Source organism: Nocardia gipuzkoensis, from assembly GCF_021183645.1.
Lineage (GTDB): Bacteria > Actinomycetota > Actinomycetes > Mycobacteriales > Mycobacteriaceae > Nocardia > Nocardia abscessus.
Genome location: NZ_CP089225.1, coordinates 2,742,294 through 2,857,636 on the forward strand (window position 1 = coordinate 2,742,294; position 115,343 = coordinate 2,857,636).

Genomic DNA, 115,343 nt, shown 5'->3' on the forward strand with positions numbered 1-115,343 from the left:
ACCAGCCGACACGACAGGTCGGCCTGACGCTGACCGGTCAGCGTCGGGAAATGCAGAATAGAGTCAGAACGGCGCGCCCATCAGGCGAGCGTGGCGCAGAAGGCGGCCCACGAATACCACCAGCGTGGGAGTCCGGTGTCGACGCGGGAGTCCAGACCGCGGTGAAAGCGGCGAGCACCAGCGCGGCCAGTGTCAGCGACACGATGCCCGGAGGCAGCGCCTTGTCCGGGCAGTGCACGGAGTGCGCGACGCACTGCTGCAGCGCGTCAGCGGTGACGTGGTTGTGGTCGGTCGCGGTGTCGGGCTCGGCGGCGGTGACCGAGTGATGGTCGCGCGGGCCGGTGTGGTCCTGGAAGAGCAGGCAATCAGCGGCAGGAACGATCACCAGAGCGGCCAGCAGCAGAACTGCCAGCCAGCTACCTGTGCGCATCCGACCGAGAGAATTCACGATGCCGCGATGGTAACGAACAAATAACGACGCGCGCAATGGCGACCGCGTCCAGTCGGTTGAGCTGCGACGCGATCGCGCACCCGGTTCGGTGCCGTAGGTCGGCGCGCTGATTCTCCGCGCGGTCATGCTGCGCAGACTCCACCTCTCTAGCTCGGTCAACCTGGGTACCAACACTTTCCGTGGTGCCGAGTCCCCCTTGCTCGAGGGGGTTGGTTGACAACCACGGCGATCAATCTACTATCTCGGTACGTAAATAGTTTTGTGTTGTGTGATCAGGCGCACGCCTCGCATGTCAGGCCACCTGCCTCTCTGGGCGTCACATTCGCGACATGCCCGGTGATGAGCACGTGACCATCACCGATCGTTCGTCGGATCGGCTAACCCGCCGCCCACCGGCGGCAACCGCAGCGGCACCGATGAAAGACATCTCATGAAGTTAAAAGTCAAGCCGCCAGCGCGAGAGGAGGTGGGAACGCGTGATGTTCGTCGTAGAGGCTGCGGGCGTGCAGGCAGTGGTGGAGCTGGCCGAGGAATTTGTTGAACAGGTGTCGTTGAGCTTGCTGATGCCAGTCGCCTGTGGCGCGGCGGGCGTCGTAATGACGCCGGGCTCCTGGGGATGCCTTGAGGGATGCGAAGGCCCAGATCGGGCCGACCCCGGCGAGGCGGCGGTTTTTGATATGTCGGTGCAGGACAACGGTTTTCTTGCCGCTGGCGCGGGTGATCGGCGCCGAGCCCGCGTAGGCCTTGAGGCCGCGGGCGTCGGCGAAGCGGGTGCGGTCGTCTCCGATTTCGGCGAGCACCCGGGCGCCGGTCAACTGCCCGAGACCGGGGAAGCTGAGCAGGATCTTCGCGTCCGGGTGCCGCTCAAAATGGGTCGCGGTCGCCTCCGCGAGGTCCTCGGTCGCGGTCGCCGCGGCGTCGAACTGCCGAAGCAACGCGGACAGCGAAATACCCATCGCGTTCTCCACCATCGGCGGTTGATGCAGGTAGGTGGCCCGGAGAATCGTGTGCAGCCGCTCGACATCGGTGTCGATGTTGCGTTGGCGGCCCGCTTTGACCAGCAGGGCCCGCAACTGGGCGCGGGTCAGCTTCGCGGCCTTGGCGGGAGTCGGTGCGGCGGCGAGGACGGTGCGGGCATCGCGGCGGGCCAGCCCGCCACCCGACAGCCCGGCGAACGCTTCCAGCGCGGCGGGATAGAAGTCCTTGAGCAGATCCCGGACCTGGTTGCCGACCTGCTGACGCGACCACGCCGCGTCCTGCTGAGCACGAGCCAGAACTCGAATCGCTTGTGCCAGTTCGGTATCTGCGGGCAACCGCCGGTGCGCATCGGCGTCGGTGCGCAGAATGTTGGCCAGCAGCACCGCATCAGCGGCATCGGACTTCGACCCCGACACCTGATGACGGGCGCGGTAACGCGACGCCGAGAGCGGGTTGATCGCATAAACCGGGCGCCCGATGGCCCGCAACGCGGCCACCAGCAGACCGCGATCGGTCTCGATCGCCACCGGGATCGTGTCCTGCGCACTGTCGCCGGCCTCGGCCAGCAAACTCAACAACCGGGCGAACCCGGCCGCATCATTGCTGATTCTCTCGCGAGCCGTGACACGACCATCGCCATCGACGATAGCGACATCATGATTGGCCTCGGCCCAATCGATACCACAGGACAATCTCAACCGTTGCCTCCCTCATCAGTATTGCTGCTGGTCACGAGCCAGGTTGGGGTCACGCGGCACCCTAATCACGGGACTCGAAGGTCCGACATCTCATTAGCCGTCCGTGACTCCAGCACACCGCAGGAACCCCATGCTGTCGAAGAACTCCAAGGCTCGCGAAGACATCGAAGAGGTCACCCCTGCGGCGGACTCGAGCAACGGCATCCCACCACCACACACCCTGATCCGCCGCCAGGCGCACCGTTCTTTCATAAGACGTCGAACGTCGGGAAACAAGAGGCGTCACCTAGTGCCGCGCCCGGGAACCTTTGCCCTGTTGTAACCGACACGCCGACAGGTTGCGGCGTGCCGGTCAGGGCATCGGTCAGCCTGGTCGGGTGGCAGAACGAGTACGGGTGCGAGAGCTCGACGACGATGAAGGCAGACGGTTGGTGCGGATCATTCGCCGCGGTACCGGATCGGTGGTGACCTGGCGGCGCGCTCAGATGATCCTGCTCTCCGCTCAGGGCATGCCGGTGCCCAAGATCGCCGAGGTCAGCTTCACCAGTGCTGACCGGGTCCGCGATGTGATCCACAACTTCAATGCCGACGGATTCGATTCGCTGTACCCGAAATACGCCGGTGGCCGACCGAAGACGTTCACGCTGCCCGAACGCCGCGAGATCAAGAAGCTCGCCAAATCTGCCCCGACCGAACACGATCTGCCGTTCTCGACCTGGAGCCTGACCAAACTCGCCGAGTTCCTGGTCGCTGAGGGGGTGGTCGACGACATCAGCCACGAGGGTCTGCGCGTGCTGCTCCGTGAGGAGGGTGTCTCGTTTCAAAAAGTGAAAACCTGGAAGCGGTCGAAAGACCCGGACTACAAGGCCAAGAAGGCCCGAGTCGAGCACCTGTACGCCATCGCCGACGGTGAGGTCGTGCCCGACTCCGATGAGCCACAGGTGATCTTCTGTCTCGACGAGTTCGGGCCTTTGAACTTGCAGCCGCATCCGGGCCGGCAGTGGGCCGAACGCGGTGGCAAGCATAAGGATCCGGATCGCGAACCCAGGCGCCGTCGGCGGGCAACCTATACCCGCCCGCACGGGGTACGGCATTTGTTCGCCGCGTACGACCTCGGTAAGGACAAGCTGTATGGGCATGTCAAGGCCACGAAGAACCGCACGAAGTTTCTCGAGTTCTGCCGGTACCTGCGCACCTTGTATCCGGCCGAGGTCCGCATGGCGATCGTGTGCGACAACTTCTCGCCGCATCTGACGACGAAGAAGTGCCAACGGGTCGCCCAGTGGGCCGAGGAGAACAACGTCGAGATCGCGTACACGCCGACGAATAGTTCATGGTTGAACCGTATCGAGGCGCAGTTCACCGCGTTGCGGTACTTCGCGCTCGACGGCACCGACCACGGCAGTCATCGTGAACAGGCGTCCATGATCCGGCGCTACATCATCTGGCGGAACAAGCACGTCGAAGACCAACGGCTACACGAAATCGTCAACAGGGCAAACGTAGCCTGATGCGGCACTAGCGGCAGTCCATCAGGAACAGCCCGGTCAACAGGACCGATAACCATCCCTACTAACTGATTAGGAACCACCACCATGAGCACCTCCGCCCGACCCCAGCGACCCCCACCGCCCGATGTCCGCCCCACCGAACTGTCCGCGATCCCGCTCACGGCGGCAAGTCTGTCCGTGGCCGCGGCTGTCCGGCTGCCCGACCGCAAACCTGATCAGACCCTCGATGTGGTCTCGAAGCCGACATGAACAAATACATCTGGACGATCAACGGCAAAGCCTCCCCCGGCCACGCCCCACTGGATGTGACTGCCGGGCAAAGGGTCCGGCTACGGTTGAACAACAAAACCATGATGTGGCACCCGAGGCACCTGCACGGCCCCACCTTCCAGGTCGTCACCGGCTCCGTCGCCGGGCCGCGCAAAGACACGTCGATCGTGGTGCCCATGCAGACCGTCGAAGTCGACTTCGACGCCGACAACCCCGGCCAATGGATGTTGCACTGCCACAACATCTACCACGGCGAAGCCGGGATGATGACCGTCGTCGCCTACGAGCAATGACCCCCGGCCGCGTGCTGTGACCCCGGCTGCGACTTCCACCGCGGTGCCCGTGCCGCCACCGACACCTGATGCCCGCTACTGATGCGAAAGGAGGTGCCCGACCGATGAACCCGATGAAGATGTTGTGTGACTGGATGTGCTCGATGATGGCCTCGTGCTGTCAAATGTGACCCACCTGATCACGGGGGTCGGCCGACAAGTCGCCTGTCGGCCGACTCCGACAAACTGCACCGGGCGACACATCAGCTATCCTACTATTTGCGTACATAGATAGTAGTCAATCGAGATAGGTCATCATGAACTCCGAATACTCACTTCGGGGCACGCGCCGGATCGCTGCTCGCGTCGGCATCGCGATCTCCGCCTTCGCCGTCACTTCCGCACTCGCGGCTCCGGCATTCGCCGACACCGGCACTCCCGCACCGGCCACCGAGATTTCCGCCGCGCACGACACCCGCCACCGCGACCGCCACCCGGGCAGCCGCCACGGCAACCCTCGCACCCACCAGGCCCCGTTGCTCAACAACAATCGGCCCACATTCCCACTGCCGCGCACCGGCAGTTGGTAGCGATCCCCTATGCAGGAGGGGCGATCGGCGTGCTGTCGGTCGCCCCTCCTGCGCGCTTCGGCCAGGTCGATATGACAGAACATCACCGAACAACCTACGATATTGCTACGTAGATTTAAGGTTCTTGTCAGGAGGTTGGTCGTGACACACCGATTCGGCGATCTCGAAGCCGTCGTGATGGACCGCGTGTGGGCGGCCGAAGACGACCTCACCGTCCGTGACGTCTTCGAAAGTTTGCTGCTCGAACGCGAGATCGCCTACACCACGGTGATGTCGACGATGGACAACCTGCACCGCAAGGGCTGGCTCGACCGCGAACGCAACGGCAAGGCCTACCTGTACTGGTCTACCCTGACCCGCGAGGAATACAGCGCGCAGCTCATGCGTGACGCTCTTGAAGGCACCCGTTCCGATCTCGTGCTGGCGCATTTCGTCGAACAGATCAGCGCGGACGAATCCGACGCCCTGCGTGCCCTGCTCCGTCGCATCAAACACAACCGTTCCAACAGCTGAGCCCAATCCGTTCGCCATGGTCGCGGCGAGTTGCGGCCGCGCCCCCCTGTCGCCGCCCAAAAGGACCGTCAGCGCATGTCCAGCGATCACCTACGATCCGGCACCGATCCAGCCGCCGCCCACGCTGAACACGGCGGCCAAGGCAGCGACCACCACGAGGCCACGCACCCGCGAGCCGAATCCAACGAGCACACAGCCACCTCTGGATAAGCTCACGGTGCGCCGGCACATGAGCACGGCACCCACCAGGATCACGCCGAGCGCACGGGCCACGGCGATCACGTCACGATGTTCCGGCGCCTGTTCTGGGTGATGCTCGGCCTGTCCGCGCCGGTCGTCGCCGCGGACATGATGTTCGTCGATCTCATCGGCTACACCGTGCCCACCGGGTTGCAATGGGTGTCGCCTGTGCTGGGCACCGTGATGTTCTTCTGGGGCGGGCAGCCGTTCCTGACCGGTGCGGTCAGCGAGATCCGGTCCCGCCAGCCAGGAACGATGCTGCTGATCACGCTGGCGATCACCGTGGCCTTCGTCGCTTCCTGGGGCTCCACGCTTGGCTTGCTGGCCCGTGAGTTCGACTACTGGTGGGAACTGGCGCTGCTCATCGTCATCATGCTGCTGGGCCATTGGATCGAGATGCGTTCCCTCGGTCAGGCCTCGAGTGCATTGGAATCGCTGGCCGCGCTGCTAACCGACGAGGCCGAACGCCTCGGCGACGACGGGACCACCGGCATCGTGCCGGTCGGTGCGTACCGATCTGGTCGTCGTCCACCCGGGCGGACGAGTCACCGCCGACGGCAGCGTCGAAACCGGCAGCGCCGACGTCGATGAATCCGTGATCACCGGCGAATCCCGTCCGGTGCGACGCGGCCCCGGCGATCGGGTCGTCGCCGGAACCGTCTCACCGACTCAGCGCTCCGAGTCCGGATCACCGCGGTCGGCTCCGACACCGCGCTCGCCGTAATCCAACGCCTAGTGCGGCGGGCCGCGCGCGGCGGATCGCTTCGGCATAGGTGGCCGATCCGTCACGGACGACGACCTCGACGCCAGGATTGTTCCGCAGCCATGTTTCGAGGGTTTCGGACTTGCGGTCGGCCAGGACGTCGATCCGTTGGTGAGTGACAGCGTCGATGACCGCGGTGCCGTATCGGTTTCGGCGGCGCAGGGCGAAGTCGTCCACGCTGACCACCCGCGGGACCGGCCGGTGCGGCAGCGGGATCGCCAGCAGTACCCGCACCGCGGTATGTCGGGACAATCGAACCGGCAACGCGGCCAGCACGCGGACCGCAGCCCGACCGGCCAGTTCTTTCACGATCGCCCGCACCTGGCCGGTCAGTCGGGTCGTTCGCCGTTGGTAGCGTTCGAGCAGCCCGGGAACCTGTTCGCGGAAAGTTCTGCAGCACTGCGGTGTCGGGCAAACCAGTCGTCGAACCCGTACCCGGACGATCACCACGCGACCGTCGGCGGGCAGGTCGGCGACGGTCCGGTGGTGGTAGCTGTGGACTTTTCTCCGATTCCTCACCGCAGCGTGAGCACACCGCCGGGCCGGGCGCTGTCCGGGCCCGCACTACGAGCCTCCAGCCCTCCTCGACAACCTCGTCGACCACCAGCGCCGATAAACCCGAGAACACCAGCCCGACAGCAACATTCGACTCACCCACCCAGGCATCGTGCCGTCAGGCGACCACCCTCAGCCACCGGAAGTGAGCCAGAGCCGTTTACCCGACACTCCCTCGCCTGGCAGCTGGGCGTAGTGCCATCCGCGAGCGGGGACCATGTCGTCGGAGATTAGGGGCATGTCGAGCGTCTCCATGTGGCGGACATCGGTGATGACGCCGTCATCACGGGGGGTCCATCTCGCGCTGATTCTCCTGATGACCGTGCCATCACCGAAGCTGGTATGGTCTGTCGTGAAATGTAGTGACGGGTCGTGAAATGGCAGTTTAGCGGCAGTGTTACGCAAGGATCGACTCGCTGACCTGGTAAGACACCGGGGCTCCGGACGAGGTTCAAGTGTCCTCGGTGGCGCGGCTGCTGGGGGTGTCGCGCTCGACGGTCTACAAGGACCTGCCCGAACCCAGTGGCGCGGCGACCCGGGCTGGGATGAGCGCGGGAAGTGACCGGCCCGCGCCCGAAGTCAGCGGATATCGATCGTCCCGTCGAAGATCATCGGTGTCGGCCCCGGGTTGCATCCGTTGAAGGTGCTCGTGGGCATCGGGACGCCGTAGCCGATCCGGTTCGGTTCACCGTTCTGTCCCTTGGTGACGGTGATCTGGATGGCCATGGAATCCGGCGCGAACAGCATCACCGGTTCGAAGGTCGTGATCGGATAGACCAGCGACACGGTGTTGCCCTCGACCGTCAAACAGGTGACCGGACCGGTCACCCGCAGCGGCAGCGGCATGTTCCCCAACCGCCCGGTCGCGACATAAGTGCCGGTCGCGGGCCCGTCCCCCGTGCCTTGGGTCTCGACGTGCAGCACACTCAACCCCATCACCTGCATATCGCCGTTGATCGACACACTCGCCGGATCCGCGGCGGCCTGTCCCGCCCCCACCGCGAGGGCCGCGGTCGCCATCGCCGCGGCCGCGGCCAGCCGAGTAAGCCCAACAGTCATGGCGTCGTCTACCTCCTCGTCTGAGATGCTCACAGCGCCGCGTACCCGGCGTGGACCTGTTCAGGCATGAACCGACCGGATTTGGAGGTCTTCCGCGAGTGCGGCTCGTGCGATGGACCCATAGCGACGAAAAGAAACGTGTGCGATCGGCAGTGATGTCGAGATCACCGATAGTCGACGACTGGACAGCATTCCCGGGTGAACCGTGGGGTCTGTCCAGTCGCTGTTGCGGGATCACATCATGGGCATGTTCGGGAAAATCATGTTCCACGCGTTGCGCGCCATGTCCACGATCTGCATCCACATCGGTGACATCATCACCGTCCTCACCTCCTAACCCTGGGCTTTCATCGCAGGTGACTGAGGATCGCGTGTCGCGAACAAGAAAGGGTGCTCTGAACTGGGAGAATTCTGATTGCTGAGGTCGGAATTCGCACAGATTCGAGGAGCACCCTTTCGGTGGGGAAGTCTACGTCGCCGTATCCGCGGCTGGCCGCGGATGGGTCGGGTTCGCATGTCGTGTCGCAGGCGGGAGCGGTGTTGCTGCTGCGCACCGCCGAAATGGTTGGGTTGACCAGCGGTTTGTCGCAAGCGTTGGCGCCGTGGCGCAAGCCGGGGTCGGTGCACGATCCGGGCAAGGTTGTGCTGGATCTGGCGGTCGCGGTCGCGCTCGGCGGTGATTGCCTGGCCGATATCGGCATGCTGCGTGCCGAGCCGGGTGTGTTCGGGCTGGTGGCATCGGATCCGACCGTGTCGCGCGCGATCGCCGGGCTGGCCGTCGAAGCGCCGAAAGCATTGGCGGCCATCAGATCCGCGCGAGCATCCGCCCGCGCCGCGGCGTGGGATCGTGCCGGTGACCGCGCTCCCGATCACGGGATCGACGCCGAGCATCCACTGATCATCGACCTGGACGCGACCCTGACGATCGCCCACTCCGAGAAAGAACACGCAGCACCGACGTTCAAGAAGAGCTTCGGCCATCATCCGCTCGGCTCGTGGGCCGACCATGGCCCGTCCGGCACCGGTGAACCGCTGATCACGGATCTGCGACCAGGAAACGCCGGCAGCAACACCGCGGCCGACCACAAGCGAGTGCTGGCTGCGGCCCTGCAGCAGCTGCCGTGGCAGCCCGGCTACCGAGTCGGCCGGAAAGTGCTGGTGCGCACCGACTCCGGCGGCGGCACCCACGAATTCCTCAACTACCTCACTGCCCGGCATCTGCAGTACTCGGTCGGCTTCTCGCTCACCGAAACTACCGCCGCCGCAGTCGATCTCATCCCCATAGACGCCTGGGCCGAGGCATACGACACCGACGGCCAGGTCCGTGACGGCGCGTGGGTGGCCGAGCTGACCGGCCTGATCGATCTCACCGACTGGCCGTCCGGCATGCGGGTCATCGTGCGCAAAGAGCGCCCGCACCCCGGCGCGCAACTGCGGTTCACCGACCGCGACGGTCTGCGGTTGACCGCCTTCGCCACCAACGCCCGCACCGGCCAGCTCCCGGACCTGGAGCTGCGCCACCGCCGCCGCGCCCGCTGTGAAGACCGCATCCGCACCGCGAAGGACACCGGGCTGACCAACCTGCCGCTGCAAGGCTTCAACCAGAATCGGATCTGGCTCGAGATCGTCTGCCTGGCAACAGAACTCACCGCATGGATGCAGATGCTCGCCCTGGCTGATCACGAAGCGCGCCGCTGGGAACCCAAACGGCTGCGCCTGCGCCTGTTCTCCGCTGCGGCCCGCATCACCCGCCACGCCCGCCGAACCTCCCTCCGATTCTCCGCCCACTGGCCTCACACCGGCCTGATCCTCACCGCCCTCGCCCGCCTGCAACCGGGCTGACCAGCGTAAACCCACCCCGACGACCAAAAGGGCAACCACTTCCGGGCCCGTGGAACCCGGCAGCCAACCCGCTGAACGGGCCACACCGTCACACCGTTTGCGGCCGGAACGGCCGCAAAACACCAACCCGAACCCGATCAGGCCAACACCTCAGCCGCACGAAATATCTGGGCTAACACCCATAGCTGGGCATTCACCGGCTACCCCCTCAATACATCACGAACATGCCCTGCCGATCGTTCAATGGTTCATCGATTCTGGATGCAGATCGGTCGGACTACGGGGGCTGCCCGGTCGGGATCGATTCAGGTCGACGCGAAGCGGGTCTCTGCCGGCTTGCCCGCCTGTGGGACCGGTGAGCACCTACTCACTCGAATCGCCGCATCCACAGCCCTCGTTGCGGGTGCCGGGCAGACTGCGGCAGATCCTGTCTGTGCGGCGATCAACGGCGGTGTGCAGTGATGTAGCCGGGCCCGCCCCCAAGGGGTATTCGACGGGATGATCGACATCGAAGGACCCGTGCGGATGCTTGCCACCGCAGTCGCTGCCCGCGTGAGTCACAGTCGCGACGGATTTCGCGCCGCATATGCCGTCGGCCAGTCGCTGCCGTCCTCCGCGCCCGGCTCCTCGGAGTTCGCCCGCTCGAGGAGCCTTTCGAACAATGTCCGGCGGCCCTCTTTGGGAAGGAAGGAGATGTTCGACAACGTCTGCACTGCCTGCGCGATCCCGTTTCCCAGCAGCAGATCACCATGGCTTGTCCCATCGGCCTGAAGCTGCTGGATGATCTCCCCTAGCTTGCCGGGCGCCGGTTCGGTGTTGCCGATGCAAGCGCCGTCGTAGCCGGGCTTCGGGCGATTCACCCGGAACGGCGCGTGGTAGGCAGCCCGGTGCAGCCGCTTGAACCCGTCGTGAACGAGATGGACCGCGACCACGGTCTCCTCCTCCGGCCGGTCGTCGCTACCTCTGGCATCCAGAAGCGCGATCACAGACAGCAGTCGCTTATCGAGGAAGTCAGCGGCCTCTCGGACATCGGGGTCCGGGTGACCGTGGACGAGCCGCCACAGCCGAGGACGCACTACCCGACGCCACTGGTCCGCCACTCCCTGCGCAGCGGTCTTCGAGTTGGGGCCCTCCTGCTGGTCAGGGTCGTCACCACCCGAGCTCACAATCGGCAAGCAATCCTGGGTCCACCAGCTTTCGACCTCGACGATCGTATCGATGGTGTGGTTGCGCAGGGAACGAACGAACGCCCGGTACTCCGTGCCGAGGACTGCCGAATCGTCGGTCACGAGGCGAATCGTAACGCCCATAAAAACCCTCTCCGCGTCCCGCGACGCCGCCCTCGAGACCGCCGAACAGGTCACCCGCCGCGAAGGCGCCGACACCGCCGCCGACGCCTTGCGTTCGATCCGCACCACCACCGGCGTCCTCGAACCCGACGAACTGCCCGTCGGCGACTACGACGAGCTGAACGTCTCCCAAGCCGTCGCCGCGGTCAAGGACCTCACCGACCCCGCGGACATCCGCGCGATCATCGCCTACGAAGAAGCCCACAAGGACCGCCACGGCGTGGTCTCCGCCGCCCAGACCCGGCTCGCCGCGATCGCCCAAGAGGTCGCCGGTCTCATCTGAGCGGCTTCCGGCGGCGGCGAAGTTCAACACACCATCAGCTCTGCGGCGGCCGGATCCGCACCGATCCAGCACGTGGATGCCGCATGAAGGCCCGCCCTCTGAAGGGTTCGCTGTGGGTTGAGCGGGCCTGCCATCGCCGTGGTGTCGTGTGTATCACGGGTGTGCGTCGGCGGTCGGGCCCATGGCTTTGCTTGCCGCGCATCGCTGCTGGGCGGTGGCCGTCCTCATGCGAGGCCTCGGGCGAGGAGAAGGTGCCCAAGACCGCGCAGATAGTAGACGTCCTGCCTCGCGTGTGCCTGAAACCTCGGTTCACACATGCCTTTCGGCGTGTCAGGGGTAACCGGTGTTGTGCCGGTTGCGGATACCCGGGTGGGTGCGATTCTTTGCCCGCCTCGGATACGCGCGCTGCCGCTGAACCAAGCACACGAATTCCCTTGCCGGCGGCAGCGCCCCCGGCCCGCCTGCCACACCGGCGCGGCCGGTTCGTCGAGGATAGGCCAGGTGCGGACCCGTTTCCACGAGGACCTCGACAAGCTCGCCGCCGGTCTGCAGGCGATGTGCCTGCGTGATCGCAGCGCCATCGCCGCTGCCACCCACGCACTGCTGGATGCCGATCTGCAGCAGGCCGAACACGCCATCGACCTCTGCGCCGACATCGCCACTGCCGGCCAGGAGTGTGAGCATGCCGCGGTGCGGCTGCTGGCGTTGCACGCTCCGGTGGCCGCGGAACGGCGGCAGGTCGTCACCGCCGTTCAGATGGTCGGTGACTTCAGCCGTATGGGTGTCCTCGCCGAGCGCATCGTCGAGATCGCCCGCCGCCGCCCGAGCCCGCGGTACTGGACTCCGTGCGACCGATCCTCGCGCGCATGGGCTCGGCCGCTATCGCGGCGGCCATCAACGCCGCCGCGGTGCCGACCACCCGTGATCCCACCGACGCCGCGCGGGGACTGCGCGCCGAGGTCGATCCCACCCAGGTGCGGCTACCGACTCGAGACGTTCACTACCCCCGGACCTGACGCTGTCGTGCCTGGCCTGGCCGTCCCTGGAGGAGACCGTCGTCGAGCCCGGCAAATCACGCGTTGGCGTAGCCACCGGCATTCCACACCAACCAGCGAAAGCGCTGCGGGGGTAGGGCCTGGCGAGCGGGCACACCCGGTGCCGGAGAGTGCGGCCAAAACGCCACACCGCACCGATGACAGTAGAAACCGGCCTGCCACACCGCATGCGCGTTGCGACGTCCCCGAACGATTCGGCCGTTGCGGCGAATACGGCACACCGCGACAGTGAGCAGGACAGCGCCTGGCGTCGCCAATGCCCCGAGGAACATGACCATGGCCAGGGCAGCAACCCCGTGCGATACCCCGGGCACGGGATGCGCGATCCCATCGATCGCCGGAACGATCCCTGACATCGCTGGAACTAGCAGTACCAGTGCGAAGAAGGTCAGCCACCCAGCGGGGGTACGGGCAGGCTCGCGGGCCAGGCTGTGGGCCAGTGCAGTTGTGTGGGTGCGGTCGACAGTGGCAGTGCCGAACACCGGCACCAGACCCGTGGAGGCGATTGCAACGCCGGAATAGACGTTCGTCCCGAAGCTGGTCGACACGCCATCGGCATGCAAGGCGGGCACACTCTGCACCAAGTCGAGTTGGTGGCAGTGCGGACACGTCAGGTCGACGTCCATACGGGCGACCCCCTTCGAAGCCGTTGCGCTGTAGCGGCGCGTCTGTGGTGCTGGTACCTGCAACGAAAGCTGTGTGGGGTATCCAACACCGATCGTCATCTGCTGTCGAGAGCTATCCGTGAGCTTATGCATCGACAAGTCCCTTCCGTCATTGGCTGATGAGTCGATTCGCGTTTCGTGGCCAGCCGCTGGTCGTAGTCCGCACTGGTCAGCGCCTCATTCCAGGTCTCGATCCAGACGCGAATGTCGGCGTTGAGTCGACGGACCGAGGGTGTGGTTTATCCCAGGCGTGGGCCAGCGACCGCGTCGATCAGTGCGTCGCGTCGTGAGGCGCGAATACCAGCGTGTCGGTGGTACACCTCATCCACCTGGGCGTCGGAGATCGAGCGGGGCCGGCCGGGACGTGGCTCGTCCAGCAGGCCAGCCGAGACGGTCGCCGGGCGAACCGGTTGCGCCACCTCGTGATCGTCTTCCAGGAGACACCGAGTTCACGGACGATCTGCGAGTTGCTTGACTTTCCTTCGCAGGTAGGAGCAATTTGTGCTCGTAGCGCCGACTTGAGCATTGCTGGGCCCACGAGCCCACGTCTGCAACTGGGCACGCTCGTCATCGGTCAACGCAACATTCACCGCACTCAGGCTCGGCACCGGCACAGACGGCAACTGACCGCGAATTTACGACTCTGAACACTAGGCATGCTGCCTCAGTGTCAGTCATCTTGACCTGCACAGGGAGACGTGTCCTAGCTGAATCGGCTGCGGGGCTCCAGGTGGGACGATCTATATGTACTCACTCGGGATTTCGCTGGCTTCGGCCGATCTGTTAGGACCGCTATGGTGTCGGGCCCAGATTGCAGCCGCAGAACAATATTGGTAGGTCATCCGCTCTGGCAATATCGGGACGTACGGCATTCGCCGATCGGGATCGGGTTGGCCGCAGCGAGTTCGGTCAACATGCCGGTGCTGTCGGCTGCGCAGCGTCGCGCCGGACGCGAACTCGGACGGCTTCGGCGGTCGCGGATTCCAAGCAAACCCTGCCGTGCACGTATTCGTCCGCGGTGCTGCTGGTCGGGGTGCTGCTGAACACTCTGTTCGGGTGGTCGCGGGCAGATCCGATCGCCGCCTTGGTAATCGCGGTGATAGCGGTGAAGGCAAGGCCGCGACGCCCGGTACTACTTGGCATCTGGCGCGGCGACACCGCTGCCCCGCAACGGCCGTCATGGCCGCGACCGGGGCGGCCGGGCATCCTTGCGACTGCTGCGAACATTGGCGTTCCGAGGAGAACTCCGGAGCCCCCGCAGCGACACCTGATGCTTCGCATTTCCACCCGACCGCACCCGGCTACCACCAAGCGATGACTACGCATCCGATAGCGACGCACTCCGGTCCGGGCACTGACAGCGCACACCGTGCGGTCACCTCGACTGTGGAGGATCGGTTATGAGGCGGTCTCTCTGGGCAACGCCAGTGTTTTCGGGTCGACAACTGTCGTGGAGCGGGTCCACGAGGTAACGACCCGTTCGCTGGGATGGGTGATCGTTGCCGGTTCGATCGGTGGGGCTACGTCGAGCAACCCGTGGTCGGCGCAGTAGCGGTCGTTGTAGATGGTGTCGAAGTAGCGCTGCGGTCCATCGGGAAACACAGCCGCGATCGTGGTGTCGGCATCGAACACTCGAGCAGCCCAGCCGGCGACGAGCGCGACCGCGCCCACACTCCAGCCGCCAGACGCATGGTGGGTCGCGGCCAGCGTCCGAGCAGCCCACACGGCCTCCGAGGGCGCCACCCAGTGCACTTCGTCGAATGCGGGGTAGTCGACATTGGCCGGGAAGATGCTTGAGCCGAGGCCACGCATCAGGCGTGGACCAGCCGGTTGACCGAAGATGGTCGAGGCCACCGTGTCGACGCCGATCAGCTTCAGGTCGGGGTTGAAGCGGCGCAGCACCCGTGACACACCGGCCGAATGGCCACCCGTGCCGACAGCGCACACCAGGACGTCCACGTTGCCGAACTGCTCTATCAGCTCGAGCCCTAAGGATTCGTAGCCGTCGACGTTGTCGGGATTGTTGTACTGGTCCGGGCTCCAGGCGCCGGGGTGATGATCCAGCAGTTCCGCGACCCGGTCGCGGCGTGCCTGTTGCCAACCTCCGGTCGGGTGCGGTTCGGTCACGAGGTCGACCCGCGCGCCGTATGCTGCCAGCATCCGCGAAACGATGGGCTCCAATCCAGGATCGGTGACGACGGTGACGGGGTGGCTGTGGACGATTCCGGCCAAGGCCAAGCCCAAGCCCAGGGTTCCGCTGGTCGATTCGATGATCGGTGCGCCCGGTGCGAGATCGCCTCGTTCTTCGGCGCGCCGCACCATGTGCAGTGCGGGGCGGTCCTTCATTCCACCTGGGTTGAAGCCCTCGAGCTTGGCCCAGAATCCGCGACCGGCCGGGGCCAGTGGGACGCCGACTCGCAGTACGGGGGTGTTGCCGACCAGTCCGTGTGGCTGCCGGGCCGCCCCTGGTGCGCCGATCAAGCCGGCGGGTACGTCGGTGCGACTGTCGAACATAATGTGGTTCATCACTATTGCTTCCTGTATTTGAACCGCTGTCCATGCGGCCTGAACGATGAGAGGGCAGCGAACACCGGTCGACAGCACAACACCGTCGGCCTGGCGCTGACCTGTCAGCGTCGAGCGATACAGAGTCGAGTCAGGATGTCGCGCCTATCGGCGGGCAAGGGTCTGCCCGGTGGAGCACGGACACCGCCGGTGGGCCGCGAGAGTACGGCCGCAAGGACGACGAGGGCCGTCACTAGCATCAGCCCGAGCAATTGCACTGGCAGAACGGTTGATGCGGTGCCGGGCAGCAGCGACTTGACGATGCAGTGAGCGATGTGTGGCCCGCAGTGATCCTCTATGGAGCGCAGGTTCGCATCATCGGGGTCGTGTCCATGCATGGCTGCCTGGTCGGCGCCCGCGACAGGAGAGACCGAAGCATGCGCGTGTGCGCCAGGTTCGAGCAGCCCACAGTCGATCGTCGGTGCGATGAGCAGCGCTGCTACGAGCAGCACCAGCGTGGAACCGCCACGCCGCAACAGTCCGATGAGGCTTGCGATTACGTGAACTTCGGGCCCACTATCCAACCGGGACGAACTTGCTGCGCCCGCCTCGGTGGCGAATCGGCGCTCGAGTAGTCCGATGCCAGGCTTGGGTGTGGCGGCGAAGATCGCGTCAGCGGCGATGCGGCGCCCGGAGTAGCGAGTTGCTTGACTCATCACTACCTCCATTCGCCTTTGATTGGCCACCAACAACTTTGATCGCTTCCGCAGGTAGTGCGGCCGCTTGTTCTCACAATACCCTAGGGGGGTATATTGTCAATAGTGGGCGACGGGATTTCTCGAGCCCTCTGTCCGAACGGCCTCGGCAGCAGCGGGCTTGTCCTGCAATGCGGTGTCGGATATTCCAGTTTTCGCGTGGCCGCTATTGCTCAGTCAACTGGTAACCGAATGGCTCGAAGCGATGACTACCTCACCGCCGGCACCGCGTGCGGCACCTCGGCCATGTTGAGCGGTATCGCTCGTGGCCGATGTGCTGTGGTTGGCGACATTGCCTCGAGGCGGCATCAGCTGTCCCGGCGTCCAGGTGTGGCGCTGAGCCGCAGATGAGGGTCGAGCCGCTCCGGCGGCCGCGTCGCTGCGCAACCGCCGTAGCCCATGATCGAGTGCTCATCCGGCCAGCGCTGTTGGGCGGCCTGCTCGTGCTGGCCAGCGCGGGTGCTCGGCGTCGATGACGAACACGTGTGTGTGCTGGTAGTGGCGTTCGTCGACCCGGACGGCGTCGGCGAGCCGACCGGGCTCGAGGGACTCGATCTCGTGCAGATGCGTCAGCTCTGCCGGATCGTGGCGCGGCCACATCCGTATTCCCACTATGGTCCCGGTACCGGCGAGCACGGCCAGCGCCATCCAGGTCGCGGTGTACCCGGCGGCGGTGGTAAGCCATCCGGCGATCGGGTAGGTGATCAGCCACGCCAGGTGCGAGAGCGAGAATTGAGCGGCGAAGAGCGCGGGCCGGTCGGCGGGCCGCGACGAGCGCCGCAGCACCTGACCGGTGGGAGTGAGCACGGCCGCTGTTCCCGCGCCGACCACTGCCCACACCACGATCGCGGCGCCCCAGCGCCAATCGCCGCCGCTCGCGGTCGACAACGCGATGGCCGATCCGAGTCCGGCGAGCAGGGTGGCGGCGCCCGCGAGCATCACCGGCCGCGCGTCGAGGCGTTCGAGGACGCGGGGAAGCAGCAGCGCGACGATCATGGTGCCCAAACCGTTCGCGGCCAACAGCATCGCCACACCGGACTGGGTTCCGCCGAGGGTGTCACGCACGTAGTTGACGGTGTTGACCATGATCACCGAGCCCGCGGCGGCGACGACCAGGTTCAGGCCCAGCAGCCCGCGCAGCCGCGGCGTCGCGGCGAAGATCCGGATGCCCACCGCGATCCGTTCTCCGAAGGTGCCCTCGGCGGCGGTCCGCGCGTCCGGGATGCGGGTGGTGATCACCAGGGCGGCCGAGACGGTGAATCCGATGGCGGTGCCGACGAACAGCCAGTGGAAGCTGATGACGGCCAGCGCTGCCGCGGCCAGCATCGGGCTCAACAGCGTCTCCATCGTCGCGGCCAGCTGGGCGGCCGACAGTGCCTTGGTGTAGTCGCGTTCGTCGGGCAGGATGTCGGGGATGATGGCCTGGTAGGTGGGGGTGTAGGCCGCCGAGGCGGTCTGCAGTACCGCGATCAGCACATAGATGTGCCAGACCTGGTCGATGAACGGCAGTGCCAACACCACCGCGGCCCGGATTGCGTTGAGCCCGACCAGGAACAGTCTGCGGGGGAACCGGTCGGCATAGGCGGCCGCGATCGGTGCGATGGTGACGTAGACCAGCATCTTGATGGTCAGCGCGGTGCCGAGGACGGCGGACGCGTCGGCTCCCGCGAGTTCGTATGCGAGCAGTCCTAGGGCCACGGTGGTCAGACCGGTCCCGAACAGCGCCGACACTTGGGCGGTGAACAGACGCAGATAGTCACGGTGGGCGAACAACGAGGTGATCATCTCGAAAGCACTTTCTCGGAATGGTTAGCGGTGGTGGAGCGCGAGTCGATGGACAGTCGCAGCCGCACATGGGGGACTCCTTGGTCTGGTGTCGCGAGTCGGACGGGCTCGGTTTGATGGTCAGTGGTGGTGGGGTGCGCGGGCGGTCAGGGTGAAGGCCGCCGTGCGGACGACTCCTTGGTGCTTGAAGTCGAGGAACAGGCGGTATGACCCGGGCCCAGGTGCGGCAGTGTGGAACGTGATGTCCGGACCGGGGGCGGTCACTCCGTCCCCAGGTTCGCCATTGGGATGCACGTGGACATAGGCCAAGTCGCCGGCCCGGATGACGACCAGGTGCCCGAAGGCCGCCAGATAGGGCTGCAGGTCGGTGACCGGGGCGCCGTCTTTGCGGACCGTGAGGCTCAGTAGGCCCCCGTCGCCGGTGGTGAGATCGCCCGCCAGTTCGACCTCATAACCGTCTACCGCGGCGATGCGGGCGGGGGCCGGAGTGGGGAGAGGGGCGTAGTTGCCGGCGACGGCGAGGTCCGCTCCGAGGGTGATGGTGCGGCCGAGGTGGCGGGGGGCGATATCGGTGAAGACGCGGTAGGCGCCGGCCGCCGGCAGGTTCAGGCGCACCGACCAGGTGCCGTCGGCCTCGCGCCGCGGATGGACATGCCAGAATCCGGTCAGTTCGCGACGGACCACGATCAGATGCAGCTCTCGATCGTGGATGGGGGTGTACTCGGTGACGGGCCTTCCGTCTGGACCGACGATGCGGAACCGGAAGTCGATCTCGCCCGGTAGCAGCACGGTGTCCTGCAGCTCGAGCGAGTACCCGTCCTGGGTGATCAGCAGTCCGCTGGGGAAAGCCGAGGCGCCGTGACCGGCGTGATTCGTAGCAAGGGCGGGCTGGTGGCCGCTGTGCGCGTGATGCGAGCTGAGACCGGCACGTCCGGCGGGCGTGCCATGGCTCGGAGAGTGGCCATGGGAGGTGCGCATGGCGTCGTGGGCGTGGTTCGGGGTGCTCATCGTCGTAATCTCCTGTTGTCGTTGTCGGCGGGACACGAGAACCATATACCCCCCCGGGGTATATGGCAAGCGGGGGGTTCGGCGCCCAGGTGTAGCTGCCCAGCGCGCAAGGATCACCGGAGATGACAGCCGGGGCCGGGAAGGTGCCGCCGGACGGGCCGATGGGGTTACGACCGGACGGCGGAACAGGTTGAAGCGTGGCAGCACGGCGGATTGGCAAGAAGTGCTGTCTACATCCGGAAAGGGGAGCGGGACCGGTAAGGCACGACCGGGCCGGGCCCGGCGCTGCGCACCTGGATCCGGCCTGCGTGGGCAGCGACGAGGTACGCGGGTGCGATACCGATGTCGTCGCGTCGACAGCCGAGTGCGGCGTCGATGTGGCAGAACCCATCGTCTCGGTGTCGGCCTGCCATCGGCGTCGGGTCGGTCTCAGGCCCTTGTGACTGTGGTGCCCGACCGGGATACCGGCAGCACGTCGGGGCAACGTCTATGACTACCTCGTCGAATCTGAAGTCACTACAGCCTTCGCCGCAGCAGCCGTACTGGCCGTCCTGACTCAATGCTCCCGCCGGTCCTGCCCCGCGTCCGCCACGGTGAGTGCAGGCTCGGCGACTGCTGCCGCGTCCCCGGCCTCAGCTACTACGACTTGGCCTACCGGTTTGATGCGACCACGCTGATTTACGTGGGCGCCAGTGCTGGTCTACGGCGAAACTCAGCAGGTGAGCCGGGCGGTACGCTTGCACTGGCGTGTACGCATTCGCGGTTCGCCGCATTATGGAATCGGCGAGCCAGCTGAGCGGCGATCGCCCACCAGGTGATTTGGGCTGCTCGCAGCGGTCGGAGCGAATTTCACCTGTCTCAGGCGGTGAGGGGGTGGATCTCATCACACAGCCGAGAGACTATGGATGCAGGTAGTAGATTGTTTCGCGACGATGTCGATCGAGCGTCTGCGATGTCGCATCTACGGTGCGGAAATGTCATGGATGGAGGTGGTACGGGTGAAGGCATTGGGTGATCGCGCCGATTGCGTCCAAGGGGCGACAACGTCGTTCTGGATGGCGGTCGATTCGCCGACGTACCGCCTGACGGTTCAGCCTTCGACCCGCGCATGCCCCCGTCGCACCACTTCCGTAGTGGGCGCACCGTGAGGCTTTTGAGCCGGCTGCGGCGTCCGTCGGTGGTGGCACTGCTGATGGCGGTGTTGCTGGTTGCCCCGACGATCGACTGCGCGCTACTCGACGGTGAGCACCACCTGCACGCCGGTGTCGTCAACACCAGCGCTTCGACGGGTGCGGCACATGGTCATCACGCCGACCACGCGATCGGTCATATGACAGATGACTGTGATCAGCACATGAGTCATTGCATCGTGAAGTCGGTGCTGCCCGCCGGTGCGGGACTTCTTCTGCCGTTGCTGTGGCTGGCGCTGGTGGGGGCTGCGGCGGTTGGGGCCGTGTACCTCCTGTCGACGGGCGGCGGTGGCGTTCGGGGACCGCCGATATTCCGCGTGCCCGTGCTGAACGGGCAGGATATCCTCGCCAGATTCTGTATCGCCCGACGCTGATCGGTCAGCGCCAGGCCGACGTTGTTGTGTTGTCGGCCGGTGTCCGCTGCCCGCTCAACGTCTCACCGTCCCGTGCGGCGGTTCGGATACAGAAAGCGACAGTCATGAACAACCTCGTCTTCGGCAAACCCGCCGAGACATCTGCGGTTCCGGTAGTCGCGAGGGAACCCAGTTCCTTGGTCGGCAATACCCCGGTCCTGTGGGTGGGTGCGCCGTTGGCGCCCGCCGGGAGGGGATTCTGGGCCAAGTTGGAAGGGTTCAATCCTGGGGGTATGAAGGATCGGCCCGCACTGCATATGGTGCGGCGCGCCAAGGAACGAGGCGATCTGGCACCCGGAGCGCGCATCATCGAGTCCACGAGCGGCACTCTCGGATTGGGATTGGCGCTGGCGGGAACGGTGTATCGCCACCCGGTGACCGTGGTCACCGATCCGGGCCTGGAGCCGATCGTCGCGCGCATGCTGGCGGTCTACGGGGCACGAGTCGAACTCGTGGCCGAGCCGCATCCCACCGGTGGCTGGCAGCAGGCGCGACGTGACCGCGTCGGTGAACTTTTAACGCTGGAGCCTGGCGCGTGGTGCCCTGAGCAGTACAGCAACCCCGATAACGTCGAAGGCTACGAATCCCTGGCGCTCGAGCTGCACCAGCAGCTAGGTGGGGTGGATGTACTGGTGTGCGCGGTCGGTACGGGAGGTCACTCGGCTGGAGTGGCGCGAGTCTTGCGCCGATTCAACCCGCACATGAAGCTGATCGGGGTGGACACGGTCGCCTCCACGATCTTCGGCCAGCCCGCGGGGACCAGACTGATGCGAGGCCTGGGTTCCAGCATTTTCCCGAAAAACGTCGATTACGCCGCATTCGATGAAGTGCATTGGGTGGCACCGTCGGAGGCGGTGTGGGCATGTCGCACTTTGGCGGGCACGCAATACGCCACCGGTGGATGGAGCGTCGGCTCTGTCGCGTTGGTCGCCGGGTGGGCGGCGCGTATCCACTCCGCGGACACCCGGATCGCGGCGGTGTTCCCAGATGGGCCGCAACGCTATTTCGACACCATCTACAACGACACCTACTGCGACGAGCACGGCCTGCTCGATGCCGACCCACCGATCGAACCGGATGTCATCGACCATCCTGCCGCGCGTGTGGTGCACTCGTGGACCCGCTGCAGCACCGTCGTACCTCCCAGCACCCTTGCAGGAGATAGCGCACCGTGACCGTATTCCAGAAGTTCCGCAGCTTCGACCTCGCCGCGCGACTGCTGATGGTCAACCAGTTCGGTATCAATCTCGGGTTCTACATGCTGATGCCGTATCTGGCCGGCTACCTCGCCGGGCCGCTGGGACTGGCCGCATGGGCAGTCGGGTTGGTGCTCGGCGTGCGCAACTTCTCCCAGCAAGGCATGTTCCTGATCGGCGGCACACTCGCCGACCGGCTCGGCTACAAACCTCTGATCGTCGCGGGGTGTCTGCTGCGAACCGGCGGTTTCGCCCTGCTGGTATTCGCCACGTCACTGCCCGGTCTGCTGATTGCTTCCGCGGCCACGGGGTTCGCGGGAGCACTGTTCAATCCAGCCGTGCGCGCCTATCTGGCGGCTGACACCGGCGAACGCCGCGTAGAAGCGTTCGCGGTGTTCAATATCTTCTACCAAGCGGGCATCCTGGCTGGCCCGCTGGTGGGCCTGGCATTGATGGCCCTGGATTTCCGAGTGACGGCTGCGGCCGCGGCGGTGGTGTTCGCGGCGCTGACGGTAGCGCAGCTGTTTGCCCTGCCGGCTCGCCGCGGGGAGACCGGTGCCGAGCATGCTTCGGTGCTCGACAATTGGCGCACCGTGGCGGCGAACCGCAGGTTCGTTTGGTTCTCGCTGGCGATGATCGGCTCGTATGTGCTGTCGTTCCAGGTCTACCTCGCCTTGCCGCTCCAAGCGGAATACGTGGCGGGCGAGCGGTCCCAGGTGCTGGTATCGGCATTGTTCGTCGTCTCCGGTGTCGTGGCCGTCGCGGGGCAACTGCGCATCACCTCCTGGTTCAAAGCGCGCTGGGGAACCGGGCGCAGTCTGGTGGTCGGCATGACAATTCTGGCCGTGTCGTTCCTGCCTGTTCTCGCGGTCCCGGGACCCGGGCGCTTCGGCGTCGCCGCTGCGGTCGTTGCGCTGTTGGTCTCGACGGCGTTGCTGGCGGTGGGCACCGCGGCGGTATTTCCCTTCGAGATGGACACCGTCGTATCACTCGCCGGCGGGAAGCTGGTGGCAACCCATTACGGGTTCTACAACACCATCGTCGGCGTCGGTATCCTGGCGGGCAATCTCGCCACCGGCGCTGTGGTCGGTGCCGCGCGAACTGCCGGCGCGGATTGGGCGGTGTGGACCGGGCTCAGCGTGATCGGAGCACTCGCCGCTGTCGCGTTGCACAGGCTCGACCGCGTGGCCGCTGATCGCCTCACCGGAGAAGGCGATGAAGCGCCTCCCCGTGAGAGTGGCCACCAAGCCCCCGACCGTACGGCGCCGGAACCGTCGCCGGTCGAACCGGCCCTGGTACCGATGGATCGGCCGGATGAAGAACCAGCGAGCTACAGTCGCCGCACCCAGTGGTGATGGATGTGCTGGACGGCGGCTTCCTCGAACTGTTCTGCGGTGATGAGGTGATCGACCCGGAATGGAATCAGCGTCGAGAGGAGCCAGCGCCGGTGATGAGACCACCTCGCAGTCGGGCTCGTGACGCCGACTCGGCTGCCTGAGTTCACCGCCGGGCCTGATACCCCGCCGCACGCCGCCGAGGATTGAGCGTCGACGCTGATACTGATGTAGCGCGCCCGCTGACGCCTAGTGCGGAACTTCTCGGACGCCGGATCGGCGATACCCGGCTGTTCGGCCACGTATCGCTACATCGTCCGGAACCGTCCTGGGCATGATGGCCTATATCGCGTTCGGATTCAGGCTCCCTCGGCAGCGGTGTTGACCCTACGATAGTCTTATACCCCTACCCCGTATAATACTGCTGACGGAGATGCTGAATCATGTCATCGGCGGATAGTTACTTCACGCGTGAAGGCGCAAACATCGCTTACCAATTCGTAGGCTCCGGCTCGCCCGTGGGTTATGCGCACGGCGTCCTGCTCAGCCGTGCCGCCGTGCGCGGACTGGGGCTGTTCGATGTCGGCGCTCTGGCGGAGGGGCGACGATTGTTGACCTATGACCAACGAGGCCATGGTCACTCGACAGGGCGCCCAGTGGTGCAGGACTACAGATTCGAGAACTTCAGCCAAGATCTGCTAGGGCTGATGGATGCGTTGGACATCGACCAACCAATCGACTTCGTCGGCTCGTCCTTGGGCTGTGACGTGGTGCTGCGTTCTGCTATCGCCGCGCCACACCGGTTTGGTCGCCTGGTGCTGATGATCCCGCCAGTTGCCTGGGAGAGTGGCCCGGTGCAAGCACGGCACTGGTACCTCGAGGCCGCCTCCGCCATCGAAAACCTTGGAGCACCCCAATGGCTCGAGCAGTGGGCACACAGTGACCCGCTTCCCATTTTCGCCGACTATCCCGAGTTCGGCTTCTGTCCCGATGTCCCCGACGAATTACTCGCCCCGATCCTCAGGGGCGTCGGGCTATCCGACCTGCCTGCGCAGGAAGCAATAGCCACACTCGGCCATCCCACCCTGATCCTCGCCTGGGACACCGACCCATTGCATCCGGTCTCCACCGCCAGAGAACTGCACGAACTGATACAGAACTCGAGACTTCACGTGTCGACCTCGGTCGCCGACATCAAGACCTGGACAGGACGCATCGCGCAATTCCTCGCCCAGTGAATCGGCCCGCGCCGAACTTCGCGATTGCTGACACCCCCAAGGCTGCAGTAACGAGCATGGCAGGGCGGATTGACCTTACTCGGCAGGCTCGGCCCGCCCTGCCCTCAGCGCGGCCGACCCGTCAGTGGCCGACCTCGCGTGCCCGACGCCGATGCGACACACCGACCAGGTTCTCGATCCTGCCGTGGCTCTGAGATCGAGTTCGATCCGACCGGCCGCCGTGCACCGGGTGGGATGGCGAAGCATGATGCCGAGCGATATCCAGCCCAGCTTTCCGGACTCGACAAGCCCTCCCGCCAGGGCATCCACTCCGGCGACATCAGGCTGGCGATTCTTGACCGACCGCACCGACGGTCGCAGGCAGTATCGATGAGCAGTGGATTGACCGGAGGGTAGTCGGCACGCGGTCTCGTAGTCGCTGCGATGAGTCGTGGCTGTTTGCCCGGGAGCGGTCGGCCGAGTTTTACCCTTGCGCCCGCAATGGGCGACATTCTCCCAATACGGGCTTGACAGCCAGATACCCTAGGGGGGTATGGTACGGATCCGGTTGTTCCATCGTTCCGGGAAAGGCGAACCGACATGTCTGTCCAAACTGCACCAGCCACGCGAAAGTGGTTGGCTCTCGCGGTGATTGCCGCTGCTCAGTTCATAGTCATCATGGACACCTCGATCATCGGCATCGCGCTGCCGAAGATGCAGACCGAGCTCGGGTTCTCTCAGGAGAACCTGACCTGGGTCTTCAATGCCTACGTCGTTGCCTTCGGCGGCCTGTTGCTGCTCGGAGGACGACTATCAGACCTGCTGGGCGCCCGCCGGGTGTTCGCAGCGGGCTGGCTTGTCTTGCTCGTCGGATCGGTGATCGCCGGTGCCGCGGGCAATGCCGGCATCGAGCTGGTCGGCCGCGCCGTGCAGGGTGGTGGGGCGGCGCTGATCGCACCTTCGGCGCTGACGTTGCTGATGATGCTGTTCGGGTCCTCGCCGCAGGAGTTGACGAAGGCTTTGGCGGTTTACGGCGCAGCGGCCCCGGCCGGTGGTACAGCGGGTGTCTTCCTCGGTGGTGTCATCACCGAGTACATCAGCTGGCCTTGGGTTTTCTACATCAATATCCCGATCGCGGTTCTCGCGCTGATCGCCGTCCCCGCTCTGATGCCGAGTGCACCTGCGCGTTCGGGTTCGGTGGATCTGCTCGGAGCGATCTCGGTGACCGCCGGATTGGCTGTGGCCGTCTACGGGATCGTCCGGGCGCCTGAGGTCGGCTGGATTTCCGGGCAAACCTGGGTCGCCCTTGGCACGGCGGCCGCGTTGCTCGCCGGTTTCGTCTTCGTCCAGTCCCGACGCGACGAACCGCTGATGCGGCTCGGCATCTTCCGCGCGCCGAACCTCGCTGCCGCCAACCTCGCTCAACTACTGCTCGGAGCGGCGTGGGTGCCGATGTGGTTCTTCCTGAATCTGTACCTGCAGCAGGTACTCGGCTACAGCGCATTCCCGTCCGGTGCGGCGCTGCTGCCGATGACCACGCTGATCATGCTCGGAATGATCGTCCTCGCTCCGCGGGCGATGCAGCGTTTCGGCGCCAAGCCGATGATCGTGACCGGCTTGGTCGTGTTGGGTCTCGGTCTGGGCATCATGTCGTTGGTGCGCCCGACCGGTAACTTCTGGGCTGATGTGCTGCCCGCGTCGCTGGTCGCCGCCGGTGGCATGTCCTTGGCGTTCATTCCCTCGCTGGGTACCGCTATTTCCGCGGCGCGGCCGGAGGAGGGCGGGCTGGCCTCGGGGATTGTCAATGTCAGCTACCAGGTCGGCTCAGCTCTCGGCCTGGCCGCGATGACGGCGGTGGCGACCGCGTTCGGCACGGAGAATCTCGGTGATCTGCCGAGGCTGACCGACGGCTTCTCCGCAGCGTTCCTGGGTGCCGCTGTCATCGCCGTCGCGGGCGCAGCTATCGCAGCGGTTACGATGCGTAGCCCAGCGCCGGAACTCAGTGCCGAGCCGTCTGACAGGTGACCCTCGGGGCTGCTCAGACGCTTCGAAATTCGGGGCCTGGTCGTAGAGGACGCACGATGTCCTCTACGACCAGGCCCCCGGTTCATTGAGACCTGTCCCGTCGCGCGCGATGTCGTTCGCCGTCGACCTGCTGCCGTTGCCACTCCCTGTTTCGAGCGCTATGGCGGGTGACGGAAAGGCAAGCGCGAATCAGCGGCGGCCGGATCGGCTGCCTTGCAGCCTGACAGGACCGATCGTGGAGGCGGTCGACGCATCACTCGCTATGTCGTGAGTACGCTGCCTCGAACGCGATCGGGCGGTGCATCCGCACACGGCTGCCGGTCAGCGGACGTATGACAGTACGCTCATCATCCCGGCTTCGCCGTGATAAATGTTGTGGCAGTGCACCATCCACTGCCCAGGGTTGTCGGTGTCGAAGTCCACCTCGAGGGTTTGCATGGGCAGCACGATCGAGGTGTCTTTGCGAGGCCCGGTGCCGGTGGCGGTAACGACCTGGAAGGTGTGGCCGTGCAGATGCATGGGGTGGAACATCATGGTTGTGTTGTTGAACCGCAACCGAACTCGCTGTCCCTCGGTCACATCCAGCGGCGTGTGGTCGGGAAACTGCTTGCCGTTGATTGTCCAGACGTATCCACTGGTGTCCGAGCCGAGTGTGACATCGAAAGTCTTGTCCGGCTTGCGGTTGGGCAGGCGCACCGACTCGGCGGCGACGAGCCGATCGGCGGTGACCGGCGGGGCGGACAGCTCGGCGGGGCGCACGTCGGCCGCAGGCACGGTGCCACCGCCGGTACGGACGACGGCGAACGCCTGACCTGTTTTACCTTCGGCTGCGGCGACCAGCGGGAATACGCCGTCGGCGAGTTCGACGATCGCGTCGTAGCGTTCGCCCATGCTGATCAGCAGACTGGCGCCGGTGACCGGTTGTACCGGGTAGCCGTCGCTGTGGGTGACCCGCAGTTGGTGGCCGCCGAGGGTGACGCGGAACGCCGTGTCGGAGGCTGCGTTGATGATCCGCAGCCGTATGCGCTGGCCGGGGCGTCCGGTGAAGGTCACCGGGTCGGTGCCGAGCCGTCCGTTGATCAGGTAGTACGGGTAGGTCACATCACCGGTGTCCGAACCGAGCGGAGCGTTGGGGTCAGTGGGCATCGACATCGTCGATGAAATGCCGGGATCGGTGCCGCCGTGACTCATGCCTCCGTGGTTCGTACCACCGGAACCGCCCATGTCCATGCCGGCCATGCCCCTTCTCGCGCAGCTGATCGCAGGCGGTAGCCCAACGCCATAGGGAAACAACCATCCGCTACTGGTGCGCTGCCAGAGCTTCTAGACCGGCCCCAGGGTCGAGCTTGCTCGATATCGCCCCATCCAGCTCGCCAGCGCCGCCTTGCGAGCGCCGACCATGGCTACCGATCGGCGCTGGCGTTGCCCAGTAGCCCCGTCCATGTCGACCTGTCATCGGCGCACCTGGGGCCTCAGCCCCGACGCCCACACGGCGGTTCCTTCACCGAACAATGCTTGCAGCTGAACAACCGGAGCGAGCGCAGTCACCGCAGGAGTCTGTGTCAGATGTTGCCGATTCAGTCCGTTCGGGCCTGTGGCGTGATCAGTTCGGTGTTTGTCCGGATCGCGACATTAGATGTCCGTCCAGGGGATTGGGTACAACTACTTCACCGCCCTACGCTCCATCCATGCCGAAGCTGAGTTATCGCGGGCGCGACGGGTGCCCATTACACGCCACCGTTGTCGGCACCGGTCCTGCGCTGATCCTCATGCACGCCGGCGGACCGGATCACGAGAGCATGCTGCCGCTCGCCGAGCGGCTGGCCGACCGCCATATGGTGGTGCTACCGGATCTGCGCGGCTACGGCCGGTCGGTCTGCGCCGATCCGGCGCGGCATACCTGGGCCCAGTACACCGACGACGTCGTCTACCTGCTGGACTACCTCGGCCTGCCAGCCGCGTCCTTCGGCGGTGCCGGCCTCGGCTCGACCATCACCCTTCGCATGGCCGCCGAAAACCCGCGCCGGGTGCGCGCGGGGGTGTTGATCGGGGTTGAGGACATCGAGGATGACGCGGCGAAAGAGGAGGAGATCCGGTTCCTGGATGCTTTCGCCGAGCGGGTCGCAGCGGACGGTATCGAGGCGGGATGGGCGCCGATCCTGGCCGGTTTCCCGCCGGTGGTCGGCGCTATGGTGCGTGACGCGATACCGCGATCGGACCCAGCGAGCATCGTTGCCGCCGCGGCCATCGGCCGTGACCGGTCTTTTCGCGATGTCGCCGAACTGGGCGCGATCACCGCGCCTATGCTGGTGTTCCCCGGCACGGACGCACGTCACCCCGCCGCGCTGGCCGAGCATGTTGCGAAAGTACTTCCCCATGGGCGTTTGGCGCCGGTGACGATATCGGGCGACCTACAGACCGCCGAGGATCTCGCGCGGGTGACTGCGCCCGCGATCCAGAAATTCCTCGAAGAAGTAGCGCGCTCCTGATGAGCTGTACGGCGGCGTGGCCTGGGCTGCATATCGGTTCTCGTGGAGCACGAGGCTGCCCGCCGCTGAGTAGCCCGATCAGCGCACCAGCGACAGCGATGCCGGACCAGATGCCGACTGCGCGGGCCCGCTCGCCGGGCGGGAACACATGAGTGATGATCGACAGAGTCGTCGGCATCACCGCTGCGGCGCCGATCCCGGCGACGGCCCGCAGCGCGAGGATGGCTGTGACGTCGTCGATAAACGGCACCGCCGCAGCGGAGGCACCGAAGAGGAGCAGGCCGATGACAAGCATCGCCTTGGGCCCGTGACGACCTGCCAGTGCGCCGGCCACAAGCAGAAGCCCAGCGAAAGTGACGCCGTAGGCGTTGACGAGCCCCAGTAACTGTGTCTGCGACGCCTCCAGGTCGGTCGCGATGGCTGGTACGGCGACCATCAGCGATGCCATCATCCCCATGACAGCTACCAGTGCGAGGCACATCACCGCCAGAATCAGGTTTTCCGGACGATGCCTGGCAGATGCGCTGCGACCACGTCTGTTTCGTTCAGCTGAACCATTGCTGCGGCTCCTTCGCGCTGATCTCGTCGAGGGTTAGTGCGCACTGACTCGAAGACCTACCGGAGGCTTGCCTGACGGGATGAACGCCGCGGCTGCCACTGCGACGACGAGAGCCAGGACGGCACTGGCGGTGAAGGCGTCGGTGAATCCGCTCGGGTCGACACCGAGCGTGCGCAGGCTGACCGCCGCGATCGTGGAGGTCACCGCGACCCCGAAGGCAGAGCCGACCTCATGGAAGGTATTGACCAGCCCGGAGGCCACGCCGGCTTGGCTGTGCTCGACATTGGCCAGCGCGGTGGTGGTCGCTGTGACGATGGTGGCACCTTGCCCGGCCGCTGCCACCGTGAGCCCGATGACCAGCGGGAGGGTGCCGTTCCAGAGACCGGGCACCGCTGCTCCCGCTGCCGCGACGGCAAGCCCGGCGACACCGACCGGGCGGTATCCGAAGCGGCCGATGAAGTGACCGGCATTGTGCGCACCTGCGATCGTGCCGAGCGCGACGGGCACGAACAGCAGACCGGTGGCCAGGGCCGAATAACCCTTCGCTTGTTGGAGGTAGAACGAGCCGAGGAAGAACCCGGTGATGAGCAGTCCAGTCGCGACGAACATCAACACCGCACCGGCCGCGACTGGGCGGCGCATCAACAGACGTGGGTCGAGCAGCGGGTTGACGGCGCGGAATTGATATGCGCAGAAGACTCCACCGGCAACGATTGCCGCCGCCAGCGCAAGCAAGGTGGACGCTCGCGCCCATCCTTCGTCGCCAGCGTTGATCAGCCCGAAGATCGCGGCCCCGGCGGCCGCGGTGACCAGCACCGCTCCGAGCACATCGATACCGGCTCCGCGTTGAGCGGGGCGATCCGGCACCACTCTTGTCATCACCGCCAGCAGGGCGACACCGACGGGTACGTTGACGAAGAAGATCCATTCCCAGCCCGGGCCCGCCGTCAATAGGCCACCAGCCAGAACGCCCACAGCGGCGCCGACACCGCCCAGCGCGCCCCAGACGCCGAGGGCTTTGTTGCGCTCGCTGCCCTGAAATATCGTGGTCACAATGGACATTGCCGCGGGCGACAGCAGCGCCGCGCCGATCCCCTGACCGATCCGGCCGCCCACCAGCATCGGTGCGTTGACCGCCAATCCGGCCAGCAAGGATGAGCCGGTGAAGACCGCCAGACCCAGCAGCACCATACGGCGGGCACCGAACAGATCAGCTGCGCGCCCACCGAAGATCATCAGCCCACCGAACAGCAGCGTATAAGCGGTGATCACCCAGGTTGTCGCAGCCCGGCTCAGCTCTAGGTCGCGTCCGATATCCGGCAGCGCGACCGTCACGACCGTGATGTCCAGGATCAGCATGAACTGTGCGATCGCGAGCAACGCCAGCGCGCGCCACCGGCGCGGATCCGCTGGTTCGGCACGGTCGTGGCCGTGGGGTGCAGATGTCGGCGAGTGCATGACAACCTCCAAAATCGAACATGTCTGTACGAGTTATTGGACCACCATAACTCGAACATTGATGTACGAAAAGGCTGTGCCGATTTCCTTGGCCGATCGCCTCCGGCCGATACGCGCGACGGCTGAGTTACAGTGGCTACAACCCGTACAGGATTGTTCGAGAAGAGGTAGGACTTCGTGGCTGCAACGCGCGCCGAACAGGCCGGCCCCGTCAAGCGCGCCGACGCCCGGCGAAACATCGCGGCAATCCTCGACGCGGCCGAGGAGTGCTTGATTGCCGACCCGGACGCGAACGTCAGCGACATCGCCAAGCGAGCAGGAGTCGGCCGAGTCACCCTCTATGGGCACTTTGCCTCACGCACTGAGCTGATCGACGCAGTCTTCACGCGCGCTGTCACCAGCAGCGATCACGCACTCGACGCCGTCGATGTCGGCGGCGACCCACGCGAAGCCCTCGCTCGCCTGGTCGAGGCCTCGTGGAAGATCATCGATCAGTTCCGTTCCCTGCTGCTGGCCGCGCAGAATTATCTTCCGGCCGAACGCATCCGCGTCGCCCATGACCTTCCGATGCGCCGCGTCTGCCGCCTCATCGAACGCGGCCGGAGAGAAGGCGCGTTCCGCGACGACCTGCCGATCTCATGGATGGTCGCGGTCTACCACAGTGTCGTCCACGGTGCGGCCGGAGAGATTGCCGCGGGTCGCCTCACCGATCACGACGCAGCTGGCCTCATTACTGCGACCCTGTTATCGGCATACGCGCCGACGCTGGATCCGGCGTGCGGGCTGGCTCGCAAGGGCGGTCGCAGCTAGGTGTTCTGATCCGGCCTTTTGCGTAGAACATGTCGACAGGCAGGGGGGGTCTGCCACCGTCGTTTGCGATGCGGCAGGTGCGGTCGACGTGAAATTGGCGCGTCTGACCAGGCGTCATGCGCCGACGGATTAAAAGTGCCGTGTGGTGAGAGTCGCCACACGCTGCATGGCTGAGGCGAGCCAACTGCTGGTCCGCGGCTCCTTTTCCTGGGAATGCCTCGAGCTCGGCGAGCTGCACACTTCACTGGGCTCTTTCGGCACCGTCGTGCGGGGCCGTTTCGGGGAACCGCTGGGGCGTGATCCACGGCCGACGTCGCAGCCGGGCTCGAGAGTCTTGACCGGCGCCGTTGCTCCGTACGAACGGGTTGACCTTAAGTCGAACACAGTAGTTCAAGTTGAAGTAGCATCGGAGGTGGCTAATTCGAACAGTTGAGTGCAACTTAGGAGGAGTGCTAGATGATGCAGAGCGATCTCGCAGCGGGGCGGCCGGGTGGCGGGGCGGGTGTGTCGAGCGGTGATGGCATGTTCACGTCGACGGTGATCGAGGGTTTCGTGGATACTGCGGTAGCGCGGTTTCACTATGCACGAGCAGGCAGCGGTCCCGCGGTGCTATTTCTCCCGGGCAGCGGGGGATGGAAGCTCACCTTCGAGGCGCTGATCGGCGCAGTGGCTCGGCATCACACCGTCTACGCGCTGGACCCGCCCGGCCAGGGGCGCACGGAGGTTATCGACCGTTCGTTCGAGTACGACGCCGACGCGATAGTCCACTCCATTGCAGGCTTTCTCGATGCAGTCGGCGTGACCTCGATAGCCATCCTCGGGCATTCGTGGGGCGGTGGCTTCGCATTGCGGTTCGCCGAACTGCACCCCGACCGGGTGAGCAGGCTCGCCTTGATTGCACCCGCAGGATTGGACGTCACCGATGTGTGGGAGTTTCGGCTTGCGAGGCTTCCCGTACTCGGCGAACTCGTCGTTCACTTGATGACCACCGCATCGGTGCGGCACATGCTGCGCAAGTCCTTTACCCACCGTGATCGCGTGCCAGAGAACAGAGTTCGCGAATACGTGCAGATGATGCGTGCACAACTCGGGCGGGCGGCCAGACTGCGCGACATGCTCGCGGTCGAAAGGGCGGTCCGGTGGACCGACACTGAACGTGACCTGCAGCTGGTGCAGGCACCCACCCAAGTACTGTGGGGTGACCAAGACCGCTACTTCCCGCCGAGCCTGCTCGAACGGTTCACCTCTCGGATACCGCATCTGCAGGCACATGTCGTCCCCGGCGGCGGGCATTCACTCCACGACGACTGTCCCGAACAGGCGTATGCGCTGCTGAAGCCATTCCTGGCGGCCGATCATGAGTGACGGACCTGCGCTGGGAATCGACACCACGGTGGTGCTGTTGTGGGGCGGGCTGATTTTCTTGGCCGCACTGGTGCTCGGCGTATGGAAATACCGGCAAATGGTCGGCTCGGAACAAGGTGTGGCTCATCCCTACGTGGACACCGCTCACCGGGCCGCACTCCTATATGCGTTCGCGACATTGCTGATCGCGGTCTTCGTCGAGTTGAGTGGGTGGCCGACGATCGCGAATCTGGTCGCGGCGGGCACCACAGTCGCGTTCTTCGTCGCGGCGATCGCAACGTACGTCTATCACGGTTGGCGTCGCGACACCGATAACCAGATCCGTCAACCTGTTCGCGGCACGAGAGCGTTCATGGTCGCGCTGATCGGGGGAGAGATCGGTGGGTTCGCCGTGCTGCTGGCGGGATTCGTTCACCAGCAGCTGCTGTGACCGGAGGGCCTGCATCGATCTTTCAACCATCCCCCAGCGGCTCCAATGGGTTTGCTCTGCACAGCGGGACATCGTCTCGGGATGAGCGGATAGTTGGTGTACCGCCTGCCCGCAGTTCGACCTGAACCATGCGCGTGCCGGACAAAGCGGTGTCAGCGGACGTAGGACAGCACGCTCATCATCCCGGCTTCGCCGTGATAAGCGTTGTGGCAGTGCAGCATCCATTGCCCGGGGTTGACTGCGTCGAAGTCGACCTCGAGAGTCTGGTTGGGCAACACGATGGTGGTGTCCTTGCGGGCGCCGGTGCTGTTGCCGTCGACCAGTTGAAAGGTGTGACCATGCAGATGCATCGGATGAAACATCATCGTCGTATTGATGAACCGCAACCGGACTCGCTGGCCTTCGCGGACGTCGAGCATGGCGTGCTCATCGAAGGTCTTGCCGTTGATGGTCCATAGGTAGCTTTTGTCGTCCGCACCTAAAGACACATCCAGCACCGTGTCCGGTGCCCGCGGCGCGAGTAGTACGGACTCATCGGCGCGCAGGCGGGTGGCTGTCAATGGCATCTCGTCCAGCTCGCGAACCCGGACATCAGCCGACGGCGAGTCCCCGCTGCCGGTGCGGATCAATGCCAGGCTCCGCCCCTGCTTGCCCTCGGCCGCAGCTATCAGCGGAAACACGCCTTCCTTCAGTTCGACGACGGCGTCATAGCGCTCTCCCATGCTGATCAGCAAGCTCGACGTCGTGGCAGGGTACACAGGGAACCCATCGCTGTGGGTCACCTTCAGCTGATGTCCGGCGACGGCGACCCGGAAGGCGGTGTCAGCGGCAGCGTTGATGATGCGCAGCCGCATCCGCTGGCCGGGGCGCGCAGTGAAGGTCACCGGATCGCTGCTGAGGCGTCCGTTGATCAGGTAATGCGGGTAGGTGACATCACCGGCATCGGCACCCAGCGGCGCTTTCGGATCTGCCGCGCCCGATCCGTGACCGCCATGCCCACCCGTGCCGCCATCGGTTATCGGCCCCCTGTCCATCTCATGCATGCCCTTGGCCCGCAGCTGCTCGAGCTGCTTGTCCGGATCACGACCCTCGACGCCGTCGAGCCAGTCATCCAGTACGATCACAGCTTCCACGTCGTAGTCACTGCCATCAGCGGGATCTTCAACGATCAGCGGCGCGTACAAGCCGCGATCGAGCTGCACCCCCACGTGCGGATGAAACCAGTAAGTCCCGGCGTCGGGAACTGTGAACTCGTAGCGGAAGGCTCCGCCTGGCGTGACTGCGGACTGAGTGAGGTCCGGCACCCCGTCCATGTCGCCGCGCAGCGCCACACCATGCCAGTGAATAGTCGACGGGTGCGGCAGCGTATTGGTGAAGTCGGCTCGCAAGACCTCACCGCGGGCGATTCGAATCTCTTGGCCTGGAAGTTTGCCGCCGTAGGTCCAGGTCTGCACCTGAACTCCACCCAAATCGACGGTCGAAGGCTCGGCGCGCAACATGACGTCACGAACCGGTGCGGACGCAGCCCTGCGGCGGTTCTCGGCGGCACGGACGGCGTCGGAATCCGGCCCGATAACGGTGTGCGATGCGGGGGAATCACTCGAACATGCGGCGAGTAGGGAGGCCGCAGCAGCGGCACCGACAGCGAGGAATCCGCGCCGAGACATCGGCTCAGAATGCGGGAGCGGTTTGGGCAACATCAATTCTCCTGTCTGCGCTGTCTTCCTTCAAAATACCGCCGGAGGGTATAAGGGAGAGGATTGTGAGATTCTGCAGCCACCTGGCAGCGGTGACTGCGAGCTCACCGTCGCGATTGTGGGCAGAGTTGGTCCGCCACCACACCGGTTACTTGTGAGATCGGCTGCGGCGAGTGTAGGTCGGTGTCGACGCGGGGTGCGGACTTCGCTGGGTCCGCTGGGCCGCTGCGACGGCGCAGGAAGCGGCGCAGCGGGCAATAGCTCGGGTGACAGGATGTCTCGCCACGCGCAGCGCGGTATCGAATATCGGCATTGACGGGTCCTTTTACCAGGATGGGGCGGCACCTACGGGGGCCGCCCCGTACAGGATGTGATGTCAGAGGGCGGTGGAACGGAACTTTCGCAGCCGCAGGCTGTTGCTGACAACGAACACCGATGAGAAGGCCATGGCGGCACCGGCCAGCATCGGGTTCAGCAGGCCCGCCATCGCCAGTGGAATCGCGGCGACGTTGTAGGCGAAGGCCCAGAATAGGTTGCTCTTGATGGTGCCGAGCGTCTTGCGGGACAACCGGATGGCATCGGCTGCCGCCCGAAGGTCGCCGCGCACCAGGGTCAGGTCACTGGCCTCGATGGCGACATCGGTGCCGGTGCCCATGGATAGGCCAAGGTCGGCCTGGGCGAGTGCGGCGGCGTCGTTGACGCCATCGCCGACCATTGCCACGACCTTGCCTTCGTCCTGCAGCCGCTTGACGACTTCGACCTTGCCCTGGGGCAAGACCTCGGCGATCACCTCGTCGATGCCGACTTCGTCGCCGATCGATCGCGCCGCCGCCGCGTTGTCGCCGGTCAGCATGACCGGCGTCAATCCCAGTGCTTTCAGCTGCGCGATCGCCTCTCGCGAGGTCGGTTTCACCGCGTCGGCGACCACGAGCACGCCCCGCGCCTTGCCGTCCCAGCCGACGGCGACCGCGGTCTTTCCGTCGCTCTCGGCGGTGTGCATGGCCCGTTCCAGATCGGCGTCGGGGTGCTGAGCCCAGTCCGCCAGCAGTTGGCGGCGCCCGACGGTGACGGCATGGCCGTCTACCACACCCTGCACACCGAGACCTTCCAGATTGGCGAACTCGTCGACCGGCTTCAGCTGGCCCACCTTCTCCCGGGCGCCTTTGGCGATCGCCTGAGCGATCGGGTGCTCGGAGGAATCCTCCAGCGCTCCGGCCAGTTCCAGGATCATGGTGGCGTCTTCCCCGTCAGCGGCGATCACGTCGAGCAACGTCATCTTGCCGGTGGTGACGGTGCCGGTCTTGTCCAATAGGACGGTGTCGATCGCGCGCGTAGATTCCAGCACTTCCGGCCCCTTGATCAGAATCCCCAGCTGTGCCCCACGACCGGTGCCGACCATGAGCGCGGTCGGGGTTGCCAGACCCAGCGCGCACGGGCAGGCGATGATCAGCACCGCGACCGCAGCAGTGAAGGCAGCTGCGACAGAACCGCCGGTGCCGAGCCAGAATCCGAGCGTCGCGACCGACAGCGTGATCACGATCGGCACGAATACACCGGAGATTCTGTCGGCCAGCCGCTGCGCGGCCGCCTTCCCGGTCTGTGCGTCCTCCACCAGTTTCGCCATCTGGGCCAGCTGGGTATCGGATCCGATCCGGGTGGCGCGCACGACGATACGCCCACCGACGTTGATCGTGGCACCGACGACAGCATCGTCGACCGTGATCTCGACCGGCACCGATTCGCCGGTGATCATCGAGGCGTCGACGGCCGAGGAACCCTCGACCACGACGCCGTCGGTGGCGATTTTCTCCCCGGGCCGCACCACGAACAGATCACCCACAGTCAGCTGCTCCACCGAGATGCGCTGCTCGGTCCCGCCACGCAGTACCGAGACCTCTTTGGCGCCGAGCTCGAGCAGTGCCCGCAGGGCAGCGCCTGCGCGCCGCTTGGAGCGGGCCTCGAAAAAGCGCCCGGCGAGGATGAACGTGGTGACGCCTGCGGCGGCCTCGAGGTAGATGTTGCCGGTGCCGTCCACGCGGGCGATGGTCAACTCGAAGGGATGCCGCATGCCGGCCATCCCCGCGGTGCCCCAGAACAGCGCGTACAGCGACCAGCCGAACGCGGCCAGGGTGCCGATCGAGATCAGCGTGTCCATGGTCGCGGTGGCGTGGCGCAGGTTCGCCCACGCGGCCTTGTGGAACGGCCACGCACCCCACACCACCACCGGCGCTGCCAGCGTCAGCGACAGCCACTGCCAGTTCGTGAACTGCAGCGCCGGCACCATCGCCATCGCGATCACCGGCACCGTCAATACCAGCGACACCAGCAACCGCTGCCGCAGCAAAACAGTCGGATCCGCCTCGGCCGCTTCAGCGTCCGATTCATCCCTAACAGAAGACGGTGGGGCAGGCAGGGCGGCACTGTAGCCAGCTTGCTCGACGGTAGCGATGAGGTCTTCGGTGCTGATCTCGCCGGTGTAGTCGACGCGAGCCTTCTCGGTGGCGTAGTTCACCGTAGCGATGACACCATCGAGTTTGTTCAGTTTCTTCTCGATGCGGTTGGCGCACGACGCGCAGGTCATGCCGCCGATCACCAATTCGACCTGGCCGGTCTGTGGTGGTTGCATTGCGGTGGTCATCTGTGCTCCAAGATTCTCTGCGTTCTGCGCGATCGAGCGCTCAAATGCCCGCGCTCGCGGTACTCGGCGGACACGGACTGGTGGGCTGGAGGCCGAAACGCCTTCAGGGGTGCGGGCCGAACGTCGCAGCGCCGGCGAAAGCGATACCGAAGCCTGCGGCGAAGCCGACGACGAAACCGGCGAAATCACCGGATGCGTTCATCGAGCCATCGCGTGCACTCGGCCGTTCATTCGGCGAGCTGATAGCCGGCCTCATCGACTGCCGCGGCGATGGCGTCGCGTTGGATCGGGGTGTCGCTGTCTATATCGACTCGACCGCTGGCCAGATCCACCTTCACATCCGTGACGCCTGGGATCCTGCCGACCTCTTCGCGGACCGACGACACGCAGTGGCCGCACGTCATGCCGGTAACGGTGACTGTCGTGGTGCTCATGACGCTTCCTTTCTCTCGAGCCGCCGTAGCGGCCAACCCAATAATACCCCCCTAGGGTATATGGCGCAATTGGGTGCTGTTCGGCATCTGGCGTCCAGTGACGCGCAAAGTCGGGCTTGGCAGCGTTTACCCTGGTCGGGGTGTGTCGGTGGCCCGTGGGATCGTGCTGGCATTGCTCGAGGCGGTGAGTGCGGCGGTGTTGGTCGCCGAAGCATAGGTGCTGATCGGTGAGGTGCTGGGGTTGCGCGTCGCGGATTTGGAGACGGTGCTGTACTCACCGGAGCCGGGCGGTGCGAGGGGTTTCCAGCAGCGCTCGATATCGCGTGGCTCTGCGGGTCTGCCAGTATCCGGCGCCTACTGAGCCCTCGGCCAATGACTCGTTGACGAAGGTCACGGACATCACCGGCGCGCCATGCTGTCGGTTGTTCCGGCGATAGCCGCTGACGTGAGCGGGCTTCCTGGCTTTCGCCAAGGTCGAACTGTGAGCCGCGTGCATACCGAGACGCCCTGCGGGTATGTCGCCGCAGTAATGAGGCTGCACCTCCGCCTCGGCGCGTTCGGTCAGGTCCTTCACGCGCACGACCGTGCTGCTGAGGCGGGGGAGCGCTCCTGTATCCGCCATGTCCATCGAGGCCGCATCGTTGGTCGACATCCAAGGAGTCTCGCCATGCACGCACGTTCCACGACGCTCGGATCCGGGTTCGTTGCGCTGACCGTTGCAGCGTTTACCTTGGCTGGATGCGGCAATGGCGACAACTCGGATGGAATGCCGTCCACTATGCCAGGGATGACGCACCCGAGCGCGGCTCCGAGTGGCGGGGCACGCAGCGACTTCAACGACGCCGACGTGACCTTCCTCGAGATGATGTACCCGCACCACGCCCAGGCAGTGGAGATGGCCGATCTGGCGCTGGCTCGCTCGCAGGACCCGCGGGTGCTCGACCTGGCCGCGCGTATCAAAGCCGCGCAGGGACCGGAAATGGAGCAGATCAGCTCACTGCTGCAACAGTTCGGCAAGTCGGCTCCATCCGCCGCGCCCATGGGACATGACATGCCGGGAATGATGTCGCAGGAACAGATGGCCGAGCTGAAAACCATGACCGGGGCGGAGTTCGACCGGATGTGGTTGACCATGATGATCGATCACCACAGTGGCGCTATCGAGATGGCAAAGACCGAACAGGCCGATGGCACCAATGCCGACACGAAGGGAATCGCCGCCGCTGTGGTGTCGTCTCAGCAAATCGAGATCGATCAGATGAAAGACATCCTCGGGCAGAACTGACCGAAACCCACCGCAGTGTGAAGTATCGCTGCAATGCTGCGAGGGGCATTCAACAGTCACCGCTCGGTCAGCGGTGGCCTTGAAGTCGGAAGTCGGCCGACGACTGCTTGTGCCTGCGCGACGCCGAGCGGATGAGGTGCCACGTAGTGCTCTGATCAGTTTCGATCCCACCGACATTCCCGACGATCGGCGGGCGCGGGGGAGACTTTGGTGGTACCAGCCGTCATCAGGTTCGTCGTGTTTGCGCTTGTGGGTCCAGCAGGAACCGTAGGAGGCAGGCGGCGAAGTCGGGCGTTCGGGTGAGATGGCCGATATGGCCGCCCGGTAACTCGAGTACGGTACGAGTCAGTCTCCTCGCCAGCTCGATGGTTGCGCTCGCGGCCGGGTAGCCGATCGAGTCTCGTCCTATCGCCGGGACGATTCGGTCAGCTCGCTCGACCAGCGAATTCAGGTCGAGTTCGGTTGCCGGGTATTGGCGCAGCTCATGCTCGAACCAGTAAACGGCATCGGCGTCGTTTCGGGGGGCGTATGCCATCGCACCACGATCGGACTCGGCGAAGGTGACCTCGCGGAACTCGCGCAGGGCCTCCTGCGGGCCGAAGCGCCGGTAGAGCTGATAGAGGTCGGAAAAGAAATCCAGCCAGCGTTGCCCGTCGGCTAGCAATCGCATGGCCGGTGGCTCGAAGGCAATCAGCGTATCGATGACGCGCGGAGAGCAGGCGAGGGCAGCGAGAGCGATCAACGCGCCAGAGCTGGTGCCGAAGACGGTCGCGGGGCCGATATCGATGTGCTCGATGAGTCGTCGGACGTCCTCGGCATCGGTCTCGAGCCGTCGGTGGTAGTTCTGCTCCCGGGTCAATTCACTGCGGGAGAAGCCGCGGCGGTCATACAGCAGAACCGTGTACCGCCTCGCGAGGTGCGTCGCTGTCACCCGGAAACCAGCGCCCACACCGGTGGCGCCAGGGATCACGATCATAAGCGGGCCGTTACCGCACGTCTCGTACCTCAGCCGGGCACCGGGCACGGTCAAGCTGTCGATGTTCGTTTCCATCACGATGCCGCTCCCAGTCCGGTCAAGGTCGCCCTACTTCGCCGATGGCAGACGCGCAGTCGGCTCGCCACCTTCGCGCCGTCGATACTCGCGTCGAAAAGCATCGTTCGAGAACGCGGCAGCCCACGGAGGACCTTCCTTGTGGGTGCCAACGCTGTCACTTCCGATTTGCAATACAGGATGTCCTATTGATGACGCTCTATATTGAAAAACACAATTTGACGCGAGGTGGCGGAGGGGTCCGCGAGTCATTGTTCGCTGCGGAGTCGACAGCCCTCAAAGCGCGTCGAGTGTGTGCACATCTGCTGCTCGGGCCTGTTTGGAACCTACGTAGTCCGCTAGTAGCACCGTGGGGTGCAGCGTGCCGATGCGACAGCGAGCCATGCGCGGGTGATGCGCGGCGGCCGGCTCTCGTGCTGTCGGCGCTTGTTGGGCTGGGATAGGCCCACTGCGGACGATGCTCAGACGGCTCGGCCATTGAACACCGGCGACCATATCGCCCGGCCATGTGTAGAAGGACGCGAGGGCGAGGCTCGTCGAGCGTCAGCGCATTCGTGCGGGCCGAGTCCACACGGTGGCGAGGAGGTTGCGAGACCTGCACACCGGCGGTCTCACGTACCGACTCTCGCCGAGTAGTGCCCGCATGGCTTCACCGCATCGACGATAACCGTTGTCGTGTCGGCTGCGACGCCGATGAACTCGCCCCGTCATCCGACACCTTTGCGGACTACAGCTAGTGCATCGCATGACTGGTTCAACCCGCGACTGCGCCTCTCGTCCAGAAAGCACTACCGGGTGGTGGCGAGAACGAGATGAGCCCAAACTGCCAGCCTGGCCTCGTCACCAAGGCCCATGGTGGGGCTGCGCACAATATCCAGCGCTGTGCGGCTCCCCGTGCCCACAATATCCAGTGCCCTGCCCGTGTCCGTGCGTGTGGCCGCCGTGGCCGCCGGTTCCGTGGCCAGCGGTTCCTTGGCCGCCGGTTCCGTGGCCACCGTGCTTGTGGGCTACGGTCTGGATCTGGGCGGGGTACGGCGCGGGCTCAGCAGTAGCGGGTGCCATGATCGCGACGGCGGGACTCAGGGTCAATACCGCGAAAAGGGCGATTCGTGCCCGGCCCCAGCGCGACTTGCCTGCGGAATTCTTGATTGTCATGTCCGACGAACCCCTTCCGAATCGTTTGAATTCGACGGCTTTCGGAACATCTCCATATTACTGAGTAAGTCAGTAGATTGATACTGAGCCAGGCGGTACCTGGCTCGAAGTGTGCAAGTTGCGGGTGCGCGGGCTGATGCGGTCATTCTGGCCGGCGATGAGACATGCCATCACCGGCCGGGAACCCCCCTGACACAGGGAGGCGCAAATCGTATTCATGCGCTCGGTCTGGACCTGGTCGCCGTCACGCTCCTGGCCTTCGCGCGACGATCAGGAACTGCCGCGGGCTCTGATTGCGTCAGCCGTCCGTTCAAGCGGTGAGACCGGCGCTGCGTGTGGTGGCTCAGCCACCGAGGGTGCACACTCCGATGCCGCCTGCGGCGGCAAGGGTTGCTGCGAGTGGACCGGCGAGAACCACCCCGATCGCCAACGAGGAGGCGAAGCCACCGGCCTGGGGAGGTGTCGGAGTTGGCAGGGGCGACAGGCGGCGGATTCGGTCGACGAGACCCACCTCTGTCGCTTCGAAAGGGCTGGCAGCGCCGGTGTCGGCAAGGGCGAGCAGAGCTTCACGGACCCTCTGCCGTCCGTGTAGTTCAGCAGCGATGTCATCGGCCGCCATCTCGACCAGCCGTGCGACCTGGGCGGCGCCGGTGACGAACAAGTCGATGCGTGGGAACACACCGGCCAGGGCCCTGGTCAGCGCGAGCAGTACATGATGCCGACCCGTCAGGTGAGCACGCTCATGGGCCATGACTGCGGCCAGGTGTTCGTCGTCGAGCGCGGCCACGATTCCCTGGGTGAGCACAATGGTATGGGGGGTTCCCCGCAACCGAATAGGCCGCAGGCTCGGGGCGATCCAGAACTACCGCGTCATGGAGGTCATGGCGGCGGCCGACCATTCGCGCAGCCTCCGCGTGACGGTGGGTCACCGACCGTGCCCGCACCAGCGAACGGGCCAGCCGCCACATCATCACCAAGGCCGCGGCGCTCGCGCATGCGATCAGACTCAGCAGGCCGATCTGCATCGCCCATCCGTACACTCCGGTCGCGGCGTCGTGGAGTTGAGTGAAGCAGCGGCCGAGGTTCAGATGCTGATCGGCGAGGAGATCCCGGACCACATCAATGACGACGAAAACAATCGCGGCCGCCCACGACAGCAGCACCGACCCAATGACGGCGAGCCAGGCGATCAGGCCCGAACGAGGATTGTGACCGTCACGCGCCGACCGGAGCAACACCGGCGGCAGGAGAACTGAGACGACCAGACTATAGATCAGAAAACAGACCGCTACGCTCATGAGTTCTCCGGCGTCCACATTGACCTGTACGGTCGCAGTCGCAAAACCGGCTGCTACAAGCTTCTCTGTTGAATCGTTTTCGGCCGAGAACGCTGTTCAACAGATCATCAACATACTATCGCCCCCGCGTAGCCAAAGGCAGTTTCGATCCGACAGGCTCGGCACGAAGGCTTTGGCGAGCGATCGGCATGAGCCGTTTGTTCGGACATGGGTGCACCAAGCCGCTTGGTGTCCGAGTTCGGTCAGCGGGTGCGAAATCGCCGGTGCCAGCACTGCTCGTGACCTGGCGCTGCATCGGAATCCGAGCGTGCCGAAGGTCCAGCGGAGGTGGCGGTTCAGCCGAGAGCCTGAATGAGGTCGTTGCAGGCTTGTTCGCAGCGGCGGCATGCTTCGGCGCACACCCGGCAGTGCTCGTGAGTCTCGGCGTGCGCAGAGCATTCGGTGCGGCAGGCGGTGCAGGCGGTGGCACATGCCTTCAAGATCGCCCGGGTGACGTTGGCGTCGTAGCCGGTGTGACGGGACAGGACGGACGCGGTCGTGTTGCAGATGTCTGCGCAGTCCATATCGGTGCGGATGCACTTGGTGAGTTCGCCAACCATACCCTCAGACAGGCAGGCGTCCGCGCAGGCTGTACACGCCTGTGCGCAGGTTATGCACTCCTCGATGCACTTGGTGAGCTTCTCCCGATCGACGTTGCCGAGGTCAGCCGGGTAAGTGGCGAGCATGTCCTTAACCGTGGTCATCGCGGATCGTCCCCTTTCAGTAGCGAGCGGGGCCGGCCTGGAGCCGTGCCTCTTCGACCTCCTGCCTATGGCGAATAGCCACGGCAAGGCGGCACAAACGCGCAGGAAGGTCGGGGACTCAATGCTGGTTCTTACAGACATCCCGGTGCATTCAGCGCCCCACGTCGACTGAGTTCTGGTGCTGCTCGTGTGGAAGATCGGCGCGAATGGTGGCCGCTTGCAGCGCAGATCGGATCGGTACCTCGACTGTCTCGTCCCGCGATTGACAAGACCCCTCACACATTGGCACTGTCTGCGTACAGAACGATCGTTCGGGGATGACGTCAACCGTGCCGTCGCCTTGGTAACGACCGCTGAGAGTCGCCCGCAGCCGGCACCGGGAACAGGACGCTTCGCCGATGACTCCGAGGGGGACGCGCGACGATGCTGATAGCTTGCATCGCCATCGGGGGCAGGCATGGCTCGGGTATGTCGTTTCCAGAGCAAGGTATCTCGATCTGCCAGCCCACCGCACGGATCGCGCGTATCGCCGTCGCTACGAAATCCGTGGTTTTGGTCGGCTCACTGTGAACCGCATCGTCCGACTGTGGAATGGTCGCAACATCGCGACACTGCTGTTGGCGGTGTTGCTGATAGCGCCGGTCATCGATTGTGCGCTGCTCGGCGAGCACGCTCATCCGCATCCGACGTCGACTTCCGCTCCGGCGCATGCCGTACACAGTGCGTCGGTGACCCTCGACCACGAGGTAATCGACGTTTTCCACGATGACTGCGGATCGCATCTTGTCCACTGCATCGTCAAGGAAACGTTGCCCGCCGCGGCCGCCGGCATGTTGCGGATACAATTGTCGACCTTGATGCTGGCAGTGCTCGTGGCTGTCCCGACCGCCTTGTGCTCGGCCAACGGTGGTGTGCGCGGTCCGCCGGTAGCGCGTCTGCCCGCTGCAGGTGGGCGTGAAATTCTCACGCAGTTCTGTATCGCTCGCCGCTGATCGGTCAGCGCCAAGCCGGCGACTGTCCCGTCGGCTGATATTCGCTGCCCGCTCACCTCTTCGCCGTTGTTTGTGCGGCGGTCTCGATACAGGAAGCGACAAGCATGGATAAGGTGCAGTGGCACCGCTCCAGAGATACGCCCACGGCCCTTGCTGCGGCGCGGCAGCCACGCGCTTCAAGGGGAAATACGGCAGAGCTGCGGGTCGATGCAGCCCGAGCGGATGAGCGTCGAAATCTGGACGCATCGCTGTCACCGGCGAGACAACCTTCACGGTGCAGCCGCGGAGTGGACCGTCGAACCGGAAAGGCGCGTCGAGGGCCCCCAGCGGTGCACGCGACGATCCCCATTCCCCACCGAACAGTAAGGCCACAACCACATGCATACAGCTCTCCGGCGACTCCTCCTCGCCACCGGTGTCGCTACTGCCGCGACCGTCCTGGCCGGAGGCGCGGCCTCCGCTCATCTCGATGTGGAGGCACCCACCGCGAAACAGGGCTCCACCTCGATCATTTCGTTCCGCATATCCAACGAGTCCGATCACGCGAGCACGATCAGCCTGAAGGTAGAGCTGCCGGGCCTCAAGACCGCACGCACCGAGCCGATGGCAGGTTGGACTGCACTCGTCGAGCGGGATCTGGCAAAAAAGGCTACATCAGTGACCTGGACTGCCAATCCGGGCGTCGGCGTGGGGCCTGGTCAATTTGAAAGGTTCTTCCTGTACGGCGGACCGCTCCCGAAACAGGACAAGGTGGCTTTCCGGGCAATACAGACCTACAGCGACGGAAAGATCGAGACATGGGAGCAGCCCGCCCCCGACGGCGCGCCTGAACCCGAGTACCCACTTCCCGTATTGTCGCTGGCTGCGGGTGAAGACGAACATGCGCATGGCACCGAGCAGACTGCTCTCAGCGAACCGGATCATGACGACAGTGGCGATCCGGTAGCCCGTTGGCTGGGTGGAGCGGGCCTACTGCTCGGGCTTCTGGGCGCTGGCGCAGGTGTGGGAGCTCTCGCACGCAGGCGCCAAGCTTAGGCCGACCGACTCGATCATTTACGCAATAGTCGATTGAGTAAGTCGCGTGTGCCGGGTCCAAGACCCGGCACACGCGAGGTCATGCCTGTGTGAACCCGGCAGATCGGGTAGACCTTGAGCCCGGCCACAGGAAGCCCAGCCGATGCCCGCTGGCCTCCGAGGGCGACTGTGCTGCATTTCCGGTGTCGAGTGCGGGTTCTCCTGCTGGCTGTTGCGGGGGCGGGACGTTGTTGACGGGTGGCGTCCGGAGCGGCCCGGCTTGGCCCGGCCTGCCGGAGCGGCGGACGCATGCGGAGCGGTCAGTGTTTGGTGCTGTGAGTTGGATGTCGGCGCGCTGGGTGGGGCATAGACGTCGAGGATGGTGCCCGTGATGTGGTTGTGGGCGCGGGACGAGAAGTGACCTTAGACGGTGGCTCGACCGACCCCGGCCTAACGAGCGGTCCGGCTCAGGCTGGTGTCCGGATCGGCGACCAGGCACGCATCAGCAGCATCGAGGATCACCGCGATGCTGCGCTGCGCGTCGGCCCCTTGTCGCCCTTGTGTATCTGCCTCACTCATCGCGCCAAGTCTATCTCGTACAGCGCTGTATGAGTTAAGGTATGGTGAAGCTATAACTCGGACATATATGTACGAATTAGTGAAGGAGTTGTCGTGGCTCGGTCAGCAATCGTCGTCGGAGGGGGTATTAGCGGGCTTGCTGTGGCGGGAGGGCTCAGCCGTGCGGGTTGGCGCATAACACTGTTGGAGCAGGCGCCGCAGTTCTTTGTGGTGGGCGCCGGAATCACGCTCGAGCCCAACGCCGTTAAAGCATTGGCCAGTCTGGGCCTGGAGGACCGACTCCGTTCACTGGCGGATGCCCACGGATCGGTGGGAATACGGACCCATACCGGCCGATGGCTGGTTCGCAGCCGGGCGAGTGAGTTGCGTGACCGATACGGAGTCCCGGCCTACGCACTGCACCGCAGCGCTCTGCACGCCATTCTCCTCGACGCCGTCCATGACACCGACCTGCACACCGGTCACCGTCTCACGGATCTTCACATGCACTCATCCGGCGCCGTGGCTACTGCCGCGACCAACACCGGCGTAACCGAGTTTCGCGCCGATCTGATAGTTGGCGCTGACGGCATCAACAGCGTGACGCGGGGAATGCTTTTTTCAGAACATCCAGGCGCAACCTATGCGGGGTACGTGACCTGGCGTGGGGTCGTAGATTCCGACGCGGTAGATGGAATCAACGCGCCCCACGCGGTGACCGAGAGTTGGGGCCGCGGCCAACGCTTCGGGATCGTGCCGCTGACAGATGGTCGCATCTACTGGTTCGCTACTGCCTCCCTGCAAGCGGGAAAAGCGCCGTCCGCACAGGGCGATTTCGACGCCCTCAAGAGGTTGTTTGCCGGGTGGCATGACCCAGTCGAGCGACTGCTCGATGCCACCGACCCCGATACGGCTCTGACCCACGACATCTACTATCTGGCGGACGAACTGCCCAGCTACGTGCGCGGCCGAGCCGTGCTGATCGGGGATGCTGCGCACGCCATCACCCCGGACCTCGGCCAAGGCGCCGCCCTCGCACTGGAAGACGCCACGACCCTCACCGCAGCACTCGCGGAAGTTCCTGATGAACTGGAGCCCGCTCTCGCGCATTACGACTTCGCACGTCGTCGCCGAACGCAAAAGATGGTTCGGACCTCGGCGCAGGTCGGCAAGATCGGCCAATGGGCTCATCCGATCGCGGCAGGGCTACGCAACGCTGTCGTCGGCCTCATACCGACGCCGCTGATCCTGCGAGCGACCGCCGGTGCCTTGGCCTGGATGCCGCCGACCCCGCCAGAACACAGGAACATCAACGGATGACGCACCACAACGCGCCCCTGAGCATCGAAGGGCGGCGCCGCTTGGTTCCCGTTGTCAGGAGCAACCCATCGCGCATGTAGCCGCAAAGATCGGTATCCCTCGGGTATGCGCTTCGAAGTGGGCAACCGATCGCGACGCCGTGGCAACGCAGGTCTGCAAGACCGATCCTCGGTGCCCCACTACAGCCCGAATACGACACCCAGATGGGGCGTCAAGAAGATTGGGTCCTGGCGTCGCGAGCACAAGTGGCCCGCCCAACGAATCAACGACCCACATTGGGTACGTGATCAACCGACGAACCGTCAGCCGACACCTGACCGGCTGGGACTCGGCCAGCGCAAGTTCATCGACCCAGCGGGGAGAACAACTCCAAACCCGGGAAGATCACCGCCCTCTGGACCGCCCACATGGTGCACCTGGGCTCAAGAAGGTCGGTGGAACATCCACGACACCTACCATCGGCCGCACAGTGGCGCAGGCGGCCAGCCACCCGCCTCACGCCTTCGGGGCGGCGTCACCAACATCCAGCCCGGCCACAGCTAGCGATTCCCGACCGCGGGCGTATCGGCCTAGCGCCACGGTGGTGTCGGCGGGCTTGCCACACCGCTACGGAACGGGACTCGACGTCCGGCTGGTGACGGTGTCACCAGCGCCGCTGGCGGACGCGCTGAAACGCCTGGTGACGGTGTCACCAGAGACGTGTAGATTTGCATACTGAAACGTACCCAAACGTCGCGAGATGTACGTCAGAACTTCCTGCTGACCTGGCATTTCGGGGTCATGACCAGCACTTTCGGCGGGCGGGGGCTCGGAGGTTCAAGTCCTCCTAGGCCCACCCATTCTCACTGATGTGGTCATCGACCATTCGAATTCTCTTCGATCCGGCGCTCAGAGCCCTTGGCGGACCGCAACGATTCGTTCTCGGCTGGTCTCCTGGCCGGAGCCGCCGATTCCGCTTCGGAGCAGGAACTTCAGGAAAACAGAAAGGCGAGTGCTTCTGAGAAGCACTCGCCTTTACGTTTGTGGAGCCTAGGGGAATCGAACCCCTAACCCCTGCCTTGCAAAGGCAGTGCTCTGCCAATTGAGCTAAGGCCCCGGCACCGTTCGTCACGGCTTGCGTGTACAGACGCCTCGAAAACGGTACCTTCTCGCCGTTGACATGGTCAAAACGGCTGGATGCGGCGCCGGGCGAGGGGCCGCGTTCCGGCGATGTCGGCTGTGCGGGCGGGGATCGCCACCTATGGTGGTCGCAGCGTCATGATCCGGTTTCTCGAGGTGTCGTTGGTTGCTCGATGAGAGGACCCGCATGTCTCGGTATCTGTTCGCCCTCGGCCGTCAGGTCACTCGGCTGCGCTGGTGGGTGCTGGCCGTGTGGCTGCTGCTGCTCGCCTGCGCGATTGCGTTCGCCGCGGCGAGCGGTGGCAAGACCACCGACAACTTCACCATTCCGAACACCGAATCGCAGGATGCGGTTTCGCTGCTGAAGCAGCGGATGCCCGCCTACAGCGGCGCTCAGATGCAGGTGGTCTTAGCCACTCCCGGCCTGGCGAAGGTGACCGACCCGCAACCGAGCGAACGAATCCAGCAGGTCCTGGCGGGTTTGCGCGGGTTGCCCCAGGTTGCCACGGTGGTCGACCCGTTCGAGGCTCAGACGATCGCACCCGATCAGCGGGTCGCGCTGGGCAGTGTGCAGTTCTCGGTCCCGGTCGGGGAGGTCACCGAGGAGACGTTGGACGAGGTCGACCGCGTCGCCGTACCAGCGCGCGAGGCAGGTCTCGACGTGGAGTTCTCCGGAGCCGTCTACCCCGGCTTCACCGCCGAAGTGCCCGAAACACCAGAGCTCCTCGGTATCGCCGCGGCGTTCGTCATCCTGCTGATCACGTTCGGAGCGGTGGTGGCCGCGGGGCTGCCCATCGTCACGGCGTTGGTCGGCGTGGCGATCGGTCTGACCGGAATCCTCGGCATGGCCGCGTTCGTCGACGTGCCCGCGGCAGCGACCTCACTGGCATTGATGCTGGGATTGTCGTGCGGGATCGACTACGCGCTGTTCATCCTGTCCCGGCACCGGCACAACATCGTGCTGGGTCTGCCCGCGGAGGAGTCGATACCGCTGGCGGTCGGCACGGCGGGAAGCTCGGTCGTGTTCGCCGCGGTGACCGTGATCATCGCGCTGTGTGGTCTGGCGGTGGCCGGTATTCCGTTCCTGACGGTCATGGGTCTGACCGCGGCGGGCGCCGTGCTGGTGGCGATGCTGGTTGCCCTGACCCTGCTGCCCGCGCTGCTCGGATTCGCCGGTGGCACGGTGGCCCGCTTCATCTCGCCACCGCTGCATCCGGGACGCCCGGAAGAGGTGGCGCGGATCGCGGCATACGAGCCGGAGCGCACGATGGGGCACACTTGGGGCAAGTTCGTCACGCGCTACCGGGTGCCGCTGCTCGTACTCGGCATCGCGGCGCTGGTCGTCTTGGCGGTCCCGGCGACGCGGATACAGCTCGGGTTGCCCAGTGGGGAGTCGCAACCGGAGTCGAGCACCGCTCATAAAGCCTACGACCTGGTCAGCCGCTCGTTCGGTCCCGGCTTCAACGGCCCCCTGTTGATGGTGACCGATCTGTCCCGGGCCACCGGACCGGACGCCGCGCAGACCCTGATAGACCGGCTGCGCGCCGAACCCGACGTCGCCGCGGTGCAGCCGGCGGGCAGCGGGAATGGTTTGGTGCTCATCCAGGTCGTGCCCAAGACCGGGCCGGACGACGAAGCGACGGCGGAACTGGTCACTCGGCTGCGCGACAACCGCGACCGCCTCGAGGCGATCACCGGGGCCACCTTTCTGATCGGCGGTACGACGGCCGCGAATATCGACACCTCCGCCCGGCTGGCCGAGGCGCTGCCGATCTTCCTGCTGGTCGTGGTGGGCCTGGCGCTGGTGCTCCTGACGATCGCCTTCCGCACCGTGCTGGTGCCGTTGTCCTCGATCGTCGGCTTCATCCTGTCGGTCTTCGCGGCCCTCGGCGTCCAAGTCGCGGTGTTCCAATGGGGTTGGGGAGCGAACTTCTTCGATGTGACCGCGGCGCAGACGCTGAGCTTTCTGCCGATCATCATTCTCGCGATCATCTTCGGGCTCTCCAGCGACTACCAGATCTTCGTCGTCTCCCGGATCAAGGAGGAATACAGCCGCACGGGGGACGCGAACGGGTCGGTGCGGAACGGAGTCGCGCATTCGGCCCGGGTGGTGAGCGCGGCGGCGCTGATCATGTTCGCCGTTTTCGTGGCTTTCACCTGGGTGGACAATCCGGTCGTCAAGCCACTGGCGTTCACGCTGGCGGTCGGCGTCGTGCTCGACGCTTTCGTGGTGCGGCTGACTTTGGTGCCCGCCGTGATGGCGCTGGTCGGTGAGCGGATGTGGTACCACCCGCGCTGGTTCGGGCGTTACGTCCCTGATCTCGATATCGAGGGGGCCGAACTGGAGCAGGAGTTCACCGCGAGCACCGTGGGCAGCACGGCCGGTTGATGCCACCGTGCCCGATCAGGCGGTGTCGCCCGGCACCCCGTCGAGGGAAGGCAGGGGAAGCGAGCAGATCTCGCGTGCCTCGTCGGCGGGGACGCCGAACATCCGTAGCAGGTCCTCGGTGACCTGATCGGTAGCGGCCGCGTCGTCCCGGTCGGGGTGATCGTGGAGCAATTGGCCGAGGCACAGCGCGGCCCCGGCCACGATCGTCATCGAGAGTTCCGCGTCGTGCGTCCGGAACCGGCCCGCGCGGGCGGCAGCCTCGATATCGCGACGAGCCCGAGGTGCGAGACCTTTCTGAGAGGCCGTGAGCGTCAGCCCGTTGTTGAGCAGCACCTTGCTCAGGGTGGGGATTCTCCGGTGCATACGGCCGGTGAGCCGGAAGCTCTGCGCGAAGACGCGGGCCGGGTCGTCGATGTCCGCGCAGAGTCGGTCGAGCACGGCGCCGTGCTGGTCGAGCGCCTCCTCGACCGCGGCCTGCATAAGTTCTTCGCGGCTTTGGAAGTGGTTGTAGAACGACCCCATGCCGACGTCGGCGGCCTGCGTGATCTCCAGGATCGGCGCGTTCGCTTTCCCGGTGGCGATGAACGACTGGGCCGCGGACACGAGGGCTGCGCGGGTACGGGCCTTGCGGCGCTGCAAGCGGTTGGGCTCCGCCCTGGTCTGCGCTGTCATGCCCGCTCCCTTTCGTGTCGGTGCCTCGACTATGGTAGCGCCGCAACTCAGTTATGACGAATTCATCAAAGTCGCTTGCCTGAATACTGAGTCGTATGTGACGATATCGTCAGTCAACGGAGGGAGTGGTCGATGGGCGACCAGCACGACTCGCACGCCGGTTTGCACAGCGAACGCGGCGCTGTGGCGGGCGAGCATCCCGGCCGGGCGCGCGATCCGATCGTGAAAGTGCATGATCTGGCGTGGCTGGAGTTCGAGAAGCCGGATCTGGAGCGCGCGGAGGTCTTCGGGCACGCTTTCGGCTTCTCGACTTCGCTGCGCACGGCCGAGGAGCTGTACTTACGCGGTGCGGACCCGGGGGCGCCGTGTGTGGTGATTCGCCGGGGCGCGCGCTCGCGGTTCGTCGGCCCGGCCTTTCGCGCGGCCGACACCGCCGACCTGCTGCGGTTGGCGCGGGCCGCGAGCAGCACGGTGGTGAACTTGCCCGAGAGCTTGGGCGGATCGACCGTGGATCTGAGCGACCCGAGCGGGTTGCGGGTGCGGGTGGTCGCCGCCACCCACACACTCCCCGCGCTTCCTGCGCAGTCGCCGCACACGCTGAACGTCGGGCACGAACTGGCCCGCGTGAACCGGACGCAGCGGCCGCCGCGCGTGCCGGCGCGGGTGCAGCGGCTCGGGCATGTGGTGGTGCAGACCACCAGGTTCCGCGAAACGCTGGATTGGTACCTGCGGCACCTGGGCCTGATAGTCAGCGACTTCCTCTACTACCCGGGCCAACGCGGGCGCGGCCCGGCGATGAGCTTCATCCGCTGCGATCGCGGCCGGACACCCGCCGATCACCACACATTGGCGTTGGCACTCGGGCCGGTGAACCGGTACGTGCATTCGGCCTATCAAGTCGCCGACTTGGACGCGCTGGCCGCGGGCGGGGAGTTTCTGCGCGATCACGGTTACTACCGGTCGTGGGGGATCGGCAGGCATATCCAGGGCAGTCAGATCTTCGACTACTGGCGCGATCCGGACGGGTTGCTGGTCGAGCATTTCAGCGACGGCGACATGTTCGACTGCACGGTCGAACCCGGCTGGGCGCCGTTCACCGCCTCCGGGCTGGCGCAGTGGGGGCCGCCGGCCAGCAAAGACTTCCTCGGCATCAAACCGGGCCGAGACTCCGTTCGCGAGCTGCGCGCGATGGTCGAGGCGCTGCGCGAGGACAACGAATTCGATTTCCGTCGCTTGCGCGGCCTGTTGAAAGTAGCCAGCTCATGAGTATTTCCGTGCTCCGTACCTCCGACGCCTGGTGGGTGTCCACACCCGCGGGCGCCGCCAAGGTCGACACCGCCGCCACCACCACCGGGGCACTGCTGGCCGACCGGCAGGCGATCCGCGCGGCGTCCGCGAGCGCCGAGGTGGTGCCGGTCGAGAGCCTGTCACTGGTCTCGCCGGTGACCGCGCCGTGCCGGGTGGTGGCGCAGATGACGAACTTCGCCTCGCACGTGAAGGATTCCGGCGGTGACCCGGCCACGGTGCCGCTGACGTTCTTCCGCAAGACATCCGGTTCGATCAGCGGCCCGCACGACGAGGTCATCCGGCCACCGCACGTGCGGTTGCTGGATTACGAAGTGGAGATCGGGCTGGTGTTCGGCCGCGAGATGCCGGTCGGCTCGCAGATCACCGAAGCGAACGTTGCCGACTACATCGCCGGGCTGGTCGTCACCAACGACATCTCCGCCCGCGACGTCCAGTTGCCGAAAACCCAGTTCTACGAGGCGAAGTCGTATCCGACGTTCACTCCGGTCGGGCCCGCGCTGGTGCTGCTGGAGGCGGACGAGCTGAAACGGTTCACCGATCTGCGGCTGCGGTTGTGGGTCAACGGCGAACTGCGCCAGGACATGACCGTCGCCGACATGATCTACCAGCCGCTGGAAACCCTGCGCGTGTTGACCGGTTTCCAGCGCATGGACGCCGGTGACCTGCTACTCACCGGAACCCCCGTCGGCACGGCGATCAGCGCCCCACCCAAACCGGTCGAGATCATCGGCTCGCTGCTGCCGCCCGCGACGAAGTGGAAGCTGTTCTTCAAAAGCCAGGCCAAGAATACGAAGTACCTGCACGACGGCGATGTCATCGAGGCAACGGTGTCCACCGACGACGGCGCCATCGACCTGGGCCGCCAGCGCACCACGGTGAGGCACCGGTGACCGAGGACCTCCTGTGGCCCCGGTTGGCTGCCCCGGCGGCACGTCGCCGAATCGCTCCAGCGCACCGGAGCCCGCGTGCTCGTCACCGCTGGACCCGGATTATTCGCGGTACCGTGCTCGCGCTGCGGCCGACCGGCCGGGCCGAGCCGAAGATCGAGGTGCGTCGATGAACGTCGCGTCTGTCGTGCTCGCCTTGGTCCTGGCGGTGTTCTTCGCGGCGCTCGGTGCGGCGAAGGTGCTGGCGGTGCCATCGATGCGGGAACGGGCAGCGCACGTCGGTTACAGCGTCACGGCCTACCGGGCGATCGGTTCCGCGGAGATAGCCGGTGCGCTCGGACTGTTGCTCGGCATCGGCTGGTGGCAGTTCGGAGTCGCGGCGGGGATCGGCCTGGTGCTGTTGCTCGTGGGCGCCGTCGTGGTGCACGTGCGCACGGGCGACGGAGTGCGGGAGTTCACTCCCGCGCTCGTGAGCTGCTTGCTCACTGTCGCGTACGCCGTGACACAGTTCGGAGCCACCCGATGAAGGTCCCGGTCGTGATCGTCGGCGCAGGCCCGACCGGCCTCACCGCAGCCGTGCTGCTCGCCCGATACGGTGTCGAGTCGCTCGTGCTGGAGCGCTGGGAAGGCATCTATCCGCAACCGCGCGCGGTGCATCTGGACGGCGAAATCCGCAGGCTGCTGGCAAGGCTTGGCGTGGGAGAGGAATTCGACGCCATCTCCAGGCCCGCGCTGGGGCTGCGCCTGCTCGACCGACACCATCGGGTGCTGGCCGAATTCCGCCGCGATCCTGCGGGCGGCCGCAACGGGCACCCGGACGCGAACATGTTCGACCAACCGGAGCTGGAGAAGATCCTGCGCACTGCCGTGCAGCGCCATCCGGGGGTGACTCTTCGCGGCGACGTCGAAGTCACCGCGGTGACCGAGGCGACCGGCTACATCCGGGTCGAGTGCACCGACCGGACCACCGGCGCGACGGAGTCGGTCCATGCGCGATACGTGCTGGGCTGCGACGGCGCCAACAGCCTGGTTCGGGCCGCCATCGGCGCCCGGATGCGTGACCTGAACTTCGAGCAACGGTGGCTGGTGGTCGACGTGGCGACAACGGCGGAACTCGGGGCGTGGGAGGGCGTACATCAGGTCTGCGATCCGGTCCGCGCCGCGACCTACATGCGCATCGGCACGACGCGGCACCGATGGGAGTTCCGGCTGCGTTCCGGTGAGGCCGCGGCGGACTACGACGGGATCGGCCGGCTCTACGAGCTGATCCGCCCCTGGACCGGCGACGTTGCGGCCGGAGAACTCCAGCTGCTCCGGGTGGCCGAATACACCTTCCGCGCGCAGCTGGCCGACCGCTGGCGAGCGGGCCGGGTCTTCCTGCTGGGCGACGCGGCCCATCTCACACCCCCCTTCATCGGTCAGGGCATGGGCGCCGGACTGCGCGACGCGGCCAACCTCACCTGGAAGCTTGCCGGAGTGCTCGCCGGAAGCCTGCCCGAGCGGGTCCTGGACTCCTACGAGATCGAACGAAAGCCGCACGCACGGGCCATGATCCGGCTTGCCAAGATCACCGGAACGGCCATGACCGACGGCGGTGAACTGGGCGATCTCATCCGCCGAGTCCTCGCTCCGCAGCTGCGTCGCCTGCCCGGTTTTCACGCCCTCGCGACCAGCGGCCGCACACCGCCGCTGTGCCGGTCCGAACTCGTCGCGCGGCGGGGCCTGTGGCGTGGCCGCGCGGGCCATCTGGTTCCCAACGCGGTGCTGGACGACGGCCGTCGCTACGACGATGTCGTCGCGGGCCGGTACGCGATCGTCACCACGATCGAACCGACACCCGCGCAGCGCACCCAGATCCGCGATCACGGCGCAGCGCTGGTCATCGTTGGTCCGGCGGACGAACTGGGCCGCTGGCTGCGCCGGGGCGGTACCCGTGCCGTACTCGTGCGGCCCGACGGTGCCGTGCAGTCCGCCGCCCGCGAGCTGTCGGCGCTGTGTGCGGCCATGCCGCGATTCCGCTCTGTTCGAATGGTCGATTGAAATGGGAATTCATAACTGACGAAATGCTCAATATATCCACCGGCGGCGGTGCCGAACCGGAGTGCGAGCTCGGCTTCTTCTGGGTCGGCTCCCAGCAGCGCAGTAGGGTGGAAGCCATGAAAATTCTTCTCACCGCCGGTGTAGTGGTCCTGGTCCTGTTCGGAATCTCGAAGCTGCGCCAGCGCGGCGACGCCGACATGTGGCACGAGGTGACCACCCGCTGACCCCTCTGGGGCCTTAGCTCAATTGGCAGAGCACTGCCTTTGCAAGGCAGGGGTTAGGGGTTCGATTCCCCTAGGCTCCACGAACACGTCGTCGCAGGCACGTTCCGTGCGTTCGTGACCGGCTTTCGGCCGCTAGCCATCGGACACCGGGGGAGTAGTACCCCGAGGTGCCCGGTGAACTTCCCAGAGTGAGTCGGCTGCGTCTGCGACCGAGGAATCCACCTCGACACCGACGCTGGAGACCTCCTCGCGCGAGCGCCATGTCTGGGTCATCACGTCGCCGGTCGCGGCGTACACGTCACGATCGATGTCCGTCCGGTTGTGCAGGTGTCCGGACATCGACGCCGCCGCGGAACCCCCGGGTCGAGCCGGGCTACAGGACAGCAGGACCAACGGCCCCGGCCTCGTGGCCAGCGCTTGCGCCAGATGCTTGTTCCCTGCCAGCAACTGCGCGTACGTCGCTCCATCGATCTGCACCGGTTTCGATCCCCAACGACCCGCCTTGACCGAGATATGGAACGTACGGGCGTCCGCGTGCGCATGCGCGTACACGGGATCGGTGTCCGCCCACGGCGCCGCACGCCGACGGCCGAATACCCACTTGGGCTTCTTCGCCTCCGGATCCTCCTTCCAGAACGCGTAGTGCACGTGATCGCTGGACCTGAATTTCGCGCGCGCCCATCGCTTCTTGCTCCCGGCATCGCCACTTCTCGAAGGGAACGACACACCGATGACGTTCCCTTGCGAATCTCTCAGGGGAATGCTGACGACGTCATCGGCTCGGAAGTGGACGAACCGGCCCGAACGAAGATCCGCCCCCACCATGCGCCGGGCCACGGGTTGTGTGTCCGGATCCCGGAAGGGGAGTGCACCTTCCGCATCGGCGTGCTCGAGGCGCACGGCCGTCCCCCGCAGCTGAGCGCTGGTGGCCGTGAGGCGGCCTGCCACTGTTCGCGCCGCATTCCCGACGGCCGTATCCAGACGCCCGATCATCTGGGCGAATACGGGTAACACCGTGCGCACTCACAAATTTCGGCCGGAGTTCCGCAAACTCTCCGCCACCAGGCGGAACGGTGCCGGTCCGCCAGGATTGAACAGGACATCGGCGCCCGAGGGGATGACTGCGGGAAGTTCGCTGCCCAGCACCGGCCACCAGTGGCCGGAACCAACGTCCACCTTCTGGGCTTCGGCGGTGGCGACGAGCACACACGGGACGCCGTCCGGCGCGGTGTCCACGATCGGCTGGTCCTGCTCGTCGCACAGGATCTCGACCACCGAGTCGCGGATCAGCTCCACCAGCTCCTCGCCGACCGGCTCGCCCGCGGCGATCGAGCGCAGCAACGCATCCGTGGGGTCGGTCGGCGTCTCGTCGTCGCCGGGAAGGTATTCCGGATTCGGCTGGAACGGACCGGCTTTGCCGTCCTCGCCCATCATCCAGCCGCCGACGACGGCTTCCGTGGGTGGTTCCGACCAGGGGGTGGGCGGCTTCCACCCGGGATCGAGTAGTAATAGCCAGTCATCACGCCGGATCGTCCCCGGTTGCGGCTCTCTCACGCAAACTGCCCTTCTCGACAGGGTCCCTCATCATCGAACCGCGAAGTCTTTGCCGTAATCATCGGTCTGGCACAGTCCGAGCAAACCCCGGGTATTCCCAAGCTGGGGAAGGTCTGGCCATAGGCAGCCAGTGCCGTCACCGTGACGCGAGCGGCCTGATGGCGTGCGGTGGGGCCTGGCGGCCAGCGGCCGGATGGATGCTCGGTCGGAAACCGATGTTTGTGTCCAATTGGACACAGGGCACAAGCGGCACAGCCGCGACAGAGCGTCCTAATCGGACGATATTCGCTCGGCCTGTGCCAGACTGGCCAAGCACAGTAATGCACTCCTCACCCTGGGAGGACCGTCTATGACGAATTCTGTTGCGCCACTCGAATTGCCCGAACCCCTGGTCATCACGCTGGGGAATCTGAAGGGCGGTGTCGGCAAAACGACATCGGCGTTCTTCTTGGCGAGTTACTTCGCTTCGGTGCACGAACTGCGGGTGCTGGTGATCGACGCCGACCCGCTCAGCCAGACCGGGTACTCCTGGTATCGGCGGCTGGTCAAAGGGGGCGTAAAAGTGCCGTTCGAGCTGGTTGCATTCCCTTCTCGGCATGTCAACGACTGCATCACCGACAATGCGGCTGATTTCGACGTCGTCATCGTGGACGCCGGGGGAGAGTCCGCCGAGATCTTCAAAGCCGCTATTCCCGAGAGCGATGAACTCTTGCTGTTGACGAGCGTGAGCCCGTCCGAAGTCAAACGTGTGCCGAGCACCTTCAAAGCAGCGGAGGAGGCGGCGGCCGGTAGCAACCGGGAAATCCGGGTGCGGGTGCTGATGACCAAAGTTCCGGTGATCATCAAGAAAGGCGTGAACGTCTCGACCGAATACCGGGCGCAACGAGGGCACCTGGAAAGCGCTGGGTACGACGTGTTCAATTCCTATCTGAGCGCGTGGAAATGGTATCGGGAGGCGGCCGACGGGGAGGTCGGCGAGGGCGCCGAGAACCCGATCGAGGATCTGGGCGAGTACCGGCAGGTGGGCGACGAACTGGTGAACTCCTACCGCCTCCTCATGGAGGTGTCGGCCTGATGCCTCCGCAACGCAGGAAAGGCTCGATCGGCGGCGCCAATCCGCTATCCGACGGCGCCGAGCACACGCCACCGGTCTCGCCGCTGCGCGATGCCGAATGGCGGCGTCCGAAAGTCGCTGTGAGCCCGAATGTTCTGACCATGCCGGTGCCGGACGCGGGTGATGGTCCGCTGAGCGATCGGGAACGGGTCCAGCTGACGGCGTGCGAGTCGTCGATCGACACGCTGCGCATCGCATTCTGGGCGGCCGGGCGTGCTCTGCAGATTGTCCGGGACGGCCGGCTGTACCGCGACAGCCACGAGACCTTCGACGAGTACGTGGAACAGCGGTGGGACATGCAGAGGTCGTATGCCCACAAGCTCATTCGCGCTTGGCCGCTGGCTGCCCGGCTGCATCCGGTGGCGCCCGCGATCAATGAGGGCCAGGTTCGTGAATTGCTGCCCATAGCAGCCGAATACGGCGAGGACGCGGCGGTCACCGTCTACACCACGATCGCCGCGGGCCCCGACGTGAAGGTGACCGCGGGAAAGCTCCGGCAGGCGATCGCGCTGCTTCCCGAACGCTATGAGGAGGACGTGGTGGTCGAGCGCCTCCAGGCGTGGCTGCGCGGTGAACTGCCGGAGGACCCGAACGATCGTGCGGCGGATATCTTCAGCACCATGGAATCCCGGCTCGCGGCGCTGACCAGGCGCGTCGTCAAGGGATCGAGCGACGATCCGCGCGCGGCCCGTGAATTCGCGGCGAGGCTGCGCACGATCGCGAAACAGATCGAGGAGCAGATCACCGCATGAATTCATAATTCAGAAAAGCCGTAGCGAAACGAGTTATGGTTTTGTTACGAAATATGCGCGTGTTGGGCTTTACGTGATGTGTTCTATGCCGAAAGGTGAACGCTCGGATCGGATCCGCTGGACTGACGAAGCACCGTGATGGTTTTCGAATCAATTCGAGGTCTTTGGTCGAGTCCGTCGTGCCGGGAATTACGGCGACGTACGGGCCGCCCGCCGAAGAACGACGATATGAGCATCGGAGGACCGCATCATGGCATCATCGACCGACGTCCGATATATCCGCTACCTACGACGTGCCGTTTTCTGGGCACTCACCGCCGGAGCGGCCGCCCTCATGGGCATGCTGTTCAGCGCCGCGGAGGCATCGGCCCAGCCGGTGACCATCCCCGGCGTGGGAACATTCGAGATCTCCGATGAGATTTCATTGCCCGGCCCGCCCGAAGAACTGTTCCGGCACCACGCGATACTTCCGGTCACCGACGCTCCGGTGACGGCCGCGATATACGAAATCGAGAACTCTGCCGCCGCTTCGCTTCCGGAAATCGAAATAGCGCCTGCCACGCTCGGCCCGGCGATCGAGTCCCCGGTTTCGGTGGTCGTCCCCGTGATCGAGGTGCCGCTGCCGACGATCGTTCCGGCGATCGAGATCCCGCTGCTGGGCGCGCTTCCGGCAATCGAGCTTCCCTTCCTCGCGGACATTCCGCAGATCATGCCCCGGGCACCCACCCCGCCCGCCACCGTGATACCGCAGAAGTCCGCAGGTGAAATGGCAGTCGACGCGGCACGAACCAAACTCGGCGCCGATTACAACTACGGCGCGGTCGGCCCCGACTCCTTCGATTGCTCGGGACTGGTGCAGTGGTCATACGATCAGGCCGGTGTAGAACTCCCGCGCACCAGTTACGACCAGCTCGCCACCGGAACCCCGATACCGCTCGATGATCTGCGACCGGGCGACATGGTCTCGTTCTACGGCGGAAGCCACTCCGCCCTCTACGCCGGCGACGGCAAAGTCATCCACGCATCGACCTACGGCACCGGGGTGACCACCTCCCCGCTCTCTTCGATGCCGGTGACCGGCGCCCGCCGATTCTGACTTCCTCGAACTACTCGACAGCCACCACAGCCGCGAGCACCGGCAGACGCGTGGCAGCGGTTTCACTGAGTGAGGGGACCGTGACGGTCCAGATGCAGGTAGGTGAATCCGGTGACGAACAGGCACACGACGGTCGCGGTGATCAGCATGGCCCAGCCGGCGACCAGCAGGCTCAGCAGTCCGCCGAGCAGTGCTCCGATCGCGAAACTCGCGTAGAGCAGGAAGTATCCGAGCCAATCCGCGTAGTCGCCGCCGCTGATATGACGTTCGATGCCCTGCCCCAGCTTGACCAGGGTTCCCGTGACATAACTGAGCGGTACCGACACCTCACCGTTCTGCACGAACGACGTGTTGAGCGCCCCGACGCCGAAGGCGACGAACATGATCGGCAGCAGCCCGATCGGCTCGGTGGTCGTCTGGTACTCCAGGATGTCGATGACGCAAGCGAGCGCCAGGCAGACGGTGGTGAGCAGAGTGGGTCCGTGCGGGTGCCCGGACCAGTAGCGCCTGCGGCACCACGAGGCCACGACCACCCCGGAGAGGAACGACATCAGCAAACCGGCGGCCGCCAACGCCATGTCCGGCTCGTCGTGGAAATACCCGAGGACGGCGCGTTCGGTATTGCCCGTCATGAAGGTGACGAAATAGCCAGCCGTATGCATGAACGCCGCCGCGCCGATCAGCCCGGCGAGGGCGGCCAGCACCCAGGACAGTCTGGCCTCGCTGTCGAAAAGCGCCTCTTTGCGACTTTCTTCCAGCTCCGGCACAGGTCGAACTCCTTCCGGTAAGGGGCGACACCCAGTGAAGCAGGCTTCTCAGCGGAATCCGCCAACGCAGCGCCGGTGGTTGCGAATCGATCGCCATCGCTCGACGGCGGCAACTGGTTCCTGCGCGGTGACCGAGTAGCGCCAAATCTGGCAGGAGCCCTCCGCGTAGAGGCGGGCGCTCGGCCGAGGCCGCCCCGGTCGGTCGCGGCTCGGTTACCGTGCTGAGGTGGATACTCTGCTCGATTTCCTGGTGACCGAGCCGGTCGCGACGGCGCCGCTCGATGATGTCGCCGCGGCGTGGACGCGACACCAGGTGGCCGCGAATCGATTCGAACAGCCGGTGGAGGTGGCGATCGCGGGCGGTTTCGGCGCCGATCGGCTCGGTTTCGCCTTCCTGTCCGGTTATCAGGAGGCGTTGCGCACGTTGATTCCGGACCTGCCGGACGACGAGCTGGTCGCGATGTGCGCGACCGAGGAGGGCGGCGGTCACCCCGCCGCGATCCGCGCCACGCTCACCGAACGGGACGGCGTCTGGGTGGTCAACGGGACGAAATCGTTCGTGACGATGGGTTCTTTCGCGCGGCGGCTGGTGGTGATCGCCAGCGTGGGCACTTCGTCGGACGGGCGGAATATGTTGCGCGCCTGCATGATCGATGCTCGCGCCACCGGAGTGCACCGGACCGATCATCCCGCACTGCCGTTCGCGCCCGAGGTCGCGCACTCTTCGGTCGTGCTGACCGACGTGCCCGCCCGCGTGCTTCCCGGCGACGGGTATCTGGACTACCTCAAGCCTTTCCGCACGATCGAGGACATCCACGTGCTCGCCGCCACTTCGGGCTGGCTGGTACGGGTAGCCCGAGCGTCGGACTGGCCGCGGGCGAGCAGGCAGCGGTTGCTGACCCTGGTGGCCGCCGTACGCGGCCTGGATATCGATGCGCCGAGTTCCCCCGGTGTCCACATAGCACTCGGCGGCCTCTTCGAATTGTTCGGTGATCTGCTGGCCGGATTCGAGCCGCTGTGGCCGACAGCGGACCTGGTGACCAGGCAGCGGTGGGAGCGAGACCGGCCACTGCTCGCGACCGCGGGGCGCGTGCGCGGCCAACGGCTGGCCGCCGCGTGGCGTGCGGTCGAACCGCCCGGACCGGTCGGAACAGGGGCTTGACCTGGCCCGGAAATGGGGAGCGGGCCTCGGCGAAGGGGGGGAGTTAGCCGAGGCCCGCGTAGGGTCGGCCCGGGGGGGAGGGGCCGACGTGAACGATGCTACTCGATGATGTGCGATCGTGTGTGCGTGGGACTACCACTTTCCAAGTTTTTTCGGGCGGGATTACTTTCCGGATCGCTGGTAGCCGACACCATCGGTTGAGCGGGCGCCCGCACTGATCCTGACCGTTGGCCCGATATTTGCCAAAATCCTTGGCGAGCAAGATGTTCCGTACTGCTATGTGGACATGACCTGCTGCGGCGCCGAGCGCCGCGAACCATGCCGACCGGTCGCCGTACGACAAATCCAGCGCAGGCTTCGGGCGTGTCGACCGCCTCTGAACGGTGTGCCGCATGTCGCGACGCGAGCACGGCATCGAAACCTGTCGTACGGCGATGCGAACATACGTTCGTGTCCACTATCTCGACAGTACGGGCGGAACGCACCACCTCATCACAGCGTCGTGCGCGCGAGCTTCCGCTGTGCGAGTACGGGTCTCACGCGATTCGGGTAGTCCGCTACGCACGCTTCGCCGCCCGGGCACGCGGGATCATCGAACCGGTCGCATTCCGATCCGGTACCCCCGAGCACTACTGGATCGGAATGCGGCCTTCTCGCGTGAGGCGATTTCCCCGGTCGTTGCCCGGCCCGCCGGAACAAATCGGATGAATTTGTCGGTGGCCAGGACAATACTGACTCGGGTATCGGCCGGTCACCCGATCCAGCGAATTGATCGGCGCCCAGGACTCCTGGCGTCGCAGGCCGACCACAGAGAACATCAACCTCAGGAGAATCATGCCCGACGCAATAGTCGCCGAGGGTCTGGTCAAAAGATATGGCCAGCTGGTGGCCCTCGACGGACTCGACTTGCGGGTCCCGGAAGGAACCGTCACCGCCCTGCTCGGACCCAACGGCGCAGGTAAGACCACCACCGTCCGGGTGTTCACCACCCTGCTGGTGCCGGATGCCGGACATGCGACGGTCGCGGGAATCGACGTGCTGCGCGATCCGCAGACGTTGCGCTCGCACATCGGGGCGTCGGGACAGTACGCCGCGGTAGACGAATACCTGACCGGTTTCGAGAATTTGGAAATGGTGGGACGTCTCTATCACATGGGCGTGCAGCGAAGTAAGGAACGCGCGCGCGAATTGCTCGAACGATTCCGGCTCACCGAAGCCGCGGACCGGCCGGTCAAGGGTTACTCCGGCGGCATGCGGCGTCGCCTCGACCTGGCCGGCGCTCTGGTCGCGAATCCACCCGTCCTGTTTCTCGACGAGCCGACCACCGGCCTGGATCCCCGTGCGCGCCTGGACCTTTGGGACGTCATCGAGGAACTCGTCGCGGGCGGGACCACGCTGCTGCTCACCACCCAGTACATGGAGGAGGCCGACCGGCTCGCCGACTCCATCGCCGTGATCGACCACGGCAAGGTGATCGCCAAGGGCACCGCGGACGAACTCAAGACCATGGTCGGCGGCGACCGCATCGAGCTGACCGTTGATCGCGCGGACAATCTCGGCACGGCCGAGGCCGCGCTGAAGAGCTTGGCCGACGGCGAGATCCATCTCGAGCCGGGATTGCGCCGGATCATCGTCCCGGTCGCCGACGGATCACAGGCGCTGGTCGAGGCGGTCGGACGGTTGGCCGAGCACAACGTGCAGATCCACGATGTCGGCCTGCGGCGCCCGTCGCTGGACGACGTCTTCCTCACGCTCACCGGTCATGAAGCGGTGTCGACCGCCGACGGCCACAAGGCGAACGACAAGCTGGAAGCTACGGAAGGAACGATCCGATGACCGCGACGGCCCCGGCCCCGGTGCGGCCCTCGCTGGGCGAGCGACTGTCCATCGTGGTCAGCGACAGCGTGACCATCGCGAAACGCAACGTCATCAAGATCAAGCGGGTCCCCGATGTCCTGATCTTCTCCACGCTCTCGCCGATCATGTTCGTGCTGTTGTTCGCCTACGTCTTCGGCGCGGCCATCGACGTGCCGGGTCTGTCCGGCGGCTACCGCGAGTTCCTCATCGCGGGCATCTTCGCGCAGACCGTGGTGTTCGGCGCGACCTTCACCGGCGCGGGCCTGGCCGAGGATATGCAGAAGGGCATCATCGACCGGTTCCGCTCGCTGCCGATGGCCTCGTCGGCGGTGCTGGTGGGTCGCACGATCAGCGACGTGGTGATCAATGTGGTGAGCCTGACGGTCATGTCGGTGACCGGTCTGGTCGTCGGCTGGCGGATCCGCGGATCGTTCCTGGACGCGGTGCTGGCCTACATCCTGCTGCTGCTGTTCGCCTACGCGGTGTCCTGGATCATGGCCGTGGTCGGTCTGCTGGTGCGGGCGCCCGAGGTGTTCAACAACGCCAGCTTCATGGTGATCTTCCCGCTCACCTTCATCGCCAACACGTTCGTCCCCAGCGAAAAGCTGCCCCCCGTGCTGCGCGTGATCGCGGAATGGAACCCGGTGTCGGCACTCACCCAGGCGACCCGCGATCTGTTCGGTAACACCAACCCGCTCGCACCGACGCCGGAAGCCTGGTCGCTGCGGCATCCCGTCATCACCTCCCTGGTCTGGGTGGTGGTGATCCTGGTGGCGTTCGTGCCGCTGGCTCTGCGTCAGTACAAGAAGACCGTCAGTCGCTGACCGGCGACATTCGGGTCAGTGATCGTGTTCCGCGCCGGCTTCCGCCAACGAGGTCGGCGCGGAGCCGTTGCGGGAGTATCCGATGCGCGGTGGCGCCGGGGCGGGTTCGGGCTGCTGCGGCCTGCGGGTACGGATCAAATAGGCCACGCCACCGGCCAGCGCGACGGCGGCCGCGACGATGAGCCGGTTACGTGAACGCGAAGAGACATGCAGGCGCCCCGAGGTCATGGGAACCACTCTATGCACAGCTCGGCGATTCGCGCAGGAGTCCCAGCTCACAGTGCGGTCCGGCCCAGTTCCGCGGCCGAGCCGCCGACCGTGGCACGATGGGCGGCGTGACCTCACCGAATCAGACATCCGTGGCAACGCTGCACACGAATCACGGCGATATCAAGCTCTCGCTCTTCGGTAACCACGCGCCCAAGACGGTCCGCAATTTCCTAGGTCTCGCCGACGGTTCGGCGCCGTACACCACCTCGAACGCCAGCGGCGGCAGTAGCGGCCCGTTCTATGACGGTGCCCTGTTCCATCGCGTGATGGCCGGCTTCATGATTCAGGGTGGCGACCCCACTGGCACCGGTCGTGGCGGCCCCGGCTACGAATTCGGCGACGAGTTCCACCCGGAGCTGCGCTTCGACCGGGGTTATCTGCTGGCGATGGCCAACGCGGGGCCGGGTACCAACGGCTCACAGTTCTTCATCACCGTCGGCCGTCAGCCGCACCTCAACCGCAAGCACACGATTTTCGGTGAAGTGGTGGACCCGGATTCCCGGAAGGTCGTCGACGCGATCGCGACCACCAAGACCGATCGCAACGACCGGCCCTTGGAGCCGGTTGTCATCACCAAGATCACGATCGAATGAGACTATGAATCCCCAGCCGCCCGCACCTACGTGCGTCCGCCATCCGAATCGCCCGACCGGCCTGGCCTGCACGCGGTGCGGGCGGCCGTCCTGTGCGGAGTGTCTGCGTCCGGCGGCCGTCGGCCAGCATTGTGTCGACTGTCTACGTTCGGATCAGCGCAGTGTCGCGCCGGTGCGGACGGTCTCGGGCGCAGCGGCGGCCCGGACGGCCGCACCCTATGTGACCTATGCGCTGATCGCGATCAACTCGGTGATCTACGCGCTCACCGCGGCACAGGCGAAGAGCCTGATGGACAACCAGCGTGGCTCCGCGCTGTTCCTGGACTGGGTGCTGTGGGCACCGGCCGTCGCGGATGGCGAATGGTGGCGAGTGCTCGGCTCCGGGTTCCTGCACTACGGTCCGATCCATCTGCTGCTCAACATGTTCGCCCTGTACGTGGTGGGCCGGGACGCCGAACTGGTGCTCGGGCGCTTGCGCTATCTCGCCGTCTACCTGGTATCGCTGCTCGGCGGATCGGCCGCGGTCATGCTGTTCGCGCAGAACAGTCTCACGGCGGGCGCGTCCGGCGCGGTGTACGGGATGTTCGGTGCGATCACGGTCATTCTCATCCGGTTGCGGCAGAACCCGAATCAGATGCTCATCCTCATCGGCATCAATGTCTTCATCAGTTTCTCGTTGCCCGGCATCTCGCTCTGGGGGCACCTCGGTGGTCTGGCAGCGGGCACGCTCGCGACGCTCGGCATCCTGTTCCTGCCGGCTTGGCTGCGGGTGAAGACTCCGGAGGCGGCACGGGCGGTCGGCTGGGTGTCCGTGGCGGTGCTCGCGATCGCGGCGCTGGCGTTGGTGTCGGTAGGCGCTATCACTTCGACTGCCTGACACCGCGATTCGCTTCACGTGAAACATTCGCGTCCGGGTGTGCCGACGACCCGGGCGCGGGTCAGCGAGTCTTGTCTTCGGTGAGCCGGAGTGCTTCGACCAAGTCGTGGTACACGATCTCCGGGTTGACGCCCAGGTCCCAGCGGCCGAAGATCAGCAGCCGCTCCGCGCCGTCGCGCTCGACGTCGAGTTCCAGCATGGGCGTCTTGCGCCCGAGGCGCCGGTAGCTCACCACGCGGGCACGGACGATTTGGCCGGGGGTGTACTCGTCCGGCCCGGTCAGCGTGCGCACCACCAAGCGGGGTCGCGCACCGGACACGACGGACAGCCGCGGGCGTTGCCGGAATCCGAGCCCGGCCAGGGCGAGCAGGCCGACGGCTGCCAGCCCGACGAGCAGGCGGCTGGCCGCCTCGGTGGTGAGGATCGCGGCGATGGCCAGCGCGATGCCGCCCACCGTGACGGCGACGAGCGCGGCTGTCGGCGTGGTCCAGGCATGGCTCGGCTCAGCGTGCTCCCCTGGGCCGGGTGCCGCGGGCTCCGGACTCACAGCACTTCCCCATCGCTCCTCGAGTTGTCCACAGGCTCATCCACAGGTGTGCATGAATGACACGTCTGTAATCCGTGTCGACGCCGCCACGCTCAGCGCCAGCGCATCGTCATGATCAGGCCCACCACCATCAGGCCGAAGCCGATCAGGAAGTTCCAGGCGTTGAGGTCGTTCATCCAGCTGATCTGCTCGGCCGCCAAGTAGTAGACGAGCAGCCAGACCAGCCCGGCGAGCATGAACCCGAGCATGATGGCGACGTACCAGACCGGAGACGGCCCAGCCTTCACCTTCACCGGGGTCCGGCTGGCGGGGTTGATCGTATAGTCGGTCTTCTTACGGACCTTCGACTTGGGCATGACGTCCTCGTATTCGGCGGCAGGTCGTGCTTACTAGGCTATCCCAACAGGTAATGGATGCGACGCGGTGCCGTGCCGGGACGTAATCTCGATGCCATGCGTGTTCTGGTCGTCGACAATTACGACAGCTTCGTCTTCAACCTGGTGCAGTACCTCGGTCAGCTGGGTGTCGAGGCCGTCGTCTGGCGCAACGACGATCCGAACCTGGCCGACGTCGGCGCGGTCGTGCGCGACTTCGACGGCATCCTGATCAGCCCAGGCCCCGGCACCCCGGACCGCGCGGGCGCCAGCATCCCGCTGGTGCGCGCGTGCGCCGAGCAGAATGTTCCGCTGCTCGGCGTGTGTCTCGGCCACCAGGCGATCGGCGAGGCGTTCGGCGCTACCGTCACCAGGGCTCCCGAGCTGTTGCACGGGAAGACGAGCGAGGTCTTCCATATCGGCGCAGGCGTGCTGGCCGGCTTGCCCGACCCGTTCACCGCCACGCGATACCACTCGCTCACCGTGGTCGAGGACACCTTGCCGGAGGAGATCGAGGTGCTCGGACGCACCGAGAGCGGGATCGTGATGGCTCTGCGTCATCGCACGCTGCCCATCCACGGCGTGCAGTTCCATCCGGAATCGGTGCTGACCCAGGGTGGGCACCGGATGCTGGCGAACTGGCTCGGCGTGTGCGGGAAACGTCCGGCCGAGGGCTTGGTGCAGACGCTGGAGGCGGAGGTCGCCGCGCTGGTGCTGCAGTGACCCGTCCGCATGTGCTGCTGTCGGTGGCGATGAGCATCGACGGCTACATCGATGACGCGAGCCCCGAGCGACTGCGTCTGTCCGGCGCGGCGGACTTCGATCGGGTCGACCAGGTCCGCGCGGACTCCGACGCCATCCTGGTCGGAGCGCAGACGCTGCGCAGTGACAATCCGCGGCTGCTCGTCGACAGCGCCGATCGCAGGGCGACTCGCGTCGCGGCGGGCAAGCCGGAGTATCCGCTGAAGGTGACGGTTTCGGCGAGCGGCGACCTGGATCCCGAGCTGCGGTTCTGGCAGCACGGGGGCGACAAGCTCGTCTACACCACGAAGGCGGGCGCGATGAAACTCACCACCCGGCTGGCCGGGCTGGCCGAGGTGGTGGATCTCGGCGCCGAACTCGACTTCGGTGCGCTGCTGGACGATTTGGGCAGGCGAGGTGTCGACCGTCTCATGGTGGAGGGAGGCACCCGCATCCACACCGCGTTTCTCGCTGCCGATCTGGCCGACGAACTGCACCTCGCGGTCGCCCCCATCCTGGTCGGCGACGTCGCGGCCCCTCGCTTTCTCGACCCGGCCGACTTTCCGGGCGCGCCCCATCGCAGGATGCGGCTCACCGGCGTGACGCAGGTAGGCGACGTCGCAGTGCTGCGCTATCTGCCGAAGCCCGACATGCACTGACGCCGGTGCCATACGTCGAGTATCGGCGTATGCGCCACGGCGCGAAGGGTGCGCGAACCGCGGACGACCGTCGGCCGTCCGCGGCCCGAGTTCACGCGGCATTCCTGCCCGGCTCGCTGTGGCATCGGCCGGTCCGGCCTGCCGAGCGGGAGCCACCTCAGTGACGGCGCGGTGTCGAAGTGCTCGTGTGGACGTGGAGATGTGGTCGGTGAACTACCTCCGCGCCGACCCTGGATTCAGGGGCGTCCGTAGACGGCGGTCACGAACTCGCCGAGCTGGTTGTCGTCCAGATGCCTGGCCAGATCCGCCTCGCTGATCATGCCGACCAGCCGTTTGTTCTCGATCACCGGCATGCGCTTGACCCGGTTGCTTTCCATCTCGTCGAGAACTTCCTCGATGTCGGCGTTGGCGTCGACCCACCGCGGCGTCGCTTCGCACAGTTCGGAGACCTTGCAGGCCGATGTGTTCTTGCCCTGTGCGATGCACTTCACGACGATGTCGCGGTCGGTGACGATGCCGCACATTCGCTCGTTCTCGTCCGAGACAATCAAGGACCCGACGTTGAGTTCGGCCATGGTTCGTGCGGCCTGCTCGATCGTCGTGTCCTTCGGGATCCACTGAACGCCGGGTTTCATGATGTCCCTGGCAGTGGTCATGAGCTACCTCCTCGTGCTCAGCTGCGCTGATTGGGATGGAGCAGCATTATTCTCCCGCAATTCACACCGGATGGTCTCGTTTTCTCGATACCGGCTACGCGGCCGGTCACGGCGGGCCCAGCACCCCCACACCGACCAGGATGGCGCTGTTCTTCTGGATCGAACTGCCCGCGGACGGTTGCTGGCTGAGGATGCGGCCGACATTGCCCGCGTCGAAGGTGCCCTGCGGCGACTGGCTGATCTGGCTGGTGCTACCGGTCCACCCTTCCGCGCGCAGCTTCTCCACCGCCTGCGAAACGGTGAGACCGAGCAGCGACGGCATCTTCAGATCACCCGCGGACACCTGGATGGTGACCGTGGAGCCTTTCTCCGCGTTGCTGCCGCCCGCCGGACTGGAAGCGACCACTTCGCCCTTGGGCTTGGCGGATTGCACCTCTTGGACGACCACCTTGAAGCCGTTGCCCTCGACGTTGGGCTGCGCCACATCGATCATCTGGCCGACGACGTAAGGAACGCGAACCGCCTCCGGGCCGGTGCCGATCGTGACCACGACTTCCCAGTCGACGTCGACCTTCGAACCCGGCGACGGGTTCTGCTCGATCACCTGGTCCTTCTCGGCGGTGCTCGACGGTTTGCGCTCGACGTTCGGATTGATCCGCAGGCCCTTGGAGTTCAACACCTGCTCGGCCTGCTCCTGGGTCAGTCCCGTGAGCTTCGGCACCTGGACCTGGGCGGGCCCGGAGGACACCTGGACGGTGACCGTGCTGCCCTCGTCGATCCGTGAGCCGCCGAGGGGCTGGGTCGCGATCACGTTGCCCGTGGCGACCTTGCTGTCGGGTTTCTGCTGGATCGCCACTGTGAAGCCGAGCTTCTGCAACGCGTCCTGCGCCTGCTGCGAGGACTTGTTGGACAGGTCGGGAACGGCGACCTGGTCCGGTCGGCTTCCCGGCCCGAGCAGGACCCAGAACAGCGCGAACACCACGGCGACGGCCGCGACGGCGCCCAGCGCGATGTAGGCGGTCCGGCGCCGGGGGTTCGGCTCGGCCGGATCCTGCTCGGCGGTGTCGTCTTCGCGCTCGACGGTGCGGTAGGTGCGGGGCGCGGGTTCGTCCGCGCCCATGATGGTGGTGCGGTCCTCGTCGGTCATCACCATCGGCGCGATGGGCTTCTGGCCGCCGAGCACCCGGATCAGGTCCGCGCGCATCTCGGCGGCGGTCTGATACCGGTTGGCCGGGTTCTTGCTCATCGCCTTGAGCACCACCGAGTCCAGCTCGCGCGGTACCCCTGGGTGCACGTGGGAGGGCAGCCGCGGGTCTTCCCGGACGTGCTGGTATGCGACGGCGACCGGCGAGTCACCCGTGAAAGGCGGCTCGCCGGTGAGGATTTCGAACAGCACACAGCCGACTGAGTAGACGTCCGAGCGGGCGTCCACCGTCTCGCCGCGCGCCTGTTCCGGCGATAGGTACTGGGCGGTGCCGATCACCGCCGCGGTCTGCGTCATCGGGTTGGAGCTGTCGGCGATCGCGCGCGCGATGCCGAAGTCCATCACCTTCACCGCGCCCGCCCGGTTGATCATGATGTTCGCGGGCTTCATATCGCGGTGCACGATCCCGGCCTTGTGGCTGAAATCCAAGGCGGCGCAGACGTCCGCGACGACCTCCATCGCGCGGCGCGGCGGCAGCGGTCCCTTGCCGCGCACGATGTCGCGCAGCGTGTCGCCGTCCACGTACTCCATCACGATGTACGGCAGCGGGCCGCCGTCCACCTCGGCCTCGCCGGTGTCGTAGACCGCGACGATGGCCGGATGGTTGAGCGCGGCGGCGTTCTGTGCTTCGCGCTTGAACCGGAGATAGAAGGTGGGGTCACGGGCCAGGTCCGCCCGCAGCACTTTGATCGCCACGTCCCGGCTCAGCCGGATATCGCGCGCCTTGTGCACCTCGGACATACCGCCGAACCCGATGATCTCGCCAAGCTCGTAGCGAGACGAGAGGTTCTTCGGGGTCGTCATGGCAATCCTTGCGAAGAAGTAGCGGGTCCGCTGCGGGTGGCCGAAGGCCCACGGGCACCGGGAATCTCGGGGAATGGTAGGTCGAGAGTCGGAACGCGCGGCCGGGTGGTGGTGCTGGGCGCGGTGGTCGTCGGCTTCGTCGTGCTCGGTGCCGTGGTGGTGGGCGGCGGGGTGGTCGTCGTCGGCTCCGGTGTCGTGGTCTTCGGCTCGGTGGTGGGCGGTTCGTAGGTCTCGGTGTCCACCGGCGGAGGTGCGGGCTTGGCGGTGGTGGTGCTGGCCACCGGCGGGACGGGCTTGGGGGTCGGCGCGATCGTCGTGGTGGGCGACGGCGTCGAATCCGGGTTGGTGTCCCCACCGAACAGCAGGAAGATCGTGAGCGCGCCGAGCAGTACGGCGCCGACGCCCAGACCCGCCAACCATTTCTGTGTCGAGGTGAAACGCTTACCGTCACCCGGCGGCTGATCGCCCGCCGCGCCCCGGCTCAGCACGGTGGCCGGAGCGGCGACCGTGCCCGCGCGGTTCGCCGCGCCCACCGAACCTGCCGCGGGCGTCGAATAACGCACCGTCGCACCGTCGAAGTCGCTTGGCGTGGAGGGGATCACGGCGGTCGGGCCGGGTGGGAGCACCCGCGTGGCGCCGGTGAGGGGCGCGGCGGGGTGGGCATTGCTCGGCGACGGCGGACGACGACCCGCGCGCACCGCGGCGACCGCGTCGGCGAACTCGCCACCGCTGGCGTAGCGGCGCGCGGGGTCCTTCTCCATCGTGATCTCGATCAGTTCGCGCACGTTGCCGGGAAGATCGGCCGGCATCGGGGGCGGAGTCTCGCGAACGTGCTTCATCGCGACGGTGATCGCACCGTCGCCGGTGAACGGCCGCTGTCCGGCCAGCACCTCGTAACCGACCACCGCGAGCGAGTAGACGTCGCTGGCCGCGGTGGCGTCCTCGCCCACCGCCTGTTCCGGGGCGATGTACTGGGCGGTGCCCATCACCATGCCGGTCTTGGTCACCGGGGAGGCGTCCACCGCTTTGGCGATGCCGAAGTCGGTGATCTTCACCTGTCCGGTCGGCGTGACCAGGATGTTGCCCGGTTTCACGTCGCGGTGCACGACGCCCGCGCGATGCGCCACCTCCAGCGCGCGCCCGGTCTGCTCGAGCAGGTCGAGGCCTTGCGCCACCGACAGCCTGCCGAGCCGGTTGAGCACGGTGTTCAGCGGCTCGCCCTGCACGAACTCCATGACCAGGTAGGCGATCTCGCTGCCCTGCGGGTCGATGGTCTCGCCGTAGTCGTAGATCCCCGCGATGCCGGGGTGATTCAGCTGGGCGGTGGTCTTCGCCTCGGTGCGGAATCGATGCCGGAACGTCGGGTCGGCCGAGAACTCCGACTTCAGCACCTTGACCGCGACCCTGCGGTCGAGCCGGGTGTCCAACGCTTCCCAGACCTGGCCCATGCCGCCGGTCGCGATCAACCGCTGCAGCCGGTACCGGTCGGCGATCATCGCACCGTTGTTCAGCATCGAGGTCCCCGTACCTTCACTCGCACATCCATATCGTTCAGCCCCCTCGAAGACCGGCGTTCAGGACCGCGCGAGCCACCGGCGCGGCCACCGAGCCACCGGTCGCGGCAAGCGCCCGGTCCCCGCCGTTCTCCACGATCACCGCGATGGCGATCTTCGGGTTCTGCGCGGGGGCGAACGCGATATACCAAGCATGCGGCGGCGTGCTGCGGGGGTTGGACCCGTGCTCCGCGGTGCCGGTCTTGGACGCGATCTGATAAGGGGTCTGGCCACCTCCGGCGGTGTTGCTCTCCGACGCGATCATCAGGTTGGTCAGAGTCGACGCTACCTCGGCGCTGACGGCCTGGCCGACCGAGACCGGCTTGGTCTTGGTCAGCTCGCTCAGGTCCGGGCCCTGCAATTGATCGACCAGGTAGGGCTCCATGCGGACGCCGCCGTTGGCGATGGTCGCGGCGACGACCGCGTTCTGCAGAGGGGTCAACGCGACGTCGCGCTGCCCGATGCTGCTCTGGGCCAGCGCGGCCTCGTCGGCGATCGGTCCGACGGTGCTCTCCGCCACCGGCATCGGGATCCCGCGGTGCGGGCCGACACCGAACGCGGCCGCTTCGTCCTTGAGCCGCGCGGAGCCCACCTTGAGCCCGAGCTCGGCGAACGCGGTGTTGCACGAGCGCCGGAACGCCTCGAACAACGAAGCGGTCGGGTTCGGACCGCACGTGGAGCCGTTGTAGTTCTCCATCGGGACGCTGGTGCCGGGCGGCGTGAAGTTCGGCGCGGCGGTGAACTGGTCGTCGGGAGTCGCGAGGCCGTTGGCCAGCGCGGCGGCGGTGACCACGACCTTGAACGTGGACCCGGGCGGGTAGGTCTGGGAGATGGCGCGATTCAACATGGGATGGCGCGGATCCGCACTCAGGGTTTCCCACGCCTGGGTGCCGCGTGCGCCGTCGTGCCCCGACAACCGGTTCGGGTCGTAGCTCGGCGTGGACACCATGGTGAGGATCTTGCCGGTGCTCGGCTCGATCGCCACCACCGAGCCGGTGTAGTCCTTGCTGGTCAGCTGGTCGTAGGCGACCTGCTGCATCACCGGGTCGAGCGTGGTGAGCACGTTGCCGCCGCGCGGATCCCGGCCGGAGATCAGGTCGACGAGGCGGCTGCCGAACAACTGACTGTCGGAGCCGTTGAGCACCGAATCCTCGGCGCGCTCCAACCCGGTGCTGCCGTACTGCATCGAGTAGAAACCGGTCGCGGGCGCGTACGCCTCCGGCTCGGTCGGGTAGGTGCGCAGGTACTTGTAGCGGTCGTCGGTCGCGATCGAGCTGGCCAGCACGGTGCCGCCGGCGGAGATCTGCCCGCGCTGGCGGGAGTACTCGTCCAGCAGCACGCGGGAGTTGCGTGGGTCGGTGCGCAGGTCGTCGGCCTTGATCACCTGCACGTACGTGGCGTTCGCCAGCAGCGCGACGACCATCACCATCACCGCGACGGCGACCCGGCGTAGTGGAGTGTTCATGTCAGGGGCCCCGCTTCCGGTCGTCCCGCGTCGCGGCGCAGCAGTTCGGTCTGCGCGTCGGCGAGCGGCGCCGGCTCCTTCTTACGCACCGGGGCGGGCGCTCGGGCGGCATCGGAGATCTTGATCAGCAAAGCCAGCAACGCGTAGTTCGCCAACAGCGAGGACCCACCGTAGGACATGAACGGGGTGGTGAGGCCGGTCAGCGGAATCAGCTTGGTCACACCGCCGACCACGACGAACAGCTGGATCGCGATGGTGAACGACAGGCCGGCCGCGAGCAGCTTGCCGAAGCTGTCGCGCACCGCGAGGGCGGTGCGCAACCCACGCACCACGAATACCAGGAACAGCACCAGCACCGCGGTGAGCCCGATCAGCCCGAGTTCCTCGCCGATGGTGGTGACGATGAAGTCGGTCTTGGCGAACGGCACCTGGTTGGGCCTGCCGCTGCCCAGGCCGGTCCCGGCAAGTCCGCCGGTGGCCAGGCCGAACAGCGACTGGGAGATCTGATAGCCGGTGTTGTTGTAGTCGTCGAACGGGTGCAGCCAGGTCTCCACCCGGACCCGCACGTGGCCGAACAGCCGGTAGGCGAACAGGAATCCGAGGGCTAGCAGTCCGCCGCCGATGACCAGCCAGCCGACCCGTTCGGTGGCGATGTAGAGCATCACCAGCACGGTGCTGAAGATCAGCAGCGAGGTGCCGAGATCCTTCTCGAACACCAGCACGCCGATGCAGACGATCCAGACGGCCAGGATCGGGCCGAGGTCGCGGCCGCGCGGGAACTCCATGCCGAGCACGTGCCGTCCGGCGGCGGTGAACAGTTCGCGCTTGGCGACCAGCACCGAGGCGAAGAAGATGATCAGCAGGATCTTCGCGAACTCGCCCGGCTGGACGCTGAAGCCGGGCAGCCGGATCCAGATCTTCGCGCCGTTGGTCTCGGAGAAAGCGCTGGGCAGCAGAGCGGGGATGGCCAGCGCGACAAGGCCGATCAGGCCGAGGGTGTAGCTGTAGCGGGCCAGCGTGCGGTAGTCGCGCAGGGCGATCAGCAGCGTGATGAACACCAGCGTGCCCAGCGCGGTCCACAGGATCTGCTGGGTGGCGTCGGGGGAGGGGGTCGACCACGAGTTGTAGGCGGCGGTCTGCTGGTCGGCCAGATCGAGCCGGTGGATGAGCACCAGGCCGAGGCCGTTGAGCAGCGCGACGATGGGCAGCAGCAGCGGATCGGCGAACGGGGCGAACCGCCGCACGGCCAGGTGCGCGATCGCGAACAACGCCAGGTAGGCCAGACCGTACTTGGCGATGTCCCAGGTGATCGACTGTTCCTGACTGGCCTCGACCAAGAAGAGGGACACGGTGGTGATCACCGCCGCGGCCGCGAGCAGCAACAGTTCGACGTTTCGTCGGGTGCTCGGCGGTGGCGCGGGAGCGAAGCCGCCCGGGGGACTGGGAAAAGCTCCAGCCGACGGCGGTGCCGGCGCGGACATCAGTCCGTCACCCGGCAGCTCTCCCCCGTGATCTGGGGGGTCGGCGATGTGCTCGACGGCGTGGCAGGAGCCTCCGACTTCGTCGGCGTCTTGATTTCGGTGCCCCTGGCATCACCCTGCTCCGGCGCCGGTGCGGGCGCACCGGTGGCCGGTGGGGGCGCGGCGCCGTTGGGCCCGGGCGGTGGGGGCTCGGCGGACGGGACGACCCCGGGCTGCGGCGCCGCTTCCTTGACCGGGCACGGCGGCAGCAGTTCGCGCTGGGCGAGGTAGGTCATCGAGTCTCTGGCTTTGTCCAGCGAACCCGGCGGCAACCCTTTGTCCACCTGATCGCGGCCGGTCTGCTTCAGGTCACTGACCTTCAGCGGCTTGCACGAGGACGGCACGTCCTGGCCCGGCTCGGTCAGGGTCAGCTCACCGTTGCGGGTCACGCACCCGACCAGGTTCACGTCGTGGATGGAGTAGCCGAGGATCGACCCGGGCAGCCCGCGCAGCACGACGACCGAACCGTCGTCGGCGCCGACGTAGTAGTTGCTGCGGATCATCTTGTAGCCGACGACGAGCCCCACGCAGACCGCGACGACGAGCGCCAGCGCGAGCACGATCCAGCGCAGCCGGTGCGACTTCTTCGCGGGCGGCTCGGGCGCCGCGGCGGCCCGGCGCGGCGCGGCGCGCGGCGGACGCAGGGCAGAGGCCCGGCCCGCGGCGGTGTTCGGCGGAGGGCTGTCCTCGTCGACGCCGGACGCGGCGCCCGCCACGATCGGGTGGCTCTGGCCGTAGTCCAGATCGATGACGTCGGCCACCACCACGGTCACGTTGTCGGGACCGCCGCTGCGCAGCGCCAGCTCGATGAGCCGGTCGGCGCACTCGTCGGTGCTGCCCTCACGCATCGTGTTCGCGATGGTCTCGTCGCTGACCACGTCGGACAGACCGTCGGAGCACAGCAGGTAGCGGTCGCCTGCGCGCGATTCGCGCATGATCAGCGTCGGCTCGATCTCGTTGCCGGTGAGCGCGCGCATGATCAGCGAACGCTGCGGATGCGTGTGCGCCTGCTCCGGTGTGATCCTGCCCTCATCGACCAGCGACTGGACGAACGTGTCGTCCCGGGTGATCTGGGTGAGCTCGCCGCCGCGCAGCAGATAGGCGCGCGAGTCGCCGATGTGCACGAGGCCGAGTTTCTTGCCCGCGAACAGGATTGCGGTGAGCGTGGTGCCCATGCCGTCGAGCTCGGGCTCCTCCTCGACCTGATCGGCGATGGCGGCGTTGCCTTCTCGGGTCGCCGCGTCGAGCTTGCCGAGCAGATCGTCGCCGGGTTCGTCGTCATCGAGATGGGCGAGCGCGGCGATCATCAACTGGGACGCGACTTCTCCCGCGGCATGGCCGCCCATGCCGTCGGCGAGCGCGAGCAGTCGTGCGCCCGCGTACACGGAGTCTTCGTTGTTGCCTCGGACGAGACCGCGGTCGCTGCGCGCTGCGTAGCGGAGAACAAGTGTCACGATCGCAGCTCGATCACTGTCTTGCCGACACGGACGGGCGTGCCGAGCGGAACTCGGACCGCGGTGGTGACTTTCGCGCGATCGAGGTAGGTGCCGTTCGTCGAACCGAGGTCTTCCACGTACCAGTCGTCACCACGCGGCGACAGTCGCGCATGTCTGGTCGAGGCGTAATCATCGGTGAGTACCAGCGTGGAATCGTCCGCACGCCCGATCAGCACCGGTTGGGTGCTGAGCGAGATGCGAGTGCCGGCGAGTGAACCCTGAGTCACCACAAGAAATTTGGCGCCCTTCTGGCCCCGGCTGAAGGATGGCAGCACCGCGGAACCGCGCGCGGCCCTGGGCTGAATCCGAATGCCGGATGCCGCGTAGATGTCGCTGCGCAACGTGCGCAGCACAGCCCACACGAACAACCACAACAGCAGCAGGAACCCCGCACGGGTCAATTGCAGGATGAGTCCCTGCACGGCGCTCCACCTCCTGTTCGACCGTGTACGTAGGTGCGGTTCGACCACCCCCACCAGCCTGCTGGTCTTGCCGGCCCCGGTGTCGGCGCCGCGCGTGTGTTGGCAGCATCATAGGGCCGTCGGTCGATTTCGATCACGATAAGACCGACGAATCCCTCGAGAGCCATGTCGTGACCTGCACCGCGAGCTTACGGGATCAGACGATACGGATCAGGATCTCGGAGTGCCCGGCACGGATGACGTCGCCGTCGGCGAGTTGCCAATCCTGCACCGGGGAGCCGTTCACCAGGGTGCCGTTGGTCGAGCCGAGGTCGGACAACATCGCGGTCTGCCCGTCCCAGCGGACCTCGATGTGCCTGCGCGAGACGCCCGTGTCGGGCAGCCGGAAGTGCGCGTCCTGGCCGCGGCCGATGATGTTGCTGCCTTCCCGCAGCTGGTAAGTCCGGCCGCTGCCGTCGTCCAGCTGGAGGGTCGCCGAATAGCCCGAACCGGCCTGCGGCGCGGCGCCGTAGCCTTGCCCGCCCGCGTAGCCCTGTGCGGCGCCGTAGCCCGGTTGCTGGGAATAAGCCTGGCCGTAGCCGCCCGGCTCGTCCTGGGCGTAGCCACCCTGTTCGGGGTAGTTCTGATCCGCGTAGTTCGGATCGGTGTAGCCCGACTGCCCGTATCCGGGCTGGCCATAGCCTGGCTGGCCGTAGCCCGGCTCGGCGTAGCCCTGCTGGCCGTAGCCCGGCTCGGCGTAGCCTTGCTGGCCGTAACCCGGCTCGGCGTAGCCCTGCTGGCCGTAACCCGAGTCGCCGTAGCCTTGCTGGCCGTAAGCGCGGTCGCCGTAGCCGCTCTGCTGGCCGTAGCCCGCTTCGCCATAGCCCGGCTGGCCGTAGCCCGGCTCGGCGTAGCCCTGCTGCCCGTAGCCCTGGCCGCCCTGCTGGTAGTCGTAGCCGTTCTGGTAGTCGCCGTAACCCTGCTGCGCATCCGGCGCCTGGTAATCCGCCCCGTACGCGCCGCCGCGGCCGTAATCGTCGCGGTACGCGCCGTTCTGCGCACCGCCGCGACCGGCAGGCGGTGGAGCGTACCCGCGGTTGCGTGGATCGGACTCCGCGGGCTCACGGCTCGGGTCGTAGCCTGAGTTCTGCGTCATGGGGCCAGCTCCTGGTTGCGGGTTTGCAGGTCGTTGTGGCGGTGATTCGGGGCCGCGAGCCGCGCTGGCTCTGTGTCCGACGTCGGGATCGACGCGGCCACTCGCCCTGAACTGTCCGGTGTGCAGCGTAGGTGATGCCTCGAACGCCACGTGTACTTCGCCGTAGGTCTGCCAGCCTTGCTCGCGGATGTAGTCCTGTAGATGTTTGGCGAACGCGCGGGTGGTGAGGTCGTGGTCGGCATCCAACTGCTGGTGATCGGAAGAGTTGATCGTGATCACATAGCTGTTGGGTGCCAGCAGATGCCCGCCGCCCACGTCTTGGACATGATCGGCGGCCTCGCGTTGCAGCGCCGCCTCCACCTCCTGTGGTACGACACTGCCGCCGAATACTCTGGCGAACACGTCACCGACGGCGCCTTGCAGACGACGCTCGAATCGCGAAACGATGCCCATCTCGGCCTCCCTTCGGTGAGCGTTTCTTCCTGATTCGTAACAACGACACACGCGTATGGCGTGTCGTTGATCGACCACGTTCATTGCATGATATCCACGATCGTCCACACCTGTAACTCTTGGCGACAGCCCTGGGTTCCCGTGCCTGTCCAGCCCCCCGGTCAGGCCTCTGAAATGGCGATTTCGTATCCGACGTGAGGCCGTGATACTGTCTCCCAGTCGCTCGGGCGAGTGGCGGAATGGCAGACGCGCTGGCTTCAGGTGCCAGTGTCCTTCGGGACGTGGGGGTTCAAGTCCCCCTTCGCCCACACATTGCGGAAAGCCGCGTATCAGGTTCCTCTGATACGCGGCTTTCCTGTTTTCGTTGCGGTCAGTTCTGCGGACCGTGGCGGTCGATGAAGCGCTGCTCCAAGGCCGCGATGACTCTCACCTGATCCACCGCCGACGACGAAGGCGCGAACTCGCCGTCGTCGACGATGTAGAAGACGGCTCGTTCGGCTGCCTGCGCGTTCTCGGGCGCGGGCACGTACACCTTCCAGCCGAAGCGGAAGCGGTCGGCGGTCAGCTTCGACAGCGGGTAACCGGTGGTGTCCAGCTGCCGTCCGGTGATGTAGTCGCGCACCCGGCTGATCGCCTGCTCGGCGGGCATCGGCTCCGGCGCCGTGGACAGCAGCCCCGCCACCGAGAACTGATAGAGCGCGCCGTCGATGTCGAAACGGCCGTCATCACCGAAGACGGCGACCAGTGCCGCCCGCGTCACTCTCCCCGCCTCTGCGGCGGACAACAAAGCTCCGATCGCCTCGGGCGTGTCCTGGCCCAGGCGGTCGGAAAGGGTTCCCGCTACGATCTTGATCGCCGTCTCGCGCGTCCACACGCCCGGCACCGCGGGCGCGCACTCCTGGGCGGGCGGCGACTGCCCGCGGTACCAGCGCCCTGCCTCCCACCAGTAACAGAACGACAGCAGCCCCGAGGCCGCCCGCGGATTCAACACCGGGTCGGCGACCCAGTCCGGTGCACCGCCGTACAGCTCCGGCATCGGTGCGCCCGCGTTGTAGACAGCGTCCAAGGTGGGTGCGTTCCACACGCCACCCGAGAGCACGGCCCGCCCCGCCGGAAGCGCGTGCAAGGTCGACCCGCCGCGTGCGGTGCCTTCGAACACCCCGACCCAGGGCAGCATCCGCGGCCCCCATTCCGACTTCGCCGCCACGAAGGCCGCGGCGATCGTCGTCCATCGCGCCCACATCTGCGGGAACGGCGGGAACTCGTTCTCCGCCAGCACCGCCCACACCTGTTCGGCCCGGTCTTTACGAGCCTGCGCGGCGGCTTGCTGCGGAGTACGCCGCTGCCGGTCCCCATGTCCGATATACGCGGCCAGCCACACCGGCAGCTTTCCGCGCGGGTACGCCTCCAGGTCGGCGCGATATGCCTCCGGCACGAACAGCTGGCCGTCCGGGAAGGGCTCGTCGCCGTAGTCGTAGGCGACATCTATCCCGCCGGAGCTGGTCATCGCGATCACCATCCGCCACCACGGTTCCGCACCAGAGCCGGCCGCGATCGCACGATGCTCCCGGACGAGGGCAAGCGCCGACTCCGGCGGGTCCACCGACATCGCCTGCTCGCCGACGGTGTATACGAGCTGGGCGATCTCGCCCGCCACCGTGACCGCGAACGCTGCGTCCACCCGCGTCCACCCCGTGGGCGCGTGCGCCGCCAGCGCACGAGCGAGCGGGTGTTCGACGGTCAGCCCACCGGGTTCATCCGCCACGTCGTCCTCCATATCGATATCTCGCCACTGGTCTCGCTTGCCCACCGCCGAGTAAGCAGTGCTCGTCGGCGGTGGCGACGCGAACGTCGAAGATAGCCGGGGCACGACACGACGTGCTCAGCGCAGATCGGTCGAACCCGCGACCTGCGTGTCGCGAACGAGCTTTATTTTCACAGTCGCCATGAGCGGAGAATCTCGAGTTCCGCGCGTGGCGGCAGTAGGTGGGTGTGACCGGACAGCTGACGTACCTGAATCACGGCCTCGCTGAATTCGGTGTGGATGAATTCGATCTCTCCAGGCGTGAGTAGTCCGGCGGCGGCCAATGGCGCCAGCTTGACGGTGTCGTTCATGACCCGTTTGAACTTCTCGAGCCGGGCGAATTTGACCATGTCGGGGCCACCTAGTTCGCGAGGCACCTCGATCCCGGGAATGAGATGGCCCAAACGGGCCCAGTCGTAGGCGCTCGGACCGGTGACGGCGAGTTCCCAGTCGAGCAGTGTTACGCGTAGTTCGTTGCTGATGAGGAAGTTTCCCTCGTTCGGGTCGGCATGCAGGATGTGGTGGCGGGATTCCCGCATCGAGCCAGCATCATCGATCAGCGGTTCGAGAGGATTTCCGCGGAGCAGGCCGAACTCGTCGAACAGGTGACCGAAGCGGTCATAGTGCTGCCGGTAGAAATTTATCGTGTACCAATCGATATGGTTCAGGTACCACCCGCCGGTGTCACCGCTGGCCACGCCCGGTGGCGTCAGCTGATGCAGCAGTGGATGGTCCTCCGGCATCGCACGCAGCTGCTCGTGGATGTTCGCGAAGGTCCGCACTATCAGGCTCTGATGGGACCGGATCGTTCTCCGGTCGGCCCGCCGAAAGGTCTCGGCGAGATTGTCTCCCCGCGCGAGCCTTTCGATGAGAATTGGCGCCGATTCGTCGATGACGCGCCCGTCCGGCATGCGGCCGGTGATGACGTTCAGCAGTTGAGGTGCGTTCCGGACGTATCGAGAGATGACGGGGAGGGTTTTGTGCTCGGGTCCGAAACGGGGATCGTAGCTGCCGGTATCGGGTATACCGATGCGCAGGACCAAACCGAGGTCTTCGAGAATGACTGTCGTGTTGTAGGTTCCGGACAGCGAATCATGGAGCAGTGGTTGTGCTGCTCGGTACACGGTCAGACCCTCGTCGCGAGTCATGATCCGTCCCCGGACGCCCTCGAGCGGCCGGTATTCGTGCGCTGGGAGCAGCTGAGACAGATCGCGGACGGTGGTGGGGGTCTCGATCAGCGGAGCGGCTGATCGGCTGGAGGCGTGTGGTGCGGATTCGAGATCGGATCCGCGTCCGACCACGATCAGTCCGATGGTTTCCGGATCGCCGTTCCGGTCGCGGTGGGGGTTGAGCGTGTACACATGTTCGGTGCCGGTATCGAGCTGACTGGCGGTGGGCAGTCGGTCGCCGGCCGAGCCGGGAACAAGGACGATCTGGTCCACAGCTCGACTCAGCTGCAGAGTATCGGCGGCCGAGCGCAGCACACCGATACCGTCGCCGTGCCCGATCACGGTCGACACACGAACCATTCGATCCCACATTTCGTCGCTGCCGTCGAGGGCCAATTCGCGGGTCGCGTCGTAGGCGATGAGTTCCCGCGCCACGAGGTCCCCGGCTGTGTCTCGGGTTTCGACGACGCTGTCCATCGCCGTGGTGTCCGGCTCAGCGGTGTGCGAAGGTGCGTCGATCTCACGCGGTAAGCCGACAGTGAACATGATCGCCACGCGGTCGCCGCGGGGCGCATGCTCCTGCGCTTTCACGTACTGCTGGCAAGCGTGCCTCGACCAGTGCGATAGGTCGGCAACAGGTGTGTCGGCTCCGATGACGTTGAATGCCATGAACGATGCGCTGTCGGCTTCGCCGATCGAGACGACAGCTCGGCCCGTGCCGCCTTCCGCGACGGGATCGTAGGAGACCAGCAGCACCGGTGGCGGGCTGGATCCGGGGATGGCGAGTCTGCGGGCACCGCGTCTGAGTTCTGCCAGGTGGTCGCGCAGCGCGTCGAGTGCATTCCAGCGCTCGGGCGCCACGCGGGGGGATTCGAGGTCACGAGCGAGTGATAGCCGATTCGCTAGATCCCGCGCCCGGTATCCGATGCCGGGGGCAGCCCCGATGATGTGGGGATACTGTTTCAGCACCGCCAACTGCATCTGCGACACCGAGAAGTCCGTGGCCCCCGCCAGCAGACTGCCGATCGTTACAATCCCGCTGGTCCATCTTCCGAGCCGGTCCCACCATCGCATGTTCGCTCCGACACTGTCGAAGGTGTCCTCGAACAAATCGCTTCGGCTCAGCAATGACCGAATGTCGGCCTCGGATCCCCGTTCGTTTCGCAGCAAGTCCATCGCGGTTGCGACAAGAGCTCGCTCGTCATCGGTGGTATTCCAGTCCCGCGGAAGGTCGGCATCCAGACGGTTTCGCAGAGGGGCGTAGTCGATCCCTGGCTGCTGACTACCCAGCCCCCACAGCGCCCGTACTCCCCAGGAAAACGAATCGATGATGGCGGAGTCCGAGCCGATGCTGAAATAGTCCGACAGGATTTCATGTATGCGTCGCGATCGAACTTCGGGCGATCGGCGGGAGTCCGCGACCATGATGTCTTCGTGCAGTCTGTGTATTTTGTCGGCGACGTCTTGGAGCGCGTAGATGGCAGAGCTGTCTGTGAAGCGTGTGGTGGCCTCGGCCAGCAGGCCGTCGACCTGACTCAGATAGTCCAGGCCCAACGCGGAATTGCTGGTGGGGAGCAGGTAGAACGCCGCATCGAGCAGATCCGGCAGTGCAGTGGCGACCGTCGCGGCGAACAGCCGGTCCGAGCCGGTTCGCGCCCGATCGAGCGCCGCGGCGTGAATGGGCAGAGACTGGAAGATCTCGGCGTACCTCCGTGAGAAGATCTCACTGGATCGCTGCCGTAGCAGCGTCTCCAGGACTATTGCCCACTGCGTGACCATGTGAGCCGTCGCGTTGGCGCGCACCCCGCTCCAGCGGAACGACTCCGCCAGCGGCATATGCTCCGTCGTGAGGGCAGCATCCGGCGGGAATGAGCCCTCCTCGGGCCACATGCTGTGCTGGCCGGCTTCTTCGATATAGCGTGCGATTTCCGCGATATGTGCAGGGACCGTATGGTGCGCAGCACCCACCGACCAACGGTCCTCAGTAGACGTACGGGTCACAGCGAACGCGGCGTCGAGCACGGCCGTCATGGCGGCGTGCAGGTCGGCGACGGTGCGACGGTTGGCCCGCAGCCAGTGCCCGATGGCAAACAACTCGCGGTAGGTGGTCGGCGCGCTGGAAGGAACGCTGTCGCCGAACCGGCGAGTCGCTTCTGTCACGATCGCGCCCAACAGACGCGCCGGATTGGTCACATCGTCTGTCACCGACCGCGGTTTGCCGCGATGGATGGCCGCTATCTGTTCGGTGACCGCGCGGGTGAAACTGATCTGCAGGTGCTGGAGGTTGTTGTCGGAGAGGCGTGCGGCCCAATCCTGGAGGGTGCCGAATGTGGCCTCGACGCGGAAGGTCGACAGCGCAGCGCTGGCGATTCGCTCGGCCTCGCTCGGTCCACCGCCGAACGCGCCGCCATTCGGGTCATTCGGATTCGCGGCATGCGCCACCACGCCGTCGGGCAGACCGCGCGGTACGCCGCCGAAGGGATCCGCCACTGCCGGTGACGGACCGAAACCGAGCCCATCCAGACCACGGGCACGGTGCGACGGAAGATCCAGCACCGCGGCCGGATCGAATGGCGCATGTGTGCCGGGACCGAGCGCTTGCGCATGCCGGGCGGTCCTCGGGTCGTATGCCACGTCTCGCTGATCGACCAGGGGCTCGGGAAGGTTCCCGGTCCTAGAGGTGGTATTCGCATCTTCGAGAGGCAATACCTCATCCCTGGACTGCGCTGCGACCGATGGTGCCGGGGCGTGAGGGCTCACCGCGAATGCGCCTTGCTCTCGAAGGTTCGGGTCGGCGGCATGCGCGACCGCACCGTGGGGCACTCCGCGCGCCACTCCGCTGAATGGATTCGGAACCGGGGCCGGCGGATCGAATCCCAGCCCATCCAGACCACGGGCACGCTGCGGCGGAAGATCCAGCTCGTAGTCCGGTACCGAGTCCCATCGGCCGCGCGTCCAGTACATCCACTTCGGAAACGGCAGTGGGGCGGATTCGGCGCGCCGGATCGCTTGTATCCGCTGTTCGTCGCGCCGAAAGGCCTTACTCGCCCACGCGTCTCGTTCGGCACGGAAGTGGCTCGCGATGACGGGCAGCGCGTCCATGCCCATCATGTGGGAGACGCCGCGGAAGAGATACAGCTTCGATGTCGGGATCAGCCTGGCGTTATCACGGCTGTGGTCGACAGGTGAGAATTGATCCGCGGCGCCGTGCACGATGTCTACCGGAACGCGGTACTGGTCGAACCGGATTCCCCAGTGTGTGGTCAACTGAATGGCGTCGTCGGCCCATGCTTGCAGGTAGTTGCGCAACGCGCGTTGATAACCGCGTGCGAGTTCATCGCGGTGTGTGCCCACCCACATGTGGTCCATCGTGGTGAAGGCATCCTGGTTGTAGCGGAGCAACCACTCCCCGTCCCGCGCGATGTTCTCGGCCATCTCGGTGAGCGCCGCGGTCATGGCTTCGGTGTCGGGCCTGGCATAGATCCGTTGGTTCGCCTCGGCCATGCCAGCCATCCACTCACCCATGTCGTCGAGCCGCGGAGCGGTGCCCACGAGCGAGACGACGCGGTCGACATGGTCGGGGTCGAGCGCGCCGACCGCGATGGCCACCGATCCACCGCCGGATCGTCCGAGCACGGAATAGCGTTCGAACGCGAATAGTTCGGTCGCGATGTGAATGATGTCGCGGGCGCAATCGGCCACGGTGCGCCCGGGCAGCGGATCCGAGTCGCCGTAACCGGGTCGTTCCACGACGATTAGCGTGAATCCGCGGTCGTACAGCTGGTGATGATCCGGCAGCGGGCCATCGATTCCGACCGGTGTGCCGGGCGAGAGTAGGACCGGGTAACCGTATGGATGGCCCAATTGGCGGAAATGAACAGTCCGGCCGTCCGGCATCCGGGCGGCGTAGAGATTCGAAACACGGCCCAAGTCGGCGGTTTCATCGGGTTCGGGGACAGCTCGTACTGTCTCATCCGGCAGTGCGGCTCGGTGGCCGCTATGACGGGTCCGCTCGCGCCGCGCCTCGATCGAGTCGTGTTCCGGCCGAACGTGAATAGCTCGCATCGAGTTCGCCGGAGCGATCTCGGTGGCCGTGCCTGTGTCACTGTCGGCGGGATCGAGCAGTTGTGCCGCCGTTCTTTCGGGAGCGGCGACACTCCGCTTCTCTGCCTGTTCGCTCTCGGGGAGGATCAGTCGACCGCCTGAGTCGGCTTGCTCGGTCCATTCGAAAATGGTTACGAGGAGTTCGATTTCCCCTACTTCTTCCGCGCGGCCTGCGTCAGCGGCAAGCTCGGCGACGCGGTCGATCGACCGTCGAATCTCGGCCAGCAGGTCTTGTGCTTCGGCTGGTGCCAAGGTCGCGCGGACGAGAGGATAGCCGAGCAGCCTGTTCATGGCGTCACGGTAGGCCCGTTGGTAGGCGTGTTGCGGATGGAAGACCGAGTCCATCGCCAGTTGGTGGTCCGGGCCGGCGACCACCGGCACGTCGTCGATCACTGTGCCGGTAGTGCTGAGACGCGCGAGTTCGGCCTCGATCTTGTTGTACGCCCGATTCAGCCGATCCGCGCTGACCGCCTTGCCCTCTCGATGGCGTTGCACGGTGATCCCGTTCATTTCGGCCATCCGCGCCTGTAGGGTGCCGATCCGTTGGGTGGCCTCCGGGCTGGGGTCGACCGCTGAACCTCGTTCCGCGGCTGATGCTTCCGGCTTGCGATCGCGAATTCCGGGCGCGGTCGAGTGCTTGGAAGCAAGGTGGTGCGCGGCGGGGCCGGGCGGAACGATCAGCTTGCGCCCGCTCAGGCTGCTGTCCACCCCAGGGAGAGCCGCAGCGGAGTTCCGGCAGGCCGCACAGTTCTCCAGGTGCTCCTCGACCTCGGCTCCGACCTTCCGGCCCATGCCTATGAGTGCCCACATGCCGAGTTGCTCGACTGTGGACCGGCATGAATTCATCGCGTGATGGGAGAGTTCGTGGAGCAAGACGCGGCCGGCTGCTACACCCTGACGGCGCAAGTACGGACGGACGACCTCGTTCAAATACTGCACCTCGAGCGGCTTGGAGGCGATCTTGTCGAATATGGCAACCGTCAGATAGCGCGTGAGCAGGAAGTCGGGGGATTGCGGGTCCAGCTCTCGGCAACCGGGATAGTGCACAGTCCACAGTGCGTCGTGGCTGAACATCAACCACAGTGCGTACTCTTCCGGAGTGAGGACGGGATCGCGGCCCGCCACCATGAGGTTGTAGCCTTCGGCATAACGTCCCGCCACCATGAGGTTGTGCCCCTCCGCGCGTAGCAGGCGTCCCCCGACGTAGGCCATGTCTCCCTGGCGAATCTGCTTGGTCTGGGGCAGTTCATCCCCGGACACTCCCCGCCAGAACTTCTCAAAAGCCGTCATCTCCTTCACATCGGCGCGATTCGACTCGCGTTCCTGCGCGTCAACCCGCATGGTCCGCTTCTTCTCGGCATCGGTTTCCCCACGGCCCGGAATGACCCGTCGTTGCTGGAGCGTCGCCGGTCCGGAAGTCGCATGGGGCGCGTTCAGCAGTCTCTCGGCTCCGAGTGTCAACCGTACGGCTGCGTCGACCCCCGCGTACAGCGGAGTCCGTCGAATCGCCCGCCGCCGCATCCAAGCTTTTCGCTCGGCGCTTTCGATCCACTTCCGGCCGGACAGCTCACCCTCGCGAGGCAGCGGGAATTCCCAGAAGTACCAGAAGATCTCCTTCCACGGACGCAACCGCTCCATGAGTTCTTCCAGCGATGGATCGGCGGGCAACACGTGCACGTCGGGCACGATCAAGCTGCGGGTGGGGTCGGCGGGCACTATCAAGCCGGCGGGACTAAGACGAATGCCGCCGCTTGTAGCCGCGTGAGCACCTGACTGTCCGGCGCTGCCGACGGTGCCGGATTCGGTCTCGTGAACTGCCGAATCGATGTGTTCCCGACCGGGCCTCCTGAACGCATGCCCATCCAGCCCCACGTTCGGATCTACCGCGTGCAGCTTGCCGAAGTCGAACCGCTGCCCGCGCGGCGGCGGTACGGCGCCCTCGTTATCCCATTTCTTTCGCTCGGGTACATCGAGACCGGAACCGGCTTCCGCTCCGAAACCGGGGACCTCACCTCGCAAAGCGAGAACGTCGTCCGGTCTGGGGCCTCGCTCGTCGTTGGGCGTCTGGTCTGTGGCGTCGTCCGGTGACATGGGCGTGGAAGTTCGCGGTAACTCGCGTGCGGCTCGGAAGAGATCCTCTGGATCGCCGTCGCGAGTAGGGAAAACGGACTCGTCCACCATTCCCTGGCCGACCATCCGCATGCCCAACTCGGTTTCGTACAACGTGTGGTGGTGCGGGATCATGAACGCTGCCACAGCGCCACGGAACGCTCCCTCCCACTCTTTCGGCAGCCCCAGCCAGGTGAAGCGCGACATCAAACGGGCCGCACTGCCCGAAATGCCGGCCGCCAACGGGAAGCCTCGCTCGACAGCGACTTCGCGGAACCAGGGGCTGCCGGGTTCGAATTCGACAAGTGCCACGCCGGGGCGCCAGGTCAGCGGAACGGCATAGCGATCGGTGTCCAGCGCCAGTGCTGTCGCCGCGTCCACCACTCCTTCGTCGCGGTAGACGAGCACAGCTTCGACTACTGCGTCCCCGGCGTCATCGCGGACGCGGCGACCGTTCTCGTCGTAGCGGTAGAGCGGGAGTACGTGACTGACCGTGTCGTCCTCGGCCCGCAAAGTAGTTTCCAGCTTCACCACATCGACCCGGCCTCGGCGACGCGGAAGACTCGCGTCGAGGTCGAGCCGATCGATGCGCAAGGCATGCAGTTCGCCGGGGATCGCCTCGAGTTCGCGTTGTGACAGGGGCATGCCGAGCAGCGCCCAGTCCTGCACCGTCAGGTGCCTGCGCAGCATCATGTCGGGCGTACGGTTCTTGCTCGCCTCGACCCGGCCCTCGTATTCCGCGAACGCCTCGCGTGCCGCGGCGCTGTCGAGCACGGCATGGTTCACGTCGCGCAACTCGGCCGCCGTGACCGTCGGACCGTTTCGCAGGATCGATGCTCGGACGTCGCGCAGCGCGGCGACGTCCAGTCCCAGTTCGCCTGCCTTCTCCGCCCAATCCGGCCGATTCAGCAGTTTCGCCAGACCCTCGTCCAACGTCGTGCCAGCGGCGGCATCGCCCAGCTGCGCGTTCCGGATCATCGCGTTGAGCACGGCCGACATCAACTCACGGGGATTGCCGTCGCGGCGAAGTTCCGCCAAGGACACCGAACGCTCGACCATGCCGCCCCACCGCTCGTTCTCCGGTGCGTAGAAAGCGGCGTCGATTTCCTCCGGCGTGGCCTCGGGATGCAGGGCGCTCAACAGCTTCCGTAGCCGGTCCAGCACCGCGACAGTCACCTCCCTGGTCTCCGGCCGCTGGTACAGCCGGCGCCCCAGTTCGACCTCGTCCCGCATGCGCAATGGTCGCCATCCGGGACGTTCCGCGGTTTCGGGTGGGGTAGCGGGTTCGGTCGTTGTCGGATCGTCCTGCGTCCCACCGCGGGCGAATCCACCGCCGTCCGCGTGGGGTTCCACCAGCCCATTCATTCGCTTGTGCTTGGAGACCGGGCCGCCACGGTCCCATGGCTTGCCCCGGTCGTCGAAGGGATCGATGAGGTCGGGGACGCCGCCGATCAGGCCGACGCGCCGGGCAACGGCAGGTCTGCGAATCGGGGTGGCGGTACCATCGGCCGCCGCGGGTACCCGCCCTGCATCCGCTTCGCCGTCAACCGTTGTGGATCGTTGCCGGTCATCGGAATCGGTGACACCTTCGGTGGCCACCGTCGTTTCCTTATTCTCGACCGTCGCCTGGCGGTACAGCTGATCCGCGAACTGAGGCCGCGGCCGTTGCACCGCGTGGGCTTGCTCGAATGCGTAGGCGTACCCGATCAGCGTGGGTTCGCTCCATGCCGCGGCCCGGAAGGTCACATTGACATGTTCTCCGGCTGGATGGTCGGGAGTGGCCGGCGTGCGGGCCGCTGGGACGATGATGCACGGATAACCGGCCTTGTCGCCCATTATCGTTCCGTACTCGTAGACGGATACCAATGCGGTGAGTTCGTGCTCGGCCATCGCCGCGTCGATCCGGATTTTGCTCTCGGCGAGGTCCAATTGAAGGTCTGCCTGGTATTTCGCCGTGTCGGCGCTGTCCGCGCCGAGGTCCTTCGCCTGCGCGGCGATGAGGAGGTCTTGGCCGTATTTCAAGGCGGTTTCGGCGTGGGCGTTGTTGTAGGCGATGATGTCGGCCAAATCTTTCATAGGGGCGTCAGCGGGCAGCTGTGAAAGATATGTGTTCAGGTCTCGCTTCATTTCGTAGGAGAACACGCTCGAACAGGCCGGATTGTGGTCTTGAAAGCTGTGTGAGGTGTCCAGATCGACGGTGATCAAGGTGGCGCCCCGGGCCTTCAGCGTGCTCAACGCCGCATCCCACAACCGCCGCTTCGGAGTGCCCTCTGGTTCAACCCCTACCGTCAGGACGCCGATGCGCGCACCGCGGAGTGCCTCCGGATTCAGATCCGCGGTGAAGTCGTGGCCCGCCAGGGGATTGTGCGCGGTGGCAGGGTCTCGTGGATCGACGCCGACGAGCGCCGTCAGCAATACCGCGGCGCCGGTGACGTCCGGACTGTGCGCTCCCGGGGAGTCCCGGGTGGTGGACATGGGCACGCCACCCACGCGGGGCACAGCACCGACAGTGGGTTTGAGCCCGACTATCGAGTTCCAGTTGGACGGAGTCGTAATCGAGCCGGATGCTTGGGAGCCGATGGCGAGCGGCACAAGCCCGGCCGCGACACCGACGGCAGATCCTGAACTGGAGCCCCCCGGAACCAGAGAGACGTCGATCGGATTGAGGGTCTGGCCGCCGTAGGAGCTGTAGCCATAAGGCAACGTGCTGCTCAGCGAACTTCCGAGTTCGGTGAGATTGGAGTGGCCGAGAATCACCGCGCCCGCTTCACGCAATTGCGCCACCAGCGCGGCATCCGTGGCGGGGTACGAGTTCGCCAGAGCCACCGAGCCCGCGGTGGTCGGCATGCCCGCGATATCGATGCTGCCCTTGATCAGGACCGGTACCCCCAACAGTGGGCCGTGCGCGGCGCCGGTTCGCCGGAGTTCGTCTGCGCGGGCAGCCTCCTCGAGTGCCCGGGGGTTGATGCCGATCACCGCATTCAGTTTCGAAAGCGCTTTTATACGTCGGAGACACAGTTGGGTCAGTTGCACGCTGGTGATCTGCCCGCTATCCAGCAGCTCGATCAGTTGCGAGCTCGTCACCGATACGAGGTCCAGCGCTGGTAACGCGTTCGGGCCTACCGCGCCCTCCGGATCGCTGCCCTCGACGCCTTCGTCGTTTCGCAGCGTGATCGCGGTGACCAAGGTGCCGTGCTGGAGGTGGAAGCGGCCCGAGAGGATGGTCAGTGACGGGTCGGACGTCGCGTCGGCTGTCACCCGCGCTTCGAACGTGCCAGCCCGGGCGTCAGCGGCATCGGGATGGACGGCGATTTCCACCTGGTTGTGCCTGAGTTGCTGCCCGGTCAGCCGGTGGTACAGGTCGATGACGTTGTCCTTGGCCGAGACCACGACCGAATCCCGGTGGAGTCGAGCCGCCGCGTGGTCCTTTGCGTCCAGGCTGATCGCTCGGTACGTCCCCACCGGGCCGAGCGCCACGGCGGCATAGTGCTGCGTGCGTGCGGTGGCACCGGTGAGATCTCCCGGCCAGAGCGGTGAACCATCGTCTCCCGTCCGAATCGGCTCGTCGCCGTAGCCGAGCGCCTGGAGTGCCTGCTGGGCGTTCAGCCATACGCTCAACACGGAGCTGCGCTCGTTGCCGAACGTTTCCACCGCATGGACGTCGTCGGGCAGTACGTGTCGGATCAAAGCCCCGTCGGTCGTTGTTTCGACGGGTGCTGAGATTGCGTCGTCGCCCCTTGCTGCCTCGGGTGATTCGACGTGCTGTGGCGGCGTTTCCCGCTTCGGGGCCGCCACCGGGTGGTCATCACCGTCGAGTAGTCCGAGGCGCAGTGCTTTCATGACGATCGGGATCTTCTCGCGGACTCCCAGCTTCTTGCCGAGGCTTATCCGGCGCTCGCTGATGCCGCGTACCGTCACCTCCTGCCTTTCGGCGAGCTGCTCATCCGTCAATCCCTCCGCTGTCAGGCGGAGCATTTCCATGTCCTTGGCGCTCAGACCGAAGGTATCCGGTGACGCGGAGGCGGTGACGACGCTGCTGAGCAGTCCGCGACGGCGTGCCTCTACCACCGCCGGAATCGACTTGGTCACACCAAGTTTCGTGGCGGCTGCTATTCGGTGGTAGGTGACCTTCCGTGGTTCCATGCCGAGTGCGGTCGCGATCTCGCTGAGCGACAGGCCTTGATAAAGCAGGGTGAGCACGGTGATCTCCGGGCCGGCGAGGCCACCCCGGCCGGGCAGCATCCGAATCTCCGGGGCTGAAGTGCTCGTGTCGGTTGCCTCGGCCTCACGCGACTCCGGGGACGTGACCGTCGGCGAGTCCGGCCGGGGCCGGGGATGGAGTTTGGTCCGGATTCGTGACTGCAGAACCCGCACAGTCGAGGCGGCGATATGCAAACTCTCCGCGATCTCGGCGACTGTCCGGCCCGCCGCCTGCAGTCGATTCACCTCGAGTTCCCGATCGGTCAGGGCCCGACGAGGCGTCGGCTCGACCGGCAATGTCGCGCGCACACCCTGTCCTGCGGCGATGGCGATACCCAATGCGCGAGCCGCGTCCCACAGGACCGGAGACTCGTTCGCGGGATCACCGGGCGGACGCAGCTGTGTGGCCGTCGTTGTCCGCTGAGCGGTCTGGAACCGGCGCAGCGGGGCTCGGTGATATGCGGGGAGGGCACCCAATTCCCGTCGCATGTCCGCTGTGGTCGCCTCGTTCCACGCCGCGATCAACGGGTCGGACTCAGAGAGACTCGCGCCGCGCACCAGAAAGAGCTGGACACTCCACCACATTTCGGCGATCCGGCGATGCTCAGCGATGACGTTACGGGCAACGAGGGCGACCCATTCCTCGAGACTCCGATCACCGATCTGGCCGAGATGGGCGACCACATTGCCGGCAACCTCTTCGAGAATCTCAGGCGCATGTCGGCTCCCGAGTGCACTGCCGGCCAGCTGAACGACGCGGTCGCCGAAAACTTCCTGAACGCGGCGGGTGGCCTGCTCGGCGTGGCCGTTAGCGACATCCTGCGCGATGAGTTCCTGGAGCTGATGGGACGGCGTCGTGTGCGCGTTGGATTCAGGCGCAGGATTTATGGCGCCGCTTTCAGACGCCGGGATTCGATCAACCGAGTCGTCGCCGGTCTGCCCGGCGCTGCCGGTCGAGCGAGACGCCGACTCGTGTGTCCCGGGACTGGCGGTCTCGGCGCTTTCACCCGAAGTGGGTCGGGATCCGCGTCCACCGACCGCCCATCCCTCCGGATGTGGGCCCACTGCGTGGACAAGGCCGGGATCGAATCTTTGCCCACGCGGTGGCTGCACCGTGCCGATGTCCCAGGCTTTCCGCTCGGGGATGTCCAGCGCCGATCCGGCGGACTCCGCGGGCGTTTCGCGCACCGCACTCGGCGAGGGGGGCGAATCGGCGTTGGCGAGCGAAAGGTCGACCACCACTGGGTAGTGATCGGTTTCGGTGAGCACGATGCCGCTGTGCGTCGTCTGTAGTTCGGCGGTCGCCATCACCTGGTCCGGCGCGCTGCCCCAAGGCACGGTCACGGTGGCCGGATCGAGCGCGACGGCCAGACCCAACTCGCCGATGAGCGCCCGGTATACGGAGCGTGGGTTATCGGTGTTGAAGTCGCCGAGCAACACGACCGGACCATCCGCCGCGGAGCGCAGGCCATCCACCAGAGAGCGCAGCAACTGCTCGATCGCCCTGGCATGCGCCGCGCCATCGACATCTTCGTGCTCCTCGTAGCTGCGGCCGAAGAAACCCAGCGGCGTCGGGTGCACATTCACATACCAGATACCGGCGATCCTGACGGCTTGTGCGTACCGGTCGAACTGCTCGTCCTGCTCCAGGACATGGTTCCCGAGCGTGAGTTCGAGCCCAGTTGCCGGCAGCAGGACGTCGAGACCGGCCTCGATCGGCAGATCGGTGAGCACGGCGAGGCTGATGGCCTTGGTCGTATCCATGTGCGACGGGCACATCACGGTCTCGTAGACGTTCCGGTAGCCGAGCGCGTCTGCCAGTTGCCGCGCGTTCGAACCGTCCGGGCCGACCTCGGACTCCTGCAAGAAGACGATCTGGGCGCCGATCTCGGGCAACTCCCGGACGAAGTACGACGGATCAGGGATGTAGTCGAACGCCTCATCCGACCGCGAACGGCGAGCGCCCGCGAAATTCCAAGTGACCACGCGGAGCGAGCCGGCATCGCTCACACCATCAGCGGCATCAGGACGGGCTGACCCGGGCGCGGCTTCGGGTATCGAGGAACGAACCCGGTCACTCAGAGCTGCGGTGGCACGATCCAAGGCGCCCGTGGCGCTGTTGCCCAACGGACGGTATTCGCTCGGTCGATAGACGATGCGCCCGGATCGCGGCGTCTCGGAGCCGTCCTCGACGACCTCCAGGCTCCACCGGCCGGACTGGGTGATCGACGCCGTCGCCGTCACCGCCTGGCGGCCCTGGCTCACTTCCCGCACCAGCGTCTCCGCCAGCGCCGCCGCATCATTCACGGCGGGCCCGATGTGGTTCCAGAACGGCATATCCGGTCTGATCATGACGAAGGCCAACGCGCGGATCGGGGGTGAGGCCTCGTCCGTCGGACCTACCCGCACAACCCGGGAAGCGACGACCGGATCATCTGTCAGTTTCGCCGACGCATCCGGAGGTTCGGGCGCCATCAGCGAGTCGCCGCGGAGATGGAAATCGCAGACCACTCGGCGACTGCCAGTGTCGTACCACTCGGCCCGCCAGCTCGTGGCGCCGACGTCCAATGTCTGCACAAGTTCTGGAGCTAAGTCGGCGGCACCTTCGTGTTCGATGATCAGCCGCAGGACGTCGGCGTGCGGTGCCTCGACCCTCTGCCGGATGGCCCCGTGCCGAGCGGCGTCGGCGACCACCGCGCGCACGGTCTCGACTGCAGCTGCCCTGGCGACGGTTGGCCACTGCGGCGCGACCTCCTCGATCGTCGCGCCGACCGATTCTTCCGCGGCATGCCGTGCGTATTCGAGCGATGACATGGGTGTGCCGCGGTCATCGAGACCATGGGTGTGTCCGGGCTGATGGAACGCCATGTCGGCGGGCGGCTCGGCGGCTGCGGTTTCGCCTGTCGGGTGTGTGGTCCCACGCTGCGCAGGTGTCTCCGTGGTCGTATCGGTTGAAAGAGCTACCTCCGGTGCGGCCGAGCTACTCTCCTGCGCCGACCGTGTCGTTTCACCGGCTGCGGGCTCGCTGACCGCTTGTGGCTCGGTGGGCTTCCTTGCAGGCGGCGCGGCATCCCGCAGTGGTTGCGGAACAGCGATTCCGGTGAGGATTACGCCGCCGTCGACCAGGAATCGACCGTGGAATTCGGTCAGTGGCTGGCCGTCGAGGGTGGATCGGTCCTCGACGAGCAGCCGTGCGGTGAAGGTGCCTGCCTCGAGATCGAACGTGATCAGTGCGTCTTCGAAGTCGAGCGCGCGGTGGGTCAGCGGGTACCACGCCTTGTAGACGCTTTCCTTGGCGGAGAACAGCACTCGGTCCCAGTGAACGCCGCGGTGTGTACCGATGCGACTGAGCCAAGCTTGCTCCTCGGGCAGCGCGATGCGATTTCGCAGCACATCGGAGATCGGCTCGTTGTGCGCGGCATCGATGCCGATCGATCGATGGTGTCGAGATACCGCGGCCACGTAGTAGCCGGTTTTCTGGGTGAGAGTGAAACCCAGTGTGTGGCTGATACTTCCCGCGATGCCGGGCTGCCACAGTGGCATTCCGCCGGGTACGTTGTCGCCCGCGCGCAGCACCGGTTCGACCGGTACGCCCAGGCGATCCAATGCTCGATGGGCGCACGTGCGCCCGTATACGATCTCGCGTTCGCGCACCCCCTCCGGATCCGACTGGATCGCATCAATCAGCACCTGTTCCTGCGGCAGCAGTGCGGCGGTGGGGTCCTCGCCGATGATTTCGGCTGTGGCCACCTCGGCGGGCAAGCCGAGACCCTCGACGATCGTCCGTCCCACTGGTGCGCGCACCTGGCCTGGTTCGACGGCATTCGTCTGGGCTGTTCGCGCGTCGAGTTCGTGATAAGTGGTGGTCGCCTCGATCAGGTCATCGAGTGCGCCGGCGCGCCGACGGTCGGCGCGCTGCTGGTCGGTCAGCTCCGACCGTGGCACACCGGCCAGCGGTGCCAGCTTGGTCCGCAACTCGTTCAGTTCGTCCTGCAGCTCAATGATGCGCAGGGAGCCCGGTTGCAGCTCTGCCGGATTGATCGACAGTTCTTCAGCAACGGAGTCGCGACGTGCCCGTGTCTGTTGAACCAGAGCCCGGTCGGGAGCGATCCTCGCCGCGTCGTGCCCGTGGACTGCGGTCGTTTCGTTCTGTGCCGCCTGCCGAGGCGGCGACTCTGCCGGGGCTTCCTCGTGCGGAGATCCGGGAGCGCGGATAACGTCGAATGGCGGAACCAGGGTGCCGTCCGGGGCCACTTCGATCCGAATACATACATGCCCCTCATCGGTCGTGAGCATCATGTCTCGACCGCCCCAGACATCCCCTGTGAAACCTTGTTCGTGCAGATGGTTCGACAGCAACCGGTGTGCGTCTCCGGCCGCCGCGTTGCACCCGACCAGCAGCAACTGACTTCCCGGATGTTGGGCAAAAGCGGTTTGGAAGTAATCACTCGACCACACAATCCGGCCGAATACGATCCCGTCGACGAGGACTCCCCGACGCTGTCCAGTCTCCCTATCTTCGATCGTGATCAGATAGCCGTCTTCTTCTGCGTGCGCGAACAAGACGATCGGCTCGAAATTTGTTTCGGCATCGAAGTACGGCGCTTTCTCGGGCTGCGGGTCGTCAGCCCACTGCGATGTCGGAGCTATGTCCGGCGTTCTTGTTGCCACATCCGACACCGGCCAGACGGGTATGAATTCCCGGTTTCCGGGCCTGTTGTCCGTCAGGCCCCACGCTCGAATTTCATCGGCATTTTGCTCGTCCCCAGGAAATCCTGCACCAGAGATCTTCCCGTCGGACGAAGACACCGGGATGATCCAAATATCGTCGAACTCGAATGCGATGTAGCCACCATTATCGTCCCAACCGTAAAAAGGAGCCTGCGGCGACGAGGACGAGTCGGAGTCGACCACACCGGTCTCGGACAGCGCTGGTTCGTCTGGGTTTTCGCGCGTGCTTTCGCTGGGCGCTCGGCTCATCCGTGCGGTGGAGGCCGCGTCCGGATCGTCCGGTGCTTCGGTCGCTTCCGCTTGCCCGCGGCGGCGCTCGCTGCCGGCACGCATCTCATTCTCGAGCCGAGCGACGGCGCGGTCGGCGAGCAGGAAGTTCTCGATCGCATCGGCGAGTCGCTGGAGCTGCGGGTAGCTCGTCGCATCGGCGAGCGCGCGTAGCTCCATCAGTGAATCGTCGGCGGATGTGTGGGCTGTGGGGCCAGGTTCCGATAGTCCTAGTAGGTTCGCCAATCTGCGATCCAGCTCCTCGCCTGGATCTGTGAGCTGCTGCTGTGTCACCGGATCGGCCTGCGCCGCGTTCGCGGCTTCAATGTCCCGAAGCACGGGAAGCCGCAGTGCGACCCAGTAGACGAGAAGGTCCATATCCTCGGCTGACGCCACAGCCGCCCAGCCTGCTTCGTCCAGCCCTCGAATCCACCGTTGAGCGATGGTCACTGCCTGCCGCACCCACCCGGCTCGCACCAGATCAGCGAGCACGCCCAATACCTCGGCCAGTTCGGCCCGTGTCGATTCCAGGCGAATGCGCAGTTCTTGCAGGTGAGCTCCCGGATCATCGGTCGCGCTGTCCACGGGCGCATCGCTGCCGTTGAAAATGGCTCCCGACCTGGTCAGCCACGGATCCACAACCCTGGTGTGGAATTCCTCAATCGCGGCGGTTACCCGATCGGCATCCTCGCCGAGGGCGATATCAGTGTATTTGGCTGTGATTGCGTCATTTTCGCGCGTGAGTACCAAGGTGATCCGGCCCGGCTTACCGAGAACCGGGTTGATCGAAAATACGATCGATAGCGAATCATCCGCCGGAACAACGGCCGTGACGTACATCCAGAACTGAGCGGTGGCCCCCGGGAACATGGTGCGAGCATCGGGAACTGCCGGGTGAGGGCTTTCGCCGCGCTGATCGATCAGCGGACCGGCGGTCGGCACGCCAACCGGGATTTGCTTTCGCCACAGGTCTCCAAGGATGCTGTCGTCGAATTCGACCGGTACACCGCGCTCGGCCATTTCGAACAGACCCTGGGCAACGTACTTCAGGTCGGCCGATGCCTTTGGCAGCATCTTACTGCCGAAGATAATGCGCACCCTCCGGCCACCGTCCATGAACCAATGCCCGAATGAATATACACGTATGTTGGGATCGGGAAATGTACTGTATAGCAGGGCATGCGTTCCAGGGGGAGCCGGCATCGAGCGGTCGCCATTGGCTGTAAGGAAGAATACATCACCTTCCGGCCCGGTGGTATAGGGCGCGTTTTCGTCATGGATCCCACCCCGCGTGGCGGTATACACATTCGTGTAGTCGAGCGTCGCGGCGATTTCCGGCGTGTACATGTACATGTGCGATGGCATTGGCACGGCGTCATACTCCGTGCGATTTCCGGCTTCACGGACGGTTGTGGTTGCGGCGGCCTCGGCCGTGGGGGTCTTCGGTTCCGAGGTCGCATCGGTCTGCTGCTGCGCCGAGAACGGGTCACCCTCAGAACCGGTGGTGTGGTAGGGCTCCTCGTAAGCGCCGAGGAACCACCCGCGAGAGTCCACGGTCGGCCGAATGAGGTCCAAATCCGCATCGTCATCATCATCGGACTCTTCGAGGGCGGTGGACGCCAGCGTCACTGTCTCGTATCTCGCCCGACGCGGCCGGTCTTTCCCCAGTGGCGTCTGGGACGGCGCCCCATGCGCACCTTCGACATCGGCCACGGACGCCTGCGGCGCTGCCTCGTCGTTCGCATCGAGTACCGGGGCGGATGTAGCCTCCGACTCATCTTCGGATGTGCCCCTCGGTTCGGGCTCGCCCGCGCGAGGCCAGCCACCGCCAACCGCATCGAATTGCGCGAGCTTGTCCACTCGTCTCGGTCCCGGACCGCCGTGATCCCAGGCTCTGCCGTGGTCGCCGAAAGGGTTTTCGAGGTCGGGAACGTCCATAGCCCCAGGAAGGGCTGCGGGTCGGGCCGGCCGTCGCGGTTCGGGTTGCTTGTGATCGCTCTGGTCGGATACCGGCGATGGCTGCGAGGGTGTGGGGTTGGTCGACGGATGGCTGTTTGCCAGATGTTTCATCAGCAGCGAATAGAGCACTCGCTGCCCATCCGTGGGCTCTTCCGCCTGTACGACTTCGACGACCGACTCCGCAAGCGCTGATCTCTCGTCCAGGTGCAGAGCCGGATCGGGCGACCCATTACCGGCGCGGAAGCTGAATTCGGTGAACTGGGATTCCAGCCAAGACCCGAAGTCCTCCTGATAGCGAGAGCTTCCTTTGTCTCTGCCATGAAGCCATCGGGTGAGCAATGCGGGAAAGACATCGTCCAGAACAGCACTACCGGCCCCGGAGACCATGAGCGATGCGAAGCGATACTTTGCCTCGGGGGCAATATCGGACGCACCGTATCTGAACTTATTCTGATGATCTATCGGGTGCTTGTCGCGAAGGTAATGTTGGTTGAACCATATCTCTTTCGTATACGCGTCGGCGTTCTCATCCGGCGTGGCTTTTATCGACAGGTCCATCGGCCGAAAACCCACCACGTCTATCTCGATCTCTGGGAAGATGTCCCACATCGTGTGGAGCCCTCGGAAGAAGGCGCGGACTTTCTTGCCGTCGTAGCCCGGGATATCGGCCCCAACCACCGGGATGCCGCGTTCAGCGGAGAACGCCGCCGCGAGGTCCGACGCATTCTCGGATCCTCTACCCCACTGGACGCGCGCGTGTCGCTCGATCTCCGGCAAAGGGGTATCGAGGAGATCCACCGACTCCGGGTCGCTGCGCAGCTGCGCGAACAGCAGCCGGTACAGTGTCCGCGCCGCGTCCGAAGCGTTGTCCCACCCGTTGAGCTCCACATCGGCGACCGCCGCCCGAGCGGCCTGCTGCACATCGAAACGGCTCGACAAAGCACGTCGGCCGAGGCGAATTCGGCTCCGTGGCCTGAGGACGGACTCGCCCAGCTGGCCGCGCAGCCAATTCTCGAACCCGGTGTCGTCATCGGCTCCGCGCTCGGGCCGAGTCCCGAGGTAATGCGAGTACAGGTAGTCGAATCCGCGTTCCCGCACGACGCCGACTCCGGCCTCGACGAGGACGCCACCGATCGCGCCGACAACAGAGGCATAAAGGCGTTCACCGGCCGACTCGGACAGTGCGTCGAGCAGTCGTGGGTCCACGGTTATCGACTCGATGAAAACCTGTCCACCATCGTCACGAGTGGCCGCGACGTCGATGTCTTTGTCGTCGCCGACTTTGCCGACCGCGATCACGGCGCCATTTCGCACGGCCAACTGCCGATGTCCGGTGAGCATGTGGTGCACACCGCGAGCCACATTCCGGGACGCCTCCGGCTCGGTGAAGCCGACCATCTCGACCTGCCACGTCCGACGCGACCACGCGGCGATTTCGACAGCCGTACCGCTGCGCAATACGTCCACGTCCAACCAGTCTCGGGAATCGTCCAGCGCAGCTGCCACGAGGTCAGCCGAGGCGTCGGAGTCAGGATTCGCCGCAGAGCGGTCGATGTTGTACTCGAACCACACCGTCTTGCCCCGTCGGTGCAGTTCGACACCCCATGCATCGGCGGTGTCGTCGACCATGACAATGCCCCGGCTCGGCGTCCGTGCCTGGTCCAGCGTCGGCAGTCCATAACTGTTGTCGGTGACCTCGACTCGTAGGACGCCCTGATCGGACATCGTCGCACGCACGAACGCATCCGAATCGGTGTGCAGGAAGACGTTGTCGACCAGTGCCGAGAACCCCAACTCCGGGAACAACGTCTGACTTCGCCCGGCATTCGCGAGCTGGGCGATGGTATGGCGAACCTCGGCGACCAGCTGCCGCTGGTCGCGGCTGATCCGTACGCCGGTCGTCAGATCCAGCGACGCGCGCTCACCGGGAGCATCGGTGTGGACGACGTCCCGCCAGCCCGATGTACGGGTGGGCGGGTAGTGACTGTACGGGAGCACGAAGCTGACTTCGCTGCCCGCCGGCTCGCGACGTAACGCGAAGCTCCATGAGGTGGCCGATCGGTCCAACTGCGGGACCCAGGAATCCTGCGGTCCCGGCAGGTGCGGCGTCGGCAATACACGGCCCTCGGCGGTGACGGTGCAGTGCAACGTGGCGGGATGCACCGACATCGCCACTCGCGCACTACGGCTGTGCCGAAACGCATCGTCCAACAGCGCGGAGATCAACCGAACGGCAATAGGCCGCTGCTGCGGGCTCAGCCAACGTTCTGGCACCAGACTCGTGATGTCCCATTGACCGAGGGCCCACTCCTCGCGGGCGATAGCTACCTCACGCGAGGTGGCCGCTCGTGGGGTTGTCGAGTCGGATCGGTGCCGTTCGCCGGTGGGCTCGGTAGGGGAGATCTCTGGAGAGGTGCCGCCCGGTCGGCTGTCATCATCCGGTGGTTCGGGTTGGACGCCACGGGCGAAGCCACCGCCGTCTGCGTGGAGTTCCGCGAGGCTGCTTATTCGTTTGTGTCTCGCAACTGGACCACCGCGGTTCCAGGGTTCACCGCGTTCGTCGAAGGGGTTCACGAGGTTGGGAACACCCCCGATCACGGCAGCGGTCCGGGCAACCGTCGACTGTGGTTTCTCGGCCGCATCATCAGGTGCCAGGGTGGCGGATTCCGTTGATGCGGAGGGGTGGCCGAGGGCCACTTGCTCGGGCTGCTGTGCGTCGAGTCGCGACTCACTACCGGCGGCTTGTTCCGGCGCTACTCGCTCCTGCGGGTCACCGGCGTCGCCTGGGGCGGCGGCAACGGGTGAGGCTGGGGGACCCGGCGAGGTGGCCGACTGCGCTTCGACGGCGGAATGGATTTCGCGGTCGAAGCGCTCCAGCCATTCTTGATCGGATTCGCCGTGGACGGCGGGATATTGCGCGACCTCCTCGAGGTCGGCTAGGCGCTGTGTCAGAGCATCCAGATACTCATCCGTCAGTTCTGGCCTCGTACCGTCGAGCTGATCGGCATTCACCTTGTTCATCTGTGCGTGCAGGTGCAGTTGGGTGAGTCGCTTCAGAATGGCGATATCGCGGCTCGCGCGCGGATCGTGGTAGCCGTCGAATCGTTGTTCCAGGTATGCGACCGCTCGACGCCAGTCACGCCACGTCCAGTCTTTCCTGGAACGGGCGATTAAGTGTCCTTCAGTCGATTCGTCGAAGTACTCGAGTAGCAGCTGGTCGCGGAGCTCTTCCAGCATCAGCCCCACATTGGTGTGTTCAGCACTCGGTGCGGGACTTTCGGTCGCTTGCCGTTCGATCTCGGTGAAAATTCTCGATACATCCTCATACCAGGACAGGTGGCCCAAGCGTTCGAATTCCGCTTTCGTCGCCGTGATTCGCTGCCGAATCGACTCGAGCTCCGCACCAGGCAGGTGATGCCGCACCCACGTCCACACGCCGTCGAAAGTAGTGAAATGTTCGTGGAATCCGGCGCCCGCCCAGAACTCGTCTCCGGTGAATCCGGCGCCCGGCCAATTCTCTGTGAAGTCGAGGGCGTTGTCGATCGGCACGATATGAACGCCGCGCTCGAGTATCCAGTTCCGGCCCTCGTGGCGGTCGGGTGGACGAAGCAGTGTGTCGCCCAACCCCTGACGCTGTGCGGCCGGTGTGGGGTAGAAGTGCTGCCACGCGTCATAACCGTCCCCCAAGATCTCCCGCGCGACAACGCCCGGGACATATTCCATGGCGATCACGCGTTCGCTGAGCCGCAGCATCTTTGGGGGCCGTGCCCCGACGGCCTGGAGAATTACCGCCCCGAGTTCCTCGGCATCCGCCTGGTCCACGGATCGGAGCGTCTTCACGATCACCTTGAAGCCATTTTCGTACGCGATCTGGACCACACTCTCGGACATGGAAGAGTCGCCCGAGTTTTCCTTCAAAGTCTGTCGGGAACTCTCGCCTGAGTCGATCGCCTCGGCCAACTTCTCCGCAAAGGGACGTTCGTCGGTGAGGTTGTTGATCCAGACGATGTTCTCGCGGTCTCGATAGAAGCGGGCAATCGGTTCCGGCTCGTCGTGCCGGCCGGAGACCGGCTCGACTGTTACGTGACCGTCCTCGTCGACCTGCACCAGCCGATAGTCGATCCGCACCCCCTGCGCTACCAATTCGCTGCCGCCCTCGACGAGGAAATCCAGCAGAGCCTGCTGGCCGCGCATCGGTGACGCGACGACTACCCTGCCCGGCCCCACTCCGATGCCCTCGACCCGGCGTCCGTTTTCATCGATGTACGGCTCGACGCCCTCTGCGGCGAGCACGTCGCGGGCGGCCAGTATCGCCAGGGCGGTGCGCACCCCATCCGCATAGCGGCGGTAGCTTTCGATGTGTTCGGCCAGGGATTCGTACTGGGCACGGATATCCGGCATCGCCCCCGCGATCGCCGCTACCTCGGCGAAGGTACGGCCCGCCTCCTCGTCGGCTACGAGCCGCCGCAGCACCGCTTCGAATCGAATTCCCTGCCGGGCTCGGAGGATTTCGATCGATCGCTCGATCGCGGCGGCTTCCTTCCGGTACAGGCTCGTGACATCTACGCCGAGATCGCGGACCGGACGCAGCGCTTCGGCTGCTACTTCCTCCACCTCGGACATTGCCGCGTCCAGCACACGGCGTGCACTCGGCGAGAGTTCGACCGCTGTGCCCTCTCTGGGCGACGAGCCGTCGGTTGATGATCGGGGCGCCTCGCCATTCACGGGCTCGTCGTCCTCCGCACCCCATTCTCGGCCGTTGTCGGGATTGTGATGGAAGGCCAGTGTGGGGTCGAGTCCGGGGACTCCGCGCATGTGTCCGAATGGTCGACTGCGTGGCCGGATCGGAGGGAGGTCGAGCGCGGCGCGTTCATCGATTACGTTGTCGACGGCGACTACCGGGCTTCGCGGCAGACCTTCGGAGCCGCTGAGGTCCTCCGACGCGGACCCGGTTCTTCCGACGATGGGCCTGTTCGGGGCCGGTGAGCTGACATGGGGCGCGCCACGCCGGAATCCGGTGTACTGGCTGTCGGTTCGTATGAAATACGCGTCGATCGTCGGTCGCTGGCCGCCGGTCCGGTGCGCGGGCGGCATCAGTAGATCGCCGAGTGCGCGCATGTCGGCAGTCACGTCGACGCCGTGCTGCCCGTCGAGGTAGCGGATGGTGCCGTGGTCGTTGACCGCGTTCACCGCGTGTCCTCGGGGCTGCTGGTTTTCGTCCAGCTCAGAGTGATCGTAGTAGACGATGATGCCGCGAGCCAGATGGTCGCCGTCGGTCAATTCGTCTTCTATATCGGCCAAATCTCGGACCGGCTGAAATGTCGTCTGATAGTGGGCCTCGATGAAGGGCAGGTGATAACGGCCAACGGCATCGTGGTAGCCCGTCCGACCCGTTTTCGACGGCGCCGCAACCATGTTGGTGCGACCGTCGATCCTGAGGTCGGTGACGATAGCGGACTCGGCGCAGTTGTTCTCGTTGCCAAACGGGTTCACATCGTGAATCAGTTCGAGTATCGGATCGAAGCCCTCGTCGCGGCTGCCATCGGGCACACTCGACGGCTCGTTGCCCGATTCGCCGGTTGAATACCTCTCGGTGATGATCAGTCGCTCGATGGCCAGATCGTCGTTCGAGTGGCGGCCGCTTCGCGTCGTGCCATGCATATCGACGTGCTCGAACCCTCGCCTATGCTCGGTGGTCAGCGGCACTACGAACCGATCGGTGTATCTTCCGTCCTCGGCCACTCGCCGTCTGATCTCGTCCTGGGCCTGCCTGATCAGTTCCCGCCCGCGGTGGTGGTCTTCCGGCCCCAAGTAGCTGTTACGCGTACCGGGTACGGGGATAGGGTCGGGTAGATCGATGACGTGTCGTTCGATCCACGCTTCGTCGTATCCGGCACGGCGGAACGCGTCGCGGATGGGATCTGCGACTGGACCGGGACGGAGGTCGCCGGTTTCGGGATCGGTGACCGAATACTGCTCCCACGGCGCCTGATCGTCGGTGTAGCAAGGAATGATGTAGGCGTCGTCGAGGGAATAGGCGTAGTGGAGATTCCTGTTCAGCGGCCGGAAAGCCGCGTCGCTGGCCAGATGACCGTCGTGCTCGTCGGTCGTCTTGAACTCGGTGCGCAATGGTGTCGCCGCAATGATCGCACCCAGCGGCAAGACGATAATGGCACCGAGCGAATCGGGCAGGCGGGTTCCGTTGTCATCGAACAGTCGCCCGGCGTAACCGATGTAGTCATCGAACGTCTCTGTGCCCCGCCAATCGCCCGGCTTGATGAAGTGCACCCCGTCGGACGCGCGCGCGTTGGCGGTGTTGTGGATGTCGTCGTGCGCGCCCGAGCGGATCATTCCGTCTGCGGCGATGGCGCTGATACGCGGGGTGAAGTGCAGATACAGTGTGTCGGCCGGGTCCACGTACCACCCGAAGTCGGACCGGCGTTCGGATGCCGCCTTTTCTACCTCGGCGGACAGGTCATGGTCGGTCGCCGGGAGATGTGCCAGAGTGCGCACCCGTGCTAACGCGTCTTCGAACGCGGCGATCGTCTGGGTGTCTTGCTCACGCCATATGGACCCCCGCACCGAGGATTCGGCATAGATGAGCGCGGCGGACCGCTCCGCCGAACGCAGCGCGTCAGCAACTCGGTTGCCGACATGTGAGGGTGCGGCGAGGACGGAGATCACAGCATCGAACACTTCGTCCCGGCTGCGCAGGCCACGATTGAGCTCCGATAGCAGCGGCGCCAACGTGTCGTCCGGAATAGCGTGCCATCCGTCGGTGATCTGCTGGCGCGCGGTCGGAACAGCGGACCGCATGGAACCGATGGTGTCGAGGAGGCGCTGTATCGTCCATTTCGAGCTGCCGCCGGAGTACCACGCCCGCTGCACATTCTCGGCCTGGTCCCTGAGCCTGGATTGCAGCGTGCTGATGGCTCCTTCCATTCGATAGGTCGAAGGCCGATCGGAAAGCAGTTCCGCGAGCCGATTCCGAGCCGCGGCATGGAGAGTTTCGGAGTATCGCTGCTTCGCCCCGGGATACAGGGCGGACAATCCGCTCCGCTTGACCGCGACGATCTCTGCCAGCACCTGAATATCGCTGTCGGTGAGATGGTCGCGAGCGGTGATTTCCCGCAGTGTCGCGATCACCCGATCCTGCTGCTTCGCCGTTTCGGGGTACGCGGCCATTCGCTGATCCAGGAACGCGTCCAGCTCCGCGCGGATGCCGATCAGCGATCCGATGTCCACCCTTGCCGAATCGTCGAGCAACGGCGCGAGTGCGTTCTCCAGGTCGCGCACCTGAGCTATGGCCTGTGCGACCGCCTGATCGCGTTCGGCCAGCACGTCGGCCAGTGCGGCGGTGTGCTCGGGTGTGAGATGAAGCTGCTCCGGTGTGATGTCCGACTCGGGATGTTCCGGCGTGGTCGACGGTTGCCGATTGCCACGGGCAAAACCACCGCCGTCTGCACGGGGTTCCACGAGACTGGTGATTCTTCGATGTCGCGGTACCGGGCCGCCGCGGTCCCAGGGCTTGCCCGCGCCGTCGATGGGTTCTTCGGGGTCGGGGACGCCCATGGTCCCGATCAGGCCTGCTGGCCGCGCCGGTCGTCGAGATGCGCCTGGTGCACGGTTCGGTGTCTCGGGTTCGGGCGCATTTGCCGTCGGCTCCGCGGTTCGAGACAGCCCGGACGCCTGCATTGTCCTCGACGGCTCGCTCGCGGCCGAATCTTCATGGGTCCCGGTGGGAGCGCTCCGCGTTTCCAGATCATCGTCGGTGCCGATGATTCGTCTTTGCCTGGCTACCGCCACGATCTCGTCGCGGCCACCGCTGACGCCGAGCTGGACCCGAATGCGTTCCAAGCGGTAGCTCACTTTTTTCCCGTCGATTCCGGCGGCCTCTGCGATCTGTGCACGTGTTCGGCCCTGGGCGGCGAGCTCGAGCACCTTGACGTCGAGCTCGGACAGACCATGCCCTCGGGGCGGCGTCATCGGAGCGGAAGACGCACTCGACTCTTCCGGAACGGAGGTCGGCAAAGGCACGCCATGGGCTGCTTGCGCCTTGTCCGTCGCCGGTTGGGTCGTGGAGGACACGGTCGGCCATCGGTCCGGGCTCGCCACCGTGGTGGTGCCCTTCCAGGGATTGGTGACCAGGTATCCCTCGATCCTCAGTTGTCGATACGCTCTGGCCACAGGGCCCCTCGACATCGGCAGATAAGAACTGAGTTGCTCCGTCGTGGGCAGCAGTTGGCCCTCCCGGAGCTGGTTCGACAGGATCGCCTGGCGCAAAGCGGAGGAAACCATCTGCTCGCTGCTTTCGGCCGCGCGATCCAGTTCCTGCAGCGATGACGTCGCCGTGAAGATCTCCAGCAACTCCTCCGCGGTAACCAGCCAACCGGCATCCGATTCCGGTGCGGTGGGCCATTCGTCGCGGCTCGCTATCGTCGCCCCGACGCCACCAGCCTTGATGACCACGTAGCCCTCGTGGGCGAGCTGCCGATACGCGTTACCTATAGGGGTTTCCGATATCCCCAGATGTTCGGCGAAGGCCATCGCTGTAGGCAACGAGCGTCCTTCACGCAGCTGACCCGACAGAATCGTCGCGCGCAACCGCAGGGTCAGCGTCTTATCCCAGCCGAATCGGCTGGCATGCTCTGCCAGCCCCGTCCGCGGCGCTGCCGCATCGAGGATTTCGGTCAATACTGGCGGTGCCAGCGGAAGGATCTCGGCCAGTGCGCGCACGGCGCGGCGTCGTAGCGACTTGACCGCATCGGCCGTACGGTCGCCGCTGATCGTGGCCGTCGCGTCGGCGACCGTCATGCCCTGCAGGAAACGGAGTTCGAGGTACTGCTCGTAATCGGGGTTGCCGAGTTGCCGTATGGTCCGCCGCAGCCGTTTGAGCTGGCGCTTGTCCCCGTCGGCGGCCGCATCCAGAGCCGCCTTGGCCGCTGCCTTGACCGCCGTCAACGCCTCGCCGTCCGGCGAGTGGTCAACGGAAGCGCCCTCCGAGACCCCTCGGATTCGGGCTGCCGGAGCCGAGGACGTCTCAGGCGCGACAGGGGCGACACCGGGTTCGGCCGACGCGGTTCGCTGCCAGGGCGTCGGCCTGCCGGGCCGAGGAGAATCCGGCTCCGCGGCGGCGCGGGCAGGCGGCTTCTGGCTGCTCCACGGCGTCGGCGTTTCAGCGGCCCGAGGATGCTCCGGCGCGGTCCCGGGCCCGAGATTCCGCACCACCTGCGGAGCTTTGGCGTCGAAGTTGTAGACGACCTCGATCACCCGGTCCGGGAACCGGTCCAGCAGTGCGGCGTCGATCAACCTGCCTATTTTGTCGAAGTGCGGATTGTGCACATCCGGGTCGGCGTAGGAGACGAACCCGTGCAGACGTCCGTCGTCGTGAATTCGCCACCGAATATTGCACTGCGCGGTATAGCCCTCGGTTTCGACGCTGATCAGCCACGGACTCCGGACCTTTTTGGCCAGCTGTCCGTGCGCGGGACCGCGTGCTTCCACCGCGTGCAGGACCAAGTGGTTCGGACCGCTTTCCGGAGCCACTGCGGTCACCAAGCCGCCCACCGAGGTCAAGTTGTCGCCGCCGAGACCTTCGATTTCTCGCACGACGATGGTTCCCTGCGTGACATCGTCCTCGGCGGAGGAGGGCCCGGCTGCTGGACGGACCGAAATCCTAGGAGTCGCGGAACCCTCTGTGGCTGGGTCGGTTGCGCCGACCGGATGCTGCCCCTCGCGATCAGGCCCCTCCTCTGGGCGCACAGATAGACGCGCGGAGTGAACCGCCTCGACGACAGCCGGGCCCTCCATCGTCTCCTCGGGGCGGACGGGTCCCTGACGTCGAGGGACCGGGCGGGCTGCGGGGGGAGGATCCGGGCGGTGCGATGGTGCAGCGTTCGACCACGCTCGCGGCTCGCTCCGATAACCCGAGGCCATCGACCAAGGGATGCCCGCCTCGGTCAGGGCGGCCTGCAGGTCCTCGTCCGGGGGTTCTCGATGGAACACCACGTGGGCGATATCGGCGACCGTGACACCACCGTGGATCTGGGCCTCGATGTAGCTGTTGCGAAGGAACCTTTCCCCGGCATAATCCCGGCCGATGCCTTCGAGGCCGAAATAGGCGAGTTCACCATGGTTGCCGGGGGCGGCCGCGAACGATTCGGGCTGCGGATCGGTGATGCTGCTCGGAATGGCCTTCACCCCCCACGGGTCGCCGACGCTCGCTGTTGTCCGCGGTATCACAGTCGGTTCGAACACGACGTCCACGTCGCCGTTCTCTTCGGCCAGATCACCTTCGTGATCCCACGAGCCCCGGGTCGTGCGAACGCGCGCATACACCGGCCGCAATTCCGCTGCAAAATCGCGCGCGTATCCGAACAGCTTCTGTTCGATCTCCGCCCTACGCTCCAACTGCACTCGCCCCAGCATGCTTCTAGCCGCAGTTTCGAAAATTGTTTTGAATCGACCGCTCTCGAGGATGCGCATCAGAGTCACGGCCCTGGTACGAGTGACGATCTCGCCGCTGAATACCTGCCTCAGCTCCTCGGTCATCAGCACACGGAGCTGCTCCGGCGTGATTCCCAACTCCGCCGCCAAGGCCGCGGCCCGGCGTTCATTGCCGACATAGCGCTCGGCATATGCACGCTCTCCGTCGTCTGGGATGCGCCGTTCGGCCTCCGCCCGGAGATCTTGTGCCTGCGGATCATCGGCCTGCTCCGCATCGAGAATCCGCTGGAACAGCTCCACCGCTTCATCGCTCGGTCGACGGAACTCCGGCACTGCGCGAGCGGCGGGGTTGGCATCGCCGTCCCGGCTGGTCGCGGATTCGACCTCGGTGCCCTCCGGCGGCGGTTCTGCCGCTGAGGCGGGCTTTCCGGCGCGGGCTTCGGGTTTGTCCCAGAGTTGGTGGTCGTGTCCTTGTTGATGGTGGTGGAAGTCGAGGACGTGCTGGTTCAGGTTTCGTAGTTTGTTCGCTCCGACGCCGTGCGGGCGGTGTGGAAAGTGGGGGTCCGCAGGATTCGGGTCGGTGTGCTGGAACAGTTCGACGCCCGGCGGGAGGGGGTTGGGTGGGATGCCACCGCCAGAACGGTTTTTGTGGTCGGCTGAATGCCGACCGGCCTGCTCGCCGCGGTCCGAGGTAGTTTGCGGTTCGGGCGAAACCGGTTCGGCCGGTCTCCAGGGCGTGGATGTGCTCGGTCCGGTTGTCGGAGCAATCCCGCCTCCCGGGTGCGACTCCGGAGGGGGAATCAGCACACCGTTCTCGTCGAATAAGGCGACCCAGGCTTTGCGCGTGAAAGGGTCGTATCGCGTCGCGCTCGTGGAGCGCTCGATCGGACGCAATTCGGCGATGGTGGGGTTTATCTGGATCAGCGGACCGCCGCTGTCCTTGGTCAGAACCAGCACAGTGTCGGTATTGGCGGTCGACAGCAGTCGCACGATCGCGGTCGCCTTGGCCGGCATCTGGTCGACGAGGTCGAAAACCTCGGTCCACGTGGTGACCTGATGGAGGTTGTCATCACCGATCGCCTGCGCGATGTCTCGCCGGGAGTACACGAGGGAGGTGTCTCGCACACCGGTGGGAATGGTGACGACGTGTCGTCCGTAGCGGTCGTTGACCACCTGGAACGCCAGCCGGGCCTCGTCCGGCTGGATGATCGTCTCTGCGCGCTGATGAGGCGGCGTCCCGCGCAGGGCTGCTGGATCGGTGTGACCAGGGGCCAGTGCACGGGCGGCGCGCTCGACTTCGGAACGCATTTCGTCGCGCCGCCGGGTCAGTTCGGCCACTGCGGCTGGGGAGACGCCTGGGGCGGCCAGCTGATGCTCCAAGCCGAGCATGCCCAGTTCCAGCGTGAACCAGCGGTGGGCCAATGCGTCGAGTCGAGCCGTCTCTGCGGCCGACCGCTCATGCTCTGGTGTCCCCGGCTGGAGTTGCCCGAGCTGGACATACAGGTTCAGGCGTTCTCGCGGTATGTCCGTCTGGGCAGGGCTGGCCAGAACGGCGGTGATGTTGTCGTGGCCTCCGGCCGTCAAGGCGAGTTGCTCGAGTGCTTTCGCGGCGGCCAGGAGATCTCCTGGTGATCGCTCCAACTCGGAGCGAACGATCTCTGTGAGAGCCTCGGGCTGGAAGACTTCGTTCCAGAGGCCGTCGGTGCACAGCAGCAAAACGCCCTTACCCGAAATGGGGACGGTTTCGGCGTGCGAATCTTCCGCGCCCTCCGTGGGACCGGAGCCGAGGTAGCGCTGGATCTGGTGCGCGTACTGGATCTGCAGCGCTTCGGCTTCGGACATGCCGGACTCCACCAGGCGAGTCAGCAACGTGTCGTCGGTGGTCAGCTTCTTCGACTCGCCGCCGTCCAAGGCGAGCCAATACCCTCGGGTGTCGCCGCGTGAGTCGGTCGTGATCCGATGCGGCTCCACCACTGCCAACACGATGGTGGCTCGCGGAGGACGATGTGCCCCCGGGTATTTCTCGCCCAACGCGACAACTGCGGCATCAGCCGCCGCCATCGCGTCCTGCACCAACCGCAACGGATCGAACTCTCCTCGCGACTCCGTTGCCGCCGCCACCATGTGATCCAACGCCACTGTTGTGCCGACGTCCGCCGCCTCGTCGCCACGCACCGATCTCGACACGCCGTCGGCAACGGCGAGGAAGTGCACCGGCTGACCTGCGACGCTCACTGTCGCGAACTTGAACGCGTCCTGATTGGTCGGGTGGTCGGCGTCCAAGCCGATATCGCTCACACCGGCCACCGCGCCCGAATTCTTCTCGACGTGTGGGGGTGGCAACGGTGTCTCGGCGGGAGCCAGTTGCGGGATGTCCTGCGATGCTGCCGAGGGGGAAACACGCGGAACGACAGGCCGATTCGAATCCAGCTCCGCCCCGACCTGGGTGACTCGGTCGTCCGCTGCTCGGTAGCGGCCGACGGCTTCGGTCGCCAGCCGGGTCCGAGTATCGAGGTCGTGGTAGATCTGTCCATTGGTGGCGTTGTTCGCGTCCAGCAACGCGGCCAACCACTCTTTGGCCGCGTTGAAGTGATGGACCAGCAGGGTGAGGCGTTCACGGGGGACCGTCGTATCGGTCTGCTGCATCGCAGCCACCAGTTCGTCGAGGTGGCCGAGCATGTCGTGCAGCTTCCGGTAGCGCGCCACATCCGCGTGCGACACCGCTGCGCGCGGATCTACCACGGCGGCGTCGTGCTCGGCCGCGATCCCTTCGCGCACCAACCGGAGCAGGTTCAGGTCGACAGTGGCCAGCAGGCCGAAAAAGCCCCTGCTCGGTGACGCGGCCGAGGGCGCCTCGCGCAACGCGGCCGTGACTTGTTCGACCCGCCCGTCGGCCGCTCGATAACGCTCTACCGCATCCGCTGCCAGGTGCCGCCGCTCGGCCTGGTTCGGGTACACCCGTCCGTCGGTGGCGTTGTTCGCGTCCATCAACGCAGCCACCCATTCCTCGGCTGCGTGGAAGTGATGGACCAGCAACCGGAGCCGATCCGGCGCGACAGCTTCCACCTGTGGCATCGCGGCCACCAACTCATCGAGATGCGCCAGCATGCCGTCCAGCTTTCGAAGACGGGCTACATCCGCGTGCGGCACGGCCACGCTGGGATCCACCACGATGGCATCGCGTTCGGCCGCAACGCCCTCACGCACCAGCCGCACTCGATCGATATCGAGCCCGTCCACGGGATTCGCGACGGGAGGCACATGCTCGCGGATTCCGGCATCGTCCGGTGGCGGCCCGGCTTGCTCGTTCGGATCGGCACGGGAATACCTCGGTGAATGGCGGCGCGGGCTCGAATCACCCTGGGACTGCGAGGAGGAGCGCGACGGCTCACCGGCATCGGCGTAGTTCATGGCGGCCAACTGCTGATCCACCATGCGAGCCAGTTCGTCCAGCATGAAAATCGGTGAGCCGTCTTCCCCGGTGCCGGTCATCTCGGGTTGCTGCTGCGCCCGATACGCGGCGCGGGCGTCGGCACCCTTCTCGTGCCACTTCCGAGCCACCGAGGCAATGAGACCTTCCGGATCGATACTTGCGACGAACCCGGAGCCGGCCGGAATGGAGCCGCGGTCGTCCGGCCGAGCTGCGGCCAGGGTATTCGCCGGTCCGTCCCGTAGTGCCTCCGCGACCGTGCGTCCGTTCAGCAATGCCCGCAGGGCGTACACCGGATGCGTTGGATCCGCCGGTGCGCTGCGACCGAATGAATTGTTCGCTTCGGCGAGCGCCTCCACGGGGTTGAAGACATGCTCCAGACCCCACCAATCGAAGTCCGGGTCGAGTTCGTCCCCCGGGATAATTTCGACTCCCGGGCCCGACCTCGTGTCTTTAGGGTCCGGTTTTTGGACGCGGCTGTAGCTGTTGAGCAGCCCCAACCATTTGTCGAACCGCGAATCCGGTGGCAGGTCCCCTTTCCTGCGCAACCCAACAAAGTATTCGTAAAGATAGCCGAATGCCCTCGGAGCCAGCTGATCCTGGTAATCCATTCTCCGGTCGAACCGGCTGTCCGGGGGTAGTTCTCGCGAAGCGCGCAACTCTTGGAGTTGGGCATATCGGGACGCGGTCATCGGCGGGGCGTGACTCGACAGCAATTCAGCAGCATCTCGTAGATGCGCTAACTCGTGACGAAGCGTGTCATATACGGGGT

General features: G+C 65.6%; 74 protein-coding genes, 3 tRNA genes and 7 pseudogenes (1 of these 84 only partly in view). 42 read left to right on the forward strand and 42 right to left on the reverse strand.

Features of this window, described 5'->3' with window-relative positions; genetic code table 11:
* Positions 1-37: 37 nt before the first annotated feature.
* Together lpqS (LTT66_RS12590) and LTT66_RS12595 are read right to left on the reverse strand one after the other, a co-directional pair.
* A complete protein-coding gene (gene lpqS, locus LTT66_RS12590) occupies positions 38-577 on the reverse strand; it encodes a putative copper homeostasis (lipo)protein LpqS (RefSeq protein ID WP_233067045.1) in 540 nt (179 codons plus the stop codon).
* Positions 578-894: 317 nt separating this feature from the next.
* Positions 895-2,127 (reverse strand): IS110 family RNA-guided transposase, encoded by a 1,233-nt coding sequence (locus LTT66_RS12595; protein ID WP_332909680.1) that lies wholly within the window; start codon positions 2,125-2,127, stop codon positions 895-897.
* A 377-nt stretch (positions 2,128-2,504) separates the two neighbouring features.
* Between LTT66_RS12595 and LTT66_RS12600 the strand changes: the two genes are divergently transcribed.
* The 4 genes and pseudogenes from LTT66_RS12600 (at position 2,505) to LTT66_RS12615 (ending at position 5,283) form a co-directional block, all read left to right on the forward strand.
* Positions 2,505-3,638, forward strand: coding sequence for an IS630 family transposase (locus LTT66_RS12600; RefSeq protein ID WP_223520231.1), 1,134 nt, complete (start codon positions 2,505-2,507; stop codon positions 3,636-3,638).
* Between the two features lie 156 nt (positions 3,639-3,794).
* Positions 3,795-4,201, forward strand: a pseudogene (locus LTT66_RS12605) (multicopper oxidase domain-containing protein); the annotation flags it as partial.
* Between the two features lie 296 nt (positions 4,202-4,497).
* Complete coding sequence (locus LTT66_RS12610) at positions 4,498-4,770, forward strand: hypothetical protein (RefSeq protein WP_233067047.1); 273 nt, start codon at positions 4,498-4,500, stop codon at positions 4,768-4,770.
* 177 nt (positions 4,771-4,947) lie between these two features.
* Complete coding sequence (locus LTT66_RS12615) at positions 4,948-5,283, forward strand: BlaI/MecI/CopY family transcriptional regulator (protein WP_233069177.1); 336 nt, start codon at positions 4,948-4,950, stop codon at positions 5,281-5,283.
* A gap of 90 nt (positions 5,284-5,373) precedes the next feature.
* Here LTT66_RS12615 and LTT66_RS12620 read toward each other — a convergent pair whose 3' ends face one another.
* On the reverse strand, positions 5,374-5,565 hold the full coding sequence (locus LTT66_RS12620; RefSeq protein WP_233067058.1) for a hypothetical protein: 192 nt from the start codon (positions 5,563-5,565) through the stop codon (positions 5,374-5,376).
* Positions 5,566-5,571: 6 nt separating this feature from the next.
* Between LTT66_RS12620 and LTT66_RS12625 the strand changes: the two are divergent.
* Positions 5,572-6,297, forward strand: a pseudogene (locus LTT66_RS12625) (P-type ATPase); the annotation flags it as partial.
* On the opposite strand, the pseudogene LTT66_RS12630 reads toward LTT66_RS12625, so the two are convergent.
* Positions 6,251-6,944: pseudogene (locus LTT66_RS12630) on the reverse strand (ISL3 family transposase); the annotation flags it as partial. The pseudogenes LTT66_RS12625 and LTT66_RS12630 sit on opposite strands and share 47 nt — an antisense overlap.
* 476 nt (positions 6,945-7,420) lie before the next feature.
* Complete coding sequence (locus LTT66_RS12635) at positions 7,421-7,900, reverse strand: hypothetical protein (protein WP_233067060.1); 480 nt, start codon at positions 7,898-7,900, stop codon at positions 7,421-7,423.
* 205 nt (positions 7,901-8,105) lie between these two features.
* On the opposite strand from LTT66_RS12635, the gene LTT66_RS37075 reads away from it, so the two are divergent.
* Together LTT66_RS37075 and LTT66_RS12640 are read left to right on the forward strand one after the other, a co-directional pair.
* On the forward strand, positions 8,106-8,237 hold the full coding sequence (locus tag LTT66_RS37075; RefSeq protein WP_269822005.1) for a hypothetical protein: 132 nt from the start codon (positions 8,106-8,108) through the stop codon (positions 8,235-8,237).
* A 122-nt stretch (positions 8,238-8,359) separates the two neighbouring features.
* Positions 8,360-9,742, forward strand: coding sequence for an IS1380 family transposase (locus LTT66_RS12640; protein ID WP_233061760.1), 1,383 nt, complete (start codon positions 8,360-8,362; stop codon positions 9,740-9,742).
* A 557-nt stretch (positions 9,743-10,299) separates the two neighbouring features.
* On the opposite strand, the gene LTT66_RS12645 is transcribed toward LTT66_RS12640, so the two are convergent.
* Positions 10,300-11,031: a hypothetical protein gene (locus LTT66_RS12645; RefSeq protein ID WP_233067062.1), complete on the reverse strand. Its 732-nt coding sequence runs from the start codon at positions 11,029-11,031 to the stop codon at positions 10,300-10,302.
* Between the two features lie 19 nt (positions 11,032-11,050).
* On the opposite strand from LTT66_RS12645, the pseudogene LTT66_RS12650 reads away from it, so the two are divergent.
* The 3 genes and pseudogenes from LTT66_RS12650 to LTT66_RS12660 form a co-directional block, all read left to right on the forward strand.
* A pseudogene (locus tag LTT66_RS12650) lies at positions 11,051-11,374 on the forward strand (ferritin-like domain-containing protein); the annotation flags it as partial.
* A gap of 555 nt (positions 11,375-11,929) precedes the next feature.
* Positions 11,930-12,124, forward strand: a pseudogene (locus LTT66_RS37400) (phosphate transport system regulatory protein PhoU); the annotation flags it as partial.
* A 116-nt stretch (positions 12,125-12,240) separates the two neighbouring features.
* Positions 12,241-12,390, forward strand: coding sequence for a hypothetical protein (locus LTT66_RS12660; RefSeq protein ID WP_233067066.1), 150 nt, complete (start codon positions 12,241-12,243; stop codon positions 12,388-12,390).
* Positions 12,391-12,446: 56 nt separating this feature from the next.
* Here LTT66_RS12660 and LTT66_RS12665 read toward each other — a convergent pair whose 3' ends face one another.
* The gene (locus tag LTT66_RS12665) at positions 12,447-13,187 is read right to left on the reverse strand and encodes a hypothetical protein (RefSeq protein ID WP_233067069.1); all 741 of its coding nucleotides are present in this window, start codon (positions 13,185-13,187) and stop codon (positions 12,447-12,449) included.
* Between the two features lie 178 nt (positions 13,188-13,365).
* Positions 13,366-13,665, reverse strand: a complete 300-nt coding sequence (locus LTT66_RS37405) for a helix-turn-helix domain-containing protein (RefSeq protein ID WP_408638781.1) — start codon at positions 13,663-13,665, stop codon at positions 13,366-13,368.
* 295 nt (positions 13,666-13,960) lie between these two features.
* On the opposite strand from LTT66_RS37405, the pseudogene LTT66_RS37410 reads away from it, so the two are divergent.
* Positions 13,961-14,498 (forward strand): annotated as a pseudogene (locus tag LTT66_RS37410) (hypothetical protein); the annotation flags it as partial.
* On the opposite strand, the gene LTT66_RS12675 reads toward LTT66_RS37410, so the two are convergent.
* The 4 genes from LTT66_RS12675 to LTT66_RS12690 all read right to left on the reverse strand — a co-directional run bounded on the left by LTT66_RS12675 (position 14,493) and on the right by LTT66_RS12690 (position 19,147).
* A complete protein-coding gene (locus LTT66_RS12675) occupies positions 14,493-15,620 on the reverse strand; it encodes a PLP-dependent cysteine synthase family protein (protein ID WP_408638843.1) in 1,128 nt (375 codons plus the stop codon). The pseudogene LTT66_RS37410 and the gene LTT66_RS12675 sit on opposite strands and share 6 nt — an antisense overlap.
* A gap of 104 nt (positions 15,621-15,724) precedes the next feature.
* Positions 15,725-16,315 (reverse strand): putative copper homeostasis (lipo)protein LpqS, encoded by a 591-nt coding sequence (gene lpqS / locus LTT66_RS12680; RefSeq protein WP_233067073.1) that lies wholly within the window; start codon positions 16,313-16,315, stop codon positions 15,725-15,727.
* 450 nt (positions 16,316-16,765) lie between these two features.
* Positions 16,766-18,139 carry an MFS transporter gene (locus LTT66_RS12685; protein ID WP_269822006.1) on the reverse strand — a complete coding sequence of 458 codons (1,374 nt, stop codon included), beginning with the start codon at positions 18,137-18,139 and terminating at the stop codon, positions 16,766-16,768.
* Between the two features lie 120 nt (positions 18,140-18,259).
* Positions 18,260-19,147 (reverse strand): hypothetical protein, encoded by an 888-nt coding sequence (locus LTT66_RS12690; RefSeq protein ID WP_233067076.1) that lies wholly within the window; start codon positions 19,145-19,147, stop codon positions 18,260-18,262.
* Positions 19,148-20,300: 1,153 nt separating this feature from the next.
* On the opposite strand from LTT66_RS12690, the gene lpqS (LTT66_RS12695) reads away from it, so the two are divergent.
* The 5 genes from lpqS (LTT66_RS12695) to LTT66_RS12715 all read left to right on the forward strand — a co-directional run bounded on the left by lpqS (LTT66_RS12695) (position 20,301) and on the right by LTT66_RS12715 (position 26,522).
* Positions 20,301-20,711, forward strand: a complete 411-nt coding sequence (gene lpqS / locus LTT66_RS12695; protein ID WP_408638782.1) for a putative copper homeostasis (lipo)protein LpqS — start codon at positions 20,301-20,303, stop codon at positions 20,709-20,711.
* Between the two features lie 104 nt (positions 20,712-20,815).
* Entirely contained in the window at positions 20,816-21,925 is a 1,110-nt protein-coding gene (locus LTT66_RS12700; protein ID WP_233067079.1) for a PLP-dependent cysteine synthase family protein, read from the forward strand.
* Positions 21,922-23,301 (forward strand): MDR family MFS transporter, encoded by a 1,380-nt coding sequence (locus LTT66_RS12705; protein ID WP_408638783.1) that lies wholly within the window; start codon positions 21,922-21,924, stop codon positions 23,299-23,301. Before LTT66_RS12700 ends, LTT66_RS12705 begins: the two co-directional genes overlap by 4 nt.
* A gap of 422 nt (positions 23,302-23,723) precedes the next feature.
* Positions 23,724-24,518 carry an alpha/beta fold hydrolase gene (locus tag LTT66_RS12710; RefSeq protein ID WP_233067082.1) on the forward strand — a complete coding sequence of 265 codons (795 nt, stop codon included), beginning with the start codon at positions 23,724-23,726 and terminating at the stop codon, positions 24,516-24,518.
* Between the two features lie 579 nt (positions 24,519-25,097).
* Entirely contained in the window at positions 25,098-26,522 is a 1,425-nt protein-coding gene (locus LTT66_RS12715) for an MFS transporter (protein WP_233067085.1), read from the forward strand.
* A gap of 321 nt (positions 26,523-26,843) precedes the next feature.
* Here LTT66_RS12715 and LTT66_RS12720 read toward each other — a convergent pair whose 3' ends face one another.
* Positions 26,844-27,668: a multicopper oxidase family protein gene (locus LTT66_RS12720; protein ID WP_408638784.1), complete on the reverse strand. Its 825-nt coding sequence runs from the start codon at positions 27,666-27,668 to the stop codon at positions 26,844-26,846.
* A gap of 413 nt (positions 27,669-28,081) precedes the next feature.
* Here LTT66_RS12720 and LTT66_RS12725 point away from each other — a divergent pair, with 413 nt between their 5' ends.
* Positions 28,082-29,011, forward strand: coding sequence for an alpha/beta fold hydrolase (locus tag LTT66_RS12725; protein WP_233067087.1), 930 nt, complete (start codon positions 28,082-28,084; stop codon positions 29,009-29,011).
* A gap of 115 nt (positions 29,012-29,126) precedes the next feature.
* On the opposite strand, the pseudogene LTT66_RS37415 reads toward LTT66_RS12725, so the two are convergent.
* Positions 29,127-29,492 (reverse strand): annotated as a pseudogene (locus tag LTT66_RS37415) (MFS transporter); the annotation flags it as partial.
* 111 nt (positions 29,493-29,603) lie between these two features.
* On the reverse strand, positions 29,604-31,028 hold the full coding sequence (locus LTT66_RS12730; protein WP_233067089.1) for an MFS transporter: 1,425 nt from the start codon (positions 31,026-31,028) through the stop codon (positions 29,604-29,606).
* Between the two features lie 177 nt (positions 31,029-31,205).
* Between LTT66_RS12730 and LTT66_RS12735 the strand changes: the two genes are divergently transcribed.
* The 3 genes from LTT66_RS12735 (at position 31,206) to LTT66_RS12745 (ending at position 33,633) form a co-directional block, all read left to right on the forward strand.
* Positions 31,206-31,838: a TetR/AcrR family transcriptional regulator gene (locus LTT66_RS12735; protein WP_233067091.1), complete on the forward strand. Its 633-nt coding sequence runs from the start codon at positions 31,206-31,208 to the stop codon at positions 31,836-31,838.
* Between the two features lie 456 nt (positions 31,839-32,294).
* On the forward strand, positions 32,295-33,203 hold the full coding sequence (locus LTT66_RS12740; protein WP_233067093.1) for an alpha/beta fold hydrolase: 909 nt from the start codon (positions 32,295-32,297) through the stop codon (positions 33,201-33,203).
* Positions 33,196-33,633 (forward strand): hypothetical protein, encoded by a 438-nt coding sequence (locus LTT66_RS12745; protein WP_233067096.1) that lies wholly within the window; start codon positions 33,196-33,198, stop codon positions 33,631-33,633. The genes LTT66_RS12740 and LTT66_RS12745 overlap by 8 nt, the downstream gene beginning before the upstream one ends.
* Positions 33,634-33,785: 152 nt before the next feature.
* On the opposite strand, the gene LTT66_RS12750 is transcribed toward LTT66_RS12745, so the two are convergent.
* The 4 genes from LTT66_RS12750 to LTT66_RS12765 form a co-directional block, all read right to left on the reverse strand.
* The gene (locus tag LTT66_RS12750) at positions 33,786-35,333 is read right to left on the reverse strand and encodes a multicopper oxidase family protein (protein WP_408638785.1); all 1,548 of its coding nucleotides are present in this window, start codon (positions 35,331-35,333) and stop codon (positions 33,786-33,788) included.
* Between the two features lie 373 nt (positions 35,334-35,706).
* Positions 35,707-37,968 (reverse strand): heavy metal translocating P-type ATPase, encoded by a 2,262-nt coding sequence (locus LTT66_RS12755; RefSeq protein ID WP_233067098.1) that lies wholly within the window; start codon positions 37,966-37,968, stop codon positions 35,707-35,709.
* A gap of 227 nt (positions 37,969-38,195) precedes the next feature.
* The gene (locus tag LTT66_RS12760) at positions 38,196-38,402 is read right to left on the reverse strand and encodes a heavy-metal-associated domain-containing protein (protein ID WP_233067101.1); all 207 of its coding nucleotides are present in this window, start codon (positions 38,400-38,402) and stop codon (positions 38,196-38,198) included.
* Between the two features lie 274 nt (positions 38,403-38,676).
* Complete coding sequence (locus LTT66_RS12765; RefSeq protein ID WP_233067103.1) at positions 38,677-39,054, reverse strand: hypothetical protein; 378 nt, start codon at positions 39,052-39,054, stop codon at positions 38,677-38,679.
* Between the two features lie 15 nt (positions 39,055-39,069).
* Here LTT66_RS12765 and LTT66_RS12770 point away from each other — a divergent pair, with 15 nt between their 5' ends.
* On the forward strand, positions 39,070-39,687 hold the full coding sequence (locus LTT66_RS12770) for a DUF305 domain-containing protein (protein ID WP_233067105.1): 618 nt from the start codon (positions 39,070-39,072) through the stop codon (positions 39,685-39,687).
* 226 nt (positions 39,688-39,913) lie between these two features.
* On the opposite strand, the gene LTT66_RS12775 is transcribed toward LTT66_RS12770, so the two are convergent.
* The 4 genes from LTT66_RS12775 to LTT66_RS12790 form a co-directional block, all read right to left on the reverse strand.
* Complete coding sequence (locus tag LTT66_RS12775) at positions 39,914-40,738, reverse strand: alpha/beta fold hydrolase (protein ID WP_233067107.1); 825 nt, start codon at positions 40,736-40,738, stop codon at positions 39,914-39,916.
* A gap of 1,498 nt (positions 40,739-42,236) precedes the next feature.
* Positions 42,237-42,680 carry a M48 family metalloprotease gene (locus LTT66_RS12780; protein ID WP_233067109.1) on the reverse strand — a complete coding sequence of 148 codons (444 nt, stop codon included), beginning with the start codon at positions 42,678-42,680 and terminating at the stop codon, positions 42,237-42,239.
* The gene (locus LTT66_RS12785) at positions 42,634-43,191 is read right to left on the reverse strand and encodes a hypothetical protein (RefSeq protein ID WP_233067112.1); all 558 of its coding nucleotides are present in this window, start codon (positions 43,189-43,191) and stop codon (positions 42,634-42,636) included. Before LTT66_RS12785 ends, LTT66_RS12780 begins: the two co-directional genes overlap by 47 nt.
* Positions 43,192-43,526: 335 nt before the next feature.
* Positions 43,527-43,934 (reverse strand): four-helix bundle copper-binding protein, encoded by a 408-nt coding sequence (locus LTT66_RS12790; RefSeq protein WP_233067114.1) that lies wholly within the window; start codon positions 43,932-43,934, stop codon positions 43,527-43,529.
* Positions 43,935-44,332: 398 nt separating this feature from the next.
* Between LTT66_RS12790 and lpqS (LTT66_RS12795) the strand changes: the two genes are divergently transcribed.
* Positions 44,333-44,926: a putative copper homeostasis (lipo)protein LpqS gene (lpqS, locus tag LTT66_RS12795; RefSeq protein ID WP_233067117.1), complete on the forward strand. Its 594-nt coding sequence runs from the start codon at positions 44,333-44,335 to the stop codon at positions 44,924-44,926.
* Between the two features lie 378 nt (positions 44,927-45,304).
* Entirely contained in the window at positions 45,305-45,961 is a 657-nt protein-coding gene (locus tag LTT66_RS12800; RefSeq protein WP_233067120.1) for a YcnI family copper-binding membrane protein, read from the forward strand.
* Between the two features lie 429 nt (positions 45,962-46,390).
* On the opposite strand, the gene LTT66_RS37080 is transcribed toward LTT66_RS12800, so the two are convergent.
* The gene (locus LTT66_RS37080; RefSeq protein WP_269822007.1) at positions 46,391-46,519 is read right to left on the reverse strand and encodes a hypothetical protein; all 129 of its coding nucleotides are present in this window, start codon (positions 46,517-46,519) and stop codon (positions 46,391-46,393) included.
* Between the two features lie 141 nt (positions 46,520-46,660).
* Here LTT66_RS37080 and LTT66_RS12805 point away from each other — a divergent pair, with 141 nt between their 5' ends.
* A complete protein-coding gene (locus LTT66_RS12805; protein WP_233069202.1) occupies positions 46,661-47,818 on the forward strand; it encodes an FAD-dependent monooxygenase in 1,158 nt (385 codons plus the stop codon).
* Positions 47,819-48,841: 1,023 nt separating this feature from the next.
* Here LTT66_RS12805 and LTT66_RS12810 read toward each other — a convergent pair.
* Positions 48,842-48,914 (reverse strand) — tRNA-Ala (locus LTT66_RS12810).
* A gap of 210 nt (positions 48,915-49,124) precedes the next feature.
* Between LTT66_RS12810 and LTT66_RS12815 the strand changes: the two genes are divergently transcribed.
* Entirely contained in the window at positions 49,125-51,326 is a 2,202-nt protein-coding gene (locus tag LTT66_RS12815) for an MMPL family transporter (protein ID WP_233067122.1), read from the forward strand.
* 15 nt (positions 51,327-51,341) lie between these two features.
* Here the strand turns inward: LTT66_RS12815 and LTT66_RS12820 are convergent, their stop codons facing one another.
* On the reverse strand, positions 51,342-51,998 hold the full coding sequence (locus LTT66_RS12820) for a TetR/AcrR family transcriptional regulator (RefSeq protein ID WP_233067124.1): 657 nt from the start codon (positions 51,996-51,998) through the stop codon (positions 51,342-51,344).
* Between the two features lie 132 nt (positions 51,999-52,130).
* Between LTT66_RS12820 and LTT66_RS12825 the strand changes: the two genes are divergently transcribed.
* From LTT66_RS12825 to LTT66_RS12850, 6 genes are all read left to right on the forward strand, one after another.
* Positions 52,131-53,264 carry a VOC family protein gene (locus LTT66_RS12825; RefSeq protein WP_233062406.1) on the forward strand — a complete coding sequence of 378 codons (1,134 nt, stop codon included), beginning with the start codon at positions 52,131-52,133 and terminating at the stop codon, positions 53,262-53,264.
* A complete protein-coding gene (locus LTT66_RS12830) occupies positions 53,261-54,196 on the forward strand; it encodes a fumarylacetoacetate hydrolase family protein (RefSeq protein ID WP_195101037.1) in 936 nt (311 codons plus the stop codon). Before LTT66_RS12825 ends, LTT66_RS12830 begins: the two co-directional genes overlap by 4 nt.
* Positions 54,197-54,362: 166 nt before the next feature.
* A complete protein-coding gene (locus tag LTT66_RS12835; RefSeq protein WP_233067126.1) occupies positions 54,363-54,719 on the forward strand; it encodes a DoxX family protein in 357 nt (118 codons plus the stop codon).
* Positions 54,716-56,233: a bifunctional 3-(3-hydroxy-phenyl)propionate/3-hydroxycinnamic acid hydroxylase MhpA gene (mhpA, locus tag LTT66_RS12840; protein ID WP_233067128.1), complete on the forward strand. Its 1,518-nt coding sequence runs from the start codon at positions 54,716-54,718 to the stop codon at positions 56,231-56,233. Before LTT66_RS12835 ends, mhpA begins: the two co-directional genes overlap by 4 nt.
* A 23-nt stretch (positions 56,234-56,256) precedes the next feature.
* Complete coding sequence (locus LTT66_RS12845; protein WP_233067131.1) at positions 56,257-56,457, forward strand: hypothetical protein; 201 nt, start codon at positions 56,257-56,259, stop codon at positions 56,455-56,457.
* A 7-nt stretch (positions 56,458-56,464) separates the two neighbouring features.
* Positions 56,465-56,537: transfer RNA gene (locus tag LTT66_RS12850), tRNA-Ala, on the forward strand.
* A 52-nt stretch (positions 56,538-56,589) separates the two neighbouring features.
* On the opposite strand, the gene LTT66_RS12855 is transcribed toward LTT66_RS12850, so the two are convergent.
* Positions 56,590-57,105 carry a hypothetical protein gene (locus LTT66_RS12855; RefSeq protein ID WP_233067134.1) on the reverse strand — a complete coding sequence of 172 codons (516 nt, stop codon included), beginning with the start codon at positions 57,103-57,105 and terminating at the stop codon, positions 56,590-56,592.
* Positions 57,106-57,480: 375 nt separating this feature from the next.
* Complete coding sequence (locus tag LTT66_RS12860; RefSeq protein WP_233067137.1) at positions 57,481-58,011, reverse strand: type VII secretion system-associated protein; 531 nt, start codon at positions 58,009-58,011, stop codon at positions 57,481-57,483.
* A 376-nt stretch (positions 58,012-58,387) separates the two neighbouring features.
* Here LTT66_RS12860 and LTT66_RS12865 point away from each other — a divergent pair, with 376 nt between their 5' ends.
* The 3 genes from LTT66_RS12865 (at position 58,388) to LTT66_RS37585 (ending at position 60,973) form a co-directional block, all read left to right on the forward strand.
* Positions 58,388-59,086, forward strand: coding sequence for a ParA family protein (locus tag LTT66_RS12865; RefSeq protein WP_274749991.1), 699 nt, complete (start codon positions 58,388-58,390; stop codon positions 59,084-59,086).
* Complete coding sequence (locus tag LTT66_RS12870) at positions 59,086-59,877, forward strand: hypothetical protein (RefSeq protein ID WP_233067139.1); 792 nt, start codon at positions 59,086-59,088, stop codon at positions 59,875-59,877. The genes LTT66_RS12865 and LTT66_RS12870 overlap by 1 nt, the downstream gene beginning before the upstream one ends.
* Positions 59,878-60,496: 619 nt before the next feature.
* Positions 60,497-60,973: a C40 family peptidase gene (locus LTT66_RS37585; protein WP_233069203.1), complete on the forward strand. Its 477-nt coding sequence runs from the start codon at positions 60,497-60,499 to the stop codon at positions 60,971-60,973.
* Positions 60,974-61,035: 62 nt separating this feature from the next.
* Here the strand turns inward: LTT66_RS37585 and LTT66_RS12880 are convergent, their stop codons facing one another.
* Positions 61,036-61,740: a YoaK family protein gene (locus tag LTT66_RS12880; protein ID WP_233067141.1), complete on the reverse strand. Its 705-nt coding sequence runs from the start codon at positions 61,738-61,740 to the stop codon at positions 61,036-61,038.
* Positions 61,741-61,966: 226 nt separating this feature from the next.
* On the opposite strand from LTT66_RS12880, the gene LTT66_RS12885 reads away from it, so the two are divergent.
* The 3 genes from LTT66_RS12885 to LTT66_RS12895 all read left to right on the forward strand — a co-directional run bounded on the left by LTT66_RS12885 (position 61,967) and on the right by LTT66_RS12895 (position 65,583).
* The gene (locus tag LTT66_RS12885) at positions 61,967-62,902 is read left to right on the forward strand and encodes an acyl-CoA dehydrogenase family protein (protein WP_233067143.1); all 936 of its coding nucleotides are present in this window, start codon (positions 61,967-61,969) and stop codon (positions 62,900-62,902) included.
* 834 nt (positions 62,903-63,736) lie between these two features.
* Complete coding sequence (locus LTT66_RS12890) at positions 63,737-64,738, forward strand: ATP-binding cassette domain-containing protein (RefSeq protein WP_233067146.1); 1,002 nt, start codon at positions 63,737-63,739, stop codon at positions 64,736-64,738.
* Positions 64,735-65,583 (forward strand): ABC transporter permease, encoded by an 849-nt coding sequence (locus LTT66_RS12895; protein ID WP_233067148.1) that lies wholly within the window; start codon positions 64,735-64,737, stop codon positions 65,581-65,583. Before LTT66_RS12890 ends, LTT66_RS12895 begins: the two co-directional genes overlap by 4 nt.
* Positions 65,584-65,598: 15 nt before the next feature.
* Here the strand turns inward: LTT66_RS12895 and LTT66_RS12900 are convergent, their stop codons facing one another.
* Positions 65,599-65,811: a hypothetical protein gene (locus tag LTT66_RS12900; protein WP_043684422.1), complete on the reverse strand. Its 213-nt coding sequence runs from the start codon at positions 65,809-65,811 to the stop codon at positions 65,599-65,601.
* 107 nt (positions 65,812-65,918) lie between these two features.
* On the opposite strand from LTT66_RS12900, the gene LTT66_RS12905 reads away from it, so the two are divergent.
* Both LTT66_RS12905 and LTT66_RS12910 read left to right on the forward strand, forming a co-directional pair.
* On the forward strand, positions 65,919-66,446 hold the full coding sequence (locus tag LTT66_RS12905; RefSeq protein ID WP_269822019.1) for a peptidylprolyl isomerase: 528 nt from the start codon (positions 65,919-65,921) through the stop codon (positions 66,444-66,446).
* 4 nt (positions 66,447-66,450) lie between these two features.
* Positions 66,451-67,323: a rhomboid family intramembrane serine protease gene (locus LTT66_RS12910; protein ID WP_233067150.1), complete on the forward strand. Its 873-nt coding sequence runs from the start codon at positions 66,451-66,453 to the stop codon at positions 67,321-67,323.
* Between the two features lie 61 nt (positions 67,324-67,384).
* Here LTT66_RS12910 and LTT66_RS12915 read toward each other — a convergent pair whose 3' ends face one another.
* Positions 67,385-67,870, reverse strand: coding sequence for a PH domain-containing protein (locus tag LTT66_RS12915; RefSeq protein WP_233067153.1), 486 nt, complete (start codon positions 67,868-67,870; stop codon positions 67,385-67,387).
* 92 nt (positions 67,871-67,962) lie between these two features.
* Positions 67,963-68,226, reverse strand: a complete 264-nt coding sequence (crgA, locus tag LTT66_RS12920; protein WP_040871406.1) for a cell division protein CrgA — start codon at positions 68,224-68,226, stop codon at positions 67,963-67,965.
* 96 nt (positions 68,227-68,322) lie between these two features.
* Here crgA and LTT66_RS12925 point away from each other — a divergent pair, with 96 nt between their 5' ends.
* Positions 68,323-68,967, forward strand: a complete 645-nt coding sequence (locus tag LTT66_RS12925; protein ID WP_181722279.1) for an aminodeoxychorismate/anthranilate synthase component II — start codon at positions 68,323-68,325, stop codon at positions 68,965-68,967.
* Positions 68,964-69,644 (forward strand): RibD family protein, encoded by a 681-nt coding sequence (locus tag LTT66_RS12930; protein ID WP_233067156.1) that lies wholly within the window; start codon positions 68,964-68,966, stop codon positions 69,642-69,644. The genes LTT66_RS12925 and LTT66_RS12930 overlap by 4 nt, the downstream gene beginning before the upstream one ends.
* Positions 69,645-69,880: 236 nt before the next feature.
* Here LTT66_RS12930 and LTT66_RS12935 read toward each other — a convergent pair whose 3' ends face one another.
* The 8 genes from LTT66_RS12935 to LTT66_RS12970 all read right to left on the reverse strand — a co-directional run bounded on the left by LTT66_RS12935 (position 69,881) and on the right by LTT66_RS12970 (position 80,352).
* Positions 69,881-70,300 carry a CBS domain-containing protein gene (locus tag LTT66_RS12935; RefSeq protein ID WP_043684432.1) on the reverse strand — a complete coding sequence of 140 codons (420 nt, stop codon included), beginning with the start codon at positions 70,298-70,300 and terminating at the stop codon, positions 69,881-69,883.
* A gap of 106 nt (positions 70,301-70,406) precedes the next feature.
* Positions 70,407-72,308, reverse strand: a complete 1,902-nt coding sequence (gene pknB / locus LTT66_RS12940) for a Stk1 family PASTA domain-containing Ser/Thr kinase (RefSeq protein ID WP_233067159.1) — start codon at positions 72,306-72,308, stop codon at positions 70,407-70,409.
* Positions 72,305-73,822: a protein kinase domain-containing protein gene (locus LTT66_RS12945; RefSeq protein WP_233067162.1), complete on the reverse strand. Its 1,518-nt coding sequence runs from the start codon at positions 73,820-73,822 to the stop codon at positions 72,305-72,307. Before LTT66_RS12945 ends, pknB begins: the two co-directional genes overlap by 4 nt.
* A gap of 37 nt (positions 73,823-73,859) precedes the next feature.
* Positions 73,860-75,326, reverse strand: a complete 1,467-nt coding sequence (locus LTT66_RS12950; RefSeq protein ID WP_233067165.1) for a peptidoglycan D,D-transpeptidase FtsI family protein — start codon at positions 75,324-75,326, stop codon at positions 73,860-73,862.
* Entirely contained in the window at positions 75,323-76,807 is a 1,485-nt protein-coding gene (locus LTT66_RS12955; protein WP_195067078.1) for an FtsW/RodA/SpoVE family cell cycle protein, read from the reverse strand. Before LTT66_RS12955 ends, LTT66_RS12950 begins: the two co-directional genes overlap by 4 nt.
* Positions 76,807-78,300, reverse strand: a complete 1,494-nt coding sequence (locus LTT66_RS12960) for a PP2C family protein-serine/threonine phosphatase (protein ID WP_233067168.1) — start codon at positions 78,298-78,300, stop codon at positions 76,807-76,809. The genes LTT66_RS12955 and LTT66_RS12960 overlap by 1 nt, the downstream gene beginning before the upstream one ends.
* Positions 78,297-78,764, reverse strand: a complete 468-nt coding sequence (locus tag LTT66_RS12965) for an FHA domain-containing protein FhaB/FipA (protein WP_195101069.1) — start codon at positions 78,762-78,764, stop codon at positions 78,297-78,299. The genes LTT66_RS12960 and LTT66_RS12965 overlap by 4 nt, the downstream gene beginning before the upstream one ends.
* Before the next feature lie 196 nt (positions 78,765-78,960).
* Positions 78,961-80,352: a DUF3662 and FHA domain-containing protein gene (locus LTT66_RS12970; protein ID WP_195067076.1), complete on the reverse strand. Its 1,392-nt coding sequence runs from the start codon at positions 80,350-80,352 to the stop codon at positions 78,961-78,963.
* A 225-nt stretch (positions 80,353-80,577) separates the two neighbouring features.
* On the opposite strand from LTT66_RS12970, the gene LTT66_RS12975 reads away from it, so the two are divergent.
* Positions 80,578-80,660, forward strand: a tRNA-Leu gene (locus LTT66_RS12975).
* Positions 80,661-80,722: 62 nt separating this feature from the next.
* Here the strand turns inward: LTT66_RS12975 and LTT66_RS12980 are convergent.
* Both LTT66_RS12980 and LTT66_RS12985 read right to left on the reverse strand, forming a co-directional pair.
* A complete protein-coding gene (locus tag LTT66_RS12980) occupies positions 80,723-82,117 on the reverse strand; it encodes a hypothetical protein (protein ID WP_233067172.1) in 1,395 nt (464 codons plus the stop codon).
* A 170-nt stretch (positions 82,118-82,287) separates the two neighbouring features.
* Positions 82,288-115,343 carry the 3' portion of an alpha/beta fold hydrolase gene (locus tag LTT66_RS12985; RefSeq protein ID WP_233067175.1) on the reverse strand. The gene runs 6,130 nt beyond the window's last position, so 33,056 of the gene's 39,186 nt are visible here — the last part of the coding sequence; its start codon lies off the right edge, out of view; the stop codon is at positions 82,288-82,290.

Bases quoted from the DNA above. Each gene is read 5' to 3' on its own strand.
- lpqS (WP_233067045.1), bottom strand. From the start codon at position 577: ATGACCGCGCGGAGAATCAGCGCGCCGACCTACGGCACCGAACCGGGT.
- LTT66_RS12610 (WP_233067047.1), top strand. From the start codon at position 4,498: ATGAACTCCGAATACTCACTTCGGGGCACGCGCCGGATCGCTGCTCGC.
- LTT66_RS12615 (WP_233069177.1), top strand. From the start codon at position 4,948: ATGGACCGCGTGTGGGCGGCCGAAGACGACCTCACCGTCCGTGACGTC.
- LTT66_RS12635 (WP_233067060.1), bottom strand. From the start codon at position 7,900: ATGACTGTTGGGCTTACTCGGCTGGCCGCGGCCGCGGCGATGGCGACC.
- LTT66_RS12660 (WP_233067066.1), top strand. From the start codon at position 12,241: ATGGGCTCGGCCGCTATCGCGGCGGCCATCAACGCCGCCGCGGTGCCG.
- LTT66_RS12665 (WP_233067069.1), bottom strand. From the start codon at position 13,187: ATGCATAAGCTCACGGATAGCTCTCGACAGCAGATGACGATCGGTGTT.
- LTT66_RS37405 (WP_408638781.1), bottom strand. From the start codon at position 13,665: ATGACGAGCGTGCCCAGTTGCAGACGTGGGCTCGTGGGCCCAGCAATG.
- LTT66_RS12675 (WP_408638843.1), bottom strand. From the start codon at position 15,620: ATGAACCACATTATGTTCGACAGTCGCACCGACGTACCCGCCGGCTTG.
- lpqS (WP_233067073.1), bottom strand. From the start codon at position 16,315: ATGAGTCAAGCAACTCGCTACTCCGGGCGCCGCATCGCCGCTGACGCG.
- LTT66_RS12685 (WP_269822006.1), bottom strand. From the start codon at position 18,139: ATGATCACCTCGTTGTTCGCCCACCGTGACTATCTGCGTCTGTTCACC.
- LTT66_RS12690 (WP_233067076.1), bottom strand. From the start codon at position 19,147: ATGAGCACCCCGAACCACGCCCACGACGCCATGCGCACCTCCCATGGC.
- LTT66_RS12700 (WP_233067079.1), top strand. From the start codon at position 20,816: ATGAACAACCTCGTCTTCGGCAAACCCGCCGAGACATCTGCGGTTCCG.
- LTT66_RS12710 (WP_233067082.1), top strand. From the start codon at position 23,724: ATGTCATCGGCGGATAGTTACTTCACGCGTGAAGGCGCAAACATCGCT.
- LTT66_RS12715 (WP_233067085.1), top strand. From the start codon at position 25,098: ATGTCTGTCCAAACTGCACCAGCCACGCGAAAGTGGTTGGCTCTCGCG.
- LTT66_RS12720 (WP_408638784.1), bottom strand. From the start codon at position 27,668: ATGCCCACTGACCCCAACGCTCCGCTCGGTTCGGACACCGGTGATGTG.
- LTT66_RS12730 (WP_233067089.1), bottom strand. From the start codon at position 31,028: ATGCACTCGCCGACATCTGCACCCCACGGCCACGACCGTGCCGAACCA.
- LTT66_RS12740 (WP_233067093.1), top strand. From the start codon at position 32,295: ATGATGCAGAGCGATCTCGCAGCGGGGCGGCCGGGTGGCGGGGCGGGT.
- LTT66_RS12745 (WP_233067096.1), top strand. From the start codon at position 33,196: ATGAGTGACGGACCTGCGCTGGGAATCGACACCACGGTGGTGCTGTTG.
- LTT66_RS12750 (WP_408638785.1), bottom strand. From the start codon at position 35,333: ATGTTGCCCAAACCGCTCCCGCATTCTGAGCCGATGTCTCGGCGCGGA.
- LTT66_RS12755 (WP_233067098.1), bottom strand. From the start codon at position 37,968: ATGACCACCGCAATGCAACCACCACAGACCGGCCAGGTCGAATTGGTG.
- LTT66_RS12760 (WP_233067101.1), bottom strand. From the start codon at position 38,402: ATGAGCACCACGACAGTCACCGTTACCGGCATGACGTGCGGCCACTGC.
- LTT66_RS12765 (WP_233067103.1), bottom strand. From the start codon at position 39,054: ATGTCGACCAACGATGCGGCCTCGATGGACATGGCGGATACAGGAGCG.
- LTT66_RS12770 (WP_233067105.1), top strand. From the start codon at position 39,070: ATGCACGCACGTTCCACGACGCTCGGATCCGGGTTCGTTGCGCTGACC.
- LTT66_RS12775 (WP_233067107.1), bottom strand. From the start codon at position 40,738: ATGGAAACGAACATCGACAGCTTGACCGTGCCCGGTGCCCGGCTGAGG.
- LTT66_RS12785 (WP_233067112.1), bottom strand. From the start codon at position 43,191: ATGAGCGTAGCGGTCTGTTTTCTGATCTATAGTCTGGTCGTCTCAGTT.
- LTT66_RS12790 (WP_233067114.1), bottom strand. From the start codon at position 43,934: ATGACCACGGTTAAGGACATGCTCGCCACTTACCCGGCTGACCTCGGC.
- lpqS (WP_233067117.1), top strand. From the start codon at position 44,333: ATGACTCCGAGGGGGACGCGCGACGATGCTGATAGCTTGCATCGCCAT.
- LTT66_RS12800 (WP_233067120.1), top strand. From the start codon at position 45,305: ATGCATACAGCTCTCCGGCGACTCCTCCTCGCCACCGGTGTCGCTACT.
- LTT66_RS37080 (WP_269822007.1), bottom strand. From the start codon at position 46,519: ATGAGTGAGGCAGATACACAAGGGCGACAAGGGGCCGACGCGCAGCGC.
- LTT66_RS12815 (WP_233067122.1), top strand. From the start codon at position 49,125: ATGTCTCGGTATCTGTTCGCCCTCGGCCGTCAGGTCACTCGGCTGCGC.
- LTT66_RS12820 (WP_233067124.1), bottom strand. From the start codon at position 51,998: ATGACAGCGCAGACCAGGGCGGAGCCCAACCGCTTGCAGCGCCGCAAG.
- LTT66_RS12825 (WP_233062406.1), top strand. From the start codon at position 52,131: ATGGGCGACCAGCACGACTCGCACGCCGGTTTGCACAGCGAACGCGGC.
- LTT66_RS12830 (WP_195101037.1), top strand. From the start codon at position 53,261: ATGAGTATTTCCGTGCTCCGTACCTCCGACGCCTGGTGGGTGTCCACA.
- LTT66_RS12835 (WP_233067126.1), top strand. From the start codon at position 54,363: ATGAACGTCGCGTCTGTCGTGCTCGCCTTGGTCCTGGCGGTGTTCTTC.
- mhpA (WP_233067128.1), top strand. From the start codon at position 54,716: ATGAAGGTCCCGGTCGTGATCGTCGGCGCAGGCCCGACCGGCCTCACC.
- LTT66_RS12845 (WP_233067131.1), top strand. From the start codon at position 56,257: ATGCTCAATATATCCACCGGCGGCGGTGCCGAACCGGAGTGCGAGCTC.
- LTT66_RS12870 (WP_233067139.1), top strand. From the start codon at position 59,086: ATGCCTCCGCAACGCAGGAAAGGCTCGATCGGCGGCGCCAATCCGCTA.
- LTT66_RS12890 (WP_233067146.1), top strand. From the start codon at position 63,737: ATGCCCGACGCAATAGTCGCCGAGGGTCTGGTCAAAAGATATGGCCAG.
- LTT66_RS12895 (WP_233067148.1), top strand. From the start codon at position 64,735: ATGACCGCGACGGCCCCGGCCCCGGTGCGGCCCTCGCTGGGCGAGCGA.
- LTT66_RS12900 (WP_043684422.1), bottom strand. From the start codon at position 65,811: ATGACCTCGGGGCGCCTGCATGTCTCTTCGCGTTCACGTAACCGGCTC.
- LTT66_RS12910 (WP_233067150.1), top strand. From the start codon at position 66,451: ATGAATCCCCAGCCGCCCGCACCTACGTGCGTCCGCCATCCGAATCGC.
- crgA (WP_040871406.1), bottom strand. From the start codon at position 68,226: ATGCCCAAGTCGAAGGTCCGTAAGAAGACCGACTATACGATCAACCCC.
- LTT66_RS12925 (WP_181722279.1), top strand. From the start codon at position 68,323: ATGCGTGTTCTGGTCGTCGACAATTACGACAGCTTCGTCTTCAACCTG.
- LTT66_RS12935 (WP_043684432.1), bottom strand. From the start codon at position 70,300: ATGACCACTGCCAGGGACATCATGAAACCCGGCGTTCAGTGGATCCCG.
- pknB (WP_233067159.1), bottom strand. From the start codon at position 72,308: ATGACGACCCCGAAGAACCTCTCGTCTCGCTACGAGCTTGGCGAGATC.
- LTT66_RS12945 (WP_233067162.1), bottom strand. From the start codon at position 73,822: ATGCTGAACAACGGTGCGATGATCGCCGACCGGTACCGGCTGCAGCGG.
- LTT66_RS12950 (WP_233067165.1), bottom strand. From the start codon at position 75,326: ATGAACACTCCACTACGCCGGGTCGCCGTCGCGGTGATGGTGATGGTC.
- LTT66_RS12955 (WP_195067078.1), bottom strand. From the start codon at position 76,807: ATGTCCGCGCCGGCACCGCCGTCGGCTGGAGCTTTTCCCAGTCCCCCG.
- LTT66_RS12970 (WP_195067076.1), bottom strand. From the start codon at position 80,352: ATGGGCATCGTTTCGCGATTCGAGCGTCGTCTGCAAGGCGCCGTCGGT.